The sequence below is a fragment of the uncultured Proteiniphilum sp. genome (assembly GCF_937873925.1).
In the GTDB taxonomy this organism is placed as follows: Bacteria; Bacteroidota; Bacteroidia; order Bacteroidales; family Dysgonomonadaceae; genus Proteiniphilum.
On the sequence record NZ_CALNAT010000223.1, the window covers coordinates 1 to 108,492 of the forward strand.

71 protein-coding genes and 4 pseudogenes are annotated in these 108,492 nt (G+C 46.4%); 30 read left to right on the forward strand and 45 right to left on the reverse strand.

The features are described from left to right. The 14 genes and pseudogenes from Q0502_RS14895 to Q0502_RS14960 form a co-directional block, all read left to right on the forward strand. A pseudogene (locus tag Q0502_RS14895) lies at window positions 1–893 on the forward strand (hypothetical protein); the annotation flags it as partial. A gap of 13 nt (window positions 894–906) precedes the next feature. Then, the gene (locus Q0502_RS14900; protein ID WP_298652354.1) at window positions 907–2,562 is read left to right on the forward strand and encodes a SusD/RagB family nutrient-binding outer membrane lipoprotein; all 1,656 of its coding nucleotides are present in this window, start codon (window positions 907–909) and stop codon (window positions 2,560–2,562) included. 272 nt (window positions 2,563–2,834) lie between these two features. Continuing rightward, window positions 2,835–5,015, forward strand: a complete 2,181-nt coding sequence (locus Q0502_RS14905; protein ID WP_298652357.1) for a hypothetical protein — start codon at window positions 2,835–2,837, stop codon at window positions 5,013–5,015. Window positions 5,016–5,089: 74 nt separating this feature from the next. After that, entirely contained in the window at window positions 5,090–6,445 is a 1,356-nt protein-coding gene (locus tag Q0502_RS14910; RefSeq protein WP_298652360.1) for a PhoPQ-activated protein PqaA family protein, read from the forward strand. A gap of 222 nt (window positions 6,446–6,667) precedes the next feature. Further along, window positions 6,668–7,585: a polysaccharide deacetylase family protein gene (locus Q0502_RS14915; RefSeq protein WP_298652363.1), complete on the forward strand. Its 918-nt coding sequence runs from the start codon at window positions 6,668–6,670 to the stop codon at window positions 7,583–7,585. Window positions 7,586–7,887: 302 nt separating this feature from the next. Beyond that, entirely contained in the window at window positions 7,888–11,154 is a 3,267-nt protein-coding gene (locus Q0502_RS14920) for a neutral/alkaline non-lysosomal ceramidase N-terminal domain-containing protein (protein ID WP_298652366.1), read from the forward strand. 15 nt (window positions 11,155–11,169) lie between these two features. After that, a complete protein-coding gene (locus Q0502_RS14925; RefSeq protein WP_298652369.1) occupies window positions 11,170–12,426 on the forward strand; it encodes a metallophosphoesterase family protein in 1,257 nt (418 codons plus the stop codon). Window positions 12,427–12,538: 112 nt separating this feature from the next. After that, on the forward strand, window positions 12,539–15,199 hold the full coding sequence (locus Q0502_RS14930; RefSeq protein WP_298652372.1) for a glycoside hydrolase family 2 TIM barrel-domain containing protein: 2,661 nt from the start codon (window positions 12,539–12,541) through the stop codon (window positions 15,197–15,199). Window positions 15,200–15,212: 13 nt separating this feature from the next. Continuing rightward, window positions 15,213–17,570: a hypothetical protein gene (locus tag Q0502_RS14935; RefSeq protein WP_298652542.1), complete on the forward strand. Its 2,358-nt coding sequence runs from the start codon at window positions 15,213–15,215 to the stop codon at window positions 17,568–17,570. A 56-nt stretch (window positions 17,571–17,626) separates the two neighbouring features. Further along, window positions 17,627–18,988 carry a Gfo/Idh/MocA family oxidoreductase gene (locus Q0502_RS14940; protein ID WP_298652375.1) on the forward strand — a complete coding sequence of 454 codons (1,362 nt, stop codon included), beginning with the start codon at window positions 17,627–17,629 and terminating at the stop codon, window positions 18,986–18,988. 275 nt (window positions 18,989–19,263) lie between these two features. Continuing rightward, window positions 19,264–20,112 carry a sugar phosphate isomerase/epimerase gene (locus tag Q0502_RS14945; RefSeq protein ID WP_298652378.1) on the forward strand — a complete coding sequence of 283 codons (849 nt, stop codon included), beginning with the start codon at window positions 19,264–19,266 and terminating at the stop codon, window positions 20,110–20,112. A 129-nt stretch (window positions 20,113–20,241) separates the two neighbouring features. Continuing rightward, a complete protein-coding gene (locus Q0502_RS14950; RefSeq protein WP_298652381.1) occupies window positions 20,242–21,339 on the forward strand; it encodes an alkaline phosphatase in 1,098 nt (365 codons plus the stop codon). Between the two features lie 68 nt (window positions 21,340–21,407). Beyond that, on the forward strand, window positions 21,408–22,460 hold the full coding sequence (locus tag Q0502_RS14955) for a sialidase family protein (RefSeq protein ID WP_298652384.1): 1,053 nt from the start codon (window positions 21,408–21,410) through the stop codon (window positions 22,458–22,460). Window positions 22,461–22,543: 83 nt separating this feature from the next. Beyond that, window positions 22,544–23,821 (forward strand): MFS transporter, encoded by a 1,278-nt coding sequence (locus Q0502_RS14960; RefSeq protein WP_298652387.1) that lies wholly within the window; start codon window positions 22,544–22,546, stop codon window positions 23,819–23,821. Window positions 23,822–23,889: 68 nt separating this feature from the next. On the opposite strand, the gene Q0502_RS14965 is transcribed toward Q0502_RS14960, so the two are convergent. From Q0502_RS14965 to polA, 7 genes are all read right to left on the reverse strand, one after another. Then, window positions 23,890–24,135 carry a thiamine-binding protein gene (locus Q0502_RS14965; protein ID WP_298652390.1) on the reverse strand — a complete coding sequence of 82 codons (246 nt, stop codon included), beginning with the start codon at window positions 24,133–24,135 and terminating at the stop codon, window positions 23,890–23,892. Window positions 24,136–24,386: 251 nt separating this feature from the next. Next, window positions 24,387–25,841: a glycoside hydrolase family 130 protein gene (locus tag Q0502_RS14970; RefSeq protein WP_298652392.1), complete on the reverse strand. Its 1,455-nt coding sequence runs from the start codon at window positions 25,839–25,841 to the stop codon at window positions 24,387–24,389. 136 nt (window positions 25,842–25,977) lie between these two features. Further along, entirely contained in the window at window positions 25,978–28,236 is a 2,259-nt protein-coding gene (locus Q0502_RS14975) for a glycosyltransferase family 4 protein (protein ID WP_298652394.1), read from the reverse strand. 220 nt (window positions 28,237–28,456) lie between these two features. After that, a complete protein-coding gene (locus Q0502_RS14980; protein ID WP_298652397.1) occupies window positions 28,457–29,917 on the reverse strand; it encodes an ATP-binding cassette domain-containing protein in 1,461 nt (486 codons plus the stop codon). Further along, on the reverse strand, window positions 29,914–30,693 hold the full coding sequence (locus Q0502_RS14985) for a radical SAM protein (protein ID WP_298652400.1): 780 nt from the start codon (window positions 30,691–30,693) through the stop codon (window positions 29,914–29,916). Before Q0502_RS14985 ends, Q0502_RS14980 begins: the two co-directional genes overlap by 4 nt. Before the next feature lie 47 nt (window positions 30,694–30,740). After that, window positions 30,741–31,193, reverse strand: a complete 453-nt coding sequence (locus tag Q0502_RS14990; RefSeq protein ID WP_298652403.1) for a VTT domain-containing protein — start codon at window positions 31,191–31,193, stop codon at window positions 30,741–30,743. A gap of 134 nt (window positions 31,194–31,327) precedes the next feature. Next, window positions 31,328–34,120 (reverse strand): DNA polymerase I, encoded by a 2,793-nt coding sequence (gene polA / locus Q0502_RS14995; RefSeq protein ID WP_298652406.1) that lies wholly within the window; start codon window positions 34,118–34,120, stop codon window positions 31,328–31,330. An 88-nt stretch (window positions 34,121–34,208) separates the two neighbouring features. Here polA and Q0502_RS15000 point away from each other — a divergent pair, with 88 nt between their 5' ends. Then, entirely contained in the window at window positions 34,209–35,183 is a 975-nt protein-coding gene (locus Q0502_RS15000) for a polyprenyl synthetase family protein (protein ID WP_298652409.1), read from the forward strand. A 76-nt stretch (window positions 35,184–35,259) separates the two neighbouring features. Here Q0502_RS15000 and Q0502_RS15005 read toward each other — a convergent pair whose 3' ends face one another. From Q0502_RS15005 to mnmG, 9 genes are all read right to left on the reverse strand, one after another. Further along, window positions 35,260–35,685: an Hsp20/alpha crystallin family protein gene (locus Q0502_RS15005; RefSeq protein WP_298652411.1), complete on the reverse strand. Its 426-nt coding sequence runs from the start codon at window positions 35,683–35,685 to the stop codon at window positions 35,260–35,262. Between the two features lie 374 nt (window positions 35,686–36,059). Next, window positions 36,060–37,631 (reverse strand): calcineurin-like phosphoesterase family protein, encoded by a 1,572-nt coding sequence (locus Q0502_RS15010; RefSeq protein WP_298652413.1) that lies wholly within the window; start codon window positions 37,629–37,631, stop codon window positions 36,060–36,062. Between the two features lie 92 nt (window positions 37,632–37,723). Further along, the gene (locus Q0502_RS15015) at window positions 37,724–41,005 is read right to left on the reverse strand and encodes a glycoside hydrolase family 2 TIM barrel-domain containing protein (RefSeq protein ID WP_298652545.1); all 3,282 of its coding nucleotides are present in this window, start codon (window positions 41,003–41,005) and stop codon (window positions 37,724–37,726) included. Window positions 41,006–41,528: 523 nt separating this feature from the next. Next, on the reverse strand, window positions 41,529–42,404 hold the full coding sequence (deoC, locus tag Q0502_RS15020) for a deoxyribose-phosphate aldolase (RefSeq protein ID WP_298652415.1): 876 nt from the start codon (window positions 42,402–42,404) through the stop codon (window positions 41,529–41,531). Window positions 42,405–42,554: 150 nt separating this feature from the next. After that, window positions 42,555–42,878 carry a nucleotide pyrophosphohydrolase gene (locus Q0502_RS15025; protein WP_298652417.1) on the reverse strand — a complete coding sequence of 108 codons (324 nt, stop codon included), beginning with the start codon at window positions 42,876–42,878 and terminating at the stop codon, window positions 42,555–42,557. Window positions 42,879–42,941: 63 nt separating this feature from the next. Further along, on the reverse strand, window positions 42,942–43,394 hold the full coding sequence (gene dtd, locus Q0502_RS15030; protein ID WP_298652420.1) for a D-aminoacyl-tRNA deacylase: 453 nt from the start codon (window positions 43,392–43,394) through the stop codon (window positions 42,942–42,944). Window positions 43,395–43,543: 149 nt separating this feature from the next. Further along, window positions 43,544–45,334, reverse strand: a complete 1,791-nt coding sequence (gene uvrC / locus Q0502_RS15035; protein ID WP_298652423.1) for an excinuclease ABC subunit UvrC — start codon at window positions 45,332–45,334, stop codon at window positions 43,544–43,546. A gap of 128 nt (window positions 45,335–45,462) precedes the next feature. Continuing rightward, a complete protein-coding gene (locus tag Q0502_RS15040) occupies window positions 45,463–45,987 on the reverse strand; it encodes an adenine phosphoribosyltransferase (protein WP_298652426.1) in 525 nt (174 codons plus the stop codon). Between the two features lie 236 nt (window positions 45,988–46,223). Further along, a complete protein-coding gene (gene mnmG / locus Q0502_RS15045; protein WP_298652429.1) occupies window positions 46,224–48,098 on the reverse strand; it encodes a tRNA uridine-5-carboxymethylaminomethyl(34) synthesis enzyme MnmG in 1,875 nt (624 codons plus the stop codon). A gap of 678 nt (window positions 48,099–48,776) precedes the next feature. On the opposite strand from mnmG, the gene Q0502_RS15050 reads away from it, so the two are divergent. After that, window positions 48,777–49,562 carry a hypothetical protein gene (locus tag Q0502_RS15050; RefSeq protein WP_298652431.1) on the forward strand — a complete coding sequence of 262 codons (786 nt, stop codon included), beginning with the start codon at window positions 48,777–48,779 and terminating at the stop codon, window positions 49,560–49,562. 54 nt (window positions 49,563–49,616) lie between these two features. Here Q0502_RS15050 and ybeY read toward each other — a convergent pair whose 3' ends face one another. Further along, window positions 49,617–50,045, reverse strand: coding sequence for an rRNA maturation RNase YbeY (ybeY, locus tag Q0502_RS15055; RefSeq protein WP_298652434.1), 429 nt, complete (start codon window positions 50,043–50,045; stop codon window positions 49,617–49,619). Between the two features lie 37 nt (window positions 50,046–50,082). Continuing rightward, the gene (locus Q0502_RS15060; RefSeq protein WP_298652437.1) at window positions 50,083–51,315 is read right to left on the reverse strand and encodes a nucleoside recognition domain-containing protein; all 1,233 of its coding nucleotides are present in this window, start codon (window positions 51,313–51,315) and stop codon (window positions 50,083–50,085) included. 329 nt (window positions 51,316–51,644) lie between these two features. Here Q0502_RS15060 and Q0502_RS15065 point away from each other — a divergent pair, with 329 nt between their 5' ends. The 3 genes from Q0502_RS15065 to pbpC all read left to right on the forward strand — a co-directional run bounded on the left by Q0502_RS15065 (window position 51,645) and on the right by pbpC (window position 60,987). Further along, window positions 51,645–52,448: a helix-hairpin-helix domain-containing protein gene (locus Q0502_RS15065; protein ID WP_298652440.1), complete on the forward strand. Its 804-nt coding sequence runs from the start codon at window positions 51,645–51,647 to the stop codon at window positions 52,446–52,448. Window positions 52,449–52,750: 302 nt separating this feature from the next. After that, window positions 52,751–58,324 carry an MG2 domain-containing protein gene (locus Q0502_RS15070; protein ID WP_298652443.1) on the forward strand — a complete coding sequence of 1,858 codons (5,574 nt, stop codon included), beginning with the start codon at window positions 52,751–52,753 and terminating at the stop codon, window positions 58,322–58,324. Window positions 58,325–58,617: 293 nt separating this feature from the next. After that, window positions 58,618–60,987 (forward strand): penicillin-binding protein 1C, encoded by a 2,370-nt coding sequence (gene pbpC, locus Q0502_RS15075; RefSeq protein ID WP_298652548.1) that lies wholly within the window; start codon window positions 58,618–58,620, stop codon window positions 60,985–60,987. Window positions 60,988–61,048: 61 nt separating this feature from the next. Here pbpC and Q0502_RS15080 read toward each other — a convergent pair whose 3' ends face one another. Both Q0502_RS15080 and Q0502_RS15085 read right to left on the reverse strand, forming a co-directional pair. Beyond that, window positions 61,049–61,348 carry a type II toxin-antitoxin system RelE/ParE family toxin gene (locus Q0502_RS15080; RefSeq protein ID WP_298652446.1) on the reverse strand — a complete coding sequence of 100 codons (300 nt, stop codon included), beginning with the start codon at window positions 61,346–61,348 and terminating at the stop codon, window positions 61,049–61,051. Continuing rightward, the gene (locus Q0502_RS15085) at window positions 61,338–61,592 is read right to left on the reverse strand and encodes a type II toxin-antitoxin system ParD family antitoxin (RefSeq protein ID WP_298652449.1); all 255 of its coding nucleotides are present in this window, start codon (window positions 61,590–61,592) and stop codon (window positions 61,338–61,340) included. The genes Q0502_RS15080 and Q0502_RS15085 overlap by 11 nt, the downstream gene beginning before the upstream one ends. A 638-nt stretch (window positions 61,593–62,230) precedes the next feature. Here Q0502_RS15085 and Q0502_RS15090 point away from each other — a divergent pair. Beyond that, window positions 62,231–63,139: a DMT family transporter gene (locus Q0502_RS15090; RefSeq protein ID WP_298652452.1), complete on the forward strand. Its 909-nt coding sequence runs from the start codon at window positions 62,231–62,233 to the stop codon at window positions 63,137–63,139. Between the two features lie 164 nt (window positions 63,140–63,303). Here the strand turns inward: Q0502_RS15090 and Q0502_RS15095 are convergent, their stop codons facing one another. The 11 genes and pseudogenes from Q0502_RS15095 to Q0502_RS15145 all read right to left on the reverse strand — a co-directional run bounded on the left by Q0502_RS15095 (window position 63,304) and on the right by Q0502_RS15145 (window position 75,432). Then, entirely contained in the window at window positions 63,304–63,957 is a 654-nt protein-coding gene (locus Q0502_RS15095; RefSeq protein ID WP_298652455.1) for an ATP-binding cassette domain-containing protein, read from the reverse strand. A gap of 431 nt (window positions 63,958–64,388) precedes the next feature. Then, window positions 64,389–65,203 (reverse strand): annotated as a pseudogene (locus tag Q0502_RS15100) (KilA-N domain-containing protein). Between the two features lie 86 nt (window positions 65,204–65,289). After that, window positions 65,290–66,159 (reverse strand): fructosamine kinase family protein, encoded by an 870-nt coding sequence (locus Q0502_RS15105; RefSeq protein ID WP_298652457.1) that lies wholly within the window; start codon window positions 66,157–66,159, stop codon window positions 65,290–65,292. A gap of 155 nt (window positions 66,160–66,314) precedes the next feature. Next, window positions 66,315–68,939: a valine--tRNA ligase gene (locus Q0502_RS15110; protein WP_298652459.1), complete on the reverse strand. Its 2,625-nt coding sequence runs from the start codon at window positions 68,937–68,939 to the stop codon at window positions 66,315–66,317. Between the two features lie 121 nt (window positions 68,940–69,060). Beyond that, window positions 69,061–69,417, reverse strand: coding sequence for a four helix bundle protein (locus Q0502_RS15115; protein ID WP_298652462.1), 357 nt, complete (start codon window positions 69,415–69,417; stop codon window positions 69,061–69,063). A 66-nt stretch (window positions 69,418–69,483) separates the two neighbouring features. Beyond that, on the reverse strand, window positions 69,484–70,650 hold the full coding sequence (locus Q0502_RS15120) for a DUF1343 domain-containing protein (protein ID WP_298652465.1): 1,167 nt from the start codon (window positions 70,648–70,650) through the stop codon (window positions 69,484–69,486). Window positions 70,651–70,769: 119 nt separating this feature from the next. After that, window positions 70,770–71,162 carry a MerR family transcriptional regulator gene (locus tag Q0502_RS15125; protein WP_298652468.1) on the reverse strand — a complete coding sequence of 131 codons (393 nt, stop codon included), beginning with the start codon at window positions 71,160–71,162 and terminating at the stop codon, window positions 70,770–70,772. Window positions 71,163–71,178: 16 nt separating this feature from the next. Beyond that, a complete protein-coding gene (locus Q0502_RS15130; RefSeq protein ID WP_298652470.1) occupies window positions 71,179–72,081 on the reverse strand; it encodes a class I SAM-dependent methyltransferase in 903 nt (300 codons plus the stop codon). Window positions 72,082–72,211: 130 nt separating this feature from the next. Continuing rightward, the gene (locus Q0502_RS15135; RefSeq protein ID WP_298652472.1) at window positions 72,212–72,748 is read right to left on the reverse strand and encodes a YetF domain-containing protein; all 537 of its coding nucleotides are present in this window, start codon (window positions 72,746–72,748) and stop codon (window positions 72,212–72,214) included. A gap of 84 nt (window positions 72,749–72,832) precedes the next feature. After that, on the reverse strand, window positions 72,833–74,377 hold the full coding sequence (locus Q0502_RS15140; protein WP_298652475.1) for an FAD-dependent oxidoreductase: 1,545 nt from the start codon (window positions 74,375–74,377) through the stop codon (window positions 72,833–72,835). 305 nt (window positions 74,378–74,682) lie between these two features. After that, complete coding sequence (locus Q0502_RS15145) at window positions 74,683–75,432, reverse strand: hypothetical protein (protein ID WP_298652478.1); 750 nt, start codon at window positions 75,430–75,432, stop codon at window positions 74,683–74,685. Between the two features lie 114 nt (window positions 75,433–75,546). Here Q0502_RS15145 and Q0502_RS15150 point away from each other — a divergent pair, with 114 nt between their 5' ends. The 6 genes from Q0502_RS15150 to alaS all read left to right on the forward strand — a co-directional run bounded on the left by Q0502_RS15150 (window position 75,547) and on the right by alaS (window position 86,621). Further along, a complete protein-coding gene (locus Q0502_RS15150) occupies window positions 75,547–75,723 on the forward strand; it encodes a hypothetical protein (protein ID WP_298652481.1) in 177 nt (58 codons plus the stop codon). Between the two features lie 88 nt (window positions 75,724–75,811). Next, entirely contained in the window at window positions 75,812–77,266 is a 1,455-nt protein-coding gene (locus tag Q0502_RS15155) for an IPT/TIG domain-containing protein (protein WP_298652484.1), read from the forward strand. A 199-nt stretch (window positions 77,267–77,465) separates the two neighbouring features. Next, window positions 77,466–80,588 (forward strand): TonB-dependent receptor, encoded by a 3,123-nt coding sequence (locus Q0502_RS15160; protein WP_298652487.1) that lies wholly within the window; start codon window positions 77,466–77,468, stop codon window positions 80,586–80,588. 40 nt (window positions 80,589–80,628) lie between these two features. Beyond that, a complete protein-coding gene (locus tag Q0502_RS15165) occupies window positions 80,629–82,656 on the forward strand; it encodes a RagB/SusD family nutrient uptake outer membrane protein (RefSeq protein ID WP_298652488.1) in 2,028 nt (675 codons plus the stop codon). 119 nt (window positions 82,657–82,775) lie between these two features. Then, a complete protein-coding gene (locus Q0502_RS15170) occupies window positions 82,776–83,813 on the forward strand; it encodes a DUF4973 domain-containing protein (RefSeq protein WP_298652491.1) in 1,038 nt (345 codons plus the stop codon). Window positions 83,814–84,002: 189 nt separating this feature from the next. Then, a complete protein-coding gene (gene alaS / locus Q0502_RS15175) occupies window positions 84,003–86,621 on the forward strand; it encodes an alanine--tRNA ligase (RefSeq protein WP_298652494.1) in 2,619 nt (872 codons plus the stop codon). 100 nt (window positions 86,622–86,721) lie between these two features. Here alaS and Q0502_RS15180 read toward each other — a convergent pair whose 3' ends face one another. Continuing rightward, window positions 86,722–88,032 carry a 1-acyl-sn-glycerol-3-phosphate acyltransferase gene (locus tag Q0502_RS15180; protein ID WP_298652497.1) on the reverse strand — a complete coding sequence of 437 codons (1,311 nt, stop codon included), beginning with the start codon at window positions 88,030–88,032 and terminating at the stop codon, window positions 86,722–86,724. Between the two features lie 105 nt (window positions 88,033–88,137). Then, window positions 88,138–89,106 (reverse strand): bile acid:sodium symporter family protein, encoded by a 969-nt coding sequence (locus tag Q0502_RS15185; protein WP_298652500.1) that lies wholly within the window; start codon window positions 89,104–89,106, stop codon window positions 88,138–88,140. Between the two features lie 84 nt (window positions 89,107–89,190). On the opposite strand from Q0502_RS15185, the gene Q0502_RS15190 reads away from it, so the two are divergent. Next, window positions 89,191–90,459 (forward strand): replication-associated recombination protein A, encoded by a 1,269-nt coding sequence (locus Q0502_RS15190; RefSeq protein ID WP_298652502.1) that lies wholly within the window; start codon window positions 89,191–89,193, stop codon window positions 90,457–90,459. A gap of 55 nt (window positions 90,460–90,514) precedes the next feature. Here the strand turns inward: Q0502_RS15190 and Q0502_RS15195 are convergent, their stop codons facing one another. The 4 genes from Q0502_RS15195 to thrA form a co-directional block, all read right to left on the reverse strand. Continuing rightward, window positions 90,515–93,409, reverse strand: a complete 2,895-nt coding sequence (locus Q0502_RS15195) for a putative LPS assembly protein LptD (protein ID WP_298652505.1) — start codon at window positions 93,407–93,409, stop codon at window positions 90,515–90,517. Window positions 93,410–93,571: 162 nt separating this feature from the next. Then, window positions 93,572–94,873: a threonine synthase gene (thrC, locus tag Q0502_RS15200; protein ID WP_298652507.1), complete on the reverse strand. Its 1,302-nt coding sequence runs from the start codon at window positions 94,871–94,873 to the stop codon at window positions 93,572–93,574. A gap of 26 nt (window positions 94,874–94,899) precedes the next feature. Beyond that, window positions 94,900–96,114: a cofactor-independent phosphoglycerate mutase gene (locus Q0502_RS15205; protein WP_298652510.1), complete on the reverse strand. Its 1,215-nt coding sequence runs from the start codon at window positions 96,112–96,114 to the stop codon at window positions 94,900–94,902. Between the two features lie 88 nt (window positions 96,115–96,202). Further along, window positions 96,203–98,647: a bifunctional aspartate kinase/homoserine dehydrogenase I gene (gene thrA / locus Q0502_RS15210; RefSeq protein WP_298652513.1), complete on the reverse strand. Its 2,445-nt coding sequence runs from the start codon at window positions 98,645–98,647 to the stop codon at window positions 96,203–96,205. Window positions 98,648–99,064: 417 nt separating this feature from the next. Between thrA and Q0502_RS15215 the strand changes: the two genes are divergently transcribed. The 3 genes and pseudogenes from Q0502_RS15215 to Q0502_RS15230 all read left to right on the forward strand — a co-directional run bounded on the left by Q0502_RS15215 (window position 99,065) and on the right by Q0502_RS15230 (window position 103,225). After that, complete coding sequence (locus Q0502_RS15215; protein ID WP_298652515.1) at window positions 99,065–100,612, forward strand: family 43 glycosylhydrolase; 1,548 nt, start codon at window positions 99,065–99,067, stop codon at window positions 100,610–100,612. Window positions 100,613–100,795: 183 nt separating this feature from the next. Further along, window positions 100,796–102,435, forward strand: a pseudogene (locus tag Q0502_RS15220) (glycoside hydrolase domain-containing protein). A 10-nt stretch (window positions 102,436–102,445) separates the two neighbouring features. Continuing rightward, a complete protein-coding gene (locus Q0502_RS15230) occupies window positions 102,446–103,225 on the forward strand; it encodes a glycoside hydrolase family 16 protein (RefSeq protein ID WP_298652522.1) in 780 nt (259 codons plus the stop codon). 3 nt (window positions 103,226–103,228) lie between these two features. On the opposite strand, the gene Q0502_RS15235 is transcribed toward Q0502_RS15230, so the two are convergent. The 8 genes and pseudogenes from Q0502_RS15235 to Q0502_RS15265 form a co-directional block, all read right to left on the reverse strand. Beyond that, entirely contained in the window at window positions 103,229–104,140 is a 912-nt protein-coding gene (locus tag Q0502_RS15235; protein WP_298652525.1) for an ecotin family protein, read from the reverse strand. Window positions 104,141–104,307: 167 nt separating this feature from the next. Then, a complete protein-coding gene (locus Q0502_RS15240; RefSeq protein WP_298652527.1) occupies window positions 104,308–105,291 on the reverse strand; it encodes a glycoside hydrolase family 43 protein in 984 nt (327 codons plus the stop codon). Between the two features lie 442 nt (window positions 105,292–105,733). Next, window positions 105,734–105,955: a hypothetical protein gene (locus Q0502_RS15245; protein WP_298652530.1), complete on the reverse strand. Its 222-nt coding sequence runs from the start codon at window positions 105,953–105,955 to the stop codon at window positions 105,734–105,736. 9 nt (window positions 105,956–105,964) lie between these two features. Continuing rightward, window positions 105,965–106,639 carry a glycosyltransferase gene (locus Q0502_RS15250; RefSeq protein WP_298652533.1) on the reverse strand — a complete coding sequence of 225 codons (675 nt, stop codon included), beginning with the start codon at window positions 106,637–106,639 and terminating at the stop codon, window positions 105,965–105,967. Beyond that, on the reverse strand, window positions 106,636–107,298 hold the full coding sequence (locus Q0502_RS15255; RefSeq protein WP_298652536.1) for a hypothetical protein: 663 nt from the start codon (window positions 107,296–107,298) through the stop codon (window positions 106,636–106,638). Before Q0502_RS15255 ends, Q0502_RS15250 begins: the two co-directional genes overlap by 4 nt. Before the next feature lie 23 nt (window positions 107,299–107,321). Continuing rightward, complete coding sequence (locus Q0502_RS19075; protein ID WP_366521810.1) at window positions 107,322–107,690, reverse strand: DUF5675 family protein; 369 nt, start codon at window positions 107,688–107,690, stop codon at window positions 107,322–107,324. Then, window positions 107,686–107,841: pseudogene (locus Q0502_RS15260) on the reverse strand (NAD(P)-binding protein); the annotation flags it as partial. The pseudogene Q0502_RS15260 and the gene Q0502_RS19075, both read right to left, overlap by 5 nt. A gap of 145 nt (window positions 107,842–107,986) precedes the next feature. After that, window positions 107,987–108,492 (reverse strand): ATP-binding cassette domain-containing protein (locus Q0502_RS15265; RefSeq protein WP_298652539.1); only part of this gene is annotated, 506 nt, incomplete at its 5' end.

Genomic DNA, 108,492 nt, shown 5'->3' on the forward strand with positions numbered 1-108,492 from the left:
CCCTGGGCAGGGATGGATTGATCGGAAATCTTTACACCCGGAAAATACTGAGAGTAACCGATGAAAACTCCCCCTATTACGGATATCCCTTACTACCGGAAAACGATGAAGATGCCGAATGGCAGTCAGAGGACGAATACTCCAAGGTGGGTAACTATAACCCCAATTTTATCATGGGGCTCCAGACCTCTATCACCTATAAGAATTTTACGTTGAGTATGACGTTCGACTGGAGATCGGGCGGACAGTATGTATCGCAAACCTGGAGGTATCTTACTGAGGGCGTGGTGTCAAATACCTGGCTCAACTCGTTGGTTACGCCGCCCGACGGACTGGGAGGGGGACCGAGTCAGGCGCTTCGTGACTGGGTGGTAGCCAATGCCGATAAATTGATTTATACCGATAATCCAAGGCCTGTCGGTGGCCCTACTCCTGATTTCGGAGGATATTACAACGATTTCTATACCGGTATAGGAGCATACGACGGGACATTTGCTCCGGGTGTCTACGGCCGGTATGACGATGAGGGTAATTTTATTCTTATCAAGGAGAATCTTGGCAATGAAGGTACTGAATTCAGGCCGTATATAATGAGCTATCCGTGGGATATTGGAGAAGCTAACCTGTTCGATGCGGACTATATAAAATTAAGGGAGATTTCGCTGAACTACAGGGTTCCCGATAAGGCCGCCCAAAAACTGAGGATGAGAGATCTGAACGTTTCGGTATACAGCAGAAACATCATGCTTTGGGCAAAAAGCGCCGGGATGGGAATAGATCCGGAAAGAGCTTATCAATCGGGTAGTAACGGAGGTTTTAAACAAGGTGTCGAACGTTTTAACGCTGAGCCTTGGGTTGTTCCGGTCGGGTTTAAATTAAGTTTTACTTTTTAATCGAAATAAGGTCATGCATAAGTTAAAAAACAGTTTTATCATACTTTTAACGCTGGTGTTCGGATTTATAGTTTCATGCAAGGATTTGGATGAACTGAATATCAATCCGAACGGTGTTGATCCGGCAATCGCGGATGTAAACTTCCTGTTGCCTACGGTGCAGACGAATCTGGGGCAAACCGTTTACAATATCGGCTTCGGTACCTTCTCAGGAGTTATGCAGCATACGCAGCAAACCGGCTGGTTTGGCGGTTATAATAATTACGATTGGAATACCCTTTCGCATAGCTGGAACGGATATTACAGCATTTTGATGAACAACGATGAGTATTTCAGGAAGGCTGTTGACCATAATTACGAGTTCCACGAAGGAGTTGCCCGGATCATGAGGGCGTATGTTTTCGGCCTGATCACCGATATATGGGGCGATGCACCTTATAAAGACGCTCTCAAGGCCGAACAGGGGTCAGACCATTTTATGCCGGCTTTCGATCCCCAACAGGAGATTTACCATGGTATCCTTGCCGATCTGGATACTGCCAATACGCTCTTGTCGAAAAGTGCAAACGAATATCGCAATATTGTGGCCAAACAAGATGTGGTTTATAACGGTGGTGCCTCCAAATGGCAAAAATTTGCGAATTCACTGGCCTTACGGTACTATATGAGGTTACAGGCCAAAGAACCCGCGTTTGCGGAAGAGGGAATCAAGAGAATTGTGGAAGATCCGGCTCAATATCCGCTGATCCGGGTGGCCGGCGACGATGCGAACATCAGCTTCCCCGGTACCTCAAATGCTACCTCTAACCCGCTAAATACGGTATATGATGTGAGGCTGGACGGAAACTATATGAGGACAAAAATGGGAAAAACATTGGTGGATGTATTGAGGGATTATAATGATCCGCGCCTGGCGGTATGGGCCAATAAGATACAGATTCCGCTGAAACTGGTTTCGGGAACAGGTATTGATCAGATTAACGATAATGGCGAACGGGAAGTGTCACAGGATCTGGTAACCGCCTTTGAAGCCAATGGTATGAAGGTGGATTTTGACCCCGAATATGCGGGAGTGACTATTTCCCATCCGTTGGTACAGATCTTCAATATGAACAATGCCAACGCAGCCCAGGGTACTGTGAATCCACATGCCTCCCATTTGAACAACAGATATAGACTGACAACCGATCCCCTTGTCCTGATGAGATTGATATCTGCGGCAGAGGTCAACCTGATACTTGCCGAAGCGGCGTACAGGGGGTGGATTGCAAATGACCCTGCCGAATACTATGCCGAAGGTGTGATGGAGTCGTTCAAAGCCTGGGGAGTGGAAGGTGAATTTGAAGATTATATTGAGAATGTACCTTATGACGGGCTGGAAAGTATTATCGAACAAAAGTGGATCGCCCATTGGACTACGGCACATGAAGCCTGGTTCGACTGGAGAAGGACGGGCTTACCGACATTGGAGACGGGTCCGGCTGCACTACGTCCCGTATTGCCCATCCGGTGGTATTACCACACCTCCGATGAGATTGAAAAGAACAGGGCGAATGCTGAAGCGGCTATCGAAAGGTTGGAAGCGACGCCGTATCAGGATACGGATCAATCCAAGAACAGCGCCTGGTCGAAGATGTGGCTTCTTCAGGGAACAGGAAAACCGTGGTGATTGAAAAGAATAAAGAGTAAAGAATAAGGAATAAAGACACTAGATTTTTAGAACAAAGAATCAAGAGCCAAGACTTTGGATTTAAGATGTAGGATTTATGATTTTAGATGTAAGATGTGAGACTTAGGATGTAGGATTTGACTAGGTCGGTTTTCAATCGAGATGTGGGATTTGGGAATTGAAAACTTTTCGTTCCCAATCCCTCACTCTTCATTTTTAATTTTTAATTCTTCACTTTACTTCTTAGTTTTAGTTTTCAAACTTTTAATTATATGAATTTAAAACAGATAGGCATTTTCTTATGCCTCTTGTTGATAAAATCTGTTTTTGCGGGAACAGGCAATCTGCCGGTAAAGGATGAACCTTATACGGCGCCGGTGTCGGTCAGGTATACTCTATCTCCGAAATGGAAAGATGTCCGCTTCAGGAAAGTAGTGGCGGACGGAGATAACAGTATTTTCATATTGACCGATGCCGGCCTGTTCCGCGATTTTCCGGGAGAGATTATTTCCAAAGATCTCCGGTATGCTTCCCTGGCCGATAAATCTCCTGTGGATATCTGTATTCAGGAAAGAACGGGTTATTTGTATTATCTGTACTCCGACCGTTTTCTTACCAACAAACATGCCGGGACAATATGCGGCCTGCTGCCTGAAAATCAGTATAGTCATATTGCGGTAAATGCCAATGACGACGTATTGCTGACAGGAGAGCATGGAGGTGTATTGTATAACCGGAGTACAAAAGTCAGAGACCTGGACGTTCCCCCTGAAGAATTGATCAGATTGTATGTATCGGATCATCAGTTCTGGTATTTATCATCTACGGGTATCTATTTACTCAAAGATGACAGATGGATTAAAATCTATTCCGGCAGCAATCTGACAGCAATGGCATTCCAGGGAGATAGCATAGCGGTGGGCACAACGGATGGCTATTACGTGATCGATCGGAGCGGGAAAATCACTGAACCTCACAATAATAGGCTTCCTGTTCCCGTTATTAACCATATGTTGACCGTGGACGGTAAATATTGGTTTGCAACAGATCAGGGCGCTTTTGTAAAGCAACCGGAACGGTTCGACTATTATGCCTCTGAACGCTGGCTCGATCAGGACAAGATCATAGATATGGCCGCGGATAACGACGGAAACCTTTACTTTTTGACGCCGACCGGTTTGAATAAGGTACAGTTTGTACAGGAAACACTGGCTGAGAAAGCGGTGTTTCTACAGGACAACCTGCGCAAATACCATCTCCGTTATGGATTCTCATCCGCTTCCCGGTTGATCGATCCCAACGATCCTACAACCCTGCGCCTCGACGATGATGATAATGACGGCCTGTGGACTTCATTTTATCTGGGAAGCCAGGCATTCCGTTATGCTGTAACCAAAGAGGAGAAGGCCAGGGAATATGTATGGGAATCGTTTGAAGCTTATGAGAGACTGCTGACCATCCATCCTCTAAAGGGATTTTCTGCAAGAACATTCGAACGTACGGGATATATTGCCGGAGACACAGTTCCCTGGAGGCCGGCGCCTGATAAGGATTGGTGGTGGAAAGGGACCACCAGTACCGACGAGTTCGTCGCTTATTTGTTTGTTACCTCCGTAATAGACCAGTTTGTGGCACAGACACCCGAAGAAAAAAAGCGGGTGGCGGACTATTTTGATGCGATCATGACCCATATCATCACCAATGATTATTATTTTATCGATTATGACGGTAAGCCCACGCTCTGGGGCAGATGGAATCCTGAATATGTGAATTCTTTCGCTACTACCCAATTCGATCGCAGGCTGAACAGTACACTGACGATCACAGGACTTCAATTGGCATACAAACTGACAGGGAAAGAGATCTATAAAACAGAAGCGTTTAGGATGATGGAAGAACACGGATATCTTGATAATATGAAAATTCCTATGGGCAATATCCGGTTTACTTCCGGGTTTCAACATCAGGGAATAACCATGGGTGAGGACTGGAATCATTCTGATGATGAAATGGCATTTCTCACCTATTGGGTGTTATATCATTATGCGTTCGATGAATCATTAAAGCAGATGTACGCGGAAATGATACGGGATCACTGGGAAATTGAGAAGCCCGAACGCAATGCGCTCTGGAATCTCCTGACCTATGGGACATCAGGAGATATCGATTTGGAATCTACCATCTGGTATTTACAAGGCTTTCCCAAAGATCGTAACCGTTATGTGGTAAAAAACTCACACCGGAAAGACCTGGAATTTCTGCCGAAAGATATCCACACCAATTTCCGGGAGCAGACAACTACCGAACTTATCCCTAAAAGGGAACGGCCGCTGAACAGGCATAATAATAACGAATTTATTATTGACGGAGGGCGTGGAGCGTATCAGCAACTTACCGGAGAAGAGTTTCTGCTACCCTATTGGATGGCACGTTATCTTAATGTTATTGAATGATTCAAGATTTAAAATTCAAGATTCAAGATTCCACCATGTGGAGATTGATTGTAAAAAAAAATAATATCGGGTATATGAAGAGATTACTGTTTATTTTAGCTGTTTATTTCAGCATTGTCATTGGGTACGCACAACAGGTTATTACACCTGAAACGGCGTTGAATGCTTATGTCCACAATGATGATCGTACATGGGGATGGGAAGTCCGCAATACATATGAGATGGATGAGACAAAGGTCTATTCCTTGCTGTTTATTTCTCAGAAATGGCATGGAATCCTTTGGAAACATGAACTTATTATCTTTGTTCCGGAGTCCTTAAAACAGGATGGGGCACTCTTATTTGTAGACGGAGGCTCAATAAACGATGGCATTCCGAGATTTGCGAAGGAGGATGATGGCTTTTTATTGTTCTTGTCTGCCCTAGCTAACCGCAATAACGCCCTTGTATGTGTACTGAAACAAGTTCCCAATCAACCCCTGTACGGTGGTTTGAAAGAAGATGCATTGATCTCCTATACGCTCAATGAGTTCAGGAAAGACAAAGATTACTCCTGGCCATTGCTCTTTCCGATGACGAAAACGGCGTACAAGGCCATGGATGCGGTGCAGGAATTTGCCGCGCAACAGTTGGATCGGAAAATAAATCGTTTCCTTGTGTCAGGAGCATCGAAGAGGGGATGGACAACCTGGCTTACCGGAGCGCTTCAGGATCCGCGTGTGGAGGCAATAGCTCCCATGGTGATCGATATGCTGAATATGCCTGCCACCCTGGATTATCAGAAGCAGCTCTACGGAGAATACAGCGAGGAGATCCAGGATTACGTGAATCTGGAGATACCACAGGCAATCCATAGTGAATTTGGAAGCGCTGTCGTACAAATGATAGACCCTTATTCCTACCGGGAGAAACTGACGCTACCCAAAATGATCATTATGGGAACAAACGATCCCTATTGGACCGTCGATGCGGTGAAACATTACATCAATGATATTCCCGGGCATAATCTGTTGCATTATGTTCCCAATGCAGGTCATGGTTTGGGGGATAAAGTACAGGCTTTCGGAGCTCTCAGCTCATTTTTCGCGCATATGTTATATAAGGCGGATTATCCTGTCTGCGAATGGAATCTGGAGGAAAAGCGTAGAAATATCGACCTGCAAGTGAAAACCTCTCCGGACAATCTGGTGGGCGCTACGCTATGGAAATCCGTTTCCGACAGCCGGGATTTCCGTAAGGCCACATGGACTAAAAGTGATATACAGCTCAACGCCAGGGACAGATCTGCGGTCGACGTAAGGATTAATTATCCGAAAAAAGGATTTCAGGCTTTTTATGTCGATCTGGTTTATAAAGATCCTCATGGTGATGAGTACACAGTCAGTACCCGGACATATGTCTCGGATAATAAAAAAGTATTTGTACAATAGTAAACAATTTTTGCAACTAAAGCGAAGACCTTTAGATATTTTGCGGGGACTCATAGCTCGCAATGAACGTGAAAAGAGTAGCTGTTTGAGCGCAGCGAGTTCTACTCTTTTAGTGCATGCGAGCTATAATGGGTCGCAAAATAGCGTCAGTCGAACGTTTTAGTTGCGTACGTCCTATCGAATATAATCGCGGAAGTTTAATTAACTTAATAATCAAACGAGATGAGAGGAATTCTGATACTGAGTTTATTATTTTTTGTAGGAACCCTGTCCGCCCAGACGTTGGCCGAACGTTTGGGATACAAGAAAACAGACAAATTGCTGATCATCAATAATGATGATGCCGGTATGTGCCATGCTGCCAATACCGCTACCGTTGAAGGGATGGAGAATGGATTTATCAGTTCGGCTACCATCATGATGCCTTGCTCCTGGTCGAATGAGATCGTCAATTATGCGAAAGAGAATCCGGATAAAGGATTTGGCGTGCATCTCACATTGACATCGGAATGGAAAAATTATAGATGGGGTACGGTAGCGCCGCGCAATGAAGTCCCGGGGTTGTATGACGAACAGGGATATATGTGGGAAGGTGTGATGGAAGTGTATAAAGCATCCAATACCGAAGAAGCATTGATTGAAGGCAGGGCGCAGATCCGCAAGGCGCTGGATGCCGGAGTACCTGTGACCCATATTGATTCCCATATGGGAACCTATCAGTATTCACCGGACTATATGTTGATCTATTTGCAACTTGCCGAAGAGTTTGACCTGCCTGTGCGTATGCCGTCGCAATCCACACTGGACAATATGGGAGCGCCACCTTTCAGGGATATTTGTAAAGAGAAAGGAATTATTCATCCTGATTATTTTATTCACGAAGAGCTGCAAAACTACAAAACAGAAAATCTGGAGGAGTTCTGGACAGCGTATATTAAGAATATACAGCCCGGAGTGACGGAAATATATATCCATGCAGCGACAGAGGGAGACGAGATTCGGGCAATTACCGGTTCTGCTCCCAAACGCATAAAGGAATTGGAATTTTTTACCAGTGACAGGTTCAGGCAATTGATTGAAGAGGAAGGTATTATCGTTATCAGTTACCATCCTTTATTTGAATTACAGAGAAAAAGTTAAATATGCAACTAAAGAGGAGACCTATAGATGTTTTGTGGGGACCCATAGTTCGAGATGAGCGTTAAAAGAGTAGTTGTTTGAGCGAAGCGAGTTCTACTCTTTTAGCGAATTAGAACTATTATGGGTCACAAAACATCATCAGTCGGAAGATTTAGTTGCAGTCATACGATTTTTTGAAACTTGAATTAGTGAACCCACTTGAAAAAGGACACTTTTTCAATTTTACCCCCTTCAGAGATACTTGTGGGGCGTTAGTTTTTAGCAAAAACGACTTTTTAAAGTAGACTCAATTAGTTATACAAATGAAAATAATAAAGATCATAGGAATCTCACTGCTGGTTGTACTTATCCTGGTCTGTGTTTATGGCTACGGCAATATGCGCGACCGTCATCCGGGATATAGTGTCGACCTGAAAATAGAAAGCAGGGAGTCCCGGGTCATGCGTGCCGGCTTTGCCGCGGTTACGATCACGCCTGAATATATGGAACCGTGGAACGATATGGACAACAATGCACGTTATGAGCCGAAGAAAGGAGATACCTATGAAGACCTGAACGGAAACGGGAAATTCGATACCTACTGGATTGCCGGCTTTGGAAACAGAGTCGCCGCACAGGGTGTGCATGACGATCTGTGGGCGCGGACAATGGTGCTGGATGACGGCAATACCCGTCTTGCATTGGTGGCTGTCGATGTGATCGGTATGTTCCATCCGATGGTCGTGGATATCCGGAAAATGTTACCGGAAGAAGCGGGGATCACCTATCTGGTGATCACATCCACCCACACGCATGAAGGGCCTGACCTGTTGGGCCTCTGGGGCGAATCGCCTTTGAAAAGCGGGGTTAACGCGGAATGGAGGGAATACGTGAAGAAGCGTGTGGTGCAATCTGTCGTGGAAGCTGTCGAAGCATTGCGTCCTGCCCATTTCCGTTTCTCGCAAAACCTCACGGAGGGGATGGTAACTTTAAAGGACACACGTGAACCTTATGTCTTTGACGAAGGCCTCAGAATGATGCAGGTCACCGATGCCGAGACCTCACAAACGCTTGGGACACTGATCCAATGGGCCAATCATCCCGAAACATTGTGGAGTAAAAACCTGTATATCTCCTCCGATTTTCCCCACTACCTGAGGGAAGCGGTCGAGAAAGGAGTCTATCACGGAGACAGCCTCGTCAGAAAAGGAGTCGGCGGCGTTGCCCTCTATGTGAACGGGGCAGTAGGCGGATTAATGACTACCCATGCCACAATGGAGGTACATGATCCGTTCCGCGATACGGTATATGTAGAGCCGTCGTTCGATAAGATACGTGCCCAGGGAAATACCCTTGGATTGATCATACTCCGTACGATGGAGGAAAAGGCTGTTGAAGTGAGAGAAGCAGGCATCAATCTCCGTGCAAAGACATTCGAACTTCCTCTAAAGAATAAACTGTTCCGCCTTGCTGCCGCTATCGGGCTCATGGATGCAGATATGACCGGATGGATGAAAAAGCGTACCGAAGCTGCTGTATGGAGCATCGGGCCAGCCGGTTTTATCACTTTCCCGGGAGAACTCTATCCTGAGATATTGAATGGAGGGGTAGTGGCCTTACCCGGCCGGGATTTTCCGGTCGATCCCCGGGAAACACCACCTCTGCGCGATCTGATGCAGGGAGAGTTCCGTTTTGGCATCGGTCTTGCCAATGACGAGATCGGCTATATAATCCCCAAAAGCCAATGGGATGTGAAGAAGCCGTATGTATACCGGGACAAGCCTTATTACGGTGAACAGAATTCTCTTGGCCCGGAGACCGCACCGCTTTTGTATAACGAGTTGTACCAGCTGTTGGAGGAGTTACCCGCTACCCTCCCACTCTCTTCTAAAACGGAACAGCTCAGGGATGTAGTGTTGGAGCGGATCATATCTGAAGTACCGGCAGAGAAGTTGAATGAGTTAACCAATCAGCAACTGCTGGGGATGATAAGTGAAGAAGAAAAAGAGATCTTTGCCGAAGATCATTGGCGTTTTACGGTTGATGCTCCTGCCCTGGTATCCGTGATGCGTCATAAAGGGCAGGAAATCGTTCCTTTCTGGCTGGAGGAAAAGGGATTCCACAAGACCGATATGTCGGTATCCAACGAAAATTACGACTATGAAGTATGGCAAAAGGAGTTCCCTGTCGGTGAGATCAGTCTCGGGATCAACGGATTCGATCTGCACCGGGTGGTTTATTTTGTCACGATCGGTCCGGTTACCGGAGATAAGATGCCGAAGATATTGCATCATTCTCCTGACAGATGGAAAGTGATCCGGATGGAGAAAGGGGTTTATACCTACAACGACTGGGATGAGTTGGTGATCGAACAACTACCGGAAGAACTCGAAGGGCATGCGCTGTTCACCACTATTCGCGGCCGTGCACGTGAAGCCGCTATATTGAATTCTTTCCGGGAAACTGCTTATCCTGCCTCTCCCGATGCAGATCAGATTATACTGACCTGGTGTGATGATCCGGCTACCACACAGGCTATTCAATGGAGAACCGATACTTCTGTAACTAAAATGACACTCAGGTATTGGAGTGAGAATAACAATAAAGGCGAATTTTCAAAGGCGGTGGCTTCACAACAACTGCTTAGTGATAAATATATCCATAACAACCCCGATGTAAAGCACTGGGAAGTAAATATCACGGGACTTCAACCGGATACTGAATATAGTTATCTGATATATAACGCAGATAACCAGAAAGAAAGTCCGGTCTGTTCTTTTCGTACAGCTCCACAGGGAAAATCACCTTTTAGCTTTATCTATCTGGGCGATACCCATAACGATGATATTGTGGAGCCGGTACTGGAACAGGCTGTGAAAGAAGCGCCGGATGCTGCATTCCTGGTACATTCGGGAGACCATGTAAACACCGGGCTGTTCAGAGATCTTTGGGATAAATATTTACATTCAGGCAGAGATATCTTTCCCGGATTGGCATTTGTCCCCACTTTGGGTAATCACGACAGTCAGGACGGCTTGCCCCCTACCCTCTACACACAACTGTTTATGTTACCCCAGAACAGGATATGTGGTCTTTCCCCGGAACGAAACTATGCTTTTTCTTACGGAGATGCACGTTTTTTTATGATCGATGCTACGGGCGATATAGAAAAGATTGCCTGCTGGCTGGAAGAAGAACTCAGGCAAACCAAAGAAAAATGGAAAATAGCCGTCACCCATTTTCCCCCTTATGCGACGGATAACTCTTATCCCGAAATACGCAGATCATGGTGTTCGCTGTTTGATCAGTATCATGTCGATCTGGTGCTGTCCGGGCATGTACATCAATATTTCCGCTCCTATCCGATTAATAATGAGCAGGTAGTAACCGATTCAAGAAAGGGAACCATCTATGTCTCTTCGGTAACAGTCGAGCCCCGTAAACCTGAACCGGCATCTGAAAAGTACAATGAAGTTTATGTCAATAAGGGGGGATTGTTCCAGATTATCCGTATCGATAACAATACCCTCGATTTTATATCCAAAGGTATTGACGGTGTGATAACAGATCAGTTTCAGTTAAAGAAATAATCAAACATTAAAGAAATGCGCCATAAGAAATATTATTCAGCATTATTTACTATCTCTGCCAAAGTATTCTTTTGCTTTGTTGCACTTTCTTTTATTGCAGCTTCTCCTTATCCGGACAGAATTGTGCTGACGTGGGCCGGAGATCCCTCCGATTCGCAGGCTGTTACCTGGAGAACCGACCGGTCTGTGCAACGTGCGCTGGCACAGATTGCCGTTGCGGAAGAGAATGGACATGATATCAGACCTACAGAGGTAGAGGCGGCAACAACCCCGTTTAACAGTGAACTGGGAGGAGAAGTCTGGTACCATAGTGTGAACTTTAACGGGTTACTTTCCGGAACTACTTATGCATACCGGGTGGGAGACGGAGATATATGGACGGAATGGTTTCATTTCAGGACTGCTTCCCGCGAGGCAGTACCTTTTTCATTTATTTACTTCGGCGATGCCCAGGCAGATATTAAAACTTATTGGTCCCGCGTATTTCATCAGGCCTTTCGACATGCTCCCGATGCGGCATTCACGCTTCATGCCGGAGATCTGATTAACAGGGCTGAGAATGATGAACAATGGGGCGAATGGTTCAATGCTCCGGGGTGGGTAAATGCTTCTGTCCCGGTAATTGCCACTCCCGGAAATCATGAATATTCTCGTGATCGCTACGCCGAATCCGGTTCTCCAAGTTTAAGCAGCTTCTGGCAGCCTCAGTTTTCCTTTCCGCAAAATGGGCCGGAAGGAGTGAAAGAGAGTTGTTATTATATCGATTACCAGGGAGTACGGATCATTTCACTCAATTCCAATGAAAAAGAAGAAGAGCAGGAGCAATGGTTACGGGATTTGCTTTCCCATAATCCGCAGAAATGGACAATCATCACCTTTCACCACCCGATATTTTCTCCAAAAGCAGGTCGGGATAATGAAGAGTTACGCAATTTGTGGAAACCGGTGTTGGATGAATTTAAAGTCGATCTGGTATTGACAGGACACGACCATACCTATGCACGCACCCATTCCGAAGGGACGGCATATATTGTTTCTGTCAGCGGACCGAAGTTTTACCAACTCGACAAGCAGGAATGGATGCACCGGTCAGCCGAGAAAATACAGCTATACCAGATTATCCGGATAGATTCCGGCGAGTTGGCGTATGAAGCCTATACTGCTACAGGTAAGTTATACGACAAGTTTACACTCGAAAAGCAGGAGGGCGGGAAAAATCTTCTGATGGAGGAGATATCCGATGCAACTATGTCAAATGAACTATTTCGTTAAGTGAGAGCAGAGTAAATTTATTTACTTTGCCGAACGCAGAATTGAAAATCGAGAAGCGAAGGCGACTCAAATAGTCTAATGTAATTGAATAAATACAGGGAGGTACAATTGTATGAATAAATTCAGTCATATCATCATTATATTGGCAGGTGCTTTATTTTTGTGTTCCTGTACGCAAAAAAGCAGGATTGAAGAACTCATCCTGACAGATAACTGGTATATCCATTCTGCTGAGGGATTGAATCAGGATGGAGCGGCCTTATCTGTCTCTCCGGCGACGGATAACCGGATACAAACATCCTTACCCGCTACGGTATTAGGGGCATTATGCAATGCCGGTGTATACAAAGATCCCTTTTTCGGCATGAACCTGGAAGAAATACCGGGCGAACAGTTTAAAAATCCATGGTGGTACCAGACTTCTTTTGAGCTGACAGGATTTGATCCGGAGAAAGAACAGACGAAATTGTTGCTGGACGGTATCAATTACAGTGCCAATGTATGGCTGAACGGCCACCTGATCCTATCGGCGGACAGTGCCTTCGGAGCCTTCCGTCAGTTCGCCTGCGACATCACCTCTATCGCTTTAGAAGCGGGGAATAACCTGGCGATAGAGATATTGCCTCCTCAACCGGGTGATTTTTATATGGGATTTGTCGACTGGGCGCCTGTCCCACCCGACCATAACATGGGAATTTATCGTCCGGTAAGGATCAGGCGGAGTGGAAAGGCTTCGATCGATCGTCCTTTTGTCATAACAGATGTCAACACCGAAACATTGGATGAAGCGACATTATCTGTTTCTGCGGAACTGACCAATCACCATTCCGAAAGGAAGAAACTGACCCTGGAAGCCAGGGTGGAAAACAGTGTGGTCAGTGAAACTTTTACTGTGGATGCCGGTAAGACACTTCTCGCTGTACTTACCCCGGAAAAATTTAAAGAACTGACAATAAAAAATCCCTGTCTCTGGTGGCCTAACGGATTAGGAAATCCGGAAATGTACACCTTGCATCTATCGCTTAAAGAGGGAAACACGCTCTGTGATACGGCAACGGTTCGATTTGGCATTCGTGCAATTGACACTTACCTGAATGAACAAGGTGTGAGGGGATATAAAGTGAACGGAAGGGAAGTGCTCATAAAAAGCGCCGGTTGGGTGGACGACCTGTTTCTTCGCGATAATACCCGCAGTAACAGGGCACAAATACGCTATGTAAAGGAGATGAACCTTAATTCTCTCCGTTTTGAAGGTTTCTGGGGAACGAGCCGGGAGATATATGATCTCTGTGACGAAAACGGTATCCTGCTGATGGTCGGCTGGAGCTGCCAGTGGGAGTGGCCCGATTATCTCGGCCTGGAAATGGAGGTGCCGGAAGAAGACCAGAATATTCCGATCAACGAAGGAGTAGATAAATATGGCGTGAAGATCACGCCTGAGCAGGAACAATTGCTATCGGACATGTTCAGGGATCAGGTATTATGGCTGCGGAACCATCCCTCTGTTTTTGTGTGGGCCGTGGGGAGTGACGCCATGCCCAAACCCTCATTGGAAAAGAAATACGCTGAAACAATGGAAAGATATGACAAGAGTCGTTCTTTACTGGTTTCAGCCGGCGATTTTACCAGTGAGCTCTCCGGAGTAACGGGGATGAAGATGAACGGGCCTTATGAATATGTTCCTCCTGTGTACTGGTTTGAAGATAAAAAGCTGGGAGGCGCTTTCGGTTTCAATACAGAAACAGGTCCGGGGCCGCAAATACCTCCGATTAGCAGCATCAGGAAAATGATCCCGGAAGAGGATCTTTGGCCGCCGCTGAATGCGATGTGGGATTATCATTCGGGACGGAAAGATTTCAGCAGTGTGAAAGTCTATCTGAACGCGTTAAATAGAAGATACGGAACACCGGAGAATCTGGAAGAGCTGTCCATGAAGGCACAATGGGCTAACTATGAAGCCATCCGGCCGATGTTCGAAGCATTCGTCGTGAATCGTCCGGTAGCGACAGGAGTGGTGCAATGGCAGTTGAATTCAGCCTGGCCGGAATTCTACTGGCAACTGTATGATTGGTATTTAATGCCTACCGGAGCTTATTTCGGTGCGAAAAAGGCGTGTCAACCCGTTAATGTCATTTACAACTATCATGACAGAAAAATATATGTCGCCAACGATATACTGGAGGATATAACCGATCATACGGTCAGGGCCACCTTGTATGACAGTCAGTCTAAAGTACTATTCGAACAGGGGAAAAAGTTGTCCGTGCAAGAGAACTCATCCGTTGTTTTTACGGAGTTACCGGAGCTGCCCGATAAAAAAGGGACTTATTTCCTGAATTTGACCTTGCACGACAGTCGGCATAAGCTGGTCGCTGATAATTTTTATTGGTTGTCGGGCCAGGAAGATGAGATGGACTGGGATCAATACTATTGGTTTTACACTCCCCAGAAGAGATATGCCGATTTCCACGAATTGAATGATCTGCCTCAACCGCAGGTGAATGTTACAAAGAAAGTGTACAAAGAGGACGACGAATGGGTGGTGGAGGTGAATCTGAGCAATACGAGTAAAAATATTGCATTCAGCATAGAGTTACTATTAGTGGACAATCAGATAGAAAATCCGATACTTCCGGTATATTGGAGCGATAATTATGTATCTTTGGTGAATGATGACACAAAAACGATTACGGCTCGCTGTAGTCTGGCTGACGCAACATCCGAACCTTCGGTAATTATACAGGGAATAAATGTAGAACGGATAAAAAAATAACAGATTGGTCGCCATGTATACACCTGAGATCATGAATAAATGGAATGCAGCGCTGAAAATCTGTCTTGTTTTACTGTGCATGTCCTCAACTGTTTATGCCGGTGAGATCGATCTTTCCGGCGGCAGATTGCTTGTATCGCCTTCTCTCAAATCTCCTGTGAAGGAGACGGTCATTCAGGTCTTGCAGGAAGAAATCCACAGGCGTACGGGCATTCATTTAGGTATTACCGACGCCTGGGGTGGTTCGCCGGTCATCGCCTTGACACTCTCTTCGGATGAGATGTTGAACGGCAAGGCGCTTCCTGAAACGCTTCCTGAAAAAACAAAACTCTCCCTGCAAGCTGAATCATTCAGCGTGGTTGTGCAAGAGGGCGCTTCCCAACCGGTTATCTGGCTTATCGGAGCCGATGAGCGCGGGCTGTTGTTCGCTGCGGGACACCTGTTGCGTACATCATTACTTGCCGACAAGCAGATACTGTTCGATTCCTCAAACGCTATACAAACCGCACCGGATTATCCCATCAGAGGGCATCAGTTAGGTTATCGCAATACTGCGAATTCTTATGATGCCTGGTCGAAGGAACAGTATGAGCAATATATCCGGGAGTTGGCCATTTTCGGTACGAACTGTATTGAAACCATTCCTTTTGATAATACTCCCAGTCCCCACATGAAAGTGTCAAAGGAAGAGATGAACCGGCATATAAGTGCAGTTTGTAAAAATTATGGACTGGATTACTGGGTATGGACGCCTGCCAATGTGGATCTGTCGGATGAAAGCCTGTTCCGGGCGGAAGTAAAGAAACACAGCGATTATTACAGGGAGTGTCCGCATCTGAGCCATGTCTTTGTGCCGGGTGGTGATCCGGGGGACAATCATCCGCGGTATGTGATGCCTTTCCTTAAAGCCATTGCCGGGGAACTGGAAAAATATCATCCTCAGGCCGGTGTCTGGATCTCATTGCAGGGTTTCAGCGATGAACAGATCGATTACTTCTACCATTTCCTGGAGACCGAGAGTCCGGACTGGTTGCGGGGAGTGGTAAGCGGGCCGGGTAGCCCTCCGTTGTCCGACACACGCTATCGGTTGCCCGGGAAGTATATGCACCGCCATTATGCCGATATCACCCATATTGTCCGCTGCCTCTACCCCACCCTTCGCTGGGATCAGGCGTTCGCCCTTACATTGGGACGTGAGCCGGCCAACCCGCAGCCGTTCTATTACGCGGAATTACACGACCGGTATGCCCCGTTTACCGATGGCTTCCTTACCTATTCCGACGGGGCACATGATGATTTAAACAAATTTATCTGGAGCCGGAAAGGATGGAATAAGGAGGAAGATGCCGTTGAAATTACGGAGCAGTATGTACGATTCTTCTTTGGCACCAAACCCGATGATCGGGTAACGGATGCCATACTGGGATTGGAACGCAATTGGGATGGCCCGATAGAAGCAAACGGGGGGATTGAGATGACTTTCCTGCGCTGGCAGCAATTGGAAGAGGCCTACCCCCGCTTACAAAACGACTGGCGCTGGCAGATGCTGTTGCTCCGCACTTATTATGATACTTATACCAAGAGGCGGAAGTTATACGAACAGGGGCTGGAACGGGAAGCCAGTAAATTGCTGGAGCAGTCTCCGGCAATAGGTTCTGAAAAAGCGATGGAATTGGCTTTGGAGAAAGTGAATGAAGCCGACCGGGTAAATACAGCTCCTTTATTGAGAAAGAAAATTGAAGAGTATTGCGAGGCGTTGTATCACTCCGTAGGTTTGCAGACCAGTGTTGAGAAATATCAGGCCAGCGGGCCGGAGCGGGGCTCTGTACTCGATTTTGTGGATTACCCGCTGAACAATCGCTGGTGGCTGGCCGATCAGTTTGAAAAGATTGGCCGGATGGGAACCGAAGCGGAGAAACTATCGGCTTTAGAGGTGATCAGCACATGGGAAAATCCCGGAAAGGGGAGTTATTACGACAACATATCGAATATCAGCCAAAGTCCGCGGGTAAAGACAACGGTGTATGATGCTACCGATGTGGCCTGGTGGGACGGCGGAAAAAGCCGTAAAAGGTTATCTACCCAATTATTCCAGAATGCCCCGCAACTTGTATATGAGGATCTTGACCCGAAAGCACGTTACCTGATTCGTATCGCCGGATATGGCGATGCATTGCTCAGGGTGGATGGGGAACGTATATCCCCCACCCTGTACAATAAGGAGTTAGAGGAATTCAAAGAGTTCCCCATAGATAGAAGATTCTTTCAGGACGGTAAACTGGAAGTTTCATTTGATGAACCGGAAGAGTCTCACCTGAACTGGCGTCAATATTCTAAAGTTTGTGATATATGGCTTATAAAAATAAATTGAATAAATTGTTCGACATCAGTAGACTATAATCGATTAACAACATAATTATATTTGTCATGGAAAATAGAAGGGAGTTTATTAAGAAAGTATCGGCCAGTGTAGCTGCCATGGCCATTGGCGGTACGGGTTTTGATCTGAGCGCTAAGAGTTATGCCCATATCCCCGGCGCGAATGATAAGATTCGTGTAGGAATTGTCGGTTTCTCCGACAGGTTCAGGAGTTCGCTATTACCCAGCTTTATGAATCATGCAAGGGAGCTGAATTTCGAGCTGGTAGCACTGTCGGATATATGGAACCGCCGCCGTGAGGAGGGAAGAGCCTATATCAGGGAAAAAACCGGATGGGATGTCGCCCTGTGCCGCAATAACGAAGAACTGTATGACCGGAACGACATTGATGCGGTCATTATCAGCACGGCAGATTTCCAGCACGCTCTGCATCTGGTGGAGGCAGCAAAAGCGCGCAAGGATGCCTATTGCGAAAAACCGTTTGCGGAAACCATGGATGATGCCAATGCCGCATTAAAAGCCTGTAAGGAAAGCGGTATCGTGGTGCAGATAGGATCACAACGCCGCAGTGGAGCGAATTACCATGCTGCCCATGATTATATCCAGTCCGGAAAATTCGGCGATATCGTGATTGCCGAGATGTGCTGGAACGTGAACCAGCCGGGTCGTTGGCGCAGGCCGGACTTATGTGCTTCCATCAGGGAAAACGACGTGGACTGGAACCGCTATCTGATGAACCGTCCCAAAGTGGCATGGGATCCACGCAAATATCTTGAATACCGCCTGTTCTGGCCCTATTCGTCGGGCATACCGGGACAATGGATGTGTCACCAGATCGATACGGTGCATTGGTTCACAGGTTTCCCCTATCCCCGCAGCGTGGTATCCAACGGAGGGATTTACCAGTGGAAAGACGGCCGCACCAATGCCGACACGCTGACTTCGGTATTCGATTACGGACCGCTGGATAATCAGGACAAAGGATTTCAGGTGGTCTATTCGTCCCGTTTCAGCAATTCGGCCGGGGGGACAAAGGAACTCTACTATTCGAACGGCGGGATGTTGAACCTGGATACCAACGAAATTACTCCCGAGGGCGGATTGAGTGAACGCGAGGCATCTGCTATGGGATTAAAGGCCAACCGGCTCGATAAGTTCACATTGCCGAATGTTACAGTGGAAGCGGACGCCAACACAGGAGGCGACCCACTCACTTCAGCCCATATGCGTAACTGGATGGAGTGTGTAAGGGCAAAAAATGTGGCAACCAATTGCCCGGTGGAAGCAGGACATAGCCATACTATTGCCTGCGCGATGGCGAATGCCGCTTACCGGACAGGTATGCGTGCAGTATATGATCCGGCAACGCAACAGATCATGGCCGGAGGGAAAGTATTCAAATACGAGTAAAAACAGAATAAAGATTCAAGAATCAAGAGCCAAGACATCTCGTAAACTAAAAACTAAAAGTGAAAAATGAAAAGTGAATTTTCTTAGGAACGAGGGTAGAGTCAGGTTCACTTGAGCTATGCCGAGTGACGACAGAAAATCAACATCGTTAGAAGTGAAAAACTTGGGATGTTTTAATTGAAAGAGATTGGCATATTGGCCCATTAGTCTTGATTCTCAAAGTTTTGGTTCTACCCTGTTCCATACACTATAATGTAAAAAATAAAATGAATCGTATGAATTCTTTGTGTTACAATATACTTCTGATATGTCTTATTCTCGGAATGACTTCTTTTTCCGGGTCTTATCAACCGGATTATGCCGTTTGTACAAGCGTCTCCAATTACCCGTTGCTCAAAGCGACAGGATATGAATATGTAGAGTCGAACGTAGCATACCTGATGCCTGATAAGAGTGACGCTGAGTTTCAGGAACATCTGGATGAAATAAAGGAATTAAAAGCCAATATTATATCCTGTACCAGTTTCATTCCCGGCAGCTTACCGCTCATCGGACCGGAAGCCAAACAGGACGAAGCATTGGTCTGGGCTGACGCTGCTTTACGTAGAGCTGGTATGGCAAAAATTCCCTACATCGTTTTCGGAAGCGGTAAAGCCCGTAATGTACCTGAAAATTTCAGTAAAGAACTGGCCACGGAACAATTCATCTCTTTTTGTAAACAGATCGCTCCATTGGCCCAAAAGTACAAAGTAACGGTGGTTATTGAACCTTTGAATAAGGCGGAAACCAATCTGATCAATTCCCTTGGTGAAGGGGCCCGGATTATAGAGGCGGTCGATCATCCCAATGTGCAATTATTATGTGATATATATCATATGACCAGGGAAGATGAACCTCCTTCGGAAATAGTAAAATACGGTAAATATATCCGTCATTGCCATATTGCCGAGAGAGAGGAACGTACCTCTCCCGGAACTAAGGGTGATGATTTCAGACCCTATTTCAAGGCGTTGAAACAAATCGGGTATAAAGGATGTGTGTCAATCGAATGTAGATGGAAAGATTTTGATAAAGAAATTCAGCCGGCTTTGTCCTATATGCGCCAGCAGTTTCAATCTTTATAAATCAGGTAAATTGATTTGAATAACAATTAATTATATATTATTATTTGTCCATATACTTAAGATCCTTTGGTAAAAAAATCAATATGTAAAACTAGCGTGATAATCATTCTCACGAAATATAATTAAATCATGAAAAGAATTCATTTATCGCTTCTTATTGTATTATCGGTCTTTTGTGTTCAATGCTCGGTTTCCGGCAACAAAACCGGCCAAGAGACAACTCCACAGGTAAAAAACGTGATCGTAATGATCGGAGACGGAATGGGCGTCAGCCAGGTATATGCAGGCCTGACGGCAAATAAGGGAGCACTCTATCTGGAACAGTGTCAATTTGTAGGTTTTTCCAAGACCTACTCCGCAAACAGCTATATAACGGACTCCGCAGCAGGGGGTACAGCCATCGCATGCGGAACCAAAACGAATAATGGTGCCATTGGCGTTGATGCGGACGGGAATCCGGTAAAATCGATCCTTGAATATGCCGCAGAAAACGGTCTCTCCACCGGGGTTGTGGCAAGCTGTGCCGTTACTCATGCTACGCCGGCGTCATTTGTCGCGCACCAGCCCAGCCGTAAAATGGAAGAAGAGATTGCAGTAGATTTCCTGAACTCCGACATTACGGTTTTTATCGGAGGCGGAAAAAAGTACTTTGAAGCTCGTTCCGATAATGAAAACCTGTTGGATAAACTGAAAGCGAAAGGATTTCAGGTCGCGCTCACTATGGACGACGTCAAAAAAGCTACCACAGGCAGACTGGCAGGACTTGTGGCGGACGAACATCCGGCAACCTATCCTGAAAGAGGAGAATTCCTTCCCGAGAGTGTACAGGCGGCTATCAATCTGCTGAAGACCAATGATAAAGGTTTTTGCCTGATGGTAGAAGGTTCGCAAATCGATTGGGCTTGCCACGCGAATGAAAAAGATGCCACCGTGAATGAAATGCTGGACTTTGACCGGGCTATTAAAATGGCTTTTGATTACGCAGATCAGGATCCGAATACATTGGTTATTATTACAGCAGACCATGAGACGGGTGGTATGGCGCTTACCGGCGGTGATCTGTCAACCGGGGAAGTGGAAGCGACCTATGCTTCAACCGGACATACCTCCGTGATGGTGCCCGTATTTGCTTATGGTGCAGGAGCTGTTGAATTTGCCGGTATATACCAGAATACGGATATTCTTACTAAAATTTTGAAGTTATATGGTTTTGGAACAGACAAATAAACCGTTTTCATTCGGGAATATGATAACCCGGGATGTCCCTTATTGTGGCAAACAAATAAAATTATCGTATGGCAAATAATAGAATTACAGTATTGTTATGCCTGCTGTCAATATTGGCAGGGCGGTCAGTGGGAAGTGAATCTTTTTCCGGACAAACGGAAAGAGAAAGACTACGCGCCATCAAACCCGTTATTGTTCATGCGGAAATAATCAAAGAACCGGCTTCCGTGCCATCAGCACATGCCTCGACCATTGTGGAGACGGATGACGGCTTATTGGCGGCATGGTTTGGCGGAACCTACGAAAGGCATCCTGACGTGAGTATTTATACCTCCGGATTCAGGAACGGACAATGGAGCGATCCGGTAATGGTCGCCGATGGCGTCCAGGACGAATCACAGAGATTTCCCTGCTGGAATCCGGTGTTGTTCAAACGTGAAAACGGGGATCTGATCCTTTACTACAAAGTGGGGCCGAGTCCGAGTACCTGGTGGGGAGAATATAAGATATCGACCGACGAGGGGGAGACATGGTCTGCCATGGAAACGATCCCGCGCGGATGCCTTGGGCCGGTCAAAAACAAACCGGTGATCCTCCCCGGCGGTAAAATACTCTACCCTACAAGCATAGAGATTGTAGGAAAATGGAATGTCTATATGGAAATGTCGGACCAGGATCTGACGGACTGGGAAAAAATAGAGATCGACAATAACGGTTTTGACGCTATTCAGCCTTCCGTATTGTTCCATAAGGACGGAGCCCTGCAAATTCTCTGCCGTTCGAAAAATGAAAGTGTGGTGGAATCCTGGTCGTATGATAACGGTAAAACCTGGTCGCCATTGACGGCCACCGAGCTCCCCAACAACAATTCCGGTACGGATGCCGTGACCTTATCCAATGGCCTTCAGTTGATCATTTATAATCCGGTCACTTCCGGAAGGAATAAGCTTGCGATAGCCGGATCGTATGACGGTAAAATATGGGAGAAACTGATCGATATAGAAGATCAGCCTGCCGGCGAATTCAGTTATCCTGCCATTATACAGGATAAAGAAGGAAATATCCATGTCACCTATACCTATAACCGCGAAAGGATCAAATACGTGCAGTTGAAGTTATAAATTGAAACGGGTAGGGGGAAAATTCCTGCACAAGGCCATAGTTAAAAGCGGATCCCGTTTAGCGAAAAAGATAAGTTAATCGTATGAAGGACAACGTGTCAAATTTAACTTCAAAAAAATCCTATCCGTGGTTGGTGGTGGGTATGCTATGGTTTGTAGCGCTGCTCAACTACCTCGACCGGCAGATGCTCGCCACCATGAAACCTTTCATGGAGGTCGATATTGCGGAATTGGTTACGGCCACCAACTTCGGCCGACTAATGGCGGTTTTCCTGTGGATATACGCCTTTATGAGTCCGTTGTCGGGTATTATCGCCGACCGGCTGAACCGCAAATGGCTGATCGTGATCAGCCTGTTTGTTTGGTCGGGGGTAACGCTTGCCATGGGGTATGCACGGAATATAGATCAGTTGTATGTCCTGAGAGCCTCCATGGGAGTCAGTGAAGCCTTTTATGTACCAGCTGCTTTGTCTCTTATCGCGGACTATCATCAGGGGAAAACGCGATCGTTAGCCATTGGGTTTCACACTTCGGGTATCTATCTGGGACAGGCATTGGGCGGATTTGGGGCGACCCTGGCTGCCGGCATTTCCTGGCAGTTTACTTTTCATTCTTTTGGCCTTGTCGGAATGGTGTATAGTTTGATATTGATTGCCTTTCTCCGTGAAAAGAAGACATATGCGATCGATACTGTGAAAAGATCCGTCACACAGGAATTGAGTGCGATGGGAAAAGGGCTGACCCTGCTTTTCTCCAATATTGCTTTCTGGGTAATCCTCTTTTACTTTTCCGCTCCGAGTTTACCCGGATGGGCTACGAAAAACTGGTTACCAACCCTGTTTTCGGAATCGCTCAATATGGGAATGGAACAGGCGGGGCCGCTATCGACCATGACATTGGCGCTGGCATCGTTAGTGGGGGTGCTCGTCGGAGGATATATCTCCGATCGTTGGGTGACGAAGCGTCTGAAAGGAAGGATTTATACCGGCGTCATCGGCTTGGGGCTGACCATTCCCGCATTGGTGCTGATCGGTTACGGCAGCGGATTGGTCATGATCGTTACAGGTGCACTTTTGTTCGGGTTGGGTTTCGGGATCTTCGATGTGAATAATATGCCTATTTTATGCCAGTTTGTACCGTCCCGGTATCGTGCGACCGGTTATGGGTTCATGAACCTGGCGGGCATATCGGCAGGTGCCGTAATCACCAACGAATTGGGTAAGGCGCTGGATGCCGGCCACATGAATACGGTTTTCGTGGTGATGATCGGGGCGGTTGCGTTGGCGATCATCCTGCAGTTGACCGTGCTAAAGCCCAGAACCCTCGATATGACCGATGAACTGTTGATCCCCCAAAAATAGCTTTTAGGAAAATGCAGCTAATTATCTTCTTACCTGATCCGGGGAGTACTAACAAAACAGGTGATTTTTCACTTTTCTCTGTCGATATTTAAAATTTTCAGGAAAAATACACTATCCGGCAACTCAAATGCATCTTTTATGCACTTTGTGATGGCAGCCACTACATCATCGTATTCCCCAAAAACCTGTGTGGACATGCTGTTTGGGTTTACAGTGAGTGCTTCATATTCTTCCAAAGCCTCGATAAATTTATTGATCGGAGTTTTGTAATCTTCATTAATAGGATAATAACTGATTTCTACAGATGTCTTCATAATTTTGTGATTGTTTAAAATGTATATGTGGGCAGGATTTATTCCGTGGACAGGGTGGTCGGATTTTAAAGATTTTCCGATCTCTGACCGGGGGCCCTTCTCCGTGCTCTATATTACATAACCGATTAGATGCTAATTTGTTCAATTCATTCGCTTCAATTCATTCACCACGTTTTAATGCCCGCCTCCCCACTCTATTCCGCCACTTTCCGCTCACTTACAGGTGTTTTCCGGCCGGCAGCAGGTATAGGCTATCGGGAGGGTTCCATCATATTGAGGAGGCTTTTTAATTCCACCATAGCGACGCGTGTGGTGATGTCCGACATGGCATACGGGATGACCAGGTGGCCGTTGAAGAGCATCGCCCCGCATGTGTAAAGCACATTGGGCACATATCCCTCGCGCTCTTCCTCATTGGGTGATAGTAGTGGCTCTTGCAGTCGTGAGGCGATCTTGGTGGGATCGTTAAGGTCGAGCAGGACGGCGCTGATACAATATTGACGCATGGGCCCCACGCCATGCGTCAGGACCAGCCAGCCCTCCTCCAGTTCGATAGGAGAGCCGCAGTTCCCGATTTGCATGAATTCCCACGGATAGAGCGGTTCCTGAATGATTTGCGAGGTATGCCAGAAGTGCAGGTTGTCGGAGAACATTATATGGTTGTTCTCGCCGTCCTGTCGCGACAGCATGGCGTACAAACCGTTTATCTTACGGGGAAACAACGCCAGGCCTTTATTTTGTATGGCATTCCCGTTCAGGGTGGATATGTTGAAGGTAACGAAATCTTTCGTTTTGATCAGTTGCGGCAGGATGTGTTGACCGTTATAGGCAGTGTAAGTAGCGTAATAGACGGTCTTACCGTCGTCCTTGGTAAACTGGACGAAACGGGCATCCTCGATGCCTTTGCTTTCATTCTCGGAGACCGGATATATCACCCGTTCCGACAATTGGGTTTTATCGTTGAACTTTATCTTATAATTTGAATTGGCCACCCAGTTAATGGCATTGATGGCGCTGTCGTCGCTTTGGTCGGGATCTTTCTTATATACTTCATGAATACTGAATTTGAGATCCTGATAAGTAAAAAACGGTTGCAACCGGCTCAGGATCCGTTCGGAGGTATCGTTCCAGGCACCCATTTCCTGAAGGGTCAGACAGAAAAGATGATTATCGTAAAACGGATCATGAAGCATGGCAGGTGTTTCCACGAATTCCGACACGCTATCGAAGGTGAGCGAAAAGTCGCTACCGATGATGCCGCTTCGGAACACGATCGATGAGATATGCCCTTCCCCCGTCGCGCGCAGGCTCATGGCAAACCGGGCAGCGCCTTCGGGGACATTGCTTTGATCGGGATGAAGGATGATGGAGGGATTGAAAAGGGCGGCCGACTCGATGGAATATTCCTTGGTAAAATAAGACCCGATGAGCATTTTTTTAGTAATATTGATGTCGATCGGATGAGGAATATATTCGGCTACCTTGTCGAAATTTATCAATAATAACTCATCCAGGTACCGGTGCCGGTCGGAGAAGTTATAGCGGATTTGCCGCAACATCTTTTTGGCAGTGGCGTCGGGCAGGTTCAATACCCGGGAAATAATATTGTTCACGCGGGAAAGATCTCCCGGAATGTAAGGTTGTGTGATCACCCGGGAAGGGTCCCTTTCTATCCTCGCTTTTTTTCTTCTTACGATATGTTGCATAACGGTTATTCTTTTTATAAACCGGATGTTCCGGCTTGCCTGTGTGATTGTAATACGTTTTCCTATACATCGATATAGTCCTTTATCATTTCAGTGGCTGAAACGGTTTTCGGCCCAAAAGCGGCAGTGGGGGCGGTCAATGGCCGTTTTGATTACGTTGCCAGTCTTTGCTGTAATATACTTCGTGCGCTTCCAGAACGACAAGGTAAGAGATCAGATAGGCTAGCGTACTCTCAGCCCCTTGATTGCGGCTGATGCCATCTCTTTCCAGACCGTCGAAGCAACCTTCAGTTTCATAATTATAGAGGCTGAGACGGAGGTCATTTTCACCCAGGAACCACATAAAGGAAGCAAAAAGCTTTTTAAGGTAATCGCTGTTGCCGGTCATTTTGTATGCCTGATAAAACATTAATACCATGCACATGGCATCGACAGGCTGTTGGGCAAAATTAGAGCGGGCGCCCTCCCGGCGATACCATTTTTCATTCCCGATAATCGACAAATATCCCTCCTTGAGAGTAATATCCGAGAGGAATTGCATCGATTCGAAGGCGATCCTCCGGACTTCCTCATCCTTCAGGATATCTGCGGCATGCAGCATGGCGAGCGGCAGCATCCCGTTGTCGTAGGCAAATAGTATTTCATACCACTTCCAGCTGTCGTTGGTATTTTGGCGGTATTCCTCCGCCAAAAAAGTGACGAGTTTTCGCAATCGTTCGATCATGACATCATCCCCCATGTTCTTTCTCAAATAATAAGAAATACCGATGATGACATTTGCGATGCTGCGTACCGAACGAAGAGTGTCGAATACGGGAAGAGCTTTGTCGAGAATGAATTTTCCGATTTGATAGTAAGAATCATCCGGGGCATTGTCCATCATGTATCCTATAGCCCATATAGCGCGTCCGAAAGCGTCTTCAGAGCCTTTTTCCTCGACAAAACTCCGGTCAAAGTGTAAGAAATTACGAAATGTGCCGTCCTCGTTTTGCATATAGTGGATGTAACTCAGATAAACCGGGCATAATTCCAGCGCTTTGCGGTTTTTGGTTTCCTTATAAGCCATCAGGGCCATTATGAGCGCCCGGGCGTTATCGTCAAGACAATAGCCTTCCTTTAAGTTGGGAATACCGAATTTGGTGTGCTGGATGATCCCCGTATCGTCGGTAAGACGCTTTACATGTGCCAGTGAAAAGGGCGGCAGTATTTTTATGTCGAAGGGGATGGATTCTTTTTTGGGGATTTTTATCTGCTCGGCCGTTACTTTTTTGACGAGGCGGTTATATTTAGTGCCGATTTTGGGCCAACTGATCTGACGGCCGTATGCATAGGCGTTCCTGCTAAGGCGGAGCCGCTTTTTGGGATGGCTCAGCAAATCGATCAGGATATCGGCCAACTGCCCCTGGTTACTGAAATCGAAGAGTACGCCCTTATCGTCAGCCAGCAATTCCACTGCATGCCAATAAGGAGTGGAAACGACCGGGCATCCTACGCCCACGGCATACGAGAGCGTACCGCTGGTAATCTGCGCTTCGTTGAGATAAGGCGTAATGTAAATGTCGGCCGCATAGAGATATTTGAACAATTCCCGTTCGTCGGCAAATTTATCAATAAACACCACATTATTTTCCAGGTGTAATTCGTCCACCAGCTGGATAAGGTAATTACGGTATTCCTCACCCATGTACCGGAGCACATGAGGGTGCGTCTTGCCCAGCACGATATACAATACTTCGGGATATTTTTTAACGACTTCGGGCAAAGCCTTTATCACCGTCTCGATGCCTTTGTTCCGGCTGACAAACCCGAAGGTCAGGAGCACTTTATGCTTTTCGAGTTTATACTCCTTCTTGGCTTCCTGCCGGGAAAATTTGAGGTCGGGTACGCCGTGTTCGATATAGGCTATTTTTTCCTTGGGCACATCATAAATATTTTGAAGGAAATCTACGGCCCGACGGCTCATGACCACTACGCGGTTAGCCATTCCGCAAATACGTTGCAGTATCTCCTTTTGGTCATAGGAGGGAGTTTTCAATACGGTATGCAGCGTTACGACAAGAGGCATTTTAATGCGATGAAGAAGCGAGAGGATATATACGCCGTTACGGCCACCGAAAATTCCGAATTCATGTTCAAGAATACAACAGTCAGCGCCGCTGAGGTTGATATATTCCGCCGCCTCCAGGTAATCGCGTTGATAATCCTGGCGGATAGTAAACTTGACTTCTTCGGGATATTCGTATTCCTGGTCAAAATCGTTCATTGCGACAACAAAACTCTCGTGCTTGCCTCTTGTGAAGTTTTTTTTGTCGGACATAGCCTGCCGCAGGTTGTGGGTAAAGGTTCCGATACCACACCTGCGCGGCGGGTATGTCCCGATATATACAGTTTTCATTGCCTTTAAATATTTAATTTGTAATTAGACATACTAAGAACAGTTATATGCGGGTCTTTGTTTGGAACGGTCATCCGATGAATATCAATCGAATGGCCGCCCAGGGATTTTTTTCATGGACACCGTTCTTACATGCAAGCCTCAAAACCTGCCCTTATTTCCCGGCCGTTTACGAAAAGGGTTTTAATTAAATGAAATTGTCTATAAAACAGGTATTAGTTTATGTGTCCCAGGAAATGAGCTGTAACCGCATGCAATGATCTATACAATCGGGGATCTCTTCTTTCCGGTGGGTTACGTAGATGAGCGACCTGCCGGCCTGGCGTGCGAAGGACTCGACAATGGAGGTACACCGTTCTTTGTTGTAGTCGTCCAATCCGTGGAAAGGTTCGTCAAGGATCAGTAGTTCCGGATTTTTGATAATGGCCCTCGCAAAGAAGAGTAGCCGTTGTTCACCTGAAGAGATTTTCAGGAACGGCCTGTTTTTCAAGTGCGGGATATGGAGTATTTCCATTAATTTCTCCGCCAGAAGAGTTTGTTGCGCATTGCATTTCCGGAACAACCCGATGCTGTCGAAAAATCCGGAAGCGACAACCGCTGTACAATCTACATTTGCCCTGTAATAGAGATGCAATTCCGAAGAGCTGAACCCGATACGCCTTTTGATATCCCAGATGCTTTCTCCCGTCCCCCTTTTGCGCCCGAAAAGGCGTATATTTTTCGCGTATGCCTGCGGGTTGTCGGCAAAGATATAACTGAGCAGGGTTGATTTACCGGAACCGTTGGGCCCCAGCAGCGCCCATTTTTCATCCTTTTGGATAGTCCAGTTTATATCTTTCTGGATGATCCGTTCCCCGTAGGCAATATCCACATGGATCATCGATACAAGTTCGTTGCTTCCCGAGGTGCGGTCTTCAAGTGTGAAATCGTCCCAGTTGATTCCGGGAAAAGGGGCGTCCCCCGGCAGGCTTTCGGGGGTGAAGCCGGCCTTCTCCCCGCGGTAATGGATTGCGCAGTTCTTCATTTCCAGGATATGCGTCGCGCAGGCAGGCAGATCTTCCAGTGAGGGAGCAAGGAACAACAGGCGGATATTGCGGCGGGCAAGAAGAAAAACAAACATATTGTTGAGTAACTCCCGCGATTCCTCGTCGAGGCCGATAAAGGGATTGTCGAAGATCAACATCTTTGGGTTATCGATCAACACTTTGGCAATAAGGAATTTACGCAGTTCTCCACTCGATAAGTGGATGAACTTCCGGTCCATTAAATCGAAAAGGTGGAAAGTACGGAAGATGAGCCGGTTCTCTTGGGAGATATTGTCCAACGGCAGTAATTCACTTACCAGCGGTACCTCCTCATTCTCGGAGTTGTTGAATCGTTGCTGGTAAAACAGTTTACGGTAATCCAGCAGCGAATAGGCCGCATTAAACTCTATTTTCCTGATCCGTTGCGCCGGAAACAGGGAACCGCTCTTTTCTTCCGGATCGTCCAAAAAATGATACCGGATATTGCCCGATTGAACGGCTATTTTTCCGCATATCAGTTCAGATAGCAGCGATTTTCCGCTTCCGTTCGGTCCTACAACTCCCCATACCTCGTCCGTATTGATCTGCCAGTCGATCGGGCGGGTAAAAGGTGAATCGGGCAGCCGGGGAACAACGTTATGCAATGAAATAATCACCCTGCCACGTTTGTTTGTATTCCCAACTCTCCTACCCTGGCGGCAATTTTCTGCAGATCGCCGACAGACACTTTTTCCAGCTCTTTGGCGGGCGTTTCCCGGTCGATGGTATAGATCATCACCTCGCGGGGATTAAGCGTTCTGACAAGCTCTAGCCAGGCTGAAATCTCTTTTTCGGTGGTGTTGTCCACTTCCTTTCCCTCGAACCGGCCTCTGACGAACATGGTCTGCAGGATAAAATCGCCTTGAAAGCGTTTATAAAGCGCTACCTGTTTTGCTACCGAATAACCGGGGGCGTTGGGACGGTCGATCAGGCGGACCGTCTCGTCGAGCGCCGAGTCGAGTTTCAGTATGGGGTTCTCTACTTTTCTGAGCGCTTCGAACACCTCCGGTTTGTTGAGATGCATGCCGTTACTGAGCACGCTTATTTTGGTATCAGGGAAATAATGGTTCCGTAATGCAATAGTATCGTCGATAATTCCTTTAAACTCCGGGTGCATTGTCGGTTCCCCGTTACCGGCGAAAGTGATCACATCGGGTGTGACTCCTTCCTGCCGGAGTGATAGCAGCTTATCTTCCAGGGCAGCCCGTACATTTTCCCGGTCGGGTAACTTGGTTTTCGTACGAAAATCTTTGTTGAAGCCGCATTCGCAATAGATGCAGTCGAACGAACAGAGTTTGCCGTCATATGACAGCAGGTTCATTCCGAGCGATATCCCCAACCTCCTGCTGTGGATAGGCCCAAAAACAATCTCATGAAAGAGTATGGTGGACATGGAAGTGAAAAACTAAAAATTAAAAACTAAAAGTGAGGGCTGTTCAATTAAAACCATGATAGGATCCGGTCGGCCCCGAGACCGATCACCAGGTACCGTAAAAACTTACCGATGGTCATGGATATCATTACTAAAGACGTGTTAGCCCGCATAAATCCTAATGCTACCAGCATCAGATCGCCTACGGCGGGAAGGAAGCCGAAAAATCCCATGATCGCCCCTTTCCCTTGCAATTGTTGGATGGTCCGGTCGATCTTCTCCCTTTTTATCTTGAACCATTTCTCCAGCCATGCCGTTTTACCCAACCGTCCCAGATAATAACAGGTGGCGCCTCCGGCGGCATTTCCGACGGTGGCGTAGGCGATACACGTCCAGATATCCGTTCCCGCGGCGATCAATGCCACGAAAACCACTTCCGAACTCAACGGCAAGATAGTGGCTGCCAGAAAGGAAGCCAGCAGTAGTCCCCAGTAACCGAATTCCGCTAATCCGTCGAGCATAAAACTAATTTTACTAATGAGTCAATATGCCAATAAGCCAATGAATAGATAGTGAAAGGTGAGTAACCCATAGCGCGTTTCATTTGCATTTTAGTTAATTAGTACATTAGCACATTGATACATTAGCACATTGATTAGTGTGCTGCCAGCCAGTTTTCCCCTACCCCTATGTCGGTCTTCAGCGGGATTGTTAATCGACAGGCATTTTCCATCTCCTCTGTCACAATCGCTTTTACTTTTTCCAATTCATCAGGGAAGACATTGAAGTTCAATTCGTCATGTACCTGAAGGATCATCTTGGATTGTAGCTTCTCTTTTTGTAGCCTGTTAAAAATGCGGATCATGGCCATTTTGATGATATCCGCCGCGCTTCCCTGGATGGGGGCGTTGATGGCATTTCGTTCCGCATAGCCGCGTACGACGGCGTTCCGTGAGTTGATATCCGCAAGATACCGTTTCCGCCCCAGGAGTGTTTCTACAAACCCTTTTTCACGCGCATACAAGATGCTCTCATCCATATATTGTTTCACCTGAGGGAAGGTGGAGAAATATCCGTCGATCAGTTCTTTGGCTTCTGTGCGGGAAATGGTAAGCCGTTCCGACAGGCCGAAAGGTGTGATCCCGTAAATGATCCCGAAGTTGGCTGTTTTTGCCTTGCGCCGCATATCTCCGGTGACTTCTTCAAGGGGAATCTTATAGATCCTGGCCGCAGTGGCCGCATGGATATCTTGTCCCTTATTGAACGCCTCCGTCATGTTCTTATCGCCGCTCAGATGGGCCATAATGCGCAGTTCGATCTGTGAATAGTCCGATGAGACGAAGAGGCACCCCTGATCGGGGATAAATACTTTCCGCATCTCTTTTCCCCGTTCATCGCGGATAGGGATGTTCTGCAGGTTGGGGTTTGTGCTGCTCAAACGGCCTGTAGCAGCTACCGTCTGGTTGAATGATGTGTGTATCTTACCGGTACGGGGATTGATAAGAAGCGGGAATGCATCGATATAGGTGCCGAGCAATTTCTTCAGGCCCCTCTGTTCCAGTATCTTTCCAATGATGGGGTGTTTTGAGCGGATCTTTTCCAACTCCTCCTCGCTGGTCTTATATTGTCCCGTCTTGGTTTTTTTCGGCCTGTCCACGATCATCAATTTGTCAAAGAGGATCTCCCCTATCTGTTTGGGAGAATTGACATTGAAATCGATTCCGGCCATATCAGTGATCTCTTTTTCAATCCGTTGGAGTTCGGCGCTGTATTGTGTCGAAAGATCTTCCAGCGCTTTCAGATCGAGCCGTACCCCTGTCCATTCCATATCGGCCAGCACATAGACGAGGGGACATTCGATATCATAAAAAAGTTTCTCCAGCTTGTTGTCGTGGATCTCCTGTTCCAGTATATTTTTCAGTTTCAGTGTGATGTCGGCGTCTTCCGCAGCATAATCGGTCACAATTTCCGGATCCACATCGCGCATGCTTTTTTGGTTCTTACCTCTGGGTCCGATCAGCTCTTCAATATGGATCGTCCGGTATTTGAGATAGGTTTCCGCCATATAATCCATTCCGTGGCGAATCTCGGGGTTGAGGAGATAATGGGCGATCATGGTGTCGAAGAGCTTGCCTTTCACATGGATATCATAATTGCGCAGCGCCAGGATATCATATTTGAGGTTCTGCCCGATCTTATGGATAGCCTCATCCTCGAAAAAAGATTTGAAGATCCCTACCTGACGATACGCCTCTTCGCGGTCGGCAGAGAGGGGTACGTAACAGGCTTCCCCCTCTTTAAAGGCGAAGGAAAGCCCCACCAGGTCACTCAGCAACGGATCCATCCCAGTGGTTTCCGTGTCGAAACAGACCGACTTCTGTGATTTCAACTTTTTGCATAGTTCTGCCATCTCCTCTTCCGACCGTATCATCGTGTAGCGGTGGGGTGTGGTGTGTATATCGGTGAAGCCGGCGGATAATTCGGGTGTTGGTGCTATGTCCGTACCTGTTTCCTCATCCACCGTTGCGAACAGATCGCCCTGTACAGGCCCTTTGGGTACGGTGACTGTGGACGTCTGGTTGAACATGCGATTCAGGAAGGTCCGGAATTCCAACGCTTCGAAAAGCGCTTTTACTGCTTCCCGGTTCATTTCTTTTCGGGGGAGATCAGCCTCTTCTACCTCAATAGGGACATTCGTGTGGATAGTGGCAAGGAATTTGGAGAAAAGTATCTGCTCGCGATTATCCTCTATCTTTTTTTGTAACGCCCCTTTCAGTTGGTTGCTTTGTGCGAGCAGGTTTTCAATCGAGCCGAACTCTTTGAGCAATTTTATCGCTGTCTTCTCCCCCACGCCCGGGCAGCCGGGAATATTGTCAGAGGCATCCCCCATCAACCCCAGCAGGTCGATCATCTGGGCAGGGTCGGAAAGGTCATATTTTTCCATCACCTTCCTATCGTCCAGAATATCGAAATCGTTGCTGCCGTATTTGGGTTTATAGATGAAGATATGAGGTTCGGTAAGCTGGCCGTAATCTTTATCGGGCGTCATCATATACACATCAAAACGATCTTTGTCCGCCTGTTTTGCAATGGTGCCGATCACATCGTCGGCTTCATAACCGGGTACTTCCAATATGGGGATATTATAAGCAGCAATGATCTGTTTAATAATGGGTACCGACCGCTTGATATCTTCGGGAGTGGCTTCACGTTGCGCCTTATAGGCCTCGAATTCCTGATGACGGAAAGTGGGTCCTTCCGGGTCGAAAGCGACCGCGATATGCGATGGATTTTCCTTACGGAGCACTTCTTCCAGCGTATTTACAAATCCGAAAACAGCGGAAGTATTCTCGCCTTTGGAATTTACCCTCGGATTCTTGATAAATGCATAATAGGAGCGGTAAATAAGTGCATAGGCATCCAGAAGGAAAAGCTTATTTTTATTCATAAAAACTGATTAAGAAGTGTAAAGTTACGAATATTTGTTGCTAAGAGGAGAATAATTTCTAAATTTGTGAAATTAAATTCAGGAGGTGATGGATCAGAGTCAAGTCATAAAAGACTTTCTGCAGGAAGAACTGAATCTTTTTGATGTTTATTTGCGAGAATCGATCAAAAGCGACAATCCCCGCATTTCAGGAATTATCGATTATGTTTTTGAGACCGATGGCAAGCGGTTAAGGCCCACGTTGGTGCTGTTAACCGCAAAAGCCTGCGGGCAAATTATCCCGGAAACATATCACGGCGCTGTGACGGTAGAATTGTTGCACACAGCCACGCTTGTGCACGATGATGTGATTGATAAGTCCGATATGCGAAGAGGCAAACGTTCGGTGAATGCTGTCTATGATAATACCAGAGCGGTGCTTGTGGGTGATTATCTTTTGTCGTCGGCGCTGGCAGAGAGTGTAAAGACAAAGGATCTCAACATTGTACGGATCATGTCGGAGTTGGGAAAAAGCCTTGCAGAGGGTGAACTGGTACAGTTCTCACTCGCCAGGGAGATATTTATCGACGAAGCCTCCTATTTTGAGGTGATCGAAAAGAAAACAGCCTCTTTATTGCGTGCCAGCATTATGATCGGGGCCATCACAGGGGGCGCTTCCCCGGAAACCATCTCCGGATTCAGCCGGTTGGGAGGAATTCTGGGTATCTGTTTCCAGATAAGGGATGATATCTTTGATTATTATAAAACCGATGTGGGCAAACCGACCGGGAACGACGTCCGGGAGGGGAAAGTGACACTCCCGCTTATATACGCTTTGAAAAATGCACCCACGATTGTCTCAGATCAGATAATACAAATTATTCAATCGCGCGACTTTTCTGAGGAAAATATTGAACGCGTGCTTGATTTTGCCAAAGAGTATCGGGGGATAGAGTATGCCTATAATAAAATAAAGGAGTTGTTAGATGAAGCGGAAACGATAATATCGGACCTCTTGGTCGACGACCAGATCAAAGGCCTTCTGCGGTTATTCCTCTCCTATCTGATAGATCGTGACTATTAAAAAGCATAACTATTAAAAAAAGAGTGAAACCGCTGTCCGGTTCACTCTTCTTTTCTATCATCCTCTCTCTCTGAAATTATTGAATTTCAATCAGTTTAGAAGTAGATACTTTTTCTTCTTCCACGGTAGGAATTTCAACGGTCAGCACTCCGTTTTCCACCTTTGCCGAGATTTTATCTTTTTCTACATTGTCGGGCAGCACCATTCTCCTTTGGAATTGCGTATAAGAGAATTCGCGTCTCAGATAGGCTCCCTTTTTATCTTTTTCTTCCTGTTCATTCTTCTTTTCAAAAGAGATCACCAGATTATTTTCTTCGTCGATTCTCACTACACAGTCTTCCTTGGTCATACCCGGAGCAGCGACCTCTACCGTAAATCCATTTTCACTCTGTTGAATATTGATGGCCGGCACCGATTTGCTGCTGTTTTCCATCCATTCATTACCGAAAAAGTCATTGAATACACTCGGTAACCAGTTGTTTGTACGTCTGATAATTGCCATAATTTTACTCCTTTCTTTTATTTCTGTTGGATTTTTTCATTATCGTTACACCATTGAAAGGGCAAAATATATGCCGGCACGAAATTCAGACTATTCCCAACCAAAATAATGACAAAGTGGCTTAAAAATATTGAAAGTTGATGTAGGATCAGAAATACAAGAGACAAAATGACAGGTGGAGCGCTAGCGATCGCTATCAAAAAGAGGCCATCCAGGGGAGAATACAGGGACCCCCAAAAGTTGGACAAAAAAACTTTTGGGGTCAGTTCAGAATGGCCTCTTTGTGATTTTATCGGGTGACAAATCTCGTTGACGCAAGTGTCAGAGTATGGAACGGCCTCTTTTCGATGGGCTTGGCCGTCCGGCAGGAAAGATTATTCGAGGATAGAATATGTTTTCTTGCCGGAGTGGGTTTTACCATATCTGTCGGTAGCCCGCACTTCGATGGTGTGCTTACCTGCAGGCAGATCCGTTTGCACAGGGCCGATCCATAGGTGTGTACTGTTCACCGGATTCGATGGTCGACGCCCCGGCAGTAATTCCTCGGTGAAATCCCATTCCAGTAATTTTGTGAGATAGTTGAGGTCGGGAGCGGAGACATAGTGCATTTTCCGCCATTCACCCTCATCGATCCTGTATTCCACCAGATCATTCCGGCTGCCTATAAAGAAATTCACCATTATCTGCGATGTCGTTCTTCCTTTATGCGGGACTACTTTCGGGGCAAAGATATTCATTTGATGATCGCTTTCCCTACCGGCTACTTTATAATCCACATCATATTGGTTCCCGCTGATATTCAGGAAAGCGTACCCTTGCGGCGTGCCGTCGCGCATAGTGGCATCGGGCCATCCGTTCTCATCCAGTTTTCCCGAATACCAGTCGCCTGAAGTAGTGGCCACATTATATTCATGCAAAGGTTTTTTTCCTTTCCAGCCGTCTGCTTCGGTGTATTCGATCTGGTCCTGTAAATGGGTGTGTGCCGACATGATCAGCACGTTCTCATAATCCTTCAGCAGGTCGAACACCCGCTGACGGTCTTCTAACCGGTACGAACCGCCCGAATTGTCTTTCATATGAATGTGTTGTGACAAAACCACCAGTTTATCTTTGGGAACATGCTTCAGGTTGTTTTCCAGGAAAATAAGCTGATCTTCCCGGTAACCGCCCCAGTAGCCTTTCCCGTCACGGGGATCGGGATAGAGGATGTTGTCGAGGATGATAAAATGCGCCTTACCGTAGTTAAAGGCATAATTGGCACTACCGAAATTCTTTTTGAAGGTTTCATCCGAAAGTTTGTCGGATGGAGCGTCGTAATTCATGTCGTGGTTGCCCATTACGTTATACCACGGCAGTTGTAGACGGCGCATCCGCTCTTTGTAGACAGGATGCAGGTCGAGGTTATCGCCTGCGATATCACCTAAGCTGATCCCGAAAAGGGTCTTGTCGGTCTTCTTCACATCATTCACGATTTTTTCCGTGAAATAGTCCATATCCTGAATGGAGTAGGGTTGTGGGTCACCGAAAACAACGGCGGTGAAATTCTCCGGCTCAGCCTGTTTGTAGAGGGCAAAATCTATCGACTTCGGGAGATTTCCCGTGGGTGATATCCCTTTATAGGTGAAAGAGTCGGGTGAACCCTCCGGTTTGTGGTGATAATAAAACCGGGGAATAAAATTTTCGTCCGCCGGGGTTTGGTATCCGCCGGGCTTGACCACGAAAATAGTATTGCCGTCGCTCACGGGGAGAGTGTAAAATCCTTTACTGTCCGTGAGTACCACATCGGTACCGTTTGAAACCGCCACATGGGAAATTCCGGCTTCACGCCGGTCTTTTCTGCCGTTTCCGTTGACATCTTCATATACATATCCTTTAGTTGTCTGTTGAGAATAGACAAGGATACTACTGAATAATAGCAGGGTAAGAACGAGTAAATTTTTTTGCATTGCGATGAGTTTTATGATTCAATTACCTTGAACTGTAAAGATAGATTTTTCTTCCCGTCAATCTGTTACGAAATGGTGAATATTAATCACCCTCAGTTGTATTTCAAGAGCGATTTCCCGGCGATCTCCGCTTCATTCTTCACCGGGATCAATGTGAAGCCCCATTTGTAATCCTGATTGGCCGGAATACTGTATTCGGGCAGGGGACGTGCTCCCCAGCTGTTATACCCCGCTACGCCCTGCTGTTTCATATCGATACATACCTCCACGAAATCCTGCGGTATGATATCGTTGATATGTGTCTGACGGGGTCGTTTGTTCTTTGCCTCCTCATCAGAACGGGAGGCGATCTCTTCACTGCTGAAGTTGTTCCACTGATAGGGCTTGTCTTTGTTTTCTTCGGAATCGAAATCTTCCACGCTGTTACGCAGTGCGTTGAATCCTATCGTGCTGTCGGCGACGACCATCAATCCGCCTGTCCCGTTAGTAAGTGCTACCCATCTCGTATCTGTCCTATGGCCGTTTTCCTGTGGACGCACATAAGGAAAATTATTTTCCTCTGCAGTAGTCTGGTAAAGACCCACTTTGGAACCGGAGGCTCTGTCGATGTAGTTTTCTCCCGGCCCTCGGCCGAAATAAGATACGTTATTCATCGTCACCGGCATACGGAATCGCACGCCGATACGGGGTACATTCAGTGTAGAGGAAGCTTTACGCGCAGCGGATGCCTCCGGTGAGAAAGTAGCTGTCAGGGTAGCTTCGGAAGCGCCGGCCTGCCTCTCTTCCATATCAGTGGAGAAGAACTCCACATCTACTTTTACCACTCCGGACGGGTAGATACTGTATTTTACAGTGTAAAGGTTGCCGGCGGCGAGCAGGTAGGTCGTTTCAACCACCACCTTATTATCCTCAGGGTAACTTTTTACCTCAGTGACGTTGAAATCTTTGCTCGATTGTTTCCATATCTGCAGGCGGTGGGGATTGCCGTTTCCGTAATCGTTATCGTTCGGGGCGCGCCAGAAATTGGGTTGCACGCCGAAACCTTTGTCAAAATACTGGGTGCCCTCTACCTTGTAGGAGGTAACCATACCGCTTTCCTTGTCGAATACAAATTCCAGACGGGGTGAAGTCACGCGGATGCTGTTTCCGGTCTGATCCACTTGCAACGAGGGATTGTCCGCACTATCCGGATATACCTGTTTGGGCGCCGAAAGCAGTAGTTTGAACTGCTCAAAGGCCACGATATACCCCGCAGGTATTAATGGTTCCGCTTCCTTTTGAATCACTTCGAAGTTGACAAAATATTCGACACCGGAATTAGGCTGCAACTTGCTGATGGGCAATGAAACATCTGTTGTTTGCTGAGGTTGCAAAGAAACCTCCAGCACCCCTTCGGACACTTTCTTTCCGTTTTCAATGATAGAATAATGGAAGGTATAGTTATCCGTATTGGAGAAGTATTGCCGGTTGATGATCCGGAAAACGCCTGCCGGCAGGTCGACCGCTTCAAACGCGAAATTCTGGTGTGTATATTTCACTTCGGCGAGGGAAGGGTGGGGAGTACGATCCGGATTTACCAAGCCGTTGCAGAGGAAGTTGCCGTCGCTGGGCATATCTGTTCCATAATCTCCGCCGTAGGCATAGTAAAGCCTTCCTTCTTCGTCATAGGCTGCCATACCCTGGTCTACCCAATCCCAGATATATCCGCCCTGCAGATTCGGGTATTTGTAGATCGCTTCCCACTGAATATCGAGATTGCCGTTGGAGTTACCCATGGCGTGCGAATATTCCGAGGGGATCACCGGACGATCACTCCCCGCTTTACCGATCTCTTCCAACCAGGCGGCGCTGGGGTATTGTGGTACGTACATATCCGAGTTAAAGCCCCATAACGCCCGTTCATAGTTCACCGGGCGGTCCATCAGGCCCCGTTCCTGATCTTTCAGGTATTTGTAGGTATGGAAGAAATTGATGCCGTTACCGGCTTCATTACCCAGCGACCAGATGGCAATGGACGGATGGTTTTTGTTTCTTTCGAACATATTTACCGTTCGGTCCATATGCGCCTGTTCCCATTCCGGGTGTTTTGCGAGGGATCGTTCCCCGTAATAGAGCCCATGTGATTCAATATTGGCTTCATCATATACATAGAGCCCGTATTCGCTGCATAGTTCATAGAAGCGTCGCGCTTGCGGGTAGTGGGAGAGGCGGACAGTATTGATATTGTGCTGCTTCATTAACTCGATATCTTTTCGCATCAGCTCTTCCGTGACGTAATGCCCGGTTTTGGGATTGGTCTCATGCAGGTTGACCCCTTTTAACTTGATAGGCTGCCCGTTCACAAGGAAAAGCCGGTCGGTTCGATCCCCGGTTTTTACCGGTTTGATCTCGAAACGGCGGAAACCGACAGGGTAGGGGACTACCTCCCCCGACTCTTCCCCTTCTTTCTTCACGGTAATAAGCAGTCTGTAAAGATGGGGATGTTCCGAAGTCCATGTAGCTACATCCGGTAGTTGCACACTGAAACGGACGGCATTCTCTCCATGGCTCTGGATACCAATCAGTTTCGTTGCTGCAGCCACGACTTTGCCGGAGGGATCGAGCAGTTCATAAGAGACTTCGGCATAGGAAACGCCGGATTTATAGTTGCTGACTGTCGTTTCTAACTCGAAAATGCCATGGCGGTAACTGTCGTCGAGTGTTGATTTCACCCTGAAATCGCGCAAAGATGTTTTGGGTTGTGACCAGAGAAAGATATCTCTTTCAATACCGCTGATGCGCCAGAAGTCCTGCGCCTCAAGGTAGGAGCCGGTACTCCAGCGGAATATTTTCAGTACGAGTGAATTTTTACCTGGTTGCACATAGGGGTTGATCCTGAATTCAGCGCTTGTCTTGGAGTCCTCGCTATATCCAACCTCTTTACCGTTGATATAGACGTACACGCCCGATTTGGCTCCGTCGACAGACAAAAATATCTCACGGTCGTTCCAATCTTCAGGGATGTCTATCTCGCGCCGGTATACGCCCACCGGATTCTCTTCCGGAAGGTAGGGTGGCTCCATCTTCGGATAGCGGGTTTCCGGATCACGTTCTACAAATTCATAGGGATGGTTTACATAGATCGCAGTGCCGAAACCCTGCATCTCCCAGTTACCCGGTACTTTGATATCTTTCCATCCTGTAAGTGAAACGGTCGAATCGGTGACGTTCTCAGGCAGTTGGTTGTAAGAATCCGCAAAATAGAACTTCCATGTTCCGTTGAGAGAGAGGTAGTATTTGCTCTTCTCGAAAGGGATGTTGAGGGCTTCCGCTTTGTTTTCGTAAGTCATAAACTGCGTACGGGGATGCTCTTTATTTACCTGAACTACATTCATATCCTGCCAGTAGGGTAGTTCGCGACGACCGGAAATTGATTTGTGATCCTGGGCTGACAATGTGTTTATACATAGTAAACAGACAATTACCGTCAAAGAAAAAATATTGATCTTCATATCGTTAAAACTATTTATTTTCACCCGATTATTTTATTTTTTACATTATAGTGTAGGGAATTCGAAGAATGGACGGAGTCCATTGACTTCCATTGGGTCGTCGAACGTTGTTTCGCCATATTGACTACGTCGATTACTTTATAATTCATGTTCCTTACCTGAGAATTTTTGATATGCTCGTTCCAAAGGTATCATATGGAACTATCTTTTAATCATCTGCTTGAGTGTGATGATGTTCATGCTCGTTTCATATATTATATATTTAAGAATAAAGAGTAAAGATTTTAGAATTTGACTACGTCGATTTTGGCTCCACCGAACGTTGTTTCAATTCATGATTTCAAAATTTCATTCTAGCTAAACAATCCCATTGGCACATTCATTATCCCCTCATTAAATCGTTAAATCACCTAATCCCCTTATCTATTGCTGCGAGAAGGTTGTCGGCCAGCCGGCTCGCACCCAGACGGAAGAGGGTATTGTTGCACCACTCTTCACCAAGGATCTCTTTCACAATGGTATAATATTTTACCGCATCTTCTGGAGTAGCAATTCCTCCGGACATTTTCAGGCCGATTTTCCTTCCGGTTTTGGCATGATAGGAGTGGATAGCATGGCACATCACATACGCCGCTTCCGGCGAGGCTCCGGGATATCCTTTCCCGGTGGATGTCTTCAGAAAATCGGCTCCTGAATAGAGCGACAGGATGGCTGCATTATGAATATTCTTTACATTCTGTAATGCTCCGGTCTCAAGAATTATTTTCAGAGTGGCATGGCGGCAGGCCTCCTTTATCTCGGTGAGTTCTTCACACATCTCTTCATATTCAGCATCCAGAAATTTTCCCACGTTGATAACCACATCGATTTCATCCGCACCGTCTGCCACAGCGAGCGCCGTTTCCGCGACTTTGATCTCACTGAAAGTTTGGGAGGAGGGGAATCCCCCTGCTACACAGGCGATCTTTACATCGGCAGTCAACGCCTCTTTCACCGTCCGGGCAAAGTTGGGATAAACACAGATGGCCGCTACATTATTCATTTCCGAATTCGAGCCGTCAACCGTGTTTACCTTTTCAGTGAATTTCCAGATACTTTCATTCGAATCTGTACTGTTGAGCGAGGTGAGGTCTATACAGCTATACAACTTCTTATACACTTCCGGATTATTATTCTCACTGTACTTTTCCGCAAGAAGGTCACTTACTTTTTTCGAAACCTCTTCGTCCGTCAGCGTAAACGGATGAGCATTGATCGCTTTGATATATTTGTCTGTTTTCATACGATTTTTTATTCTTTTCATTAAAGTGTATGAAACTCGCTTTTAATCATTTCCTTGTGTGATAATAATTATAACGCTCGTTTCATCGGTTTTTTATTCTCTCCTCTTTATTGAATATACGTTTATTTGTTACTGTTTATTAATATTATTTTATAATTTACTGTTATTCAGATGCCTGTCTGCATCTCTCCGTGTCTTTTTCTCTATGTTTTTATACAACGCATCCTCCAGATCCACTCCGGTTTGGTTAGCCAGACAGAGTAATACCCAAAGCACATCCGCCATTTCATCCGCCAGATTTTTCGATAAATCCGATTTTTTGAACGATTGATCGCCGTATGTTCGTGCCATGATCCGTGCCAATTCACCGACTTCTTCGGTGAGAATGGTCATATTGGTCAGCTCGCTGAAATAGCGTACACCATAGGTTTTGATCCATTGATCCACCTGTTGTTGGGCTTCCTGTATTGTCATTTTTTCCTATATTGATCGTCGGTTTAATTTTATTCCTTGCCGCTTGGGGCTGGAAAGTGAAAATTATTCCCTGTTTTTTGAATCTATCCAGATCGTTACAGGGCCGTCATTTACGAGCCCTATCTGCATATCGGCGCCAAATTCGCCGGTGGCTACCTGTTTGTATAACATCTCCGACAGGGATGCACAAAATTGGTTGTAGATCGGGATCGAAATCTCCGGTTTCGCCGCACGGATATAGGAGGGACGATTTCCCTTTTTTGTGCTGGCATGCAACGTAAACTGTGAAACCACTAAGATATCGCCTCCGGTTTCCAGTACCGATCGGTTCATAACTCCTTTTTCATCGTCAAATATACGTAAATTCACCGTTTTTTTGCATAAAAAAGCGATATCTTCTTCATTATCGGTCTCCTCTATACCCACAAAAAGTAACATCCCCGCTCCGATACCGCTTATCTTCCGTTTGTCGATATGAACAGAGGCTTCTCTTACGCGTTGAATAAGTAGTCTCATAAATTATTCAATAGTTTTTTACCCGGTATGCCGGAAATATATCTTTTTAATCTGTCCCCGCCTTTTTAATATATATAAAGAAAATCGGATTACCTGTTTCAGATAATTTGTTTTGGATAATTTTATCAGAAAAATCTACGAATAATTTTTTACCCGTGTATCCATTTCCAGATGATCTCTCCTTTGCTCTTCCCGATCAGCGAGATGATCTCTCCTTTGCTTGCTTCTTTGATACGTTTGACACTATTGAAGTGAATGAGTAATCTCTTTTTGGTTTCGGGACCGATCCCTTTGACCTGATCCAGTTCGGACGTTGTTTGCGACTTGCTTCTTTTTTGCCGGTGAAAAGTGATCCCGAACCGGTGTGCTTCATTCCGTGCCTGCTGAATGAGTTTTAACGTTTCGGAATTCTTGTCGATATAGAGCGGAACAGGATCTTCCGGAAAATATATTTCCTCCAAACGCTTGGCAATGCCTATAACCGCGATTTTGCCGTATAGCCCGATTTTCTGAAGCGATTCTACGGCAGCGTGTAATTGTCCCTTACCTCCGTCAATTATAATGAGTTGGGGTAGGGAAGCGCCTTCGTTAAGCAGCCGAGAGTAGCGTCTTTCCACAATCTCTCGCATCGATGCAAAATCATCCGGGCCTACGACGCTTTTCACGTTGTAATGGCGGTAGTCTTTTTTAGAAGGCTTCGCTTTTTTGAAAACTACACACGCTGCCACCGGATTTGTCCCCTGTATATTGGAGTTGTCGAAGCACTCGATATGCCAGGGAATTTCTTTTAATTGCAGATCGGTTTGTACGCCCTTCAATATTCTGGTTGTCCGTTGCTCCGGATTGAGCATCTCCGCTTTTTTCAATTTGTCGATCTTGTATTGTTTTACATTTTTTTCCGACAAGCTGAGGAGTGTTCGTTTTTCCCCCCGCTGGGGTACGGTAAACTCTACTTCCGGCAGTTTCAAATCCGGGATAAAGGGAACAATAATCTCTTTCATTTCACTGCCGAACCGTTGGCGCATTTCCACAATCCCCATGCCGAGCAATTCCTCCGGTGACTCATCGAGTTTCTTTTTATATTCGAAGGTGTAGGCCTGTGTTATGGCTCCGTTTACAACATGTAAGTAGTTGATATATGCAGAGTTATCGTCCTCTTCAATGGAGAAAATATCCAAATTATAATTGATATTGCTCACCACCTGCGATTTTTCTCTGAAATTCTGGATCAACAACAGCTTCTCTTTTAATCTATGGGCTTCTTCAAAACGCAGTTGATCCGCCAGGAACTGCATCTTTTCATGGATCTGCTTCTCAATAATAGACACATTCCCTTTCAGTATCTCGATGATCTCTTCAATATTTTTATTGTAATCTTCCAGCAACTGTAATCCCTCACATGGGCCTTCACACCGTTTGATATGATACTCGAGACATACTTTGAATTTGCCGGCCGCTATATTTTCGGGTGTCAGATTAAGCTGGCAGGTACGTATTTTATAGACCCTCCTGAAAATTTCCAAAAGAGCATTGACGGATTGTACCGATGTGTAGGGGCCGAAATATCTGGAGCCGTCCTTCACGATAGTCCGGGTTTTATAGACCCGTGGGAAGTATTCATTTTTCACCACGATGAAAGGATAGGATTTGTCATCTTTCAGCATCACATTATACCGTGGTTTCAACTGCTTGATCAAATTATTTTCCAGCAGGAAGGTATCCTCTTCCGAGTTGACGACAATATATTTTATCTGCTGGATTTTTCTTACCAGAATGCGGGTCTTGGGATGCTCATGATATTTGCTGAAATAAGAGGTAACCCTTTTTTTCAGATTCTTGGCCTTCCCGACATAAATGACGGTACCATTCTCATCAAGGAACTGATAGCAGCCCGGATGATGAGGGATAACGGCAAGCGTATTTTTAATTTCGTCGGTCATGACAGGGTAGGGGAGAATAATATTACAACTGCAAATTTATCTGATTTCTTTTTGAAACCGCCGGCGGTATAATTCGGTAAACGGCAGATCATCGAAGACAACGTCTGTTACCGGTATTTCCCGTCCGTTTAAAACTTAATAACCGAATTTACTTCCACATCTTTCGGGAAATGTTCCATGCCATTCAGCTCTTCCAATTCTATAAGAAAGTTGATGTGGATTTTTTTTACACCTAATTTTTTTACAAGGTTATAAGCGGCCACCATCGTTCCGCCGGTCGCCAATAAATCGTCGTGGAGTAATACCACATCTTCTTTTGTCAGCGCATCCTCATGGATCTGTATAATATCCTCCCCATATTCTTTCGTATAGGTTTCTTCAATCACTGTGTAGGGAAGCTTACCGGGCTTACGAATAGGAACAAATCCTGCCCCTAACCGGATAGCTACGGCGGGTCCCATGAAAAAGCCTCTGGATTCGATTCCCACCACTTTGGTAATCCCTTTGTCTTTGTACCTTTCATACAGGATATCCGAAAGTTCTTTCAGGTGAGAAGCCGATTGGAACAGGGTAGTGATGTCTTTGAATTGGATCCCCGGTATGGGGAAATCAGGTATGTTCCTGACAGCGGAAGTAAGTGTTTCGATACTCATTTTTATTATTCATTAAAATTAGTCGTTTTCAAGTCTTATTGACTATTTGAGTCGCCTTCGCTCCTCGATTTTCAATTCTGCGCTCGGCAAAACCAAAGCAAGCTTTGCTTCGGCTCTCACTTAACGAAATAGTTCTATGCTCGACATAGTCAAAACAAGTGTTGCCTCTGTAGTCGCTTAACGAAAACGTTCTATGTTTATTCTTTTTGAATGTTCCACGTGAAACATTCCTTGTTTCAGCGTCCTAACAGTACCAGCAAAACGGAGATGTCATTGGGTGAAACGCCCGGTACCCTGCTTGCTTGTGCGATAGTTTCGGGATTGATTTTCGTCAGTTTTTGCCTTGCTTCTGTCGAGAGTGATTGTATCTCGTTATAGTTGAATTTGTCTTTGATACGGATATCTTCCAGACGGGTAATCTTGTCGGCCATGGTGCGTTCGCGTTTGATATAGCCGTTGTATTTTATCTGTATATCGGCTGCTTCTATGATCTCCTCTTTGCGTTCGTCGATGGTCTCCAACAGTTCTTTGAGCGGGGTAACCTCCAGCGACATCAGCGACAGGTCTATGTGCGGTCTTGTAAGCAGGTCATGCAGCTTTACTCCATGTTTTAACGGAGCTGTTCCGATATGTTCCAGGAAAGGGTTGATACGGTCTGACTTGATGGAAAAATTACATACGAAATCGATGATCTCTGCTATTTTCTCCTCTTTCCGGTTGAGCAGTTGTAACCTCTCATTGGTTGCCAGCCCTATTTCATACGCCTTTTTTGTGAGCCTTTCATCGGCGTTATCCTGACGGAGGAGAATACGGTATTCGGCACGGGAGGTGAACATCCTGTAGGGTTCATCCACTCCTTTAGTGATCAGGTCGTCGATCAACACCCCAATATAAGCTTCGTCCCTGCGCAATACAAAGGGATCGCCTCCGTGGCAGTTGATATGGGCATTGATGCCTGCGATCAGTCCCTGTCCCGCCGCTTCTTCGTAACCGGTAGTCCCGTTGATCTGTCCGGCGAAAAAGAGGTTTTTTACCGGTTTCGTTTCCAGTGTCGGATCCAATTGCCGCGGGTCGAAGAAATCGTATTCTATGGCATACCCAGGGCGGAAAATGTGCACATTCCGGAAAGCCGGTATACGTTGCAGAGCATTCAACTGTGTCTGTAAGGGTAGGGAAGAGGAGAAGCCGTTGAGATAACACTCATGGGTTGTTTCCCCTTCCGGTTCCAGAAACAGCTGATGACTTGTTTTGTCGGAGAAAGTAACGATCTTGGTCTCTATACTAGGGCAATAACGCGGTCCTATGCTTTGTATCTGCCCGTTATAGAGCGGGGAGTCGTGAAGGCCTTCACGCAGTGCCTCATGCACCTCCTCGGAGGTATATGCTATCCAGCAGCTTTTTTGTTTCAGTGTACGTTGTACATCGGGAAGGTAGGAAAATTTGTGAAAATCTTCATCTCCTTTCTGTTCTTCCAACTGGGAAAAATCGACTGTTCTCGCGTCGATACGTACCGGAGTGCCTGTCTTCATCCGGTCGGTGCTGAACCCGAGTTCACGCAACTGTTCGGTCATTCCAAAGGATGCCGGTTCAGAGATACGCCCTCCGCCGATCTGTACTTTGCCGACATGGATGAGTCCGTTCAGGAAAGTGCCGTTTGTAAGGATCACCGCTTTAGAGAAGAACTCTACGCCCATGCCGGTTTTTACACCGGTGACTGTCGAATTCCTGCATAGGAGTCCGGTCACCATATCCTGCCACATATCCAGGTTGGGCGTGTTTTCGATGATCTCACGCCAGGTCCCTATAAACTTCATCCGGTCGCTCTGTACACGGGGGCTCCACATGGCGGGTCCTTTTGAGCGGTTCAGCATGCGGAACTGAATAGCGGTTTTGTCGCTCACAATCCCCGTTTGTCCGCCCAATGCATCGATCTCACGCACAATCTGCCCCTTTGCAATACCGCCTACGGCAGGATTGCAGCTCATCTGGGCGATCTTGTTCATGTCCATCGTGATAAGCAGTGTCCTTGAACCCAGATTGGCGGCGGCCACGGCCGCTTCGCATCCGGCGTGGCCCGCACCCACAACTATGATGTCGTAATTGAAAGTCATTTTTTTATTTTGAGAGAGCAAAGATACTAAAAAAGAAAAAGTTACGTATGACTGTGATGTTAATTACCGATAAGAAACACAAAACGTATTTCAATTCAGGAGTTTACAGAAATAAACCTTTTCGATAAGGAATACGATCAGAAGGCAACTGACGACAAGCCGACTAAATTTATTGAACATTTTCGTTAAGCAATGAGCAGAAGACGAGTTTACTCCGATTATGCCGTTGCGAGAAATAGTGGAATAAAATTCAAAACACCTAATATGCCATTGCAAGAAATATTAAGGACCTTTCCTTTTAGATGCTGATTGATTACATTTGTTGACAAGCATTCCGATAGCGATCATTATTTTCTTTTGGAAAGAGTATTCTCCCTGTGAAGACTAATTGCGGGTGTATGGTAGCGTAAAATCAAGCTGGGAATAGCCATAAACAGACTGTTCATAATGTTCATTTACAAATGTTTGTTTTCAAAAGTAATTTTGTACAAGAATAAAATAGAGTAGAAGATGCTTAAATGATTTTTCAAATTCGTTATTGTTTTTTGTCCAAAATTTTCAGAACGAGTGATAGTAATCATAAATTTTTATATATTTACAACGAAATAATACCGATTATTCTTAAACCCTTATCCGGTATGTATGTATGTGGAAAAATAATATTGAATACCTTTGATAATGAAAGTAAGACAACTTCTCGCGGCTGTATTCTGCATGCTTCTTCCCTTTTTTGTATATGGGCAAACCGACAGAAATGATCCGGAATACCGGAAATTCTATCTGTCCGTTAACGCCGGTTGGGATTTTGCGTTGGGGTCTTCAAGTACCGCTTTAACGGAAAACCTTACCCTTCCGGCGACCAAAAGAGGGTTTTCTCCCGGTTTTGACGGGGCCTGGTTTTTCTCGAAGAACTATGGAGTCGGTATAAAATATGGTTTCTACACATCAGGTTACAGAAAAAGAACTTCTTTAGAATATAGGGGACATACACCAGATAGTTATGTCTATGAATTACGCTCTCTTTCTTTTAAAGAAAAAACCCATATATTTGGCCCTGCTATTTATGCAAGATGGCCTTTGGGCGATTCAAAATGGATGATCTTGGCGAATGCCGGGGTGGTGGCTTTACACAATGATTTGTCCGAAATAAGAAGGGAAATAATAAAAGCTGAAATCCATACAATTAATTCTCCCGATTCGAATCCTTCAAATCCATCAATTCTTGAGGAATTAAGGGAGGGGGCATCTGATCACAAAGGAATCTCGGCGGGCTTTACTTTATCGGCAGCTATCCGTTACCATCTCACTCCTTTTGCCGGGATAAGCATACAAACTAGTGGCCTTTACGCTTCATTGTCCAGGATGAGGTATTACAATTTTATGAATGAACGGTATGAAACCGGGGATTTCTCCCGGAAAATAGGCAGAGTAGGGCTTTCCGCTGCCATTGATTTCTGTTTTTAGCGTTCCCTTTACCTGTTTTGTAAGGCGTTCCATGGTTGCGGGGAATGAAAAAAGTTAGTACCCGCTTTCATTGCGCTGTACCAGGGCGGTGTCCTCTGCTTTTCGCATTTCTTCGGCTTCGGTTTCCGATTTATCGTTTTGACCGCATAGGTGCAATATGCCGTGGATAATGACACGGTACAGTTCTTCCTCGAAACTTACCCTGTATTTCCGGGAATTGGAAAGAACGGTTTCCAGGCTGATGAAAATATCTCCCGAAATACGATCGCCTTCGGAATAATCGAACGTAATGATATCAGTATAAAAATCATGTTGCAGATAGAGCCGGTTGACTTCCAGAATTTTTTCGTCGGTACAAAAAAGGTATGAGATATCGCCGGTCTGTTTTCCGTAACTTTTTGCGACGGACTTTATCCAGTTTGCAGTCTCCCGTTTTTTAATCGTCGGGAAACCGATGTTTTCAGCTTGGAAAGTGATTGCCATTTATTCACATTTATTTACTTGGAGAATCCTTTATTTTCTATCCGAAAAAGAGGTAGGCTACGAAAATAGCGGCGATAATGCCTGCCAGATCAGCCAAAAGCGCATACGGAACGGTGTAGCGCGAATTTTTAATGTTCACGGCTCCGTAATAAACAGCCACAATATAGAAGGTGGTGTCGGTGGCTCCCTGAAATACGGCCGATAATCTGCCGGCGAATGAGTCGGCCCCGAAAGTCTGCATGGCGTCGATCATCATTCCCCTGGCGCCGCTGCCGCTCAACGGCTTCATCAGTGCGGTGGGCATACCGTCCACCCACCGGGTATCCAGGCCTGTCAGCGCCACCATATCCCGTAACCCTTCCATCAGGAAATCCATTGCCCCTGAAGCGCGGAAAACACCAATACCGACCAGTATGGCGATAAGAAAAGGGATAATGGTCACAGCGGTTTTGAACCCTTCTTTCGCACCGTCGATAAACGCATCGAAGATATTGATCCTGCGACGTAGCGCCTTTACGATGAAAAGTACGATGATGGAGAAGAGAAAGATGTTTGCGGCAAGGCCGGAGACAATATTGATCCGTTCCTGAGGCATCGATTGGAAAAGAAACACCGTACCGGCTATAATACCCATCATGGCAAGGAGAAAACCCATGATCGCCCTGTTGAAGATATTGATACGCTGTTTCAGGCAGACGGCGATCATGCCGACCAGGGTAGCGGCAAAGGTGGCGATCATGATCGGGATAAATACATCGGCGGGGTTGGCTGCGCCCAACTGGGCACGATATACCATGATGGTGACGGGGATCAGTGTCAGTCCCGATGCGTTCAGCACCAGGAACATGATCATGGAATCAGAGGCGGCCTCCTTCTTCGGATTGATCTCCTGCAACTCCTGCATCGCTTTCAAGCCGAAAGGAGTGGCCGCATTGTCAAGTCCCAGCATATTGGCCGATATGTTCATCAGCATTGAACCGTAAGCGGGATGATTCCTGGGTATGTCGGGAAAGAGCCTGGAAAAAAGAGGAGCGACAGCCCTGGAAAAGAGCTCCACCATTCCTCCACGTTCGCCTATCTTCATCACGCCGAGCCAGAGCGAAAGCACTCCCGTCAATCCCAGCGAGATCTCGAAACCGGTTCTGGCCGACTCATAGGTGGAATTCATGATGTCTGTAAAGACGTTCACATCCCCAAAGAAAATGAGCTTTACCAAAGCCACTGCAAAAGCGATCAGAAAAAATGCAATCCAAATGTAATTCAATACCATATCCTGTGAAAATCTTCAATTAGACGGATATACAGCGGACAAAGATTCACCAAAGATACAATTTATGACTATTTATAAAAAAGAAAACAATATAATTTCTAACTTTAAGGCATTGATAAATTAATGTGCCAATGTGAATAATATGCCAATGGGTTGATTTGTGATAGGGTGGTATGGGCAAAAGTGGGAAGGTGGGTAGGTTGAATTGTTGATGTGATAATTTACTGATTTGCTGATGTGGTAATTGGTAATTTTTAGTTTTTCACTTTTAGTTTTTAGTTTACTAAATAGTCTTGGTTCTTGACTCTTGGTTCTTATATCTAAAAGATATGCGTTGGAAGGATTTTCTATATTTTCAAAGAGGCTCAAAGACGGCGGTAATTCTGTTGCTCATTCTTATTGTGTTGACCCTTATTTTGAATGCGTTTCTCAGCTACCGCAACTCGTCGGATGTCATCCTGATGCAGAACGACTCGCTGGTTAGGGAATTTGAAGAGTTCAAGAGAACATTAAAAGTGCGTGAAGTCCCTTCTACAGTAGTGGATGAGGGGATGAGCGGGGCCAGGAAGTCCAGCCGATCCGCCATTCCGGAAGAGGGAGAGAGCACTGTGGAGCAGTTGCCGGGCCGAAGCGGCTCTACGCATGAAAGTCCCTCTCGCCAGAATGAGCGGTATGTCTCACGTGGGGACAGGTCATCCTTGCGGGCTGCCTATCCGGCCATAGAGAAACTCTCCGAGGGGGAAACTATCTCCCTGAACGAGACCGATACGGCTACGTGGAAGAAAGTCCCCGGTATCGGTAGCGTTTATGCCTCCCGTATAGTGAAGTACCGGGAACTGCTGGGCGGGTTTATACATGTCGAACAACTATTGGAGGTGTATGGTATTGATCAGGAACTTTTCTCCCGTATTGTTGTTTATATTGAGCCCGACGGCAATTACCGCAGGATGCAGGTCAATCAATCGGATTTCAGGGAATTATTGCGTCATCCTTACCTGAATTACAAGCAGGTGCAGGCGATCATGAGTATCCGCCGCAGAAAAGGAGATATCACCTCTATCCGTGAACTCTCCCTACTCGATGAGTTTACCCCGGAAGATATTCTCCGCCTTGAACCCTATTTGGAATTTTGATGATAATTCTGTTATCATTCTGTTTATCTGAGGAATATTTTCTACTTTTACAAAAGTATTGAAGACTCGTTGGTTCAAAAAGAGAACAATTGTAGGTATAATTGATAGTATAAAACATGCATATATATCAAAGAACGTTCAACAGAATTCGTCAGAATCGACGGAGCCGACAGAAGTGTAATTAATTTGATGAATGATGATTCGGTGATGGGATGATTTGATCTGCAAATTGATAAATCGCTAAATCAATCAATCGAAAAAATATCCTGATTCCTGGCTTTTGTGTCTAAATTTATAATCGTATGAAACACTTATCTCTCCGTTTTTTTCCCGCTTTATTTGCAGTTATTCTTCTGCTGTCAACCGGATGCAATACAAAAAGTACCAAAGAGATTGATCCTGAGTTTGCCCGCTACATCTCGGCATTTACGTATGGGAACGTCTCTTCCGACGCATTTATCCAAGTCGAACTTGTGCAGGAGATCCCTGCCGTGGAATTGAATGCGGAAATAAAAGAGAAACTGTTTTCGTTCTCTCCTTCATTGAAAGGACAAACTTTCTGGGTGAACGGGAACACCCTCCGTTTTCTGCCTGATCCGGGAGAATTGGAGCCGGGAAAGGAATACAATATTACTTTCCATTTGGGAAAAGTGCTGGAGGTAGAAGAAAAATTCCGGCAATTTAACTTTTCTATCCGTGTAAATGAGCAGAGTTTTACTGCCGATGTACTTCCGTTTTCACCGATCAGCACCTCAGATCTGACGTGGAACATGGTGGAGGCCACGCTTAATTTATCCAATCCCGTTTCGTCGGATGACGTTGGTAAAATGTTCGATGTAAAAGGGGTACCACATAAGCATATCCGTGTAATGCCCGCCGGCATCACCTCGTTCCGTGTTGTGATAGACAGCCTGCAACGGACAGATAAGCGCGAACAATATTTACTGACTATTGACGGAAAAGCAATAAATTCAAAAAAGAAACTCGAATATACGATCGATATTCCTGCCTTTTCAAAGGAATATTTTGAAGTGACGGATGTACGTGTGATACAGGCATCCGACCCCCATATCCGGCTTACTTTCAGCGACCCCGTTTCACAAACGCAGGATCTGGAAGGATTGATCGTGCCCTCCGGCGTGAATAACTTCACTTACCGCATCGACAAGAATGTGATCAAAATATATCCTGAAACTTTTCCGAAAGAGAAAATAGACCTGCAAATTCATCAGGGCATCCAAAATAACTCCGGCCTGAGCCTTGACAAGACCTATCTCTATCAACTGCAGATAGAGGACGACAAACCGCAGATAAAATTCGAGAAGAGCGGAAATATCCTCCCTGATGCAGAACAGTTATTGCTGCCCTTCAGCGCCGTAAACCTGTGGGCGGTGGATGCGAAAGTGATAAAAGTGTATCGCAACAACCTCCTCTATTACCTGCAATCCTCTTCGCTGAACAACAACCAGTCGGGCGGCGAGTTACGTCGTTTCGGGCGACTGGTAATGAAAAAACGTATCCGTCTGGACAGGGATAAACAGTTGGATCTGTCAAAATGGAACAACTTTACCATCGATCTTTCGCAAATGATCGAAAAAGATCCGGGCGCATTGTATATGGTGCAGCTTTCGATGCGATCCGATTATTCGCTGTATGCCTGCGACGGAATGCGGCCGCAGGTTCCCAATGATGTGAATATGAACCGTTTCTCCGATAGCGAAATCTCAGAAGAGGACGAGGCGGTATGGGATGAAACATCGCCATATTACTACGAACCGATCGACTGGAGCGGATATAAATGGGAAGAGCGCGACGACCCGTGTAAGCCGACTTATTATATGAGTTACGAACGTATGGCGCAGACAATGGTAATGGCATCTAACGTGGGTATCATCGCCAAAGCGGGACAAGACCACACCATGAGTGTTGCTGTGACCGATATCCTTACTACCCAGCCTATGTCCGGAGCGGACGTGACCGTGTATAATTATCAGATGCAGGTATTGGGTTCGGCCAAGACCGACGGCAACGGTTTTGCGGAAATCGACTATAAAAAGGGGCGTCCGTTTGTGGTAACGGCTGCCAAAAGCGGTGACATCGGCTACCTGGAAGTGAAGGAAGAGGCGTCGTTATCGCTCAGCCGGTTCGATGTAAGCGGAAAAGAGATACAAAAAGGACTGAAAGGGTATGTATATGCGGAGCGGGGCGTTTGGCGTCCCGGCGATACCATTTTCGTATCGTTCATCCTGGAAGATAAGGAAAGAAAATTGCCGGAAGGACATCCCGTGACACTCGAAGTGTATACGCCCCGGGGGCAATTTTATCAAAGGCAGGTAAAGAGTGACGGTGTAAACGGGTTCTACACCTTCAGCGTCACTACCGATCCGGCTGCGGAGACCGGGATGTGGCAGGGCCTGGTAAAGGTGGGCGGAACAACTTTCCACAAGTCGCTTCGCATAGAAACCATTAAACCCAACCGGCTGAGAGTCCGTCTGGATACAGACTCCATCATCGACGCGGCGAATGGCGTTATTTCCGGTACACTCACATCGCAGTGGCTGCACGGTGCGCCTGCTTCGAATCTGAAGGCGGAGGTGGACCTGACGCTCTACGCATCCGATAACCCGTTCAAAGGATATACCGGCTATTCGTTCAATAATCCGGTAGTGAACTTCGAAACAAGTAAGACGAAAATATTCGAAGGAGTGCTCAATGCTTCCGGCGTGGCGAGTGTGAACGCGAAAGTGCCCGTGGCCGAAAATGCTCCGGGGATGTTGCGCGGGAATATCCTTTCACGCGTATACGAAGCCGGTGGGGATATGAGTTTTTATGCCCAGACGGTCTTTTATTCGCCTTATAAAACGTATGTAGGCGTGAAATCACCTGCTGTACGTGCCGGCGAGTTTCTGGAAACCGACAGGCCTGTCTCGTTTGATGTGGTTACGGTGAATGCTTACGGCAAACCCGTTTCGGGAAGTGTGGAATACAGCGTTTACAAACTCAACTGGAGTTGGTGGTGGAACAGTACCGGAGAAGATCTGGGCGCTTACGTGAACAATACTGCCGCTAACGTAGTGGCAAACGGGGAAGTGACACTCACCAACGGAAAAGGAAAAATCGATTTTCAGGTGGATTATCCCGATTGGGGACGCTATCTGCTGCTGTTGAAGGATAAGTCGGGCAAGCATGCCACCGGAACGGTCTTTTATGTCGATTGGCCCTCGTGGCGGGGACGCTCAGCCAAAACCGACCCGGAAGGGTTGACAATGCTGTCTTTCTCTACCGACAAACCGTCTTATGAAGCGGGTGAGAAGGCAACGGTCATTATCCCCAAAAGTTCGCAAGGCCGTGTACTGATCAGCATCGAAAACGGGTCGGGAATACTGCATCGCGAATGGGTAAAAACCTCTGAGGAAGAAGATACGAAATATGTGATAGAAGTGACCGAGAAAATGGCCCCCAATTTCTATATTTTCGCTACGATGCTGCAACCGCATGCGCAGACCGTGAACGACCTGCCTATCCGTATGTACGGTGTGGTGAACGTGGGTGTGGAAAACAAAAACAGTATTCTCGAGCCGGTTATCCGGATGCCTGACACGCTTCATCCCGAAAAAGAATTCACGGTCTCAGTATCGGAAAAATCAAAAAAACCGATGACGTATACGCTTGCTATTGTAGATGAAGGGTTACTCGATCTGACCGCTTTCAAAACGCCGAATGCGTGGAGCGAGTTTTATGCCCGTGAAGCCCTCGGCGTACGCACATGGGATCTGTTCGACCGCGTACTGGGGGCAAACAGCGGCCTCATGGGGCCGTTGCTGAGCATCGGCGGCGATGAAGCGCTGAACCCGTCGCGCGACAATGTGAACCGTTTTAAACCTATTGTGAAATTCCTTGGGCCGTTTGCCTTGAAAAGCGGTGAGACAAAAGCGCATACAATCCGGCTTCCCCAGTATATCGGGTCGGTACGTGTGATGGTGGTGGCCGGAGGAAACGGCGCCTATGGCAGCGCGGATAAAACCGTTGCCGTGAAAAACGACCTGATGACGCTTTCCACGCTTCCGCGCGTGATGGGGCCGGGGGAAGAGGTATGGCTTCCGGTCAATGTTTTCGCGATGGGAAATAACGTGAAAAATGTGCAGGTCTCCATTCGGACAAAGGGACTGCTTACACCGACGGACGGAACTGCCAAGAGCGTATCGTTTGACAAACCGGGCGATAAGATCGTGTTCTTTAAACTTGCCTCCGGCAAGGAGATCGGCGCCGAACAAGTGGAAATTAAAGCTTCGGGGAACGGCATATCGTTCACTGAGACCATCGATATTGCTGTCCGTAACCCAAATCCACCGATAGTACTGACACAGGCTCAACTCATCGAACCGGGAGGGTCGGCAACACTCAACATTCAAACCGATGGTGTGGAACCTGGTGATTGGGCGACCCTCGAACTTTCGCGTTTGCCCAGTGTGAATTTCAGTCGGAATATGAATTATTTGCTGGAGTATCCGCATGGGTGTTCCGAACAGATCACCTCCCAAGCTTTTCCGTTACTTTATATTGAAGAATTTACTGTGTTAAAGGAAGATGAAAAGAAGCGGATGACGGCGAAAGTGGATGAGGTGATCCGCATACTTTCATCGCGGCAATTAGCTGATGGCGGTTTTATGTTCTGGTATGGAGACAACTACGCATCGGAATGGGTAAGCAGCTATGCGGGCCATTTTCTGATTGAGGCGAAAAACAGGGGGTATGAAGTACCGGAGACCGTGCTGTCGCGATGGACCCAGTTTCAGAGGCGGCTCGCACAGAACTGGCTGCCCACAAATCCCACCCATAGCTATTACGCTGTTTCGATGACCGACTTGCAGCAGGCGTACCGTTTGTACACCCTGGCGCTGAGCGGAAATACGGAACTTGGCGCTATGAACCGTATGCGTGAATTGACCGGTCTGTCGCTGCAGGCGCGCTGGCGATTGGCCGCCGCATATGCCCTGGCAGGTAGAAAGGATGTAGCCAATTCGCTTGTTTTCAATGCGTCGGATGTAGTGGAAGAGTATGACTTCAATAACGATACCTATGGAACCTCCGGACGGGATCAGGCGATGATCCTGGAAACCTACCTCCTGCTGGACAATGTGGAGAAAGCAATGTTGTTGGCGCCGTCGGTGGCACAGTCGTTGTCTTCCGGTTATATCTCCACACAAACCGCAGCATTCGGACTGGTGGCCATGGCGCAACTCGCCGCGAAAATAGGCACGGGAAATATCGATATCGACTGGACGTTGAACGGCGGGAAAATGGAGGGGGTAAATACGCCGAAAGCAATATATCAGGTAGATATAAATCCGGCGATGAACCTTTCGGTAAGCCTTACCAACAAAGGAAGCGGCAAACTCTATGCCCGGCTTTCGGCACGAACACGCCCGCAGATTGATTCTAATTACGAGCCGGCACAGGGGCGGTTTAAACTCTCGGTACGGTATGTCGATCTGAACGGCAGCCCGTTGAATGTGGAATCACTTCCGCAGGGAGCGGAATTCACGGCGGTGGTAACCGTACAGAACGGTGTAGAGCAGGCATTTACCGATCTGGCGTTGACACAGGTCTTCCCGTCGGGTTGGGAAATTTTCAATGAGCGGATGCTCGGAGGGGATGCCGCCGCCCCCGACGCCGGGTACACTTACCGGGATATTCGTGACGACCGTGTACTGACCTATTTCAATCTCGGCGCCGGACAGACAAAAACATTCCGTGTGCGTCTGCAGGCGGCTTACCGAGGTAATTATTACCTGCCGCCGGTATCGTGCCAGGCAATGTATGCGCCGCAGGAAGAAGCCAGAAACAAGGGAATGTGGATAAAGGTCGCGGAATAATAAAATAATTAATTCAATTTTCGCAAGTTGTATGATTACAACTAAATCATTCGACTGACGATGTTTTGTGACCCATTTCAACTCGCATTCGCTAAAAGAGTAGAACTCGCTTCGCTTCAGACAGCTACTCTTTTAACGCTTCTTGCGAGCTATGGGTATCCCGCAAAACATCTAAAAGTCTCTGCTCTAGTTGTATACATTCCGTCGACTTGTAATAAAACTATTGAGAACAGATTGATGTGGGTAGAGTAAGTGGAATGATAAAGGATGCCGTAAAGAAGATAAGAGGGCGTATGGCCTCATACGTGGAAACGTTGTTGAAATGGTTTCGAGCGTTGAATCCACAGAAAAAAATCGTTCTGTCGGCATTCGCTTTCCTGCTGATCTGGTACCTTTTTTCTCTGCCGGGTACGTTGTTCGATTCGCCATACAGTACGCTGGTCTCCGACCGGAACGGAGAACTGTTAGGCGCGCGCATCGCATCCGACGGGCAATGGCGATTTCCACCGGCCGACAGTGTACCCGGGAAATATGAAACCTGCCTTATCCAGTTTGAGGACAGGTATTTTCGCTGTCATCCGGGCGTGAATCCGTGGTCGCTTGGCAGGGCCATGATACAGAACGTGAAAGCGGGCAGGATAGTGAGCGGCGGAAGTACCATCACCATGCAGACCGTCCGGTTGATGCGCCAGCATAAACGTACCTATTTTGAGAAGCTGATCGAAGTCATTCTTGCTACGCGACTCGAATTATCGCGTTCTAAAGAACAAATCCTGGCCTTGTATGCCTCGCACGCACCGATGGGAGGGAACGTAGTAGGTGTCGATGCTGCATCGTGGCGCTATTTCGGGCACGGTGCCGTATCGCTCTCGTGGGCGGAAGCGGCTGTACTGGCTGTATTACCCAATTCGCCCGCGATGATGCATTTCGGTCGCGACCGGGAAGGGTTGCTGCAGAAACGCAACCGTCTTCTGCGCCAATTGCTCGACAAAAACATCATTGCCCGGACAGATTACGAACTGGCCGTGTCGGAACCATTACCCGCTCATCCGCATCCCCTGCCCCAAATCGCGCCTCACCTGGTGACGCAGGCCTATTTGCAAAATCCTGGAAACCATATCCGGTCTACTGTCGATAAACATCTACAAATGCGGACTGAAGAGGTATTAGACCGCTGGAATACCGAATTCTCGCAAAACGGTATCTTCAACCTTGCCGCGCTGATTGTCGACCTGGAGACGAACGAGGTGCTCTCCTACACCGGAAACGTGGGATTCGGCGCCAATGCCTACGGCAGCCAGGTCGATATTATTCAAGCGCCCCGGAGTACGGGCAGCATACTGAAACCGTTTCTCTATTGCGCGATGTTGCAGGAGGGTAGACTGCTACCCACGGAATTGCTTCCCGATGTCCCCATCAATATAAACGGTTTCGCCCCCCAGAATTTCAGTCTGAAGTATGATGGAGCAGTCCATGCCGATGAGGCGCTGGCGCGCTCGTTAAATGTCCCTTCAGTGATTTCTTTACGGAAATACGGTGTACCGAAGTTTTACGATCTTTTGAAAAAGACAGGATTAACCACGCTCAACCGTCCGGCCGATCATTACGGACTTTCCCTGATCCTCGGCGGTACGGAAGGTACGTTGTGGGACATTGCCAACGCATATGCCGGGATGGCGCATGCCGTGACGGATTATAACCGCGACGGAACATATTACGAGCGGGAGAAGTTCAGGTTGTTGCACGATCATCCCCCTGCAGAACGGAAAAAAGACGAATCGCCGGTATTCAATGCCGGCGCTGCATGGCTTACGTTGCAGGCTTTGACCAACGTGAACCGTCCGGAAGAACTGAACTGGCACTTTGTTCCGTCTGTCCGGAAAGTTGCGTGGAAAACGGGCACCAGTTACGGATTCCGTGATGCGTGGTCGGTGGGTGTCACGCCGAAATACCTTGTCGCCGTATGGACGGGGAATGCAAGCGGTGAAGGCCGCCCGGGACTTACAGGCGCGCGTACGGCGGCACAGGTGATGTTCGACCTGTTCAACTTTCTACCTGCTACCGGCTGGTTTAAACCGCCCTACGGCGAACTGGCCGAAGCGGCTATATGTCGTAAAAGCGGACAACTGCGGGGAATGTATTGCCCCGAAAGTTCTGTCGATACCCTGTTGGTTCCGGCAAAAGGGTTGCAGGGAGCGGTCTGCAGTTATCACAAACGAATTCATGTGTCGGACGACGGACAATACCGGGTGTATGAACAATGTGCCGGGGACAGGGGTATTCGTTCCGTTTCATGGTTCCTGTTGCCGCCCTCGTGGGAATGGTACTACAAGCAACACCATCCGGATTATCGCTCACTGCCTCCTTTTTCACCCGAATGTGCTTCCGGGAGTGTATCCGATGCGGTGATGCAATTTATCTATCCTTATCCGGGTGCGGTGCTCAGAATAACGAAACAATTAGACGGCTCCCGAGGCAAAGCCGTTTTTGAGCTGGCGCACCGGAACCCGTCGGTACGCGTTTTCTGGCATCTCAATGAAAACTATCTGGGGGAAACGTCAAATATCCATCAACTGGAACTCTCTCCCGATGCGGGCGAACATACCCTTACCGTGGTAGATGTGGATGGCAATTCGTTGACAATACGGTTTAAGGTCGAATAAATGTATATGTATAGTACCTCTTCAGGTGTACGGAAGACGGCAAATATTATGTGGCCTATTTTTATTCGTTTAGTCTTTCTTCAACATCCATACTTTGGTGAAGTATTCTGATGATTTCTACTATTTCCTCCGATTTCCTGTATTTGTAAAATATCAGATGAGACTTTACTTTGGAACATCTGTAATTCTTCCGTATGCGAGAAAAATCCTTTCCTGATAAAGGGTTTCTTATGATATATTCGATTTCGTCAAAAATCAGATTATAATATCTGTCCGCTTGTTCGACAGACCACGTTTCAACCGTATAAAGCCAAATGTTCTCGATATCTTCAAACGCTTTTTCACTTATCTCAAATTTCATTTCTTAAGTGTTTTTCGTGAAGATTGGAAAGGGCTTTTTCTTTGTCAAAGTTCGAAATCATTCCCGATTTTTCACCTGCTTTCAATTCGTTTACAAGAATTCTAGTTTTGTTTTCTTGCTGTTCAAATAACCGTAAGGCAGTTCTCACGACTTCGCTTGCCGACGCATATTTTCCTGATTTGACTTGTTCATTTATAAAGTTGTCAAAATATTCTCCAAGCAATATTGATGTGTTTTTTGCCATAATTTTTTCTTTTTAGTTAGCCTTACAAATATACCAATTTATGGTACTCCTGCAAAATTTCTAATATTTTTTTCGTGTATGACATTGGCGTCCAATATTACTTTCTTTTCTTAAACTCCCCTTGATATGTTATGGAATTGTTCCGCATGGATATTTGTGGGTGTACAATAATCTCAGATTTAATTATCTGTAAAAACATACTATTTCTATATCGAATCCAGTATGATTAAACACTGAGTCGGCTCTGGTAAAATCAATGGGAAACAAATAAAATTCTTACTCTTTTTCTTTCAAATCTTCAAAAGATAAGAGAACTTCCCTGATAGATCAAGATAAAATTAGACAACTTATGGGAAAAAGGCACTTCAGGTCTTTTTTATATTTATTTTTGTTCTCTAAATTATTATGATGATTATCGTTCCTTTACAAAATACGCTGCGTAAAGGGTAATATCATCCATTTACGAACAAGCCCAAAAGAATTCTTATGGAAAAAGAGTGATAAGAGAATGTACGACCAATGATTTTAATTCTGTTTTTGAATTACTTAAACAACTTTGCATTTCACAGAAAAGAAGCATATCTATTTTATGAAAATTCAGGGTATGAAAACAGAGTCTATTTGTTTTCAAAAGAAATATGGATAACAAGATAGTCAAAGCCCATATTGCATTATTTGCAGCAGCCAGTATGTGGGGGCTTATGTCGCCGGTTGGCAAAATGGCTATGAACGCAGGTATTACAAGCTTGTCATTGACATCTATGCGCATGATGGGAGCTGCGCTTTGTTTCTGGATAGCCTCATTGTTTGTCCCCAAAGAAAAAATCAGTAAACGGGATTTTCTTTTATTGTTTTTTGCCGGATTATTGGGTATTGTTTTCAATCAAGGATTGTTCATCTTTGGATTATCCCTTACATCACCGATAGATGCGACGATAATCACTACATCTTTACCGATTATTACTTTGATATTAGGAGTCCTGTTCTTTAAGGAACGGGTGATACCGATGAAGATTGTCGGTGTTATTATAGGGGCGGTTGGTGCGCTGATCCTTATTTTAAGTAATTACAATAATGCCGGAATTTCCGGAAATATCTGGGGTGATGTTTTGTGCCTATTCGCTCAAATTAGTTTTGCCTGCTATCTGACAATTTTTAAAGGTCTGATATCGCGCTATCATGTTTTCACGCTGATGAAGTGGATGTTTACGTATGCTTCCATATGTTTCATTCCTTTTTCATTTTATGATTTATCAGACATGATATCTTTATCTTTCCCTGTTGGTGTTTGGTTGGAAGTCGGATACGTTGTTTTATTCGGAACTTTTTTTGCATATGTACTAATATTGGTTGGTCAAAAAACGCTTCATCCCACTGTTGTAAGCATGTATAATTACATACAACCTCTCGTCGGTACGGTTGCTTCTGTTTTTATCGGGATAGGAACATTCGGGTGGATAAAAGGCGTTGCTTCCGCATTGATATTTGTGGGTGTGTATATTGTAACACAAACTAAATCCCGGGTTAGTACAAAAAGTAATGTTTAACGACGGATAAACCACAATTACGCGTTAGCATAATTGGTACTTTGAGTGAAGAAAATCAATGATTTTGCCGGAGATTAGGGTTTTGACAGGCGATGTAAATATTTTGAACCAGAATAATGCCGGATACGCACTGACCTCGTTTTTCCATAAGAAGAATGAACAAATCAGGAACGTATATATCCGAGTTTGTTGAGATCATCTGTTGTGGTGATTGCATTTGTCTTTCCGTCCCGAAGAAGATACACGTTGTCACAGAAGCGAACGATGTGGGTATATAGATGATCGGTGATCAGAAATCCCTTACGGTTCCGTTCCTCATTGATAATGGTCTTAATTGTATTGACCTGTACGGGACTGATATGCGTGAAAGGCTCATCAAGCAATATAAATTGAGTGTCGGACTTTAAGGTAACATATAATTCCACCAAACGGTACATGCCGCCTGAAAGGTGGCCTATCCTTGCGTTCTCCCGACCTTGAAATTCGGGGAAAAGTTGTACAAAAACCTGGAAATCAATACAAAAATCACGGAAAATGCGTTTTAAAGAGAGCCATTTCGGGATAAAATAGTGCTGAGGAAGGTAGCGCATTAATTGGGGCTGTTTGTAAACATTAAAAAAATATACATCGTCAATGCTGACGGATTTTTCGCAAGCGAGTGTTCCGTATACGCCACGCATCAGGCACGATTTTCCACTTCCGTTTTGTCCGAGCAACCCTACGATGCTTCCGGTTTCAATTTTCAGGTAAACATCCGAAAGAATGAGTCTTTCCCCAAATAACAATCGAATACCGCTTATTTCCAATGTATGTTTCATACGATTATTCTATTTTTTACATTAAGGTGTAAGGAATTGGAAAAATCGATCGAAGGTTGTAGGCTGAAATCATTAAAACGAAGAACAAGAGCAGATCAAATCCGAGTGTGGTTATCCAAAGCACTTTCTTAGAGAGACCGAAATTGTAAAAGTAGAAATATTCCTGTTTCCTATAATCGTTTACAAGATAAAATGAAGCCCCCATTGTAAATATTTTGAACCAGAATAATGACGGATACACACTGATTCCGTTCTTCCATAAGAAGAAGGCACAAACCAGGTTAATCAAAACGGATACCCATATATAATACCGGTAAAAAGTGAATAAGATACGTATCTTTCGCATGAACTTCATAGATAATTTGTTTTTAGTACAAATGATATCCGGTTTAGGTAGAGGTGCTGCCCAAAGCGTGGAGTTCAGTGTATAGTTATTTCAATAATTTACGCTTTTCAACGTCTTGCAATATGGTCATTTGTTGAATAGCTATTTTATTCAACTTTATTAGTCTGTCTTTTTGAGGCATTTTCTCATTGATGAAAACCGCATTTAGATTTTCCATATTCGCCAAGCATATCAGTTGATTGATTGTAGCATAATCTCGGATATTTCCTTTTAAATCTGGATTTGCTTCCCGCCATTGTTTGGCTGTCATTCCAAATAGTGCAACATTCAACACATCCGCTTCGTTAGCATAAATGATTGATATCTGTGCCGATGATAGTTCTTTTGGAATAAGGTTATGCTTAATAGCATCTGTGTGAATATGATAATTGAGTTTAGCCAACTCTCGTTTAGCTGTCCAACCCAACTGCTTTTGTTCTTCTTCTTTAAGGCGTTGAAATTCGGTAATCAAATACAGTTTAAACGGAACGCTGATAGCTGAACCGAACTCAAATGCAATGTCTTTATGGGCATATGTTCCCCCATACTTGCCTTTCTTTACAATTATGCCTACTGCATTGGTTTTCTCAATCCATTCGGAAACACTCATTACGAAACTCGGCAAACCTGCCTGCGATTTAAAGTGGTCAAATCCCACCACTTTAAAATTGGGGTTGTTTATTTGTTCCCAAGTCCCCAAAAATTCGAGAGTATAACGATTTTCTTTATCCAATTTTTTATTATATCGGCTGCACGACTTTCACTTTCCTTGGCATTTGCCATGTCGGTAAGAGAAATGTAATCTCGCTCTTCAATCGATATAATAGTAATTTCCGTGTTCTTTACATTAATTTTTGCCATAATTCTACAAAGTTGCAAAAATATGCAGATTAATCGGTAGTTAGCTTTACAAATGTGTGCCCAAAGCGTTGGCTTGTCCGGTCATTTCAAAAATACCTTTTCAGGATCGATGAAACGGAGGAATAGTATCCGCTGCCGAAGAGATTCAGATGTACCAGCAGGTAATAAAGCTGATACAATTCTATTTGATCATCGTAATGAGCGGGTTTGGGGATAATTTCGTGATAGGCTTCGTAAAAACCGGCTCCGAAACCGCCAAAGAGGCGGCTCATAGCAATATCGACCATGGAATGGCCGTAGTAGACGGCGGGATCGATCAGGTAAGGCGTGCCGTCCGTCGCGATCAGGTAGTTTCCTCCCCAGAGATCGCCATGCAGCAATGCAGGTTTCACATCGCCGGATATCTCCCGGAACAGGGAAACGGCTTTCTCTTCCTCCGGCATTATCTGTCGCTGTATTAATCCGTTTGTGAGCGCCCATTGAAGTTGGGGGAGAATACGTTCAGACCAATAGAATTCTGCCCAGTCGCTATGCGGGCGATTGCTTTGCTGCAAACTGCCGATAAAATTACCGGACGGAAATCCGAAATCAGCCTGCGAACATTGGTGTAATCCGGCCAGTTGTCTGCCGAGACGTTGATAATCGGATGTATCAGGTCGTTTGCTTTCCACAAAATCCATCAGGAGAAAGGTCTTCCCCTCTATGGAATCCACCAGATGTACATGAGGGACTGCGATGGTTTTTGTCTCTTCAATGGCTTGCAGTCCTGCCCGTTCCGCGTGGAACATTTCCAGGGCGAAAGAAGCGCCGTTCACCTTCAGGAAATATTGCTCCGTTACGGTATCAATGCGGTATGCCGCAGAGATATCCCCGCCGGAAACCGGTCTGGCGTTGGTCACTCTTTCTTCCAGCCGGGAAGCGATGTAAGGCAGAATATGTGCTAAAATATCACTCATTATTCAGCCGTGTTTGAGAGTTCAATTACATTCCTCGTTTTCTGCGCTCAACATAGTCAAAACTTGTTTTACCTCTGTGTTCGCTTAACGAAAACGTTCTTAAAGTGATACCGGACAGAGCCGGTATCCGGGGTAACAACACCGTTATCTTATTCCTATTTCTCCAATGCCGCGATATTCTCCTTCAACAGGGTGATTTTGCTTTCGGCATCGGCCTGTTTCCTGCGCTCACTTTCCACGATCTCCGGCTTGGCATTCTGTACAAACCGTTCGTTGCCCAGTTTTTTCAATACCGACTGCAAAAATCCTTCGGTATAGGTGAGTTCCGCTTTCAGCTTCCGGAGTTCGGCTTCCACATCCATCTTACCGGCCAGAGGTATGCTGTATTCGGTGGTTCCCACAAGGAAGCCCGATGCCCCCGCCTGCTTTTCCGAAACCGACGAGACGGAGGAGAGGCGGCATACCTTGGAGATCACACTGTCGTATTGGTGGTTATGCTTACCGGTTACCTGCAATTCCAGCTCATCCTTGTTGGGGATATTCTTCTCTAAGCGGATAGTACGTATGCCGGCAACGATCTCTTTCAATGTTTCGAAACCGGCCAGCAGCGTTTTGTCGACCGGAACCTGTTCCGGTTGAAGGGTGGTCATGATGCTGTCGCCTGTTTCCCTGTCGTACAAAGCCTGCCACAACTCTTCGGTGATAAACGGCATAAAGGGGTGCAGCAGACGCATCAGCGCGTCGAAATAATGCAGTGTTGTATTGTATGTCTCCGCATCGATAGGTTGTTGATAAGCCGGTTTGATCATTTCGAGATACCACGCTGAGAACTCATCCCAGAAAAGTTTGTAGAGCAGCATCAGCGCCTCTGAGAGCCGGTATTTGGAGAAGAGATCGTCCAACTCCGTGATGGTTTCCGAGAGTTTACTTTGGAACCAGTCCGCTGCTATTTTTGCCGTTTCCGGTTGGGGTATGTTTTCATCGGTTTCCCATCCTTTGATAAGACGGAAAGCGTTCCATATTTTGTTGTTGAAATTACGTCCCTGTTCACAGACCGATTCATCGAAAGGAAGATCGTTTCCCGCAGGAGACGTGAGCAACATGCCCATACGCACGCCGTCGGCTCCGTATTTCTCCATCAGTTCAATGGGGTCGGGCGAGTTTCCGAGCGATTTCGACATCTTCCGCCCCAGTTTATCGCGTACAATTCCTGTGAAGTAGACATTGCGGAAGCAAGGTTGTTTGCGGTATTCATATCCCGCCATGATCATGCGGGCTACCCAGAAGAAAATAATTTCGGGAGCGGTCACCAGGTCATTTGTAGGATAATAGTAAGCGATCTCTTTGTTATCGGGCCGGTTGATGCCGTCGAATACCGAGATAGGCCACAGCCATGACGAGAACCAGGTGTCGAGTACGTCTTCATCCTGTTTCAGGTCGTCTATCAACAGCGGGTAATCCACTTTCGCCGCCGCTTTTTCGAATGCCTCTTCCCGGGTCATTGCCACCACGTATCCTCCCTGCGGCAGGAAGTAAGCCGGTATCCGGTGTCCCCACCACAACTGGCGACTGATGCACCAGTCCTTGATGTTCTCCATCCAGTGGCGGTAGGTATTTTTATACTTTTCGGGGTAGAAGCGGATGGTTCCGTCTTCCACGGCCTCGATGGCGGGATGCGCCAGGTCGTCCATCTTCAGGAACCATTGCATCGACAGTTTGGGCTCGATAGGTACATCGGTGCGTTCCGAAAAGCCCACTTTGTTGGTGTAAGGCTCTGTTTTTTCCAGTAGCCCTGCCTCTTCCAGGTCTTTTTCAATCTGCCTGCGAACCTCGAAACGGTCCATTCCTGCGTACCGGTCGCCGTTCTCGTTAAGCGTGCCGTCCTGATTGAATATATCGACAGAGGGTAAGTTGTATTTTTCTCCCAGCATATAGTCGTTCACATCATGCGCCGGGGTCACTTTCAGGCAACCGGTACCGAACTCGATATCCACATAGTCATCCTCAATCACGGGAATGACCCTGCCGACTAATGGAACGATCACTTTCTTTCCTTTCAGGCGGGTGTTTTTGGGATCATCGGGATGAATACACATGGCGGTGTCACCCATGATGGTTTCGGGACGGGTAGTGGCGACCACCGCATAAGCCCCCTCAGGATCGCCTTCAATTTTATATCTTAAATAATAGAGTTTGCCCCTCACTTCCCTGTGGATCACCTCTTCGTCAGAGAGTGCGGTAAGGGCTTTCGGGTCCCAGTTGACCATCCGTACACCGCGGTAGATAAATCCTTTGTCGTGCAGGTCGCAAAATACCCGTAATACACTTTCGGAGCGGGTCTCATCCATGGTAAAAGCAGTTCTGTCCCAGTCGCACGAAGCGCCCAGCTTCTTCAGTTGCTCCAGGATGATCCCCCCATGTTCGTGTGTCCATTCCCATGCATGTTCGAGGAACCCCTCTCTGGTAAGATCGCTTTTTTTAATACCCTGCGCTGCCAGTCTGTTCACCACCTTTGCTTCGGTAGCGATCGAAGCATGATCCGTGCCGGGCACCCAGCAGGCGTTCTTACCCTGCATACGCGCCCTGCGCACCAGCACATCCTGGATAGTGTTGTTGAGCATATGCCCCATATGCAGTACGCCGGTGACGTTGGGTGGCGGAATGACCATAGTGAACGGTTTACGGTCATCCGGTTCGGAGTGGAACAATTTGGTGTCCATCCAGTATCTGTACCACTTTTCTTCTACCTCTGCGGGGTTGTATTTGCTTGCAATCTCCATAAATTCACATCTAAATGAAGTGCAAAAGTACAAAAACTATTTCGGATTTGGGATTTCGGATTTGGGATTTGGGATATGGGATTTGGGATATGGGATTTGGGGGGGTGGGATGTCGGATAATTTATTTTTGATGTTGATTACGCTTTGCTGTTTTGATGCTTGCAACGACGATTGATAGAATTTCTTCCATTTCTTTATAAAGAGGGGTAATCTTTTCCGGATTAGGATAAAGTTCCGATAGAAGTTCCAGCCAAAATAAAGTTTCATCAGCCTCTTCTTCCACTATCGTTAGTTTATGGATAAAGTCACTTGTTGACTTTGCCCTCTTAACAACCCTATAATTTGCACCAACAGAACTTGCAGATCTAATCAATTGTTTCTGAATATTGAAGAGTTTTTTATCCGGTGGTAATTCATCACAAAAAATAATTATTTTTAGTGCGATATCTTTGGTCCGCCGAAGCATTTCATCTTTCATAACATCATTGATAGATTGAAAATCCCATATCCCACAAATCCCATATCCCAAATCCCAAATCCCAAATTATTCAGCGTAGAGAAGGTAGGGTTTCCGCTGCCGTTTGAAGGCTTCCACATCAGAAGCCCATTTTTTCTTGATCTCGCCGGCCGGTTTCCCTGCGATAATATCTTTGCGGATGTAGTCTACCCCGACCAGTTTCTCAAAGAAGGAGGTGAAAAATTTCTCTCCCATATTCAGGTTATTGTAACCGTCGATCACATAGGAGAGGTCGAATCCGTTTTCCCATATTAGTTCATTGGGAACCTCCCGCAGATCGACACCGTAGCATTTTTTGCCGAGCAACGGCGGGTTCTTGGCGCCGGGTACACTCCGGGGAGTAAATGAAAAACCGGAGCCTTTATACTGGGGATGCCCGTATACTTCAAAAGGGAATGATGTCCCGCGACCCAGGCTCATCACTGTTCCTTCGAAAAGGCAGGTGGAAGGATAGAGGTAGATCGAGTGGATATTGGGTAGGTTTGGGGATGGGGCGATGGGCAGTTCATAACGGGTCTGATGCGTATAATTTTCACAGGGAACGACCGTCATATTGCACACCCTACCTTCGGGAAGCCACTTTTCCCCGTTGATCATCAGTGCCAGTTCACCGAGCGTCATACCATGTACTATCGGAACAGGCAGCCATCCCACGCCCGATTTATGTTTCATATCGAGGATCGGGCCGTCCACATAAAATCCGTTCGGGTTGGGGCGATCCAGCACGATCATCTTTTTTCCATGCTCCGCACAGGCATCCATCAGGCGGGCCATACTGGCGTAATAGGTGTAGAAGCGGAGCCCCACATCCTGCAGGTCGAACAGCAGCACATCAAACTGCTTCATTTTGTCGGCTGACGGTTTGCCGCTCCCGCTGCCGTAGAGCGACCAGATAGGAATACCTGTTTTCTCGTCAATCGAACTGGCGACATGTTCCCCTGCGTCTGCCGTACCACGAAAGCCGTGTTCGGGAGAAAAAATACCGACTACATTGAACCGGTGCCTGACCAGCATATCCACCAGGTGCTCATCTCCGGCCATTCCCGTCTGATTGGTCATCACGGCGATCCGTTTTCCTTTCAAGAGAGGAAAATAAATATCGGTCAGTTCGGCGCCTACCTTTACGGATACTTCATTTTGTGCGAAAATAAAAGCAGAAAAGAGAAGAATCGGCAGGAAAAAATATTTTCTCATACTATTATAAATTTAGAATCAAGAACCAAGATTTCAGATTTGACTATGTCGATTGTTAATTCACTTCAGGATTCAGAAATTACATCATTGCATCATTACATCGCTAAATCGTTAAATCGTTATTCCGTTTTTGTTTTGGTATATTTCTGTTGTTCATGCAACCGGTCGAACTCCGTTTCGAGCGACAGCAACTCTTTTTTGACCTCCGTCAGTCTGGCGAGCATCTCCACCCGCTTTTCCTCGTCGTCCTTTTTGGATTTCAGTGTCTGCCGCGCTCCCTCCAGCGTCATACCTTTCTCTTTCACGAGGTGGTACACGATCTCCACCTGCTGTATGTCTTCCCGGGTGTACTGGCGGGTGCCTCCGGCTGTTTTTTTTGGGTTGATATTATCGAATTCCTTTTCCCAGAAACGCAATAACGACACATTGACCGCGAAGTGGTCGGCCACCTCCTGGATGGAGTAGAAAAGACGTTTGTCGTCGAATTGGATCGGTTTCTTTCTTTTTCCCATGATAATCTGTTTTTACCTATTCTTTTTTCGCTATATAAATAACAGAACTTGCCTGCTCAAGATCAGATAAGGAGCGTAAAAAACCTGTTGTGCCGATCACGAACGCTCTGCCGTATTGGGTTAATAGGTTGCTTCCCCTGTATTTCTCACTCAGCAGGGAGATGTAAAAGGTATCCAGGGGCATGCGTACTCTCTTTACAATTTTCAGATGATGTTTGGTGAGCAGTTTTTCGACGCTGTCGGGGGAGAAATGCCAGAGATGCCGTGGAATATCATAGGCCGCCCACCACTCTTTATAGTATCCCGCATCGTAAGAGCGGCAGTTGGGAAGTGCAAGCACGATAATCCCTTCCGGAGTGATGATTTCTTTTATTTTGCTGATGATCTCATTTAGTTTTTCCAGATGTTCCAGTACGTGCCAGAGAGTTACTGCGTCGAATGATGTGTTATTTATTTCCCAAAAACTATTTTCATCTTTCACTGTCAGGCCGGAGCGGATGGTTGCACTCTCGCGAGCCTTCTCATCTTTCTCAATGCCCGAAATAACCATTCCCCGTTCCTTTGCTGCCTGCAGGAAATAACCCGTACCGCAGCCGATATCCAGCAAACGGATGGGATTACCCGTTGCATGGGCTTTCACCAGATCGACTTTCTTCTTCAGCATTCGTTTTCGGAAATGGTGATATAGCCGGTTGATCAGCCCTTTGTCCGAATCGGAATGGGAGATATAGTCCGGTGAGTCGTAATATCTGCCGATGGTATCTTCCGAGGGAAAGTGATTCGTAAATCGGAATCCGCAATGGGTACAATCAAAGAGAGTAAATACCTCCCCGCTTGAGAAATGATCAACAGCGTCAAAAGCTTTTTTCAAATCGTGGCTGCCGCAAACCGGGCAGCTTGTAATGGTGATGATAGACATATATCCGGATTAAACCGTTCCAAAAGTACGACTATTCACGGGGAAAGACAAATTTTTTATTTGTTTCCCTGATTTCCTGAGAAGGTAGGGAAAAAGGGAGCAGTATTATGCCTGAAAAATAAGAAGAGAATCACTTCGGTTTATCCTTGCTTGTTTTTGAACCGTTTTCCTTATTTTTTTCATATTGCACAAAAGAAATGTTCCCATCACCTTCTACGAATGCTTTTTTGATATCGCTGATGTTTTCAATCCCATTCTCTCTTAAGTGAGTCATTAATTCATCCTTGGTCAGGAGTTCTTTTCGCATATTTCTCAAATTAAGGTTACCTTCCTTAATAATCAGGAGGGGCGGATGCTCGAATATCCTTTGAAAGAATTTTGAATGATATGTCAACTGATTTACCCCGTGGTTGCAAAGCAGAAAAATAATCAACATCACAATTCCGTCTCCAACTGTGGTATAATCGCCCAGGGAATGGGCAGCTGCCTCCGTGAGCAGTAAAATAAAAACCAGATCCATCGCCGTGAGCTCACCGGTGGTGCGCCGGGTCAGGATCCGAAGCATAAAAAGAATGAAAAAATAAAGAATAATCCCGCGGACTATCAACTCCACCAAAGGGTATTCAGGAATAAAAACATCTTGCCAGTTTTCAGGTAAAAATTTCATATCGATTATATTAAGGATGAAACATACAGAATTATCCTCAAGTTGATCTCAAAAATCTACTGTCATATAAGGGTGTTTTTGAAATTAGCCGAGGTCTAACCGTTCACTATCTTCCGGTGTCCCGACGTTTTTTAACTTCTTTACTGCAGGCCCGGTTAATATTTCTCCATCAATTCCAAAGCGGGAACCGTGGCAAGGGCAATCCCATGATTTTTCTTCCCGGTTCCATTTAACGGTACATTGCAGGTGAGTGCACGCGCTCTCCAGAATATGGTTTATACCATTCCTATCTTTATATACAGCCACTAAGCTTCCTTCATAATTGATTAATTTTCCTTCGTCTTTTTCAAGGTTCGCCAATGTTTGCAATCTTTCAACCATGAATTTATCAAAGACTAAATGTTTAAAGACATCGGCGCCTTCTTTTACAACATTGCTAAAACCGGCAACGGGCTTTACGCGGGAGGGAGCAAAAAGGTCCTTGTACATGCTGTCTCCTGTTGTGATGAGATCGCTTAATGTTTTAGCGGCAAGGGTACCGAAAATCATTCCGTTGCCACTATAACCTGTGGCGCAATACACATTCTCAGGACTTCCGGGAAGATGCCCGATATAAGGTAATCCATCTGCCGGTTCGTAAAATTGGGAGGACCATTTGTAAGCGACACGTTCGATATCGAAATACTGATCCACGTAATCTTTCAGCTTCTCGAAGCATTCATCTGTATTTTCAATATCCCCCGTTTTATGATCTTCTCCTCCTGCAATCAAATCTTCTTCGCCGTCGATCGTATGGGAGCGATAATAATGATAAGGCTCAAAAAGATCGTAGCCTAACGCTTGCGGATAATTATTGTTTTTAAGCTTCAATGCCAACACATAACTGCGGTAGGGAGCGTTTCTAAAATGCATAATATTTTTCCCCGGCGGTAAATGGGTCGCGTATACCAGATGGTTGCAAACGATGTTTCCTTTGGTAGTGGAGACGACCAGATGATTTTCTTTTTTTTCCACTCCGGTAACCCTGCAACCTTCCACGATCATTCCCCCTGAATTCATATATTCACTCAAAAGGCCCTTGATATATTTTAAGGGGTGAAACTGCGCCTGATCGGGAATTTCAACTATTTTGGTACAAGGTATTCCAAATGGATTTTTATCGGTTTCGTTCATCCCGATCCCCACTTGTCTGCTTCCTTCAACCAAATCATCGAGTATTTTTTCCTGTTCTTCATCCAATGAAAACAGATAACCTGTCCTCGCTGAGTAATCACATTCTATGCCATAGTCGGTGATGTTTTGGCTTATAATTTCCAATGCTTCACGAGCGGCGTGCGCCAGTAATTTTGCTTTTTCCAATCCAAAATCGCGGATCATTTCATCATAGGAGGCATCAAAAAAATTATTCAGATGAGCCGTTGTTCCGCCTGTAGTGCCGAAGCCTATATTTGAGGCTTCCACTATGAGGCACTCAAAGCCTTTATTTTGAAGGCTAAAAGCGGTACTCACCCCCGTTATTCCGGCACCCGTTATCACGATATCATAGTCGGTTTTCTGGCCGGCACTTCCGTCACCATACATCTCAACTTCCGATTGCCATAAGCTTTCTAATGCACCATCTCTCTTCATATATCACTATTTTAAGGAAGTTATAAAAGGTAAATGGAAAAATATTACCTTTTGAGCCCATATGTTCGAGTTTTTAAAATACCTGATTAATTCCATGCATAGATAGAACAGTAGGTGGTTGTTTTTTGTTTCACACAGTTTTATTATTATACTTAATTAGGGTTTCCCCGGTATCATCAAAACCGGGTAATACACCCCGGCATAAGGTGGATTCCTTCTTTGGGATTTCCAATTTATTCTTAATAATTCACTGGTAATGAATTTCTTGTACTACTGTTTATTTTTGAGTTAAGACAGTTTCCCTTTCAAACAGTTTGTGTAGCGGTTGGCATTATCCCTTCGCCGAATTCCCTGGTAATACATCCCAAAATAAGGTGGATGTTACGGATATCTTTCTTGGGGATTTTCACGGGTTCATGTATAAGTCGTCCGTCCGGATATGTTTTCAGGTTGGAACTATAGCCGATGAGAAAGTCTTCCCCTCCGTCCTGCAAGCGTTTTGTAATTGCAATTTCGCTTGTCTCCACATAATAGTTCCGCCCCCATATGATAAACCCTAAATCAATTGCGCGCTTAAGTATAAGAATGGAACCCGATGGATATTCGGGCATGCTGTCGCCATAATGGCGGATGGCTGATGTTGCTTCCGGGAACAGATCTCCTGTATCGATCCACTCATTTACCCTATTGTGTGACAGCTTTGTGTTGGATCCCCTTTCGTTGTTCCTGCCGGTATCCGAAACATTATCCTGCAAGGGTATCTTTTTTTGCGGTGATAGGTTGACAAACGGGTTGTTCTCTCCGGTTATTTCCGGAACTTGTTTTTCATAGGTACTGATATACTTTAATAAATCATTATGATTTATGTCGAAAGTTTCGCAAAGTTTAAGCGTCAATTTTTCCGAAGCGCCTCTTTCCGTATTTTTTATCAGATTAAGATACTGAGGTTTAATACCCAGTGAAGCAGCTATCTCGGTATACGGAATGCCTTTTTCCTTTAGACCTTCTATTTGGTCTATAAACCACCCTTTTCGTATCTTTGCAATATTTAACATAAAAATAAATCAAAAAGATATGTTTTTCTTGTTTAATAAATCGTAATGATTTATCTTTGTGACTTTCGATTTAGAAAGCGACGATAAAGATACAAAAATTTCAAGGAAAAATATATGGGAGAGATACTAATGAAACACGGAGAACGAAGAGAGATCGCTAAGATGCTTAATATTAGCGAAGTGACTGTTCGTAATGCATTGAAAGGGCGTACACAAAGTGAATTATCGGAACGAATAAGAAAGATCGCCCTTCAGAGAGGGGGTATTGAGGTGAATGGTACGAACCTGTAGATGTATAGATTTTACATAACGTTATTTAAACTCAATGAGGGTGATCATACATCATTATTAAATCTACACTAACCTAAAAAAATCAGAAATGCTTAAAAAATTTCAAAAAAAGGTTTCAGCAGGTTTTATTGCAATTTTAATTGTAATAGGCTGTGCCGCTACAAGTTGTAGTCAGGATGGAGGGTACGAGGGAGCTGCGCCTGCCGTACCCACTGATCCTTCCAAGCCGGTGATCTTCACCGATTTCTCTCCAAAAGAAGGCGCTGTGCGCACTTTAATATTCATTGAAGGGAGTAATTTTGGAACAGATGTTTCGAAAATTGAAGTATCCATCGGAGGTGTATCCGCTCCTGTTATCGGTTCTTCGGGGACGAAAATCTGTGCGATGGCTCCCAGGCGCTCCAGTAGGGGCGATGTAGTTGTCAGGATTATGGATGAGAATAGTGAAGTTGTAAAGGAACATCAGTTTGAAGATCTGTTTACGCTTCAGGCGGCTTTACAGGTGAATACACTCACCGGTAAGGTGGATCCGCAAACCAATACCTCCAGCATTATCAACGGATCATTTGAAGAAGCTGAATTTCAAAATCCCTGGTGGTTGGAATTCGATATAGATGAAGAGGGCAATAAGATTATCTATTGTATAGATGCAGAAGGTATGGCGGCACTCCGGAAGATCAATCTGACTACAAGAGAGGTTTCCACTGTATTTATGAAAGGACAGGCCGGTGTTCAGAATGTGAAATCGATGTTGTTCGACACACCGACAAGAGATACGCTCTTCTTTGTAGATGACCACGGACGTGGAAACTGGAACGACAGGCACCAAATGCCGCATATGTTTTACGCTCTTCGTAACGAATCGTTCAGAAGGGTGTATCCCTATCTGTATGCCCAGACATCTTATTCCGCTGTTTCAATGAGCGATGGCACCCTTTTCTATAATACATGGCAGTCATCAGAAGTATATAAAGCGCGTCAGGTATTTGACGAAGCCGCCCAGATGTGGGATGGAAAAGCGCTGTTTAGTGTCAGGGCCAATTCCAGTGACCATGTGTTTATGATCAGGCATCCGGATGATCTTTACGTATATATGACCGGATTTAACGGAGTATACAGGTGTGCATACGATAAAACAACGAAAGAGCTGGTTTCATCCGTACTCCATGTGGGAGATATAGGCGGCGGAGCCGGATATGCCGACGCTCCGGGAAGTTCCGCCCGGTTCAATCGTCCACGCCAGGGGGTATTTGTGAAGAACAACGAGTACGTAGCGCAAGGAAAAACAGATGTATACGACTTCTATCTGTGTGATCATAATAACAATGCGATCCGGAAGGTTACACCCGACGGTGAAGTCAGCACATTTGCAGGGCGCGGCAGTGTAGGTATTGATGGCCAAGTATGGGGTTGGATCGATGGGGAAGCCCGGGAAACAGCCCGTTTCCGGGAACCAACCGGTATCTGTTATGATGAAGAAGAAGAAATATTCTATGTGGCAGACCGTGAAAACAAACGTATACGCACTATTTCAGTAGAATAAACCAAAGGGAACTTTTTGATAAACGATTTACAGAAGACGAATTTATTCGGAATGTTTTCGATAAGCGAGCACAGAGAAAAAACTTGTTTTTACTATGTCAAGCGCAGAAAACAATTAAGTTTACTTGAATCTGTTATCGTGCGAAAAAGGAAATAGTCGAATGTAAATGAAAAACCAGAAGGAATAAAAACACGAAAAAATGAAGAAATATATTCTATCCGTTTTATGCTTAATTATATATGTAATGGGCGTATCTGCTCAAAAAAAGACTGTCGAAGTCTCCGGTACCATTATTGATTCAGAAGGTTTTCCGATGATTGGCGCGACCGTTATCGTAAAGGATAAGCCAGGGTTGGGAGTGGCTTCTGACATCGACGGAAAATACAAAATAAAGCTTGAATCCTTTCAGTATCTCGTATTCTCTTACCTTGGTTATGAAAGCCAGGAGCATTTGGTAAAAGACGAAGATATGATACTTGATATCACGATGCAAGAATCAAAAGCTACCGCGCTTGACGAAGTGACAATTACGGGTATGGGGCCCCAGAAGAAGGTGACCGTAACAGGAGCAATCACCACCGTTGATGTGGGGACTTTGAGGACACCGGTTTCCAGCATTACCAATGCTTTAGCCGGGAATGTTGCCGGGGTTTTGGCCATGCAGCGTTCAGGGCAGCCGGGAGACAATACTTCCGAATTCTGGATACGCGGGATCTCCACTTTCGGGGGTAGTTCCAGTGCTTTGATCCTGGTTGACGGATTTGAACGGAGTATGGATGAGCTCAATATCGAAGATATCGAATCTTTCTCGGTACTGAAGGATGCCTCTGCCACGGCAATCTACGGCTCGCGCGGTGCGAATGGGGTTATACTGATCAACACAAAAAGAGGGAATGAAGGAAAGGTGGAAGTGAATGCCAAATCGGAATATACCTGGACCACCCGTACCCGGACACCTAAATTCGTAGATGGTTTAAAGTATGCTTCCATGGCGAACGAGGCGCGTACTACCCGCAATCAAAGGCCTGTTTATTCCGATCAGGAGTTGATGATGATCGAGGAACAGTTGGATCCTGATATTTATCCGAATGTGGACTGGATGGATCTTTTATTAAAGGACGGTGCACCTACCTACCGCTCTTCCGTGAGTGTGAAAGGGGGAGGATCGAAAGCCCGGTATTATCTATCCGGAAGCTTCCTTGATGAAGGAGGAATGTATCATGTGGACAAGACGATGAAAGAATATGATACCAATGCCAATTATCAGCGTTATAACTATCGTCTGAACATGGACATGAACATAACCACCTCAACCCTTATCCAGGTAGGTATCGGCGGAGCGCTGGAAAAAACGAATCGTTCCGGCGCGGTCAGCACTGACGATATCTGGTATTCGATATTTGGCTATAATCCAATTACGATGCCGGTGATGTATTCGAACGGATATGTACCTGTCATGGTGACAGAAGGTACGATAACATCATCGTGGGAAGCTACCTATAATCCGTGGACAGCCGCTACGCAAACAGGATATTCCGAGATATGGCAAAACACCATCAATTCGAATATCACATTAGAGCAAAAGCTTGATTTCATCACTGAAGGATTGAAATTTACAGGGCGTTTCGGATACGATACGTATAATTACAATTATATACAACGCCGGAAAAACCCCGAGATGTGGAGAGCTGAACGTCAGCGTGATTCAGACGGGAGGATTGTATTTAACCGCTTGGTTCCGGAACGTTTAATGTCCCAGGGTTCTTCAGCGTCAGGCGACAGAAAGGAGTTCGTCGAAGCCGAATTGTCTTATGGGAGAACTTTCGGGGATCACAGCATTGGCAGTGTCCTCAAATATACACAAGATAATTATGTAAATACCTCCAGCATCGGTGGGGATATCATGCAAGGGATCGCCCGGCGTCACCAGGGATTGGCAGGGAATTTCTCTTATGGGTATATGAATCGCTATTTGCTTAACTACAATTTTGGGTACAACGGTTCGGAAAACTTTGCCAAAGGGCACCAATTCGGATTCTTCCCCGCTTATTCAGCCGCATGGAACATAGCGGAGGAAAGTTTTGTGAAAGACAATATCGAGTGGTTAGGCATGTTCAAGATCCGCTATTCTTACGGAGAGGTTGGTACCGACAACTCTTCTTCACGTTTTCCTTATCTGGCCGATTTTGGAAATTACAGCCGGAATACGCCTGCAGGAGATCAGGAGATATATTACAACTGGGGTGACTTGAACAGCGTATTCGGATATCCGGGTTTGACCTATACACGTGTATCTTCCAATAATGTAACCTGGGAAATTGCTAAAAAGCATGATTTGGGGATGGACTTATACCTTTGGGGTGATAAGTTCGGTCTGACAGTGGACTATTTCGATGAAAAACGGGAGGGGATCTATATGACCAGATCCTATTTACCGGATATGGTCGGTATACAGGGGCAGAATCCTTCAGCAAATGTGGGAAGTGTCAAGACAAAAGGGTTCGACGGTAACTTTAAATTTGATCAAAGGATAGGAGAGGTTGGATTGCAGGTACGAGGGAATTTTACGTATAGCAAAAACGAAATTACCGAAGCCGATGAAATGGTAAACCGTTATCCATACCTTCGTCGTACCGGATATCGTGTTGATCAGGCAAAAGGGTTGGTCGCTTTAGGCCTTTTCAAAGATTATGACGATATCCGGAATAGCCCCCGTCAGGATTTCGCCGATGCCAGGGACGTGATGCCCGGTGACATCAAATACAAGGATATAAACGGAGACGGTATTATTAACAACGATGATGTTGTACCGATTGGCGCTACCACACGGCCGAATCTGATTTATGGTCTGGGTCTATCCGCACAGTGGAAAGATTTTGACTTTAACTTGCATTTCCAGGGTGCCGGAAAATCTCATTTCTTCATCGATGGATTTACCGTTTATCCGTTCGTTAATGGAGAATGGGGGAATATACTCGAAGAGATGGCCAATTCCAACCGTTGGATTTTGGGTGTCAACGAAGATCCGAATGCCGAATATCCACGATTGAGCTATGGTGGTAACGCCAACAATTACCGTGCATCCACTTATTGGCTGCGGGATGGTTCTTATCTGCGATTGAAGACACTGGAAATGGGCTATACATTACCCAAGGTACTTACCACCAAGCTACACCTGGGTAAAGTGCGGGTACATGTTATCGGTCAAAATTTATTGACATTCTCAAAATTCAACTTATGGGATCCCGAAATGGGAAGCTCCAATGGAATGAAATATCCGTTGGGAAAAACCGTGACATTCGGATTAACCGTTAATATTTAAATTGTTCCATTCCCCATATTTTAATGAAAAAAATAATCGTATGAGAAAAAAATATATTCTATTGAGTGCTATAATCTGTCTGGGAACATTTTTCCAATCCTGTTCCGATTACCTGGATGTAGAACGCTATTTCAACGACAGGCAGGACCTGGAGCGTATATTCAACAGCAGGGATTATACCGAACAGTGGCTGGCCAACGCCTACTATCAGCTACTTTCCTTTAATCTTGAAATAGGGCATGTCCGGTTTACCCTTACCAATTACTCGGATGATATGATTTTTACGGAAGGGGGCGCCGGCATTTCTTTCTCGAACTATAAATTCGGTCAATACGGTCCGCAGTACGGAGGGAATGTCAATGCGCTTATCGCCCGTCCCTGGGATCAGTCCTACGAAGGTATCCGCCAGGCTTCCATTTTTCTGCAACATGTCCATCCGGGTGACGAAATTACCGAAGAGATGTACAGGGATCTCAAGGGACAAGCCTATTTTATTCGCGGCTACCTCTATTGGCTGTTGTTGAGGAAATATGGCCCCGTACCAATCCTGCCTGATGAAGGGCTTGATTATGAAGCGACATATTCGGATCTGGCCTATCCCAGAAATACATACGACGAATGCGTAGAGTATATCTCTGAACAGATGCTACAGGCAGCCGGACTTTTGGGAAGTGACAGAAGCAGTCTCAGTGCATCGCGACCGACAAAAGGTGCCGCGTTGGCAGTTCGTGCCAAGGCATACCTGTATGGAGCAAGCCCTTTAATGAACGGAAACCCGGAGATGGTCTCTTTTGTGGATGATCAGGGAAAGCAACTTATTGCCCAGGAATATGATGAGGAAAAATGGGCCAAAGCGGCAGCGGCAGCCTTAGATGTGATAAGATTAGACAAATATGAAATTTATGTTGCTCCCAAACGGAACAATGGGGGACTTTGGGGAGCCTATCCCAGAACAATAGAACCTCCGTATCATCCGGTATATTCGGAGAGGACCTGGAAGGAAGGCGGATGGAAGGATATTGATCCGCTGGATTCATACCGTGCTTTGTTTAACGGAGACCTTTACGTTTCCGAGAATCCCGAATTGATCTTTTCACGCGGTGATAACCAATTGAATGACGAATATGGGATACAATCCATGTCGCGCCACCAAATGCCGGTGAGTAAGGGAGGCGGATGGAATTGTCACGGTATCACCGGTAAACAATGCGACGCTTATGGCATGAATGACGGTAAACCGTTTGACCGGGCCACCAGCCTGAAAGGATTTACACAGCAAGATGGTCAATATCCCTATTTGAGAAAAGATGTATGGCTGGAATATGCAAACCGGGAACCGCGTTTTTACGCTTCGGTGGCTTTTAATGGAGCCCATTGGGCCAATACGAGTGCGACGGATCCAAATAACCGTGATTTTCAGACATTTTACTATTATGGAGAAGATGACGGGCGGAAAATAGTCAGTACAGACGACCGCTGGATACCAACCGGTATAGGGATGATGAAATACGTAAATCCGAAGGAGAGTTATAACGGCGGGACGGTATATCCTAAAGTTGATCCGGCAATCCGTTATGCCGATATCCTGTTGATATATGCCGAAGCATTGAACGAACTGACAACGACCTATCAGATTGCATCATGGGATGGGAGTGAAACTTATACTGTTTCACGGGATATAGCTGCTATGAAAGCTGCCGTACTCCCGGTACGCGTGCGTGCGGGGATACCGAATTTCGATGAAATCGGTATGGGTGACCCGTATAATGATCCTGATGAATTAAGAAAAGAGATCAAACGTGAGCGCCAGATTGAATTTTTAGGTGAAAACCAACGCTATTATGATCTTCGTCGTTGGAAAGATGCACCGGAGGAAGAAAGCCAGATGATCTATGGTTGCAACACAACCGTTCCGAAAGAATATCGCGAATTCTTCTATGAACAGGTAGTAGTGCCAAGCGTACAAACCTCATGGTCTATGAAAAAATATTTTTGGCCGATCGCTTACGATGAATTGAAAAGAAATGCCCGCCTGACTCAGGCGCCCGGATGGCCTTCCTTTGATTAATCCCGATTGAGCAATAAAAAAATAAAATAATCGTATGAAACGAGCATGATAATTTTTCACACACAAAAACATGATTATTGCGAGTTCCATACACTTTAACAAAAAAATAAAATAATCGTATGAAATATTTATATTTGACCGTACTGCTTGGTGCACTTTTCATCTTTGCCGGTTGTAATGACGAGTGGGAAGGCGAATTATATACCAGAATGGTATCATTGAAAGCACCGATCAACAGGGATGATGTGTCCGTTATTTATTTAAGATATAAACCCGATGATCAGGTAGTCACTTATAAACTTCCGGTTATTGTAAGTGGATCACGAACAAATGACCGGGATTATAACGTGCGCATTGATGTGGATAACGACACTTTAAATTTTTTGAATCACGACAAATATACAGGCCGGAGCGATTTATATTACAAACAATTGCCGGAGAATTTTTATGAATTACCATCGCAGACCTGTCATATTCCGGCCGGCAGCGACGTAGCTCACTTTGATATTAACTTTAAATTCTCCGGATTGGATCTTGTGGAAAAATGGGTTTTACCCTTGACCATCTTGCCGGATCCTTCCTATTCTCTGAACACTTATAAAGGCAGGCAGAAAGCGTTACTCTGGATAATGCCGTTTAACGACTATTCAGGTTCTTATAATGCGGGCAGTATGTATGTGTATTTTGGAGACAATACTACCAAGTATATGACAGCCAGTACCCGTGAGGCTAAAGTTGTTGATGAAAATACGATTTTCTTTTATGCCGGTATTACCGAAGAATTGGCTGAAAACAGAGGTGATTTTAAAGTTAAATGTAAATTTCAGGATCCTGACGAAGTTACGGAAATAGAAGATCCAAAAACAGGAGAAAGTACGGGGCTTTACATAAAAAGGGGTAAATTGGTATTAAGTGCTGAAAATCCGGCGTTGGAATTCGAAGTTGTAGGAGAGCCTACTTACGAAATCAAGGAAGAATTCGATATCGACCGCCCCCATATCATTAAGCGCTTCTTTACGCTGACTATGGAGTATAAGTATAAAGACAATGTTTCCAGTGAAAACATGGTATTCCCCTATAGATGTCAAGGCACCATGCTTATGCAACGTAACGTAAGCACTTTGGTTCCGGATGAAGATCAGGCTATATTCTGGTAAGCTACAGGTGTTTCTCCAAATATAATGAATATCTCTAAAGTGTCATCCTGAGGTGAATCCGAAGGATGACACTTTTGTAATACCCTGAATTTGGAACCGGTTTTATTCACCTACTTGGGGATACGAAGTTTTTCATGTAATTTTGCATCTTGTTTTAGAATAAATCGCAAGAAGCAAAGAATAACTTATATGATGACTTCCAAAGAGATTCGCCAGTCGTTTAAAGACTTTTTTCAGACCAAGGAGCACCGGATCGTACCCTCGGCACCTATGGTGATAAAGGACGATCCCACACTGATGTTTACCAATGCCGGTATGAACCAGTTCAAGGATGTTATCCTGGGAAATGCGCCGGTGAAATATCCCCGTGTGGCCGATTCGCAGAAGTGCCTGCGCGTGAGTGGCAAGCATAACGACCTGGAGGAAGTGGGACACGATACCTATCATCACACCATGTTCGAGATGCTGGGCAACTGGTCGTTCGGCGACTACTTTAAGAAAGAGGCCATCGCATGGGCGTGGGAATATCTGACGGAAGTACTCAGACTGGACAAAGAACGGTTGTATGTCACGGTGTTTGAAGGGGCTTCCGAAGAAAATCTGGAACGGGACGACGAGGCGGCTGCTTATTGGGAAGAATACCTGCCCACAGAGCGGATCATTAACGGGAACAAACACGACAACTTCTGGGAGATGGGAGATACGGGTCCCTGCGGCCCGTGTTCAGAGATCCATATCGATATACGTCCCGAAGAAGAACGAACCAAAACGGATGGACTCTTGCTCGTGAATCAGAGCCACCCACAGGTGATCGAGATCTGGAACCTGGTATTTATGCAGTATAACCGCAAGGCGGACGGATCACTGGAGCCGCTTCCGGCAAAAGTGATTGACACCGGAATGGGTTTCGAACGGCTCTGTATGGCTGTTCAGGGAAGGCTGTCGAACTACGATACCGACCTTTTCCAACCTGTAATCCGTAAAATAGGGGAGATCGGTAATGCACTATACGGGGAAGACCCTGCAAAAGATGTGGCTATGCGCGTCATTGCCGACCATCTGCGTACCATCGCCTTCTCCATTACCGACGGGCAGCTCCCGTCGAATGCCAAAGCAGGTTATGTGATCCGGCGTATCCTACGGCGCGCGGTGCGCTACGGCTACACTTTCCTGGGGATGCACGAATCGTTTATGTATAAACTGATCCCCACGCTCATTGAAGTGATGGGAGAGGCTTATCCCGAACTGGAAGTGCAGCAGACGCTCATCGAGAAGGTGATGAAAGAGGAGGAAGAGGCGTTCCTGCGAACGCTGGAGACCGGCATCCGGCTGCTGGAGAAGAATCTGCCCGAACAGGAGGGGGGGATACTGGGCGGTGAAGTGGCTTTCCAACTTTATGATACCTTTGGTTTTCCCCTGGACTTAACAGAACTGATACTGCGTGAACATGGCATGACGGTGGATGTGGACGGTTTTAATGCCGAAATGCAGAAACAGAAAGAGCGTGCACGCAATGCTGCTGCCGTGGAAACGGGCGACTGGACGAAGCTACACGACGGAGAACCCGAGTTCGTGGGGTACGACGAAACAGAAAGCACTGCACGGATCCTCCGTTACCGCGAGGTGAAGCAAAAAAACAGGAAATTTTACCAGCTGGTCCTTTCCCGCTCGCCGTTCTATGCCGAAATGGGAGGACAGGTAGGCGATAGCGGATGGCTGACGGATGAAGGAGGCGAGACGATTGATATCTTCGACACCAAACGGGAAAATAATCTTGCCGTGCACCTCACCAATAAATTACCGAATAACCCGGAGGGATTATTCACAGCGCGGATCGATACCGGGAAACGGACAGCCACCGAGTGTAACCACTCGGCCACCCATCTGATGCATGAAGCGCTCCGCACAGTACTGGGTACGCATGTAGAGCAAAAGGGATCGTATGTGTCTCCCGAACTGTTGCGGTTCGACTTTTCCCATTTCGGGAAGATGACACCCGCAGAGATCCGTGAAGTGGAGAGGCAGGTGACGGCGAAGATACGTAGTAATTTTCCTATCGAAGAACATCGCCATATACCTGTCGAAGAGGCAAAGGCCCAGGGAGCGATGGCGCTGTTCGGTGAAAAATACGGCGACGACGTACGTACCGTCCGCTTCGGGTCTTCCATAGAGCTGTGCGGAGGCACCCATATTTCCTCTACCGGGCGTATCGGTACGTTCCGCATCATCAGCGAGAGCGCCATCTCCGCGGGTGTGCGACGTATAGAAGCAGTCACTGCCAAGGGATGTGAAGATTATCTCTATGCCAAAGAAGATACATTACTCGAAATAAAGAACCTGCTTAACAACGTGCCTGACGTGATGCAGGGGATCCGGCGGATGCTCACCGACAACGAAGAGATGGCAAAAGATATACGGGAGTATATGAAAGAGAAGGCCGGACAGTTGAAACAGCGGATTATCGATAAGAAACAGGAGATCAATGGTGTGACCCTTTTCAAGGTGATCCTGCCGATCGGTACGGCTGATGTGGTGAAAGATATCGCCTATCAACTCAAAGGCCAGTTTCCTGATAAGATGATGTTTGTGGCCGGTACTGCTGCCAACGGAAAACCCAGTTTGACTGTCATGTTGAGCGACGATCTGGTTGCCGGAGGGTTCCATGCCGGGAATATGGTACGCGAAGCGGCAAGACTGATCGAAGGTGGCGGCGGCGGCCAACCTCATTTTGCTACCGCGGGAGGGAAGAACGCCGACGGGTTGATGGCAGCCGTAGAATTGATCGTGCAGAAGCTGAATGATTATTGAATTCAATGTGACAATGTGAATAATATGCCAATATGAAAAGAAGATAGTGTGCTTCGCACGATAAAAGATATGCACTTCGTGCAATAGAACTGACTTTTCACTACAACCGTATAAGTTCCAGCACCCGCTTCCACGTTCCAGGGTGTTGTTTTGTGAACCGGTGTACTTTGCGGTCCCGCTGGGTGGTTTTCCACCACTGGCGCCAGTAAAGGGTAAAATAGAAGGTGAGCGGCATCAGCATAAAATAACCGAGCGCCAGCAGCCAGTTCTTTGTAACGGCGCCGACGATAAGCGACTGTATCAGGTCGAATACAGGGATAAAAAAGAGTCCCGACGCATATCTTGCCGAAGGGATAAACTGTTTGTCCTTGAACAGCCCCGACAGTTTTTTATTAATCAGGATAGGAAAGATGCCGTTCAGGAATCCGAAGAGCGCCACCGGAGCCGTAAGGATAAGGGCCGTGAAACGGGCGAAGAGGTTTCCTGCGGAGAAGGGCATCCACAGGCGGTCTTTTGAAGTGAGGCCGTGTTCTTTCAATAGGCGGCGGGCTTCACGGAAACCGGCCGTTTTTTGGTCGAACACCCCGCGACTGCTGTGGTATAGTTCATCCAGTATTTTCACGATATAAAGCGCTGCCTGCAGAAAATCGTCTTTCCTTTCGGAGAATTTTTCCTGGGCGATGCGGTCGCCGTTCCAGTCGATCGCATGGCAATATTCTTCATAAAACTCATCATTCCATATATCTACCACCATCGACTTGAGCCGGTTTTCCAGTTCCTGCCTCAACTGATTGATCGCCAGAACGGGATTCTCATGATAGATATCTTTGTAATCGGAAACCTCAATAGGGGTGCCGAAAGTGACATAGGCATCCGATAAGAAACCGAAGATATCCCTGTAGTAGATAGATACGGGCACGATCTGGCTCCGGAGTTGAAAGTCGACGGATGCTTCGGTGGGCAACACGATGCGCGCGACAGCTTTTTGTATGGGTAGCAATGACTGTTTCGGGTTGTGCCTGGCTTCGGGGAAGAGCGCGATCGGGTTATTCTTCCTGAGGATATGGGCGGCATTGTCGAATATTTCGTTGTTCCTGTCCAGATTGTCTTTGCCGTCGCGGATGCGGAAGACCGGCATAATACGCATTCCTCTCAGCAGCCATGCCATAAACTTCTGTTTGAATATATCGGCACGGGCCAGAAAGACAATCTGCTTCCGGTGATAACTGGAGAAAACCAGCATCAGTGCATCTATTAATGCATTCCGGTGGTTGGGAGCGAAGATAACGGGTCTATTCTTCGATACATTTTCCTTTTTCCCGACAAATACAAGCTTCCTGAAATTCAATCTTAGAGCGGTATTCACAGGAATCTTGGTCAAAGTATAGCGAAAATCGTAACGGTATATCATATATTGGGTGTTTCATTAAAATTGGACTATTTCTTGCAACGACATAATCCAAGCAAGCTTGTCTTCTGTTCGTATCGCTTAACGAAATAGTTGGTTTGAACGATGTTATCGGGGTAATACGGCTGGTTCTAATGAGCGTCTTCTCCAGTAAAAAGCCAGCAGGAGTCCGGCAACGATATGCCATATGCCCCACCATGCAGCGATAAATGCCATCCCTCCCAAATGCAGTTCGGGCGGAAATATCCGTGGGTTGAAGATCAACGCAAGTCCCAGTCCTGAGTTCTGGATACCGGTCTCTATGGAGATGGTTCTGCAATTGACTTCACTTACTTTCAACGATTTCGGTAATAAATATCCGCTTAGGAAAGCCAACCCATTGTGAATGAGCACAAGAAAGAATATCAGATGGATATACCGGAGAAACAGGTTGAAGTTTCCCGCCAGCGCAGCCACGATAAAACCAACAAAAAAGATGATGGAAGCGGCCTGTACCGGTTTATCCACCTTTCTTGTAAATTTCGGGAATTTCATTCCCACGAACATCCCTAAAAGCACGGGTATACCGAGAATCAGGAAGACAGTCCGGAACATCTCTGCCGGATCGATCGAGATGGGTACCAACAGGGGTGAATGTTTTGCGTAGAGCCCGCCCCAGAAGGCGAAGTTGAACGGTGTCATAAAGAGGCTCATCACCGTGGTGATGGCGGTAAGACTGACCGACAGCGTGATGTTCGACTTCGATATGGAGGAGATCAGATTGGATACATTGCCGCCGGGACAGGCCGACACCAATATCATTCCCAATGCGACGGAGGTACTGGGGCGCAGGATGATCACCAACAGGTAGGTAAGTGCCGGAAGGGCCATGTATTGCGCAATGACGCCCAATAATACCGGTTTAGGATTGAATACCAGTATTTTAAAATGCTGCGGTTTAATGCTGAGTGCTACGCCGAACATAATAAAGGCGATGGCGATATTCATCAGGTTGACACTCTCCTGGTTAAAGTTCAGCCGGATCGTGTCGAGTTGTTCCAGATTCCCGAAAAGGGACAATAATGGAGTAAATTGCATTGGATGACTGATTGATTTTAAGATGCAAAGTTAGCATTTCCTGTAAGAAATACTAACTTTGTAAAACTTCTAAACAGAATTTCTATGAGTACACCTCTTGCCGAACGGCTCCGGCCGCAACACCTTGATGAACTGATCGGACAATCGCACCTGATCGGTAAGGGGGCGGTATTGCGTCGGATGATCGACTCGGGAAGAATACCTTCCATCATCTTCTGGGGGCCTCCCGGTGTAGGTAAGACCACCCTTGCGAATATCATTGCCAACACGCTGAAGGCTCCTTTCTACCGGCTGAGCGCTATCAATTCCGGCGTGAAGGATGTGCGTGAAGTGATTGAAAAGGCAAAAAACAACCGTTTTTTCGAAACCTCGGCCCCCATTCTTTTTATCGACGAAATTCACCGGTTCAGTAAGTCACAACAGGACTCTCTGCTGAATGCTGTGGAGACAGGCATTGTCACACTGATCGGCGCCACGACTGAAAATCCTTCGTTCGAGGTGATCCGCCCGTTGCTATCCCGCTGCCAGGTATATGTGCTGAAACCCCTGGAAAAGCGGGAACTGGAGCAACTGTTGCACCGTGCGCTCACGGAAGATCTTATCCTGAAGGAAAAGAAAATAGACATCAAAGAGACGGACGCGCTGTTCCGTTTCTCGGGCGGGGATGCCCGCAAACTGCTCAATATCCTGGATCTGACGGTGGCTTCCGACAGCGATGAGGAGATCGTGGTCACCGACAAAATGGTGACCGAGCGGCTGCAGGAGAATCCGGCTGCATACGACAAGGGAGGGGAGCTGCATTATGATATTATCTCCGCCTTCATCAAATCCATAAGGGGTAGTGATCCCGATGCGGCGATCTACTGGCTGGCCCGGATGGTGGCGGGAGGGGAAGACCCCAAGTTCATCGCCCGCAGGCTGGTTATCTCAGCCGCCGAGGATATCGGTCTGGCGAATCCCAATGCGTTGTTGCTGGCCAATGCCTGTTTCGAAACGTTACAGAAGATCGGTTGGCCGGAAGGGCGCATCGTATTGGCAGAAACGACTATCTATCTGGCTACCTCCTCTAAAAGCAATTCGGCCTATCTGGCCATTGACAGTGCCCTCGCGAAAGTGGAGCAGACCGGCAACCTGCCCGTGCCGCTGCATCTGCGTAACGCTCCCACCTCGCTGATGAAGGAACTCGATTACGGAAAGGAGTATAAGTATGCGCACGACTATGAAAATAATTTCGTGAAACAGGAATATCTTCCCAAAGAATTGAAAAACAGTCGTTTCTGGAAGCCTCAGCCCAATCCCTCCGAATCGAAAATAATGGATTGGATGAAAAAATTGTGGGGAGAGAAAAAATAATGCAGTCACAACCGGAGAAAGTCACCTTCCTACCTTTCCACCTTCCCACTTTAATTTAGTACCAATTAGCACCCGTGTCGTACGGCGAGTTTCGTTCTTCCCATTTCAAATCCTGCAATAGCGAAGAGTTGGCGCGTATGGTAAAGTTATAGGATTTATAGGGACCGATAGGAATAAAGCTCGCGGACATGCTCCAGCAATGCAAATCCCGGGTAAGCGTACAGTTGATATTGGTAAATTTCTTCTGATCGAAATTATAATCAGTATTAAAAGTGAAGTTCCAGTTCTTGGTGGGCTGGATGGAGCCGCTCAGGCCGAAATTATGGGTGAGGCTCCCCTGGTATTCCAACCGTTCCTTGTCGAAAGTCCCATACCCGTATCGCAGTGAGTAGTTGAACGAGATATTCCAGTTCACCGCGTTTTTCAGGTAGCCGTCGCTGTCGAACTCTCCCATGGAGTTATCGGACTGATCGAACGAGCTTCTTTTTTCGGCTTCTTCATACGGGTTCGCCCCCATTGTGCCGTCGTCCGGCAAGTTGCCTTCCGGATTGGGGTTATTCTCGTTTTCATCGGGATCCTTGTCATCGCCGCCGAACCATTTTTTGAAAGTATCCTGATTCAGGGAATAGGAAAAGGAAGTGCCGGTATTCCTCAGTTTACCGAATCCTTTGCCGTTGAGTATCCTGAGTTTGTCTACCCTGCGGGGAGATCCGTTGTGATCCAGTTCATAGAGGTAGGGATCCCAGGTGGCATTCAGACTGAGGGTGTATGATTTGGAGAGTTTCAGGCGGATATTAGAATTGATGTCACTCCACTTCATGGAGTCGGCCATCATGTTGTAACTGAAATTGATCCCCAGGTCATCGATCAGACTGATCTTCCGTACTCCCGTAGAATCATTATCGCTCCGTACCTTCATTTCAAGATTGTTCTTGAAATCGAAGCCGATGCTTCCGCTTTTCCCGGTGGGAGCAGTTCCGAACATCATGGATGAGTAGGGTGAATAGGTGTATTCCACATCTTCGCCATACTCGTTCCTGTAGGTGTATGTCTCGTAAAAATTGTATCTCGGGTCGCCGAAGTCCGGACGGTAACTCAGGCTGATACTGGGAGAAAATACATGCCGGATCGCCTGGACCTTATCCCCGAATATCTTCCAGGGGGTGTACATCCCGTAGATTTTTGTCTGTGCGCTGAGCGAGGTACTGTAATCATACACACGCTTCAATCCGTGTATGGTATCCACGGCTACATGCCTCTTGGCAACGGGATCCCAGGCCTGTTTATGCGCGCCTGTGTACCAGCGTTCGGTGTAATTAAACGATGGAGATATCTGAATGAAGTCGAACAGGGTAAAAGTAGCGCTCACGGGAATGTTATGGCGCATGCCGTTTGTCCAGTCGTGTATAAGGTTTGCTTTCAGGAACCGGTCTTCTTTGGTGGTGATGGAGTTGCGGAATTCACCGGAATAGCTCATCGATATTTTTTCGTACCATTGTTCGCTGCCCGCCGCGTTTTTTCTTTTGAAGGGATAGATACGGCTCATGTTGGCGGAGAGGTTGGGCAGCGTGGCGGCAATCGTGGAGTCGCGCGACACCTGGTTGATACTCATGGTGGCCGAGAGGCTCCAGGGTGAATCGGGGAAACGCTGTGTGATGTTCACACTGGAGCTTTTGGTGTTGTTGGAAGCTTCCCGTGAGTAGAGGCGGCTGAGGTCCCTGTGGTTGTTCCTGCTGGTGGAGAAGTTTACACTCGCCGAAAGGGTTCGGTACATGTTGTTTTTTGGATCCTGTGAATGGGTCCAGTTGATGCGGAGGTCTTTCGCCACGGAATAGGCTTCGGGCACCACATCCTTGAGTTCTTTTTCTCCTGTGACCGTGTTGAGGTAATATACATTTAAGTTACCGGAGTATTTGTACCGTTTACGGTAGTTTGAACGTGCGCCGATTCCCCAGGAACCTTTTGTGTAGAGTTCTCCCGTGACGGCAAGATCGACATAGTCACTCAGCGCGAAATAGTAGCCGCCGTTCTGAAGATAGAAACCCCGGGTCATCTCATCGCCGTAGCTCGGCATGATGATCCCCGACGAATATGTTTTTGTAAAAGGGAAGAAAGCGAAAGGCAGTACAACGGGAAAGAGGGGTACGTCGGCCACCACCAGCCATGCGGGGCCGGTAACGACATCCTTTTCGGGGCGCACCTTTGCTTTCGACAGGTTCAGGTAGAAGTGGGGGTGATCATGCTGATCGCATGTGGTATATTTCGCATTCCGCATGTAGAAAGAGTTGTCGGCGTTCATCTTCGCCTCATTGGCTACGATGTGCCCCTCTCCCTGCTGCGTGATCACGTTGTTGATAAATGCTTTGCGGGTATCGAAATTGTAGCGCACTTTCTTCATCTCGTACTCCATTCCTCCTTCCGAAAAAACAGGGTAACCGAACTCTTTCCCCACCGAATCAAGTCCGAAAGTGGAAGAAATAATACTACTGTCTAGATCCATGGTGATGAACTCTCCTTTGATGGCCAGATTGCCGTACTTGACGTCGGCATCTCCGTAGAGGTAACCCCTATTGTTGGCAGTGAATACCATGGAGTCCTGTGCCGTATAAAATACGGAAGTTTCCAATACCTGTTTTGTAGAGAGGGTGTCTTGCCGTTCCGCGGTTCCGACGGAATCGGAGGGGGCAACGGGAGACAGGCTGTCTGCCGGAAGGACAGGAGGAGTGAGGGGCGGCCGTTGTCTTGTGGTATCGGCTACAAGCGACAATTTTGTGGTATCGGGTCCGGTCAACTGCCTTGTGGTGTCGGTAAGGAGGGTTTCCACCCCGATATTCTCTTTCCCGGTCGTTGTGGGGAGCGATCTTTCCGGAAGCGCCATGCCTTGTTCCATGGTATCGGGAGAGATTGATCCCGGTGCTGCAGTCCGGCCGGTATGATCTGTCGCCACCATTGTCCTATGGACAGAGGAGCATTGTAAAAAGGAGACCAGAACAAAAAAAAGATATATATATCGAAATGGTTGCCTCATGCGAAAACAGCAGTTAGCGTATGGTTTTGAACGCAAAACTACACATTATTGAATTAATTCGCAGCAAAAATAATAAAAAGAAACTTAAGACTGGCCGATTAGCTTCTTTTTAAACCTATCGAAGTCATTAGGTAAGGGAAGTGATTGTTTTTTGTGCTGCATAAAAGCGGCCAGGGCATCCGGTATCCGCACGGGGACTCCGGTACATGCTTCGACCGTTTCCCCGAATTTGGCCGGATGTGCGGTGGCAAGGAAAATCCCTGTTTCGTCGGTCTTTTTCCCCTCTTTCAGCGCCAGGTAGGCGCATGCTCCGTGCGGGTCGAGCAGGTAGCCCGATTGCAGGTAGACATGCTTGATGGCCGTGCTGATCTCCTCATCACTGTACTTGTAAGATGAAATGTCGTTAGTGATCGCTTCGTGCACATGTCCGTAGAGGTCGAGAATACGGTCGAAATTACTGGGAGCTCCCACATCCATGGCGTTGGCAATAGTTTGCACCGACGCTCTTGGGGTATACTGTCCGGTTTGGATATATTCCCTGAAAACATCGTTCCGGTTGTTGGCGGCGATAAATCGGCCCACCGGCAATCCCATTCGTTTGGCGAAAAGTCCTGCGGTGAGGTTCCCCAGATTACCGCTCGGCACGGAAATCACCGTCTTTCCGGCCTGTACCTGTCGTACCAGTTGTGCATAAGCCCAGAAGTAATAGAATGATTGCGGCAGGAATCGCGCCACGTTGATAGAGTTGGCCGAGGTGAGTTTCAGCCGGGTGTTCAGCTCCTCATCCATAAATGCCGACTTCACCAGCGTCTGGCAGTCGTCGAACGTGCCATCCACCTCCAGCGCAATGATGTTTTGTCCCAGGGTGGTGAACTGCGCCTCCTGCATATCGCTCACCTTTCCCGAGGGATACAATACGAACACCCTGATCCCCTCCATGCCCAGAAAGCCGTTGGCGACAGCGCTGCCGGTGTCGCCCGAGGTGGCCACAAGCACATTCACCTCTTCCTGACGCTCCTGGACGAAATGGGAGAGCATCCGTGCCATAAAGCGGGCACCCACATCCTTAAAGGCAAAGGTAGGGCCATGAAACAGTTCCAGTACATAAATCCCCTCTTCCACTTTTTTGAGTGGTATCTCAAAATTCAATGTGCCGGCGACAATGGTATCCAGTTTTTCTTTCCCGATATCCTCCCCAAAAAATGCTTCGGCAACGGTTTTGGCGATCTCCTGTAGTCCGAGATCCCCGATCTCACTGAAAAAGTTTCCCGGGAGCCGCCCGATCCTTTGGGGCATATAAAGCCCCCTGTCCGGGGCCAGCCCTTTTACAACCGCTTCCTGCAGGGAAGCAGTGGGCGCTTTTTTATTTGTACTATAATAGAGCATATTGTGTAGAATCAAGAACAAACCACCTAACCACCTTTCTCAAAAATTGCTTTCATAAATTGATCGCCATAAAGGAGCCCGTAACTCCCTTCTCTCGCGGCAAATTCATCATACACCTGTACGCTGTCAGGCTTGATATCCCTGTGATAGATAAGGAATGGAATAGCCTCGCGTGTATGCGTCCGTATGGCGCAGGGGGTGGGGTGATCGGGCAGGATAGCGATAGTGACCGGTTCGTCCCATTGCGCGGTCTCTTCATAGATAGTCTTTACAATACGCGCATCCAGATACTCGATAGTCTTCACCTTTAACGGCACATCTCCTTCATGTCCCGCTTCGTCGCTGGCTTCTATATGCAGATATACAAAATCTTTTTCCTTCAGCGCTGTGAGGGCAGCCTGCGCTTTCCCTTCATAATTGGTGTCGTAAAGACCGGTGGCCCCCTCTACCATGATCACTTCCAGTCCGGCATAGACACCGATCCCCCTGATCAGGTCTACCGCTGAGATCACGGCGCCGCTTTTGACCGGGAACATCTCATTGAGGGGTTTCATTCTGGGTCGGAAACCGGGCGACCAGGGCCAGATACTATTAGCCGGGGCTTTTCCTTCCGCTATCCTTTTTTTGTTGACAGGATGATCATCCAGTATCTCCTGCGACGCCAGGATCAGCCTGTTCAAGGCTTCCGCGGTCGGTTTTGCTTCTTCTCTGCCGGGTTGGATGAGGTGTGGACGGAAGGGTTGTTCCGGAATATCGTGGGGCGGGGTGCACCGGAGTTGTTTATCCCCACCTTTCATTTTTAGCAGATGTCGGTAGGAGACACCCGGATGAAAGCTGAAGATATCGTTTCCCAGCTTGTTGTCAAGGAATCGGATCAGTTCGGCCGCTTCGGGAGTAGAGATATGTCCCGCCGAATGGTTTTTCAGCAGATCCCCTTCCAGGCAGACCAGATTGCAGCGCATCGCCATCTCTCCCGGCAGGATATCCACGCCCATACTGGCCGCTTCCAGCACGCCGCGCCCCTCATATACGGCAGGGACGTCGTATCCCATGACCGAGAGGTTGGCGATCTCGCTTCCCGGTGCGAATCCTTCGGGAACAGTGTGTAGCAATCCATTCCTGCCTTTTCGTGCCAGCAGATCCATATAGGGTGTGGCGGCCGCCTGTAGGGTGGTTCTGTTTCCCAATGCGGCAACGGGTTCATCGGCCATGCCGTCGCCAAGGATGATAATGTACTTCATTTTATTTTCAATAAAATAGATATTTTCTCGCCATGACAGAAGATAAGTAAACTTACCTTCTGTTTATTTGGCTTATCGAAAATATTCATTACCTGATATTTGCAATTGAGATGATATCCGAAAATACGCCTGCCGCCGTTACGCCGGCTCCGGCGCCATATCCTTTGATCACCATGGGGTATTCGTTGTAACGCTCAGTGGTGATCATGATGATATTGTTGCTACCTTCCAGGTCGTAGAAAGGATGCCCCTGTTCCACTTCCCGCAGACCTACTTCACACTTGCCGTTGTCATACGACCCTACGAACCGGAGCCGTTTCCCTTCTTTCGCCAGTTCTTGCCGGCGGGCTTCGAATGATGCGTCCATCTCGGGGATGGTTTGCCAGAACGCTGCAAGCGAACCGTCAAAATATTTCTGGGGTACGAAGAGATTTTTCTTTACATCCGACTGATTTACGCAGGCCCCCGCTTCGCGGGAGAGAATCACCAGCTTCCGCGTGACATCCAGTCCGCTCAGGTCTATCCGTGGGTCAGGTTCGGCGAACTTAGCCTCCACTGCCATTTGAATGGCCTTACTGAAGGGAATCTTTTCACTGAGCGTATTAAAGATAAAATTCAACGTACCGGAGAGTACCGCTTCCAGCTTTACGATCTTATCGCCGGAATTGGTCAGTGAATTCATTGTGTTGATAATGGGAAGCCCTGCTCCCACATTCGTTTCGAACAGGAATTTCACTCCTGCTTTGCGGGCGGTTTCTTTCAGGTGGCGATAGCTGTCGTAATCGGACGAAGCGGCTATCTTATTGGCGGTGACCACCGAAATATTCTTCGCCATCAGTTCGCCGTATAGCTTCGCGATGTCGGGACTTGCCGTGCAATCGACAAATACGGAGTTGAAGATGTTCATTTTAAGGATCTCATCCCGGATCCGTTCGGGTGAGCTCTGCACACCGTTTGTCATCAGGTTATCGAAATATCCGTCCAACGGGATTCCTTGGCGGGTGAACAGCGCCTTGCGTCCGTTGGCAATACCTACTATATTGATCCTTAGCTTGTTCTGTTCCTTGAGTGTGCTTTGCTGCCGTCTGATCTGCTCCAGCAGGTTGCCGCCCACCGTACCGGTGCCGACGATAAAGAGGTTTAATTCCTGATAAGGTGACAGGAAGAAGGAGTCGTGGATGACGTTAAGGGATTTTTTGAGATCGGATTTGGCGATTACGCAGGAGATATTGGTCTCACCTGCTCCCTGGGCCAACGCCACAATGCTGATACCGTTGCGTCCCAAAGCGCCGAAGAATTTTCCGGCAATGCCGGGTACATGCTTCATGTTCTGCCCGACGATGGCGATGGTCGCCAGGTCATATTCCACTATGATATCGTTGATGCTTCCCATCCCGATCTCATGGGCAAACTCTTTCCTGAGTACTTTCTGTGAAAGGGATGCATCCTGTGAACGCACTCCGATGGAGGTGCTGTTCTCCGATGAGGCCTGTGAAACGATAAAGACGCTGATGCCGTTATCGGCCAGCGCGGAAAAGATACGTTTATTCACGCCGATCACACCTACCATGCCTAGTCCCTGGATGGTGATCAACGCAGTGTCGTTGATCGATGAGATCCCCTTGATAATCTTGCCGTTCCGCGTGGGCTGGATATTTCGAATAAGCGTACCTTCCGCTTCGGGACGGAATGTGTTTTTGACATATATGGGGATATTCTTGTGATAAACAGGGAAGATGGTGGGAGGATAGATCACCTTCGCCCCGAAATTGGTCAGTTCAATGGCTTCGGTGAATGACAACTCCTCAATGACATACGCCGAATTGATGATCTTCGGATCGGCCGTCATAAATCCGTCTACGTCTGTCCATATCTCCAGCAGGGAGGCATCCATCGCTGCCGCGATGATCGCGGCCGTATAGTCCGACCCTCCCCGTCCCAGATTGGTGATATCATTATTGTCGTTGCTCGACGATATAAATCCGGGGACGACGGCTATATGAGGCGGCGGCATTTCGGAGAATGTTTTACGTATCAGTTCGTTCGATCGTGCCAGGTCGGGAATATGATTATGGAATTGTTTATCGGTCTTGATGAATTTCGTGGCGTCATACAGTTGTGACCTGTCGACCACCTTGCTGATGATCAGCGAAGAAAGGCGCTCGCCGTAGCTGACGATCTTGTCGGAGGTCTTCTGTGACAGGTCACCGATAAGGAATACCCCCTGAAGGATATTACGCAACTCCTCGAACAATTGCTGTGTTTTTTGTTTTATCTCCTCCTTATCGATCGGAGAAGTCACCATCTTTTCGATCAGCTTCTCATGCCGGCCGATTATTTCGTCGATCAGCGGTTTATAACCGGGATTCCCGTTCAATGCGAAATCCGCGGCCAGTAGCAGGCGGTCTGTTACGCCGGCCAGCGCCGAAACCACCATAATGACAGGCTCTCTTTCTTTTTCTATGATCTCCTTAACTTGTTGTAAGCTCTCGGGATCCCCTACGGATGTCCCTCCGAATTTCATCACTTTCATACGATGAAGGCTGATTTTACCGTAATACTAAACGGTGTATAGTTGTTAAAAATGTTGATTTGACGTGATGTCCGGCCGATTCGCCGGGCAAGCAGTGTTTGCTTACGGATGTGAAAATTTGCATAACCCCCTAAGGGGTCATGGCTATTGTAGTGGGAGTATAGGCGTATGTTGAATACAATTTCTGCATTGCAATGCATGTGAATTTGCTGCAAAGATAGCGGAATAATTGATAAAATGAAACGAAAATGCAGAAAAGAAAAAAAATAATTATTCCGGCTCTTTTCCATTCATCCGGGATGTAAGAAATTTTTTGCTGTGGAAATAATGCTTATTTTTGCCTGTTGTAATCTCAGACCCCGGCAGGATGATCTTATCCCTCGGATATATTTAAATGCCGGCAGAAAAATAGTTCCTATGAAGCAAGCAATCCTTTTCGTCATTTTCTTCCTCGTCGCATTCAATTCAATCTCTCAGGAGAGATCCTTTTTTGAAAACCCCGTTATTCGGGGGGATATGGCCGATCCTTCCATTATCAGGGTGGGAAATGTCTATTATGCAACCGCTACATCGTCCGAATGGGCTCCTTTTTACCCGGTATTTACATCGACAGATATGATCAACTGGGAACAAACGGGACATATTTTCGACGGCAAGCCGGAATGGACTTCCCATTCGTTCTGGGCTCCGGAGTTGTTTTATCACAATAATACAATGTACTGTTACTATACTGCCCGGAGAAAATCGGACAATATCTCCTATATCGGGGTCGCCTCGTCCGAAGGGACCTCCCTCCTGTTCAAGGATCACGGGCCTATTGTGGAACTGGGTACCGAAGCCATCGATGCATTTGTGTTTGATGACGACGGACAGCTATACCTGACCTGGAAGGCATACGGCCTCGACCGGCGTCCCATAGAACTGCTGGCTAGCCGGCTGTCGGATGACGGGTTGCGGTTGGAGGGAGAACCGTTTTCATTGTTAAAGGATGATGAGGGGATCGGCCTGGAAGGACAGTATCATTTCAGACAGGGGGATTATTATTATATCCTCTATTCCGCGAAGAGCTGTTGCGGTCCTTCGAGCGATTATGACGTGCGGGTTGCCCGCGCCGGACATTTCAGAGGACCCTATGAAAAATATGAAGAAAACCCCATTCTTTCCGGAGGTGAGGGGGATTATATTTCCTGCGGACACGGCACGGCGGTGGTCACCCCCGAAGGGCGGGTATTCTATTTGAGCCACGGATACCAGAAGGGTGACGCATTCTTCTTAGGACGGCAACCCATTCTGCATGAGTTGGAGACAACTGATGACGGTTGGGTTAGGTTTACAACCGGGAAGCAGGCCGTGAACAGGCAGCCTGCAACGTTTGTGAATACTGGGCAGAAAGAGGTGACCGATTTCGAGGATGATTTTTCCGGTAAAGCGCTGAAAGTGGACTGGACATGGAATTATCCTTATGCGGATATGGATGCGGCGCTGAACAACGGAAAACTGATATTGACCGGGAGGCCGGCAGCCGGAAATAAGTACGGAACAGCCCTTTGTCTGCGCCCGCAGACAACGCATTATACCTATAAGACAAAGATCAGTAATGTTAATGAGAGCTTCAAAGGGTTGACCATGTACGGGGATGATAAGAATCTGGTCGCTATCGGAATCACGGGCGACCGTATCGAGGTGAGATCGGTGAGAGAGGGCGCCGGATCGGTTCTTTTTCAGACTGTTTTCGATAAAGGAAACCCTTATTTTAAGATCGATGTGGAGAGGGGATGTTTCCTTTCCTTCTTTTACAGTGAAGACGGGAAATCCTGGATCCCCGTGAACGATACTCCCTTGGACGGAGCCTTCCTGGTGCGATGGGACAGGGTGGCCCGCCCCGGCCTGATCCATATCGGAGAAGCCGAAGCGCCTGCGGTGATCGATTACTTTCTGTTGAAGAACGGGAACAATCGGCGTTAGCAGCATTCATCTTTTTTATCTTTGTATGTTCTTTCTGAAAAACAATTAATTATTTTATTGATAATGAATATTTCCTCAACCCTTTTCCGATTAATACTGTGTATACTGATAGGATTGCCGGTTTTAGGCCTTAACGCATGCGAAGGCAAACGACCGAAAAAAGAGTGTCTCACTTTCAAAGAGATGCAGGACCCGACAAACGACACGTTGTCCAACTGGTCGGGTGTGGCCGCGGGCTTACAGGCTTCGTTTATTTCGATTGACGATAAACTGTCGAAATCGGTAGCGCCCCAGGTATCTCTCAATAAGAGCGTAACGGTTACCGGCTGGAAGGGAGAAAAAGTGTCGGCCCAACTGCTTTTATGGTCTGCCGGGGATATTAATCAGGTGGAGTGTGAATTCAGTGATTTTAAGGCGCCAGGGAGTAAACTGCCGGCATCCGTCGCGCAGGCCCGGTTTGTCTGTTACGTGATGACCGATGAGTTCGGTCCCGGTTGCGGCCACCGCAAACCGGAAGATTTTCCGGCATCGCTGGCGCCGGACATGCTGGACAATGTGGAGTGTTTTGATATGGAAGCCAAAACTACACGGCCGGTGTGGCTCACATTCAACATCCCTTCCGATGCCGTTGCCGGGAACTATAAAGGCAAACTGAAAGTGTATGCCGAAAATCAATCCGTGCAGAGTTTTGAAATTGAACTGGATGTGGTGGATCAGGTGCTGCCCGAACCGTCGGAGTGGCTCTATCACCTCGATCTGTGGCAGCACCCCTCGGCCGTGGCACGGGTGCACAATCTGGAAGTGTGGAGCGACGCCCATTTCGAGCAGATGAAACCGTTAATGAAAATGCTGGCCGATGCGGGACAGAAAGTGATCACCGCTACCTTGAACAAGGATCCGTGGAACAATCAATGTTACGACGCGTATGCCGATATGATCGTCTGGACGAAAAACAAAGACCGGAGCTGGACTTTCGACTATACCGCTTTCGACAGATGGGTGCAGTTTATGATGGATCTGGGCATCGACAGGATGATCAACTGTTACTCGTTGCTCACCTGGAATAATCAACTGAATTATAACGATGAGGAGAAAGGGGAAGTAGTTACCGTAGAACTGAAAGCCCAATCGAAAGAATACGCGGAGTTATGGAGCGTGTTCCTGGAAGATTTTACCCGGCACCTCCAAGGCAAAGGGTGGCTGGAAAAAACGAATATAGCCATGGATGAACGGGCCCCGGCCGATATGCATGCCGCCTTGAAGGTATTGGAAAATGCCGCTCCCGAATTGGGCGTCTCCCTGGCGGATAATCATAAAAGCTACAAGGAGTACCCGTGGATAAAGGATATTTGTGTGGGAGCCGGTAATAAGGTAACCAAAGAAGAGATCGCTGCGCGAAGAGCCAAAGGGTTGATCACCACCTATTATGTGTGCTGTGGTGATAAATTCCCCAATACATTTACCTTCTCCGCACCGGCAGAATCGGTCTATGCCGCGTGGCATGCGACGGATTCCTGCGTTGGTCTTATAACTCGTGGGTTGAAAATCCGCTGACCGATTCGCGTTTCAGGACATGGCCGGCAGGCGATACTTATATGGTTTACCCCGATGCGCGAAGTTCTATCCGCTTCGAACGGATGGTGGAAGGGATCCAGGATGCAGAGAAGATCCGTGCGTTGCGTAAAAAGTATACGGAGGACAATACACCCGAATCCCTGGCTAAACTGAAGCAACTGGAAGAGGCGATCGAATATTTCAATACGAGGGAGCCTTTCGCCGACTGGCAGGATAGACTGAATGATGCCAAGAAATTATTGAATTGAAACAAAAATCATGAGAAAGAAGGTACTTTTTTTTATCTCTTTGGTTTCCACGCTCTTTCTTCTCTATTCCTGCAATGGAGAGAAGAAAGAGTGGCGGTTGGTCTGGGAAGAGAATTTCGACTATGAAAATCTTTCCGGGGCCGAAGTATTGTGGTCTAAAATTCCGAGAGGGAGCTCCGATTGGAATAAATTCATGACGGATAATGACTCCTGCTTTGCTTTCCGGAACGGCAATCTTGTACTGAGAGGAATTCCGAATACCCTACAGCCCGACGATACGGCAAAAGTGCTCACCGGAGGTGTCTGGACAAAAGGAAAAAAGGCTTTCAGCAATGGAAGGATGGAATTCCGGGCTAAATTCGAAGAGGCGCAAGGTGCGTGGCCTGCTATCTGGATGATGCCGGAAGGAAGGGCATGGCCTCAGGGTGGTGAGATAGACGTGGTAGAGCACCTGAATTTTGATTCTATTGCCTATCAGACTATCCATACACCCTTTACACTGGCCGGGAAAGAAGGGCCACAGCGCTCTGCCACGCACCCTATCCACCGGAATGATTACAATATCTATGCGGTGGAGCTTTATCCGGACAGCCTGCGTTTCTTCATTAACGATGAACTCACTTTCTGTTATCCCAGGGTGGAAGAACTCGGAGAGGAGCAGTTTCCTTTTAAGGACGATTTCTATATCCTGATCAGTAATCAGGTAGGTGGAAGCTGGGTCGGTAAATACGATATGGAACAGCTTCCCATGGATATATACATAGACTGGATCCGCTTCTATCAACAGTAGGTATTACTTCAGTTCCCCCGCTTCCCAGATTCGGTATTGTACGGAAAAATTGCCTTTTTTGGGAACAAACACCACTACCGGCAGGCGGCTGTTATAATCCATCAGGTGGGTGGCGCCGGTCATAAATTCGGTCCGACGGGTATTATCGGGACAGGCCATCCGCGTAGAACGGATATTCCCGTCCGAGTCGAAAACCAGGTAACTGTAACCCCACCCCTCGATATTTTTCTCGACGAATGTACCCATCAATCCGTGCAGATTACAGTCTACCTCCGTGGTAACGCCGGGAATGATTTCCACTTTATGTTCTTTCTGCGAATTTTTTATTTCGGGTAAGAACAAGATATAGCGGTCGTATCCTTCCTGTGATTCGGGATATGCTTTCAGCGCACCGGTAGCTTCCGTTTCAAGGGTGTAATTGAGGTCTTTGCCCATTGCATAAGAAGGCGAGGAGTTCCAGTGGCGGTATTTTATCTCTATCCCTTCCGGAGCATATACTACCGGTGGAATTGCATCCTTGCTGTCGATAAAAATACTTTTTCCCCGCACGAATTCCGTACGTTTGATGTTATCGGGGCAAGCCATCAATGTGGAGACCGCTTCCCCGTTCGACTCAAAAACATAGTAACGGTTACCGTCACTGAGTTCCCTGTTTTCAAATTCACCCATCAATGAGTGGTGGTTGCAATCCACTTCCATCTTTTTACCGGGAATAATCTCTATTTTTACCGGCTGGTCAGCGGATCCTTTTTCCGGGATTGCAACGGATAATAACGTATGTGCCTGGTATCCGTCCAACGTGTGTGTCGGTGTTCCATTGTTCATTGATCCTGTTTTTTTACTTCCGCAAGCAGCGGAAAAGAATGTGATCAACAATAGGACGGCGAGTTGTTGTTTTATAAAAGTAACTTTCATAATGATATTAATATTTGTGTGTATGGAAAGTCGATGTCATTCATTATGCGAAAAAACCTCCTATCAATGCTATTTTAGGTGTTTTATCAACTTTTGTTACTCTCTGAACAAATAATAAGGCAAAAGGTTTAACGGAGCTTAAAAACCAAAATACCGGCCCCGGAAGATCAGAGCGGATCGGCTGCTACTCCCTCGAAAGTCATCTCTACCGGCTTGATATACCCGTTTTCATCAAACTCCATTTTGTCAATGCAGGTCACCCGATGGTCGCGATGAATATTAGGCTCTGGTCGGCGGTGGTATACGATATACCAGTCGTCACTTTTAGGGTTATGGATTATTGAGTGGTGCCCTGCGCCTGTCGCTATTTCAGGATCCTGCTCCAGAATGGTACCGATCCGTTCAAAGGGTCCTAACGGATGATCGGCTATGGCATAAGCTGCCTTGTAATTGGGACCACCCCAACCGCCTTCCGACCACATAAAATAGTATTTACCGTCCTTTTTGAACATAAAGGGTCCCTCTACATAATCCTGAGGAGTTACCTCTTTATAGAGCTCTCCGTCGGGGAACGGTCTGATTCCTGTAAAATCATTATTGAGCAGTACCACGTTGCAATGTCTCCAGCCACCGTAAAACATATAGTAGGTGCTGTCGTTTTCTTTGTAAACGAACTGGTCGATCGGTTGCGCACCATTCACGATCTTATTGATGAGGGGCTTACCGAGCAGATCCTTATAGGGGCCTTCCGGCCTATCGCTTACCGCTACGCCGATCCCGCCTATTTCGCTCTCATCCTGGATATCATTTGCCGCGAAAAAGAAATAATATTTCCCCTCTTTTTCGATTACCCCCGGAGCCCACATGGCTTTATTTGCCCATTTCACCTCTGCTGAGTCAAGAATATTTTCATGTTTTGTCCAGTTCACCAGATCGGGTGAAGAGAAGCAATCGAAAAAGACCTGGTTCTCATACAGGTCGGAATAAGTGGGGAATATCCAGTACAGATCATCATATACAATCCCTTCGGGATCGGCATACCACCCCTCAGATATCGGGTTTCCGGAATATTGGACCGGGTTATTGTTTTTTTTACTCACACATGCGGATAATAATAGGGCTCCCGCCAGTATTAAAAGGATTCTCTTCATTTTGGTCTTCAATAATCGATTTTATATATACTTGTATAAGGGTTTTACCTGGTGAATTATTTGCAGAAAAATCTATCCGCTACTTATGTAATTTACCGAAAACAGCCTATCTTTGTTATGGCGGGAAAGGACGGTTGCCGGTAAACAAAAAGCAAAAATATGAATAATTGTCGTAATCCTTCCTCTGTTTACAGATTAAAATTTATTTATAGTTATAAAAGGGCTCTTCACTAACTCTCTGTGGCTTTATTGAATTTATGCCTGCATCTGCCTAGAAACCAGATTGTAATATTGTCCCTTCTTCTCCGTTAATATTTCATGGATTCAAAATCTTCTTTCTCCCCATTCTCCAAAAAAATAATGAATTGCATAAGCTTCATCAATACACTTTTCTAAATCTGTATTGATTTGTCCGATACGGAACTGATTCGCTTGTATTACATTAAAGGGAGTAGTTCACAGGGTTCTTGTCCATAAGTTGCCTGTGGCTTGTTTGGATCAACTCGAATGCATAGTCGCAGTAGGAGTTATCATTCGAGTATGAAGAGTAATGACAAAGGAAGACCGCTATGCCGGCTTTGCCCTGGTATAAGCCGGGAAAGTATGGCAAAGGTTGCTCTCCATTTACAAAATATTCAGCTAATTGTTTGATTATATTGTTCATTGGGAGATATTAACTCTTGATTTTTGATTCATACAAAGGTTCGCTCAAATTGATGAACCCATTGCGATAGAGTCCGTTTATAAGTTCATAAAGAAAGAAGAAGTAACGGCGATTGGAAAAAACAGAAAAATCCGCCAGCTTTTTAAGAACAGGCATAAGACGGTTCTCCAATTTGTCTCGCATATCCGCATCCATAACCCTTGAGATAAAGAATTCGGCATGTTCCTGAAAAATTACCTCCGCGGCTTTTTGCGATTCAATACGGGTTACCCTACTGGTTTGCTTGTCTGACGTACGGTACCATATGAGTACCTCTGGAAGATTGACAACTTTCCCTATTTGTAAAACATCAGACCAGTACTTTATATCCGCATTAAAAGAGTAACCTCGTTTATAACGTAAAGAATAGCGGTCAATAACCTCTTTTCGCAGAAATCCGCAGGGGTTACATATATATCTGCGCTTTCTTGCCAACATCTCCAAAATAATTTCTTCATATCCAGGCACACTCATCAATAAGTTTGATGATACGCCGAACTCTTTCATGCTTCCTCCACAGGCCGCAATGTCAGGATGAGATTCCATATAATCATACTGTATCTGTAACCGTTTTGGTGTCATCACGTCATCATGGTCGAATAACGCCACATACTTGCCCTTCGCCTTATCGAATCCTTCATTCATTGTTGTTTATAAGATTTGAGATGGACAAAATCAAAGTCGGAAAATTCCATCTCTTTCCATGCATACTCAAAGCCGACATCCATAATTTTGGTGGCGGTAGGGCTGATTTCAATCAGTATTTTCCTCAACCTGGCATGTTCCTGCTCATACTCGTGTGCTGCTTCCAGAGAAGACCAGTAAAATTGCCAGAAACGCAACTGGTAGCCTTTCCTATGTTTTGAAAGCCTCGCAACCATTACTTTGGGATTCTTTAATGTTGCCTTGCGGATAAGATTTTGCAGAAAGGCGGGGTTGTCGGCATCCCATTTACCGCCTATGGACAAAGTAATCAGCTTGTCATAGAACAAGGTGTCCGGAATCACGCCAAGTAAACTTCTGAATGCCTCCATATGCTTGATGCCCCAATATGAATACATTATGTTATCATATTCATATGCCATCCTATCGCCTGGAACAAACTGGTACATCATTTGAAACTCCATCCATGTGGTTGGATAAAGCTCAAAGAATGCAATCTGCTTTTCCTTTGATTGAGGATTTAATATAAGTTCCCGATAAGCATTATTAAGTTTGCAGGTGTCAATGGGGAAATACTGGGGAAATACCTGATATTGGAATATTATCCAAAGTGAAAGTGAAAGAAAAAGAAATCGTTTCATACATCAAATTAGTTATTTGTTGGTCAACGGTATCCTACAATATTGATTTGAATACCACCACCACCATATTGTTCCAGTATTGAATCTAAAGCATTGAATGTTGTTTTCGATCCGTAAACAGAATAATCTCCGTTAGTCATTTGGTAACTATTTCCTGGTATAAAACAACCACTAGTGTTAGTATGGTCCGTTCCCGAATGTATTTTTATGGCTGATCTGCCCTCCACATCGGTAATTTCCCATTTGTAATTTCCTCCGTATGTCGCTTGGACATCGTATGACCCGCATGGTATTGCCGTGTCACTTCCTTCAGTGGTTGGCAATAAAGGATTCGTTGCAGGTTGAAGCATATATCCTGATAATAGGATAGGAGGACGTTGAATCACCACCATTTACGATGACACTATACAGATTGCCGCCTAAATGCTTCCTCTTTTCCACAACAAGACACTTCTTTCCCTCTTTGGCGGCTTCATTGGCGAAGACAGCATTGAATAATCCTGCTCCGACAAGTAAAAAATCATATGAGGCTGTCCTGCTCACCGTAACAATGGGTTAAAATGTATTCAATCGCTTAGATATTTTTTAATTGACGCTATGTTGCAAAAATATTTAACTCGCTATATTACAAAGAAAAAGCTTTTCTTTATATTTGCCTGATATTTCATGTAATTTAACTTTGAATAAATTATGGCTGCATCTGCGTAGAAACCAAATTGTAATACTGTCCTTTCTTCTCCATCAATGTTTCATGGTTGCCGATTTCCACCACAAATCCCTTGTCCCGCACCACGATCTGGTCGGCATTGCGGATAGTGCTCAACCTGTGAGCTACTACGATCACCGTCCGGTCTTTAAAGGCACCGTTGAGCGCATCCACGATCCTGCGTTCATTGATCACGTCCAGCGAATTGGTGGCCTCGTCCAGGAACAGCAGTTTCGGGTTCCGATAAAGCGCCCGGGCGATAAGCAGCCGCTGTTTCTGTCCGCCGCTCAACCCCCGCCCGTTTTCACCGATCACCGTCTCGAAACCTTTCGGCATCTCGTTGATCTCCGATTCTATCTGTGCTATGCGGCATACTTCCCGCAGTTTGTCATAGTCGATATGCTCATCATCCAGCACGATATTATTCAGGACGGTATCGTTGAATGTCTTCCCGTCCTGCATCACCACCCCGCACATCTCACGCCATT

What these genes read in the sequence shown, in the direction of transcription:
- Q0502_RS15215 (WP_298652515.1), top strand. Translation starts at nt 99,065, where the DNA reads ATGAAGCAAGCAATCCTTTTCGTCATTTTCTTCCTCGTCGCATTCAAT.
- Q0502_RS15000 (WP_298652409.1), top strand. Translation starts at nt 34,209, where the DNA reads ATGGATCAGAGTCAAGTCATAAAAGACTTTCTGCAGGAAGAACTGAAT.
- Q0502_RS15240 (WP_298652527.1), bottom strand. Translation starts at nt 105,291, where the DNA reads ATGAAGAGAATCCTTTTAATACTGGCGGGAGCCCTATTATTATCCGCA.
- Q0502_RS14930 (WP_298652372.1), top strand. Translation starts at nt 12,539, where the DNA reads ATGAATAAATTCAGTCATATCATCATTATATTGGCAGGTGCTTTATTT.
- Q0502_RS15185 (WP_298652500.1), bottom strand. Translation starts at nt 89,106, where the DNA reads ATGCAATTTACTCCATTATTGTCCCTTTTCGGGAATCTGGAACAACTC.
- Q0502_RS15010 (WP_298652413.1), bottom strand. Translation starts at nt 37,631, where the DNA reads ATGCAAAAAAATTTACTCGTTCTTACCCTGCTATTATTCAGTAGTATC.
- Q0502_RS15005 (WP_298652411.1), bottom strand. Translation starts at nt 35,685, where the DNA reads ATGGCAATTATCAGACGTACAAACAACTGGTTACCGAGTGTATTCAAT.
- Q0502_RS15165 (WP_298652488.1), top strand. Translation starts at nt 80,629, where the DNA reads ATGAGAAAAAAATATATTCTATTGAGTGCTATAATCTGTCTGGGAACA.
- Q0502_RS14935 (WP_298652542.1), top strand. Translation starts at nt 15,213, where the DNA reads ATGTATACACCTGAGATCATGAATAAATGGAATGCAGCGCTGAAAATC.
- Q0502_RS14985 (WP_298652400.1), bottom strand. Translation starts at nt 30,693, where the DNA reads ATGTCCACCATACTCTTTCATGAGATTGTTTTTGGGCCTATCCACAGC.
- pbpC (WP_298652548.1), top strand. Translation starts at nt 58,618, where the DNA reads ATGGCCTCATACGTGGAAACGTTGTTGAAATGGTTTCGAGCGTTGAAT.
- Q0502_RS14940 (WP_298652375.1), top strand. Translation starts at nt 17,627, where the DNA reads ATGGAAAATAGAAGGGAGTTTATTAAGAAAGTATCGGCCAGTGTAGCT.
- Q0502_RS15230 (WP_298652522.1), top strand. Translation starts at nt 102,446, where the DNA reads ATGAGAAAGAAGGTACTTTTTTTTATCTCTTTGGTTTCCACGCTCTTT.
- Q0502_RS15245 (WP_298652530.1), bottom strand. Translation starts at nt 105,955, where the DNA reads ATGAACAATATAATCAAACAATTAGCTGAATATTTTGTAAATGGAGAG.
- Q0502_RS15125 (WP_298652468.1), bottom strand. Translation starts at nt 71,162, where the DNA reads ATGGGAAAAAGAAAGAAACCGATCCAATTCGACGACAAACGTCTTTTC.
- Q0502_RS15130 (WP_298652470.1), bottom strand. Translation starts at nt 72,081, where the DNA reads ATGTCTATCATCACCATTACAAGCTGCCCGGTTTGCGGCAGCCACGAT.
- Q0502_RS14925 (WP_298652369.1), top strand. Translation starts at nt 11,170, where the DNA reads ATGCGCCATAAGAAATATTATTCAGCATTATTTACTATCTCTGCCAAA.
- Q0502_RS14955 (WP_298652384.1), top strand. Translation starts at nt 21,408, where the DNA reads ATGGCAAATAATAGAATTACAGTATTGTTATGCCTGCTGTCAATATTG.
- Q0502_RS14975 (WP_298652394.1), bottom strand. Translation starts at nt 28,236, where the DNA reads ATGAAAACTGTATATATCGGGACATACCCGCCGCGCAGGTGTGGTATC.
- Q0502_RS14990 (WP_298652403.1), bottom strand. Translation starts at nt 31,193, where the DNA reads ATGCTCGACGGATTAGCGGAATTCGGTTACTGGGGACTACTGCTGGCT.
- Q0502_RS14900 (WP_298652354.1), top strand. Translation starts at nt 907, where the DNA reads ATGCATAAGTTAAAAAACAGTTTTATCATACTTTTAACGCTGGTGTTC.
- Q0502_RS14960 (WP_298652387.1), top strand. Translation starts at nt 22,544, where the DNA reads ATGAAGGACAACGTGTCAAATTTAACTTCAAAAAAATCCTATCCGTGG.
- Q0502_RS15080 (WP_298652446.1), bottom strand. Translation starts at nt 61,348, where the DNA reads ATGAAATTTGAGATAAGTGAAAAAGCGTTTGAAGATATCGAGAACATT.
- dtd (WP_298652420.1), bottom strand. Translation starts at nt 43,394, where the DNA reads ATGAGACTACTTATTCAACGCGTAAGAGAAGCCTCTGTTCATATCGAC.
- Q0502_RS15235 (WP_298652525.1), bottom strand. Translation starts at nt 104,140, where the DNA reads ATGAAAGTTACTTTTATAAAACAACAACTCGCCGTCCTATTGTTGATC.
- Q0502_RS15015 (WP_298652545.1), bottom strand. Translation starts at nt 41,005, where the DNA reads ATGAATGTAGTTCAGGTAAATAAAGAGCATCCCCGTACGCAGTTTATG.
- Q0502_RS14945 (WP_298652378.1), top strand. Translation starts at nt 19,264, where the DNA reads ATGAATTCTTTGTGTTACAATATACTTCTGATATGTCTTATTCTCGGA.
- Q0502_RS15205 (WP_298652510.1), bottom strand. Translation starts at nt 96,114, where the DNA reads ATGAAGTACATTATCATCCTTGGCGACGGCATGGCCGATGAACCCGTT.
- Q0502_RS14910 (WP_298652360.1), top strand. Translation starts at nt 5,090, where the DNA reads ATGAAGAGATTACTGTTTATTTTAGCTGTTTATTTCAGCATTGTCATT.
- Q0502_RS15135 (WP_298652472.1), bottom strand. Translation starts at nt 72,748, where the DNA reads ATGAAATTTTTACCTGAAAACTGGCAAGATGTTTTTATTCCTGAATAC.
- Q0502_RS15105 (WP_298652457.1), bottom strand. Translation starts at nt 66,159, where the DNA reads ATGAGTGATATTTTAGCACATATTCTGCCTTACATCGCTTCCCGGCTG.
- Q0502_RS14905 (WP_298652357.1), top strand. Translation starts at nt 2,835, where the DNA reads ATGAATTTAAAACAGATAGGCATTTTCTTATGCCTCTTGTTGATAAAA.
- Q0502_RS15050 (WP_298652431.1), top strand. Translation starts at nt 48,777, where the DNA reads ATGAAAGTAAGACAACTTCTCGCGGCTGTATTCTGCATGCTTCTTCCC.
- Q0502_RS15095 (WP_298652455.1), bottom strand. Translation starts at nt 63,957, where the DNA reads ATGAAACATACATTGGAAATAAGCGGTATTCGATTGTTATTTGGGGAA.
- Q0502_RS15150 (WP_298652481.1), top strand. Translation starts at nt 75,547, where the DNA reads ATGGGAGAGATACTAATGAAACACGGAGAACGAAGAGAGATCGCTAAG.
- Q0502_RS15060 (WP_298652437.1), bottom strand. Translation starts at nt 51,315, where the DNA reads ATGGTATTGAATTACATTTGGATTGCATTTTTTCTGATCGCTTTTGCA.
- Q0502_RS15115 (WP_298652462.1), bottom strand. Translation starts at nt 69,417, where the DNA reads ATGAAAGATGAAATGCTTCGGCGGACCAAAGATATCGCACTAAAAATA.
- polA (WP_298652406.1), bottom strand. Translation starts at nt 34,120, where the DNA reads ATGAATAAAAATAAGCTTTTCCTTCTGGATGCCTATGCACTTATTTAC.
- Q0502_RS14915 (WP_298652363.1), top strand. Translation starts at nt 6,668, where the DNA reads ATGAGAGGAATTCTGATACTGAGTTTATTATTTTTTGTAGGAACCCTG.
- Q0502_RS19075 (WP_366521810.1), bottom strand. Translation starts at nt 107,690, where the DNA reads ATGGTGGTGATTCAACGTCCTCCTATCCTATTATCAGGATATATGCTT.
- Q0502_RS15255 (WP_298652536.1), bottom strand. Translation starts at nt 107,298, where the DNA reads ATGAAACGATTTCTTTTTCTTTCACTTTCACTTTGGATAATATTCCAA.
- Q0502_RS14970 (WP_298652392.1), bottom strand. Translation starts at nt 25,841, where the DNA reads ATGCAACATATCGTAAGAAGAAAAAAAGCGAGGATAGAAAGGGACCCT.
- Q0502_RS15070 (WP_298652443.1), top strand. Translation starts at nt 52,751, where the DNA reads ATGAAACACTTATCTCTCCGTTTTTTTCCCGCTTTATTTGCAGTTATT.
- Q0502_RS15065 (WP_298652440.1), top strand. Translation starts at nt 51,645, where the DNA reads ATGCGTTGGAAGGATTTTCTATATTTTCAAAGAGGCTCAAAGACGGCG.
- Q0502_RS15145 (WP_298652478.1), bottom strand. Translation starts at nt 75,432, where the DNA reads ATGTTAAATATTGCAAAGATACGAAAAGGGTGGTTTATAGACCAAATA.
- thrC (WP_298652507.1), bottom strand. Translation starts at nt 94,873, where the DNA reads ATGCTCTATTATAGTACAAATAAAAAAGCGCCCACTGCTTCCCTGCAG.
- Q0502_RS15090 (WP_298652452.1), top strand. Translation starts at nt 62,231, where the DNA reads ATGGATAACAAGATAGTCAAAGCCCATATTGCATTATTTGCAGCAGCC.
- deoC (WP_298652415.1), bottom strand. Translation starts at nt 42,404, where the DNA reads ATGAAAACAGACAAATATATCAAAGCGATCAATGCTCATCCGTTTACG.
- Q0502_RS15040 (WP_298652426.1), bottom strand. Translation starts at nt 45,987, where the DNA reads ATGAGTATCGAAACACTTACTTCCGCTGTCAGGAACATACCTGATTTC.
- Q0502_RS15250 (WP_298652533.1), bottom strand. Translation starts at nt 106,639, where the DNA reads ATGAATGAAGGATTCGATAAGGCGAAGGGCAAGTATGTGGCGTTATTC.
- thrA (WP_298652513.1), bottom strand. Translation starts at nt 98,647, where the DNA reads ATGAAAGTGATGAAATTCGGAGGGACATCCGTAGGGGATCCCGAGAGC.
- Q0502_RS15155 (WP_298652484.1), top strand. Translation starts at nt 75,812, where the DNA reads ATGCTTAAAAAATTTCAAAAAAAGGTTTCAGCAGGTTTTATTGCAATT.
- Q0502_RS15180 (WP_298652497.1), bottom strand. Translation starts at nt 88,032, where the DNA reads ATGATATACCGTTACGATTTTCGCTATACTTTGACCAAGATTCCTGTG.
- Q0502_RS15190 (WP_298652502.1), top strand. Translation starts at nt 89,191, where the DNA reads ATGAGTACACCTCTTGCCGAACGGCTCCGGCCGCAACACCTTGATGAA.
- ybeY (WP_298652434.1), bottom strand. Translation starts at nt 50,045, where the DNA reads ATGGCAATCACTTTCCAAGCTGAAAACATCGGTTTCCCGACGATTAAA.
- Q0502_RS15160 (WP_298652487.1), top strand. Translation starts at nt 77,466, where the DNA reads ATGAAGAAATATATTCTATCCGTTTTATGCTTAATTATATATGTAATG.
- Q0502_RS15170 (WP_298652491.1), top strand. Translation starts at nt 82,776, where the DNA reads ATGAAATATTTATATTTGACCGTACTGCTTGGTGCACTTTTCATCTTT.
- Q0502_RS14950 (WP_298652381.1), top strand. Translation starts at nt 20,242, where the DNA reads ATGAAAAGAATTCATTTATCGCTTCTTATTGTATTATCGGTCTTTTGT.
- Q0502_RS15195 (WP_298652505.1), bottom strand. Translation starts at nt 93,409, where the DNA reads ATGGTGGCGACAGATCATACCGGCCGGACTGCAGCACCGGGATCAATC.
- Q0502_RS15140 (WP_298652475.1), bottom strand. Translation starts at nt 74,377, where the DNA reads ATGAAGAGAGATGGTGCATTAGAAAGCTTATGGCAATCGGAAGTTGAG.
- Q0502_RS15120 (WP_298652465.1), bottom strand. Translation starts at nt 70,650, where the DNA reads ATGAGAAAATATTTTTTCCTGCCGATTCTTCTCTTTTCTGCTTTTATT.
- Q0502_RS14965 (WP_298652390.1), bottom strand. Translation starts at nt 24,135, where the DNA reads ATGAAGACATCTGTAGAAATCAGTTATTATCCTATTAATGAAGATTAC.
- Q0502_RS14920 (WP_298652366.1), top strand. Translation starts at nt 7,888, where the DNA reads ATGAAAATAATAAAGATCATAGGAATCTCACTGCTGGTTGTACTTATC.
- mnmG (WP_298652429.1), bottom strand. Translation starts at nt 48,098, where the DNA reads ATGACTTTCAATTACGACATCATAGTTGTGGGTGCGGGCCACGCCGGA.
- alaS (WP_298652494.1), top strand. Translation starts at nt 84,003, where the DNA reads ATGATGACTTCCAAAGAGATTCGCCAGTCGTTTAAAGACTTTTTTCAG.
- Q0502_RS15110 (WP_298652459.1), bottom strand. Translation starts at nt 68,939, where the DNA reads ATGGAGATTGCAAGCAAATACAACCCCGCAGAGGTAGAAGAAAAGTGG.
- Q0502_RS15025 (WP_298652417.1), bottom strand. Translation starts at nt 42,878, where the DNA reads ATGACAATACAGGAAGCCCAACAACAGGTGGATCAATGGATCAAAACC.
- Q0502_RS15085 (WP_298652449.1), bottom strand. Translation starts at nt 61,592, where the DNA reads ATGGCAAAAAACACATCAATATTGCTTGGAGAATATTTTGACAACTTT.
- uvrC (WP_298652423.1), bottom strand. Translation starts at nt 45,334, where the DNA reads ATGACCGACGAAATTAAAAATACGCTTGCCGTTATCCCTCATCATCCG.